Source organism: Pricia mediterranea, assembly GCF_032248455.1.
GTDB lineage: Bacteria > Bacteroidota > Bacteroidia > Flavobacteriales > Flavobacteriaceae > Pricia > Pricia mediterranea.
This window is the reverse complement of sequence record NZ_JAVTTP010000001.1, coordinates 576,716-692,058: the sequence shown is the minus strand read 5'-3', so window position 1 is coordinate 692,058 and position 115,343 is coordinate 576,716. Positions and strand designations below refer to the sequence as shown.

The following is a 115,343-nucleotide window of genomic DNA, read 5'->3' as shown; positions in this document are numbered from 1 at the left end:
TGTTGGCGTGGCGTACGCGAATGTCATGTCTTTGCAGTGCCGCCAAGAACTGCGCGTCGTTAAAACTGTTCCAATCGGTCAGATAGGCGTAGGCATCCGGCGATAAATTCGATGCTGCGGTTCGGTTTTCAGACGTATCGGACCTGCCTGTATCCGTATCCACGCTGTTTTCCGAGGCCAGGGCATCAAGGCCGTATGCATAGGGCAGCGACCAAGCGGTAATGTCATAGGTGAGGGAGTCGCTCAACTTGGCATCCGGTTCGAACAGTACCTTCACCAGGGTGCCCTTTTTCTGGTCCGTGGAAATGACAAGGCTTTCCTCCGTTGTTTTTGAGTTGGTATTTTTACTGGTTCTGTAGTCGTATCCCCTGACGTTTTCGTTTTTGCCCCATCCGTATTCGATCTCGTGTTGCTCTAAAAGCCGGGTCAGGGCCTTGATCTTATCGACATCCCCGTTAAGCACATAGCTTTTGTAGTTGTAATCCTTGTCCCGATAGAACTTTTTGAATTCGGAGTTCAACTGTTCCGCGTTTTGGGAAGAAATTTCGACGGTGGACAGTCCCGTTGTAAAATGGTGCGCAATCCTGTCCTGCAGGGTCAGCGTATCCCCGATACCAGTGAGTATGCCCAGTCCGGCCCGGCCGCTCCCGCCCTGTTCGTAGGTCATCCCGATGCTGCCGTTATAGGTGGGGTAGGTATCACCGTAACTCGGATAGAGCAGATCGAAAATTTCCTTGGTAAAATAGAACCATCCGTTGGCATCGAAATATTTGGCGTGGTTCTTTCCAATGGATACCTGAAAATCCCGCTGAAAATCGGTGATCACCTCGTGAAAGGGTTCCGCTGCCGGGGCGAAGTAATAGGGGGCATCGACGCCCTGTTCGTGGAAATCTACATGCACGTGGGGCAGCCATTGGTTGAACATTTTGATCCGCTGGCGACTTTCGACCTGGGTCAGCCATGCCCAATCGCGGTTGAGGTCGAACATATAGTGGTTGGGCCGCCCGTTCAGCCAAGGTTCGTGATGTTCCTTACTGTTCGGGTCCACGTTATTGGGAGAGTTCTTGAACTGATGGTACCAGTTCACGTAGCGGTCGCGCCCATCGGGATTGATACAGGGATCGATGAGTACCACCGTGTTTTCAAGGTAATCGCTTTTATCGGTCAGTAGGGTATAGGCGGTCAGCATCGAGGCCTCGGTACTGACGCTCTCGTTTCCGTGAACGTTATAGCTCAGCCAGACGATGGCCTGTGAGGCGTTTCCTTTCCCTTCGGTATTCTCTAGATGGGCCTGCCGGATGTTCTCCAGGTCGGCCATGTTTTCTTGGGATGACAGGTAGACCAGCAACAAGGGCCGGCGTTCGTTCGTCCGTCCGTATTCCTGCACTTGCACCCGATCGGATGCCGCTTCCGCCAAGTATTCATAATAGTCCACCACCTCATGGTGCCGGGTAAATTGGGTGCCGAGTTCGTATCCTAGGAATTCGGCGGGGGATTTCAGGTCTTGGGCAAAGCTTACGTAGGATAGGGAAATGATGAATAGTAGTAAAAGACGTTTCATAAAGTGTTCAGTTTTAGTTAGGATGCCTTTTTTCCGTTAAGCCACGGGCAAAGCGGGGAAATGGACCCGTAAATCTAAGGATTATTCGTCGAAAAGGACTTTTATTTCTACCATCGACCGCTTATCGGGTTCAAGGGCATCCGCTACTTTGACGAAAAGACGAAAGGAGGAAGGAATAAAGACTGTGCGCCTTCCGTCCTTGCTCCTTCCGTCCTTGCTCCTTTTGTCTTTGTTCCTTTTGTCTTTCTTCCTTTTGTCCTTGTTCCTTTTGTCCTTGTTCTTTCCACCATTGCTCCTTTCGTCTTTCCTCCTTTTGTCCTTATATTTACCGTCTATGGATATCGACCACCTTGCTTTTGACCGTACCGGGTATTTTACGCCGCTTATCTGCGATTACCTCGCCAAAGACCAAAACATAAAGGGCCTGTACCACCGCTATCCTGAACTTGACAGTTTTGGAGGTCAGATTGCCGAAAAGACGGCGCATTTTCCCGATGCCAACAGGGCGCTCCTGTATGACGTTCTAAGGGAACAATATAAGGGAACGGAGATGACGCCGGAAACCGAAAGCCATCTCAAAAAACTCAAGGAGCCAATCAGCTTTACCGTGGTTACCGGCCATCAACTGAACCTGTTTAGCGGCCCCCTTTACTTTCTCTATAAGATTATTTCGACCATCAAGCTGACCAAGTCCCTGAAAAAAGCCTATCCGAAGTACAATTTCGTGCCTATCTATTGGATGGCGACGGAGGACCATGACTTCGAGGAAATCAATTTTTTTAATTTTAAAGGGAAAAAACTTCAGTGGAACAAGGAGGCTTCGGGGGCGGTAGGCGATCTGGATACAGTGGGACTTTCCGACGTGTCCGACGCATTCGCCAATGCCCTTGGAGGCAGCGACAATGCCGACCGGCTTAAAACGCTGTTCCGGATGGCCTATCTCGAGCACGATACCCTCACGGCGGCCACCCGCTATCTGGCCAATGCCCTTTTTGGGGATTACGGATTGGTCATTTTGGATGGGGACCATCCTGCGTTGAAGAAGTTGATGATTCCCTACGCCCAAAAGGACATTTTCGAACGTATTCCCTTTCAAAAAGTTTCGGAGGCCATCGCCAAGCTCGAAGGGCTGTCCGAAAACTACACGATTCAGGTCAATCCCCGTGAAATCAATTATTTTTATCTAAAGGAAGGGTTTCGGGAACGGATCATAGAGCAAGGCGGCACCTATTTTATCGATAATACCGAAATCCGGTTTTCAAGAGATGACCTACAGCAGGAATTGGATCGGCACCCCGAACGTTTTTCGCCCAATGTCATCACCCGGCCGGTCTATCAAGAAGTCGTACTGCCCAACCTTTGCTATATCGGCGGGGGCGGGGAAATTGCCTATTGGCTCCAGTTGAAATCCACTTTCGAGGCCCTGGAAGTCCCCTTTCCCGTGCTGCTGCTACGTAATTCGGCCCTGGTCATCACCGAAAAGCAAAAGAAGAAACTGCAGCGGATGAACCTTAAGGTGGTCGATCTTTTTCTCAAGCAAAGCAGCCTTATCAATAAAAAAATCCGGGAAATCTCCAACATCGATATCGATTTCTCCCCCCAAAAACGCTATCTGGAAGAGCAGTTCCAAGACCTCTACGATTTGGCGGAGCAGACTGATAAGTCCTTTCTCGGCGCAGTCAAGGCGCAGGAGGTCAAGCAGAAAAAGGGCCTCGATAATCTCGAGGGACGGCTGCTGCGGGCCCAAAAGCGGAAGCTCGAAGACCAGGTGCGGCGGATGACCGAAATCCAGAACGCGCTTTTTCCCAATCAGTCTTTACAGGAGCGCCATCTGAATTTCTCCGAGCTCTATCTGGAACTGGGCGATGACCTGATTCCCCTATTGATGGAGGCCCTGGATCCCTTGCGGTTGGAATTTACGCTGTTGGAGGTATAGACTGAAGAATTATTGGCAGCGATTTAAATTGGAAAAGCTTGTCTTAAAGAACACCCAATCAAACAATTATGGTTAAAATGTCGCGTCAAGTGCAGTCGAGACGTTTTAGTTTGATCCTTCGACTGCGCCCAAGGTGACAAAACACGCTTCAGGCTTCTAGGACAAGCATTAAATTAAAAACCTCAGGTCGAGCCTCTCAAGTCAGGTCGAGCCTCTCGACTTCGCTCGAGACGGGCGCAGACGAGACCTCGCCCCAGACAGGCGCAGTCGAGGCCTAATTCGAACATAAGAAAAGCCCAATCACTATGCTCAGCAAAGACAGGTACTTCGATGGCTTGCCTTGAACAGTCCATTTAAAATCACAAAAAGACTATTATGAATAAAAAAACTACTCCATCGAAAGAAAGTGCCCTGCCTAATCATAAAGGTGCCATGCACGAGATCGATTTTGCCTCTATTGAGATGACCCTTGATGTCATGAAATACGCCATTGACCGGATTACAAATCGAAATCCGCAAATGGGCCGTCCGAAAAAAGAGGAGGAACTCCGCGAATTGGTCGGGGAGACTATCACGGATAAAGGTATCGGGGGCGAGAACGCTTTTCGGTTGTTCCGCGATGTGCTGGTCAAGGCGACCGTTCCCATCGACCATCCGCGGCACTTGGCCTTTGTGCCGGCCGCACCCTCCCGAGCTGCGATCATGTTCGATCTGGTTACCTCGGCCTCGAGCATCCACGGCGCCTATTGGATGGAGGGTGCCGGGGGAATCTACTGCGAGAATGAGGCCATGAAGTGGCTGGTATCGCTAACAGGACTCCCGAAACCGGCCTTTGGCGTGTTTACCAGCGGGGGCACCGCCGCCAATCTCTCGGCCTTGGTCACGGCTCGGGAGCACTGGCGCAGAGACCCCGAAAACGAAAATCAAAAGGGACTTATTTTGACCTCCATCGGGGCACATTCCTCCATCAAGGCCATGGCCCGGGTCATCGACGTTGACATGTTGTTGGTGGAGACTGAAGATGCCATGTCGGGCCGCGCGCTTCAGGAACACATCGAAACCTTGGATCCACAGCAGCGCAAGCGGCTTTTTGCCGTCGTCGCTACCGGTGGCACCACCAATGCCGGTATCATCGACGATCTATCGGGCATCGCCGAGGTCTGCGAATTTGAAAACTTATGGTACCATGTCGATGCGGCCTATGGGGGCGGGGCCCTTGCCGCCGATTCCGTGCGCCATCTGTTCAACGGCATCGAGAGGGCGGACAGTATTACCATCGATCCCCACAAATGGCTGTTTTCGCCCTACGATTGCGGCGCGGTCATCTATAAGCACCCCGAACAGGCCCGTTATGCGCACGCCCAAGAAGGATCGTATCTCGATATATTTAAGGACGAAGGCGCGGAAGGCTTTAATCCCGCGGATTACCAGATTCAGTTGACCCGGCGCGTTCGCGGTATGCCGCTTTGGTTTTCCCTGGCCATGCACGGCACGGATATCTATAAACGGGCCGTGGAAGAGGGCATTCGGTTGGCCAATTTGGCGGGTCGGCTTATCGAAGAAAACCCCGCGGTGGAGCTGGTCCGCGAACCCAGCCTTTCCTGTGTGCTCTTCCGGCGAAAAGGCTGGTCGCCCGAAGCCTATCGGAACTGGACCTACCAAAACCAGCGCGACGGCTTTGCCCTGGTGACCCCGACCAAATGGAAACAAGGCGATACCTACGAAACCGTGGCCCGGTTCTGCTTTATCAATCCCCATACCACGGAAGAAGATGTCGCCGCCATTTTAAGGACGATGGAGTAGGGGACCGCGTTTTAATACAATCCATTTTAATATTGATTCGAACGGAGTATGACTTGTTTAGGGCGGCGGAATGTCTTAACTTCATGGGTAACATTTAAAACAGCATACGATGAACCCACTATTGGAAATACTGCAACAAGGCCAAAGCATATGGCTCGATTTACTAGATCGGAATATGATGGATTCCGGAAAACTACAATCCCTTATCGATGATGATGGCCTGAGGGGCGTTACCTCGAATCCCGCGATCTTTGAAAAGGCGATCAGCAACAGTTCGGACTACGATGACGACCTGGCCAAAATTTCGGAGGGAAAAGAGGACAACGAGGCCATCTTTTTTGAATTGGCCGTAAAGGATATTCAACGGGCGGCCGATTTCTTCGAACCCATCTATAAAGAGACCGAGGGCCAGGATGGTTTCGTAAGCTTGGAGGTCTCCCCGTTCTTGGCCCGGGATACCCAGGGCACCGTGGAACAAGCACGGGAACTGTGGAACAAGGTCGATCGCAAGAACGTGATGATCAAGATTCCCGGTACCAAGGAAGGCCTGCCCGCCATCCGCCAGTGTATCGGCGAAGGCATCAACATCAATGTGACCCTGTTATTCGGACTCCCCAGATACAAAGAGGTGACCGATGCCTATCTCAGCGGTCTTGAAGACCGTCTCAACGACGGGAAGCCCATAGGAGGCGTGGCCTCGGTGGCCAGCTTTTTCCTAAGCCGTATCGATGTGATGGTCGATCCCATGCTAGAGGCAAAGGGCTTGGACGACCTAAAAGGCGAAGTAGCCATCGCTTCCGCCAAGAAGGCCTACCAGATTTATAAGGACGTATTCTCAAGCGACCGGTTCAAGAACTTGGAGGAGCGCAGTGCCAAGCCGCAACGCGTACTCTGGGCCAGTACCAGCACCAAAGACCCCTCGTTCAGCGATGTTAAATATGTGGAGGCGCTTATCGGTCCCGAAACCGTTAATACCTTGCCTATGGACACCTTGGATGCCTTCCGTGACCACGGTAAAGTGGCCAACCGCTTGACCGAGAATATGGAACATGCCGACAAAATCATGCAACGGCTTAAGGAAAACGATATCGATATCGACAAGATCACCCAAAATCTGGTGGACGAGGGTATCGAAAAATTCAACAAGCCCTTTAATAAACTATTGGACGGTATCGAGACCCAAAAATCTAAAATGGCGTAGAACGCTTGGTCATAAGGCAGTTGGTAAAAAACTCACATCGGTGAATCGGCGATGGGTGGGAAACTAAATGTCAGATTCTCATGTCAGGTCGAGCACCTCGTCTCCGCTCGGCACAGGCGCAGTCGAGACCTACATTGAATTGACGAGAGATTCTCGACTGTCGCCAAAAGGGATTGTCAGGCCGATTAGTCCGTCGATTTCCGTAATCACTTTTTAAAACGTAGTGTCAAATGTCAATCAAGAGAAACTTCGCCGACGACCTGGATCAAGGCGGCGACCCCGAAAAGGATGGGACTTCCGACTTAAACCAGTACGGCAACCTACACGATAAATGGAACGACATTCAGGAAGAGTACCTCAAAAAATATCCGGACCTAGAGACCGAGGACCTGTATTTTGAGGGTGGTGGCTTCGAGGGTCTTTTGGAAAGGATAGCCGAAGTTCGGGAAATGACAGTGAAGGAGATACGAGCGGAAATCCGTAACTGGTAGGGGCATCGAGGCGACTTGGGCCGGTACCATGGGGAAACAGCAGCCAAGAGAACCACGAGCAAGGCCGAAAGTCCACCTTCTTGGTTTTCGAATCTTGGTTCTAATACCAAAACAGCTCTGCCTCGGGGTAGTTCGTTTTACACGGTTTCGGAAGACGTACTTTTTCCTACTGCTTTGACCGCTTTTTCGATGGCCTTACATAACTGGTCAAAAGAAGTGGGTTTGACCAAATAATAATCTGCCCCAAGCTTGGTCGTTTCCTCCCTGTCTTTATGGTGTCCGGAGGTGGTATAGATGATAACGGGGATATCGCTAAGGGTATTGTCGGTTTTCAGCGCTCCCAAACAAGTTTTGCCATCCATTCGGGGCATGTTCAGGTCCAAAAAGATATAATCGGGCAACGGCTTGTCAGTTTCGCGCAATAGTTGTAGGGCCTCTTCGCCGTTCAGGGCGATGAGACATTTCGCTTTAGGCCGTATTTTTTCAATAGCTTCACAAAAAAAATCGATATCATCGCTATCGTCGTCAACGATAAGGTATATTTGGTGTTCGTGCATGGGGGGGAAATTGTTTTGTTATTCTGTTAGGTAATAGAAAGATAGACATTTAATCCATACAAAAAGGTATCTCAACGAATAAATAAAGGGAAACGCTACATTTTAGCGCAAAAATACGTACGAAAATAAATGCATCTTATATGGCCAAGGCAAATTATTCAAAAGAATTTCCCCTGGTCGGCGTCGGAGCCTCTGCGGGCGGTGTCGATTCGTTCAAAAAATTTTTGGGCGCGATTCCAGACAATTCCGGGATGGCCTACATTTTGGTACAACACCTCTCCCCCTCGCACGACAGTATCTTGCCGGAGATTCTTCGCCGCACCAGCCGGCTTCCCGTACAGGAAATCAGTGACGATTGTCATTTAGAGGCCGATCATGTCTATGTGATTCCCGAGAACAAGCTGCTCGAGGTCACCGACCATTCCCTGAATTTGGTGCCAAGGGAAGAGGGCCAACACCATATGCCCATAGATAAATTTTTTGGCTCGTTGGCCCGAAGGCACGGTAAGCTGGCAGTCGGGGTAGTACTATCGGGTACGGCCAATGACGGAACGGCAGGCCTAAGGGAAATCAAGGAACACGGAGGCATTACTTTTGCCGAAGACCCCGAGTCGGCCGCCTGGCCAGGGATGCCCCGCAGCGCGGTCGAAGCCGGCGTCGTCGATTTTATTCTCGCGTCCGAGGACATTCCTCCCAAGCTGGTCAAGGTACGGGCGAACTTTGAGGGTGGCACAGACCATGAAGACGGGGAGGAAAGGCATATTGATGGCGAAGGACTTCAAAAAATTCTCTCGGTGGTACGACAAAAAAGCGGGGTCGATTTCAACTATTACAAAAAACCTACCATTTCAAGGCGAATCGGCCGTAGAATGGCCATCAACCAAATGGCCCACCACGTAGATTACCACGAACTGCTCAAAGACGACCCCAAAGAACAGGAACTACTGTTTCAGGACATGTTGATCAAGGTCACCAGTTTTTTTAGGGATCCCGAGATTTTCGCAAAACTAGAGGAGGAAATTTTCCCCAAACTCCTGAAAGAACGGTCCGGGGAAGATACCATCCGTATCTGGGTGGCGGGCTGCGCCACCGGAGAGGAGGTGTTCTCCTTGGCCATGTGTCTTTTCGATGCGCTGGAGGCATCTGGCATAGGGCGTTATAAGGGGCCAAAAATACAGATTTTCGCCTCTGACATTTCGGAGCCCGTTATCAAAAAGGCACGTAGCGGTATCTATAGCCAAAGCGAACTGGAAACGGTTTCCGAAGAACGGCGGAACCGCTACTTTAACCGTACCGACGGTAATTTTAGGGTTATCAAGTCGATTCGCGATAGCGTTGTATTTACCGTCCATAATTTTTTAATGGACCCCCCCTTTCGGAGCGTGGACCTGATCAGCTGCCGCAACGTGTTTATCTACCTCGAACCCTTTCTACAAAAGAAAGCACTCTCTACCTTTCACTATGCCCTCAAGGAAAACGGTTTTCTGCTCATGGGAAAATCGGAGAGTGTCGCCAAGCCGACGGACTATTTCGTCCCGTACTCGAAAAATGAAAAAATATATTCCCGCAAGGCGGGCGAAGGGCGGTTCGAGCCGGCTCAAACCGCCACTAAGCAACCTTTGCTCGACCTTGGGGACAAAAAAGAGAAAATTTCTCCGCCCGCGAAAACAGATTTTAGAAAGAGCGCGGATCGAAAGCTGGTCACCGAGTATACCCCGGCGAGCCTCATCGTCGACGCCCATTACGAAATCGTGCATATCAACGGGCACATCGAGCCGTTCGTGACACCACAATCGGGCCGGCCCACCCACGAACTGCTGAAGACCGCTCGCAAAGAACTTGCCTTTGAACTGCGCAACGCCCTGCGCAAAGTTAAAGAGTCAGAGAAGAAAGTCCGGAAAGAAGGAGTGCCGGTTAAAACAGAATGGGAGGAATTTTCGGTCGATTTCGAGATTGTGCCGCTTATCGATATCGTGGAACCCCATTACCTTATTCTGTTCTGGAAGAGCTCGGAAGACCGGTCGTTCTACGAGGAGGTCAGAAAAATGCTCGAGCCCGTGTTCCCCGTTAAGGGAAAAAGCGAGGTTCGGCAACGCAACGAGGCCCTTGAAAAGGAACTGGAACAGCTGCGGGAAGACATGCGCGGCATCAGCGAAGAACAGGAGGCCCACAACGAAGAGCTGCAGAGTGGACTTGCAACAAAAAAACGGACATTTAGTTAAGCTACATTTTTAAGTTGCATTGATTTCTCAAATTCATTGATTGTCATATTACCAAGAGCGGAGTGTCTCCTGTTCCTGTTGTACCATGTTTCGATCCATTCGAATATCGATAGCGCAGCTTCCTTTTTCTCCCGGTAGCCGTTTCTATAGATGAGTTCGACCTTTATGGTCTTAAAGAAGCTCTCGGCCACGGCATTGTCCCAACAATTTCCTTTTCTGCTCATGCTCCTTTCAACACATTTGTAGCTGTCCAGTAAATTGACAAAATCATGGCAGGCATATTGTATGCCCCTGTCCGAATGAAAGATCAGTTTCTTTGAGGGCGGACGGTTGACAACTGCCATTTTCCATGCTGCCACCGTGGTTTTCTCCGCGCACAGATCGTCGCTTTGCGACCAGCCCAGTACTTTACGGTCAAAAAGGTCCAGGACAACGGTCAGGTAAAGCCACCCCTTGGCCGTTTTTACATAGGTGATGTCCGATACCCATGCCCGGCCGCTTTCCCCGGCGGAGAAGTCCCTGTCCAGTTTGTTTTCCACCACCGGATACCTGTGTTTGGAATCGGTCGTTACCACAAACTTTTTGGCGTGGACCGCCCGTATCCCGTTTTTCCTCATCAACCTGGCCACCCGTGGCCTGGACACATCGAACCCACGGGCCCTGAGCTCATCGGTCATACGGGGGCTCCCGTAACTGGCCTTGCTCCGTTCGTGCACACGCATTATTTCGCAAAGCAACATCCGGTTCTCGTTGTCGCGCTTCGAGGGCATATGGTTCTGCCATGCATAAAATCCGCTTCTGCTTACCTTGAAGACTTTGCACATCTTCCCGACAGGGAATTCCTTTTTGTGGTCCTTTATGAACCGGTAGATTTCCTGTCGCTCGCGGAGAAGATGCCAATGGCCTTTTTTAGGATGTCGCGTTCAAGTTCCGCGTCCCTCAGGCGTTTCTCCAACCGGCCTATCTCTTTTTGTTCATCGGTCATTTTCGCGTTGCCACGGCCCGGAAAACTGTTGGGGCCGAGTTCGCCCATCTCCTTTCTCCATCTGCCCAGTACAGATCTGGGGATGTCAAGTTCACGGCAGATCTCAACGATGCTACCGCGTGCATAGGTCAGTTCCACGGCCTTTTGCTTGAACTCATCAGTGTAATGTCTTGCTTTTCTTCTCATTATAGGGTAAAGTTAAAACGTTAGTGACGTCCCTCAACTTTATGTCCAATCAAATGTAGCAATTCCAGAGTGCCAACGAAGAACTGTTGAGCGGTAACGAGGAGATGCAGAGCCTGAACGAGGAACTGGAAACCTCGAAGGAAGAATTGGAATCTACCAACGAAGAACTGGTGGTCGTCAACCGCGAGCTGACCGAGAAGCAGGAAGAGCTGAACGATGCCCTGGCCTATTCCGAAGATATTATCGCCGCGGTCCGGGAGCCGTTTTTAGTGCTCGACTCCGATTTGCGTATCCAAAAGACCAACAGCTCTTTTATCGAAAAATTCGATATGGATGAAGAAGAGGTTGCAGGCCAGCATTTTCTCGAGATACAGAACGGGCAATGGAACCGGGACGAACTGCGCAACATGCTCGAAAAAATACTTCCCAAGGAGCAAAAAGTTGTCGATGAGGAAATGGTGGTAGAGACCGAAAGAGACGGCGAACGTATTTTTCGGTTCAACGCCAGACGAATCATTCGGGAAAAGGATTCGGAAAAACTGATTCTTTTGGAAATTGCCGATATTACCGAAAGAAAGACGGTGGAGCGAAATTACCAGACCACCATAGAGGAGCTGAACCGCACCAACGAGCAGTTGGACCAGTTCGTGCACGTCGCCAGCCATGATTTACAGGAGCCCCTGCGTAAGATCACCACGTTTGCCGGCCGTATCACCGACAAGGGGGACAACATTCACCAAGAGGATTTGGAAACCTATCTTAAAAAGATAAAATCGGCCTCTGCCCGGATGTCCTCCTTGATCAAGAACTTACTGAACTTCGCCCGTCTGGCCCACCACGAAAAACTCTTCGAGCAGACCGACCTGAACGACGTGCTCGATGACATCTTATCCGATTTTGAACTGCTGATAGAACAAAAGGAAGCGGAACTGCAGGTGGGGCAGCTTTCGACCATCGAGGCCATCCCCCTACAGGTCAACCAACTTTTCTACAACCTGGTCAGCAACGCGCTAAAATTTTCCAAGGAGGGCGTGCCCCCGCTACTTTCCATATCCTCCAGAAAATATTCCAAAACCGAAGTCAAGGAACGGCCTGCGCTAGACCCGGACCTATCGTATTACGAAATTGTTTTTAGGGACAACGGCATCGGATTCAGCGAGAAGTACGGCGAACAGATCTTTACCATTTTTCAACGTCTGAACCCCTCTAGCCAGTACCTCGGTACGGGCATCGGCCTGGCCCTCTGCAAACGCATCGCCGAAAACCACCACGGGGATATCTTTGCCGAATCCAAGGAGGGGCAGGGGGCGGCCTTCCACGTCATCTTGCCTGTGGCGCAACCGAAGAAGCGGGACAATAAGAAGAAATTATAGTCCTCATAATTACCTGAACACCAAAAAGACATAAGACGGTAAGACTTAGGACGTAAGACTGTAATTTTTTTCCCAGAACAGATTATTTTTTCGAGATTTTTTAGTCCTAAGTCCTAAGTCCTAAGTCTTATGTCTAGATCGGGTTGAAGTTTCAAAACCCTTTCAATTCAATCTTAGAAGTAGTCCAAGAACTATGACAGCAGAGCCCGATCGCACCACTTACCGCCCCGAAAAGCCCCTCTTGGTTTGGGACGGGCAATGCGGATTTTGCAAGTATTGGGTCACCCGTTGGAAAAAGATCACTGGCGACGCGGTTCGATATGTTCCCTATCAGGATATCCACGAAGAAATTCCCGATATCCCTAAGGAGGCATTTCAAAAGGCGGTCCGTTTGATTTTATCGGATGGAAGGGTGATCAGCGGTGCCGGTGCGGCCTATCGTACGTTGGAATATTCTAAAACGTGGAATCGGTTGTATGGGTATTATCAAAAATCGCAGTTTTTTAGGACGCTTAGCGATCTCGGCTACAGCTATGTTGCCGATCATCGCCCTTTTATGTACAACCTGACCCAAGCTTTTTTCGGGGAAGACCCGAACAAACCGAAACCTTATTGGGTCTTTTACCTGGTAGGGATTATAGTGTTGATCCTTGTTTTCGTATAAGGTTTTTCTATAATGCCTATCCGCATAATTACCCGACCGGCTCGAAAAAATGGCATAAGATTATATGACTTAAGACGTAAGACTAGCTACTAATCTATCCGACCCACTCATCCAGACTACGTTCCGACCCAATGGCCATATTCGCTATTCGAGTTGTTAGCTGCATTAAGAAGGAGTTTCGACATTCTTATCCCTTTACATCTTGGCCTTTTTTTGTCTTCACGAAAAATTTAAAAATTAAGGTCCCCAAAACCACTGCGAGTACGAAAGCTACCAAAATGGCCAGTTTCGCCTCGCGTACGACAGCTTCTTCGGAAAAAGCCAGGTCGCTGATAAAAATAGACATGGTAAAGCCGATACCCGCGAAGGCAGCGGCACCGTAAACTTGCGGCCACTGTACATTTTTCGGCAATTTGGCGATTTTCAGCGCCACCGCCCCTCTTGCTACCAGTGAGATACCGGCGAACTTGCCGACGACGAGTCCCAATATAATACCAAGGGACAGGGGGTCGCCCAATCGTCCGATATCTTCGGCCTTTAGAGTCAGACCCGTGTTCGCAAAAGCGAATAGCGGTAGCACGATAAAATTGACGAACGGCTGCAGCACCCGCTCAATAGATTGTAGCGGAGGCACCGTTTGCCGGATGGCCTTTCTGATGATCTCTACGAGTTCAACATGTTTCTTCTTGACAAACACGCTGCCAGTCGAAGGAGTGCGTTCAAAGGTATCGAGCAGGTTACGAATGTTATGGGCAAACTGATTTTCCCCCAGCTCTACCTTGGCCGGAATGGCGATGGCGGTTATCACGCCTGCAAGGGTGGCATGAACCCCGGAAAGAAAAAAGCCGGTCCAAATTCCCACAATCCCGATTACCCCGTAAAATATAGGATTTTTGACCCCGATTCTATTGGCACCTACCAAAATAAAGAAACAGACAAAGGCCCAGAGCAAGCTTACAAGGACAATTTGGTCGGTATAAAAGAAGGCGATGACGGCGACGGCAAAAAGATCGTCGACCACTGCAAGTGCCGTAACGAAGACTTTTAGGGCAAGCGGCACTTTTTTGCTGCCTACCAGGGTCAATAAGACCAAGGCAAAGACGATGTCGGTGGCCATAGGGATACCCCAGCCGGTCACCGTCGGATCCCCGTAATTAAGTACGACGTAGATCAGGGCGGGAAACACGATACCGCCGATAGCGCACAAAATCGGTAGCATGGCCTTTTTAAGGTTCGAGAGTTCACCTGCGATGATTTCCCTTTTGATTTCCAGTCCGATCGTAAAAAAGAAAATGGCCATCAGGCCATCGTTCACGAATTGGTGCAAGGTCATACTCAGTTGCGCCTCGTTGAATTCAATTTTCAGTGGATATTCCCAAAATTCGTGAAAGGCATCCGACCAAGGCGAATTAGCCCATACCAGGGCGATGATGACGGAAGCTACCATAAGGATGCCCGAAACCAGATCACCCGAGAAAATGGGGGCGATGGCCCCCTTGAATTTTTCCCAATGGGTCTGTCGTGTAATTTTGTTCATAAATCGAAAGTAGGGACTGCGATGTTATCAGGTATGGATTTTTATTTTAGGATGAGCAAGGGGATATCGGCAGAAAACACGAGTTTCTTTCGGATGCCGGGTTGAAAAATCCGCTCGAAAAACCCATGTTCCCGGTGTACCAAAGTTAGAAGATCGATAGGGTTTTCGTCCAGAAACTTGGTGATACCATCTTGGGGATTATCGCCATGGAATACATGGAAGGAGTGGCGAGTCTTCCCCAATGTATTTTGATACTGGTCTATCAACTCTGTCTTCTTGGCCGTGGTATCCTCATCCTCTGAAATATGAATGATTCTTAGCTTGGCGTCGAAGGCGTTCACTAGTGCCATCAATAGCTCCGGACTTACGGAATTTTCTGGATCTTTAGTGTCCAGGGCCAAACATACCGTATCGATTTTGTAATTTTTCACGTCATCGGGAACGATAAGTACGGGACAGGGAGCTTCCCGGCTCAGTTTTTCACTGTTCGTGCCTACGAAGAAACCCTTTAGCTCGTCGGCACCCTCGGTAGCCGTTACGACCAAGTCCACCTTTTTTTCTCGGACGGTCTCACGGACAACATCGGTAATGGATCCCAACATTACGGATACGGTATGTCTTGTGTTCGAAATTTCCGGAAATCCGTCTAAAAATTCCTCCATCCTCTGACGCGCCAATTCTTCATGAGTGACTACATTTTGGGCGGGCGGAATATTGGTCGAAGACATACTGGCACTGGCATTGGGAGCCTGCACCGGGGTATAACCATGTGCGAAAATAAGCTCGGAATTTAGTTTCTTGGCCAGGGCCGTCGCGTAATGGACAGCTTTTTCGGCCGTATCGGAGAAATCAACGGGTACTACTAGGGTCTGTATCTGCATAGGTTCTGATATTGAGTTAAAACATAATTAAAAAATATCGAAAAATCAACTTCTTTCTAAACCGTATCTTACTGGCTATACGGGGAATTCGGCGCCTATTCGATCTTTCGTTTTTGGGCGTGCTCTATATGTTCGGGCTCTTTATCCAAGAGTGCGGACCATCCACCTCCGTATCGATTCTCTATGTGTTGTCCGACAGTGGATAATATCATGATCAGGACGCCCGTTATTATATCGCTCGAAATGGCGGTTGTGGCTTGATAATCTAGTAGCCATGGTGACAACAGTAACCACAGTGCGAAGGGGTAATTCCATTTACGCACCACATGGGTGGCCTCCCACAATGATACTACCGAAAAGGTGATGATGATCGGTCCTATGATATGGCCGTTGTCCGAGGCCGCCTTCCCGTAAGAAAAGACCGCGGGTGCCGTCATTAACCACAGTCCCAAAATGATGTTTAAAATTTTAGCCCACATTTCGTTAGTCTTTAGTCTTTGGTCGTTAGTTCTTACTCGTTGGTTTTTCATCTACAGTTTATAGTCCACCGTCCACCGTCTATCGTCGGCCACCAAAACTCACTTCACTTTTTCAATTTCGGAGGACACGCCCCAAAAAATTTTCCAGGTCGATGCCCCCGCTTTTTTGGCCCGTTGCATAAACTGCAGGCTGGCCAGCATTTCGTCCATCGCGGGGCCGATCATGGCGATGGAAACGATGGCGGAGGCCAGGCAGAGGGAGCACCAGGCCGAGAAAAGTACAGGTTGGAACACAACCAGCATAACGCTTACAAAGCCCAAGGGCCCCACTGCCAGGCCGAAAACAATGACTATCCAGGGCATTTTGCGCCAGCGGTAGGTGCCGCCGATTACGCCCGTTACGGCATCGACCAAATATCCGAAAGCCCCAAGGGCGGCATCCGGAATCGGTAGAATGTGCGAGATTTTCGAATTCAAGATGGTAACGCTGCCATCGCCAAAAAAGGGCTCCCACACCGTGTCGATATAATCGAGCTGGTACAACGAAAGGTAGGTAGCGATGACGAAGCCTACTAGGGCCAGTATCACTATGGGTATTCGCTGCGACCAGGTCGCGGGATTATAGTCCCAACCCGGTGGTATACGTTCAGTCAGTTCGGCCATAGTCAATCCAAATTATTTTTTTTGTACCATTTCTTGGAATCGGTCTTGAGGTTATCGATCATTCTGGGCAGGGTATCCAGCACCCGGTGTTGGGGTTCCCAGTCCAAATACTTTTTGGCGCGACCGATATCGAGTTCGAAATGTCCCTCTGCGCGGTCGATCATCCAAGGTTTTATAAAGGGATCGCCAAAGAGGTCGCGGGTCCACGCCCCCGCCTTGGCCAGGGGCTTGGGCACTTCGTAGGTTTCCCATTCCTTTCCATATAAGAGATTTCCGATGTTATCCTGCAGTTCGCGATAGGTGGGGGTCGTCGGCTCCCCGATGTTGAGGGCAAGCTCATCGGGCAGTTCCCCGCGTCTTTCCACAGTTTTCTCAACGGCATCGACCACGTCGTTCAAGTGTACGAACACATCGCCGTGGTCCAAATCGCCCGAATAGAAGTGGCTTACAAATTCCTTTTCATAAATCCGTTTGATCTGTTGTGTAATGGGAATGGAGTGTCCATAATCGGTATAGACTCCCGCGACACGCAAAAATACAGCGGGGATATCGTGGTTGTTCTCTTTGATGAGGCCTTCGGTCTGGATCTTACTTTCCGGATAGCCCCACTGGGCTTCCACGGGGCAGTCCTCATCTATTTTTTTCCCGGGTTCGGTGGGTTTATAGATGAGGTTCGAACTGGAGAATACAAACTGGTCCACCTCGAAATCCTGCAATTGTCCCAAAAATTTTTTGGTGCCCTCCACGTTAATTTCCTGGTATTTGGGACTATCTTTTTGTCCGAAATCATAGAAGGCGGCGAGGTGTATGACCGAGGCAATCTTGCTGCCATACCCGTAACGGATACGTTCCATCGCGGCATCAATGGCCTTTTCATCGGTAATATCGAAATTGACGCATTCGGCCTGAAGGGGCGGGTAGGGGGGACCAAGCCTATCAAGCCCGACCACCCTGTACTTTTTTGCCAGCCGCTCGATCAATGTAAAACCGATCAGCCCACTACTGCCGGTAATAACGATTACTTCTTCGTCTCCGGTACGGGCACCTTTTTCGGAATGTTCAATAATTTCGTCCATATATTGAAGTTATCGGGTTATTGAGTTAATTGTTATTGGGTTTTGGTTTATCTGCGCTTGAGCCGATTTTTATCGGTTCCAAACCTATCGCCTTATGGCAATAGTAGTTTAATTCTGTGAGTAAGAATGCTGCATCCTAACACGCGACAGCCCTATTTTTTATATTCCGAAGGGAAAAGTTTCGGGAACTTTTGAACTTTCGACATCCACATCCATCGGATGCAGGGCCTCGGTGGTATCGAAAAACAAGAAATGGTCGTAGCGCTTGGGCACGGCGGTCGGCACATAATGGCCGAGGCTTTCATATTCCGGTCGATAGAGCACGCCTACGGCACGATGGGAAATCGAGCGGCTCAAGGCCTCATAGTCGCTGAGGGCGTCGGAATTAAAATCCGTTTTAACGCTTTTAAAGCATGCCACAGCTACAAGTTTCATGGACTGTTTCTTTAGGAGAAACGAATACGCTGAAACATTTGCTATCGTTTAACCTGGCCTTCATAACATAACGGTATGGAATCGATTCTCAACCCTTCCAAGCCCTATAATTGATCAGGCTTCAGCACGTTATCGATACCGAAGATGGCGTCCTTACTTGCAGCGATATCCGATTTGACGATTTTCGCCGTGTTACCGTTGGGGTCGGTCAGCAGCAGTTCGTCGTTTTCCATTGAAACTTTCAGTACTTCGCCCTCAAGGGTCTCGAGCTCCAAGGCCCCGTTATTTTCGTTTAATTGTGACTTTAAGTCGTCGAGGCTGTGGTTGCCCTTGACAACATGATACTTCAAGATAGAAATAAGGGTGTTTTTACCGGCGGGCTGCATCAGGTCGGCGACCTTACCTTCCGGAAGTTTTGAAAAGGCGTCGTTTGTGGGGGCGAACAGGCTGATCGAATCCTTACCGTCTAGGGTTTCAATAAGTTCGGCGGATTTTAGCCCCTTGGTCAGGGTCGCAAAATCTTCACGATCGATTATCGCGTCCACGGCGGACTGTATGCTGTCTTCCTTACTGTTTTCGTAGGCCTCTACGCTTAGTGCCTCATCCAATTTTTCGGCCGCATCGACATCTTTTTTCTTTTCCCCACAAGATGTGACGAAGATGCCGACCAGCACTAAAATGCCAAATAGTTTACTGTGAATCATAGCGTTGTGATTTTAATTATTGTAAATAACTGGGTAAAATATAGCTTGATTTGCGAAAATAATTTGACGTAAAAAATGAGATGTTTGTCGCAAAAGATGGATTGCATCCACTTTTGTTTTTCCGCATTCAGCATGATGGAAGCAAAGAGTTCGAACGTCGCATTGACGGAGCAACCGGAATTGTCTGCCTCGCCTTGCAATTACCTGAGCTTTAATACTCGGAGGTTAGTCTCTTGGCATATGATAATACGATCGATAATACGATGGAGTGGTTATTCCTTCTTTCGATGGAATCGGGAATCGTCAAACTCGCTTCTGCCATAAAATTCCCTTTCAGCCTGCTCGTCGTAGGCTTGGTCCCTGTCGTTTTCGTTAGAACGCTGCTGCGTCCCTGCTTTAAAATTTTTATCAAAACTATCATCATCGCGATACTCCCCGATGCTATGTCGGTCTTTGATTTTATCCATGCGGCTTTCCCGGACCACTTCGTCAGTGCCTTCGGCGGCGTCGGCTTTCCGGTTTGCAGGGGTATGTACGTACCTGCGCCCGTAGGAATCCAAAACAGCATTTTCGTAATCTCTAACGATGGGAGTGTCCCTCCGAATCCTTTTGGTTTCCGCAAAGGTTTTATGGTCGATCTCTTCGGTAAAGACATATTCTTCCGCCATGTTGATATCGACAAGTCCGATGGGAATAATGATGTGGTTCTCCCCTTTTTCATTGATGAATTCACGAACTTCGCTATTCGCAGGCCCTTTGTACGGGTCATGCTTAGCATCGATAATCGATGGCTCGACCTCGACATCGAGATAGACCACCCGCTCGGAAATTTTGTTGACCAAAAGATTCGTGACCGTGCCGATAGGCCGCATGGTCGCATCCTTGACGACCCAGTCGCGTACATCAGCATACTTGTCATCGACCTTGTAGTCCGAAAGTTCGTTTAAATAGTATAAATATTTTTCTTTTTTCTTCATGCTAAGGGTTTGATTTAGAATTACGGGCCATCCAAACTGCTATTATTCTGACTAGGCCCATCCAATGAAATTGAAGCCTCCATTTTTGGATAGGGAGGACTGCTGTACCGTATCATTTTCCATCCGTTCATCCTGTCCTATTTTCGGAGGTTCGCCTTGCTCTTCGTTGTTCTGGCCAAGAATGTAGAAAGCGATTACGGCCAAGATGACCAGCACCACAAGAATCCAGGGCCAAACGGGACGCTTCTTTCTTATTTTGATTTCTGCCATGGTGTATTATTTAGATAAGTTAAAGATAAAGTTTATGGAAAAAGACATTGACCCGTTCCGCATGAATATTGACGTTAATGGATGTAGCAGGTGAAAAAAAATGAAGTTGGTTTAGGGTTAAAATTTATGGCGTTACCAACAGTTGCCCTGCTACCAATGTCATATCTTAATTTAAAGTAGTCAATTATCCAATGGTCAGTACTAACAGGCCCTAACGTATTTCTTAGAATCCAATTTTATGAAAGTGCACCCTTATTTAAATTTTGACGGTCAGGCGGAAGAAGCCTTTGAATTTTACCGATTTGTATTCGGGAGAGAGTTTCTCACCCTTCAAAGGATGGCCGACGGCCCCGATAACCCCAACCTCACCTCGGAAGACCACGACCGTATCATGTACATTGCCTTACCCATAGCGGAAAATACCGTCTTAATGGCTTCCGATGTGCTGACAAGCGCCGCTTCGAGCCTTGACGTGGGGAACAACGTGCATATCTTACTCGAACCTGAGAAAAAAGCGGAGGCCGACCGTCTTTTCCAAGCCCTTTCCGAAGGCGGGGAAATCGAACTGCACCTGAGGGAGCAGTTCTGGGGCGATTACTTCGGCAGTTGTACCGACAAGTTCGGTATCAAATGGATGGTGAGCTGTAGCGAAGAAGCATAGCAGCCCTGTAGCAGTTTTTATCCTTCCAGTAAAGCGGAATACGGGTCTTCGAGGGCTCGGGCGATCCAGTCCAGAAAGCGGGCGCCCTGGGCCCCATCGATCAGGCGATGGTCGTACGATAGGCTAAGGGGCAATAGGGTGCGCCCCCCGAATTTTCCGTCCAGAAAAACGGGTTTCTTCTTGGCACGCGACACCCCGAGGATGGCTACTTGCGGAGGAAGGATAATGGGCGTAAAGCCGGTGCCGCCGATTCCGCCTAGATTAGAAACGGTGAAGTTGCCGCCCTGCATCGCATCTGGACTAAGTTGACCCTCCCGCGCTTTTTGGGCGAGTTCGGTGATTTCGAGGGAAAGGTCGATAATGGATTTCCGGTCTACATCCCTCAGCACAGGCACCAACAGCCCTCTTTCCGTGTCCACGGCAATCCCGATGTTCACATAGCTTTTAAGGATAAGCTCTTCCCGAGCCATATCAATACTCGCATTGAACTTAGGGAATTGACGCAAGGCCGCCGCGGCAACTTTTACCAGCACCGCGGTAAGGGTGAGCTTGCCGCCGGCCTCTTCTGCCTTTTCGGAGTGTTTTTCGATATACTCCTCAATGCCCGATAGTTCTGCCTCCTCAAACTGGAACACGTGGGGAATGCTACGCCATGATTCCGAAACGGTTTCGGCCGTGGCACGTCGGATACCGGAGAGTGGTCGGGTCTCTATCTCGCCCCATTTTGTGAAGTCCGCCAAGGATAGGGATTCGGACTTCGCCGGTTTTCCACCGCTGTTTTTTATATGGTTCTTTACATCTTTTTGGCTGATATGGCCCGTCTCGCCACTGCCTTTCACCGCGCTGAGGTCCACGCCCAGTTCCCGGGCCAGACGGCGTACCCCCGGGGCGGCGCCAATTTCAGGAGCCTTTGTTTCTTTTTTGGACTCCGCGGCCGTTTCCGGCTCACGACCGGAATCGGAATCGACGTCGGAATCGGAATCGACGTCGTAGTCGTCCCCGTCTTGTTGCGCTCCCTCATCGTTCTTATCTTTATGGGTCTCCGTATTCCCATTATTTCCGCCATCGTCTTTCTTGGCTTCATCTTGGGGCGAGGTCTGGTCGGCCTCATCATTTGAGAAGCTGCCCCCAGTTGCTTCGGCATCTTCCTTTCCGGCCTTTTCCTGGGTCGGGGTCTTGTCAGTCTGCTTTTCCTTTTTGTCCGCTTTCCCCTGGGTTGCGGGGTCACCGGCTTGACCTTCCGCTGAGGCATCCCCTGCTCCTTCGTCATCGTTCTTCCCGGTTTCCTTTTGTGGGGAGTCACTGGCTTGCTTTTCTCCTTTGTCCGCTTTTTCTTGGGATGAAGAGTCCTCGGTTGCTTCGTCATCATCCTTGTCCTCATCCTGTTGAGACGAATCCCCGTCTGATTCGGCGTTCGTTGCATCGTCCGCTTTGTCCCCATCATCGCCGGACGCTTCGGAATCCGCCGTTTCGAGACTGAGAATGACATCGCCCACGTGTAGCTCATCACCCTCGGCCACTTTGATGGACTGTACCGTACCGGCTTCGGGGCAGGGGATTTCGACCGAGGCCTTATCCGATTCCACCACGATCAAACTTTGGTCTTTCTCGATACTATCCCCTTCCACGACCAAAACTTCGGTTACGGTAGCCGTATCGGCGCCTTCCGCGATTTGGGGTACTTTTATTTCTTTAGCCATAACTGATTTTTATTGTTAAGATTTTTTGATGGTCCGTTCGGCGACCTATCCCTCCCCAGCGTGGCCGCCTGCCGTTACCTCCCAAATCCATAATTTATAAAACCCATCAAGGGCCGGGCAAAGGAGATGGTTCTAGTAGCTTCGTCTCTTACAAGTCCCTCGTACGCGGGTTTTTCGCATTCGCATCAATATTCAATTTTTTGGCGGCTTCTTGCAAGGTTTCCGTCGGTAAATCCCCGCGCGCTGCGAGGTCGTACAATGCCGCATAGCAAATATGGTCGGCGTTCACTTCGAAAAATTTTCGCAGTTCGGCGCGGGTATCGCTGCGGCCAAAGCCGTCGGTGCCCAAGGCCGTTAATTTATGGGGGAACCATTTGGCAATCGATTCCGGCAGGGTCTTTACGTAGTCGGAGGCGGCGACGAACACCCCTTTTTCGCCCTGGAGACATTCTTGGATATAGTTGGGCCGGGGGTTCAATTGCGCCTTGGTCCGGTTGTCCCTTTCGGTATCGATGGCATCGTCATAAAGTCGTTTGTAGCTGGTAATGCTCCACACATCCGTACTTACTTCGTATTCTTGTTCCAGCTGCTCGGCGGCGGAGAGCACTTCCGTCATAATCGCTCCGCTCCCGAACAGGTAGGCTTTTCTTTCCTTTTCCTGGGTGGATTTTTTAAAGCGGTACAGACCTTTTAGAATGTCTTCTTCGCAATCTTCCGGCATCTCGGGCATACTATAGGTGGTATTCCCCGCGGTAATATAATAGAAAATATTTTCCTTGTCCGTGTACATTCGCCGGATGCCGTCCTGCACGATGACGGCCATCTCATAGGCAAAGGCGGGGTCATAGGCCATCAGGTTTGGAAAGGCATAGGCGTACAGCTGGCTTTGGCCGTCTTGGTGTTGCAGACCCTCGCCGGGCAGGCTGGTACGGCCGGCGATGCCTCCGATTAAAAAGCCCTTGGCCCCGGCATCGGCAGCGGCCCACATCAGGTCGCCGGTGCGTTGGAAGCCGAACATGGAATAGAAAAAATAAAAGGGAATCATATTGAGTCCGTGGTCCAGATAAGCGGTACCCGCCGCGATAAACTCCGCCATACACCCGGCCTCGGTGATTCCTTCCTCAAGAACCGCTCCGTCCTTGGCCTCTTTGTAGTAAAGCAAGGTCTCTTTATCGACGGGCTCGTAGCTCTGACCTTCGGGTGCGAAAATGCCCGCCTGCCGGAACAGGGGTTCGAGTCCGAAAGTGCGCGATTCATCGGGAATGATAGGCGTTACCAAATGGCCTAGGTTTTCATCCTTGAGCAGTTGGCTCAGGATCTTTACCAGTACCCCGGTCGTGGCCACCTCGCTATCGCCCGAACCTTCGAAAAATTTTTCAAAAATTGCGGGATCCGGTCCTGTCAAGGCATCGCTTCGGTCTTTTCGTTGCGGGATGTAACCGCCGAGTTCTTTTCGTCGCTCTTGCAGGTACTGGTGGACATCGCTTTCCTCTTCGGGTTTTATAAAAGGAATGTCCTCCAGGTCGTCGTCGGAAAGGGGCACATTAAAGTAGTCCCGAAAATACCGGAGTCCCTCTTCGTCCATTTTCTTGGTCTGGTGGGATACGTTGCTGGCTTCACCGGCATCTCCTTGACCGTATCCTTTAATGGTTTGGGCCAGAATGATGCTGGGCCGGCCTTTCTGTTCGACCGCCGCCTTATAGGCATTGTAAATTTTGGAAGGATCGTGGCCGCCCCTCCGGAATCTTTCCAACTCGCTGGGGGAGATGTTTTCAACAACGGCCTTTAGGTCTTCATCGTCGCCGAACAACTGTTCCTTAATATACTCGCCCCCTTCGAAGGCCAGTTTTTGCAACTGCCCGTCCGGCATTTTATTGAGGCGCTGGATCAACTTGTTCTGTTTATCCTTTTCGAAAAGGGCATCCCATTCGCTTCCCCATAAAACCTTAATGACGTTCCATCCCGCCCCGCGGAACAGTCCTTCCAGTTCCTGAATGATTTTATGGTTTCCGCGTACGGGGCCGTCGAGCCGCTGTAGGTTGCAATCCACCACGAAGATGAGGTTCTCCAATTTGTCGCGCGCCGCAATGCTGATGGCCCCACGGGCTTCTGGTTCGTCCATTTCGCCGTCGCCCAGAAAGGCCCATACTTTTTTATCGTTCGTTTCGGTGAGTCCCCTATGATGCAGGTATTGGTTGAATCGCGCCTGGTAGATCGCCATGATTGGGGCCAGGCCCATCGAAACGGTTGGGTGGACCCAAAAATCGGGCATCAGGCGGGGGTGAGGGTAGGAGGTGAGTCCCTTTTCGGAATGGATTTCCCTCCGGAAGTTTTCCAGCTGCACCTTGGCCAACCGACCTTCCAGATAGGCGCGGGAATAGATGCCAGGAGAGGCATGGCCCTGAAAGTAGATGTTATCGGCCGAACCGTCTTCGTACACCTTGAAAAAGTGGTTGAACCCGACTTCCCATAGATTGGATATGGAAGCGTAGGTGGAAATATGCCCCCCGATACCCGAGTGTTCGCGGTTGGCCCTGGCGACCATGGCCATGGCGTTCCATCGGATATAGCCCATGAGTTTTTCCTCGATATCGAGCGGACCGGGGTACGCCGTTTCCGCTTCGGTGGACAGGGTATTTATATAGGGTGTAGTAAAAGGTTGCTGGGGCCGGATGCCCGATTTACCCGCCTCGCTTTGGAGCAGTTGCAGCAGTTCGGATGCCCTTTCTCTCGATTCGTTTTCCATCACCCATCGAAAAGAGGCCAACCATTCTTTATTTTCAAGTTGCATATCCGAGGGGCCGTTCCGGGTTTCCGATGTTTTTTTCGCTTTTGCCATAGACTTGAGGTTATCTTTCAAAGATTTCTCCCAAGCTAAGGGATTTTGGGGGGGGCATATCGGTTCAAAACAATGAAGTTTTAGCTTGAAAGGATCCATCTTAATCAAAAGCAACGGGAAAAATGATTTATCTCTCGACCTGAACTAAAGGATTCGGGCAGCTTGTCAAAAGCCGTTATTAAATCGCCTCTTCTGTCCTTGCTCCATCTTCCTTTTATCTTTATGTCAACATCTAAAACCCATTATGGACGGTCTCTTCCAAGACCTGGCAGCCTTTCCGTTCGGGGTTCAACCTTTTCAGGAACTCGGCATATCCCAGGGAATCCTTCATGTTCAAGGTGGTATCTTCGATTATATCGGACATCATCGCGGTATCCGGTTCCAAAAGTCTGTTCCCGAACCATTCGACCCCGAAGGTGTACCATTCACAGTCGTACACATGTACTTTGGTATATTCGATCTGGTATCCGCAATCGGCCTCATAGGTCAAGGGGCGTTGCTCCAACTCTCCGTTGTTTTCCACGATCAGTACCGCCCATCGTGCTTTGTTCACCGACACCCATCTTTCCATATCGCCCTGGAGAATTTCGGCGACTGTCGGATCGTGTTCATCCGCGTTTAAACTCCATTTGATGTACTTCTCGAAATATCCGGATTTATCGCAAATCAATTGCCCCCTAGCGCGGTTACCGACGCGATGCTTGATCTCTACCAAGCCCTCCCGTAACTTTACGCCCACGTTCTCGCTATCCAATTGCAGGTACAAATCCTCGCGTTGATGGAAGAGGTCCATTCCCTGCGATTCGAACCAACTTCTAATAGCTTTCTTATCCTCCTTAAAAAACCAACGTACTTCTTTCGTCTTGATCATTTGAACCTTATTACTCCGCTTTATGATCGAAACTCAATAGCGTTCAAAGCGGAAATATACATTCATCTTTATTGGTAGATTAAAGATACGTATAAATTGAGGGATGAATGAGTTCGATTGCTCGCTGGTTTAACTCGATTGCGTTTTAAAACGTTTTCGTTTGAATAGTTCTATAATTTGTTTGGTTTGAGACAAATGCCATATCCTATATTCCATATATTTAAATTAGATCGAAATAGGATATGGAATTGAAACTTGACACTATCGAGGCAATAACGGAGAGTATTCGCCAAATCTTACAAAGTGAATGTAAAGAAGCTCTTCGGATTATTGAAACAAAATCGGAAGTTGACCCGCACGAAACCGTCCACGAGATTCGAAAGCACTTTAAGAAAATCAGGGCGGTGCTGCGGTTGGTGCGCGATACGACGGACCGATACCAAGAAGAAAACCAATTTTTCAGGGACGAGGCACGGACTATTTCGGAAGTTCGCGATGCCGAGGCGATGCTTGAGGCCGTCGGCCTGATCGAAAAACAGTTCGAGGACAAACTATATAAAGATGCCTTTTCCGATTCGCGGAAACTGCTTTTGGCCTACCGTGACGATTTGGCGAAGAAGGTATTACAAGACAATCGGATGTTAAAAAAAATCCGTAAAAACACATCCGAAAAGTGCGAGGCCTTATCCGTACTGCCGATGGACATCGATAGTCACGAATCGATAAGCCCGGGTCTCAAGCGCACCTATAAAAGGGGCCGAAAAGCCTTTTGGGAAGCTGCAGAATCCCGGTCCCCCGACGCCTTCCACGAATGGCGCAAGCGGGTCAAATACCTGCGCTATCAAATGCTGACCATAGCCCCGATCTGGCCCGAGGTTCTCAGGACCTGGGAGGATGAATTGCACCGGCTTTCCGATGCCCTTGGCACCGATAGAGACCTGTATATGTTGAACAAATTTTTAGAACAGACGGAAGACCATCCCTATGCCGAGGTCGATGGCAACCCCTACCTGCTCTCGACACTTATCGAAGGCCATCGCCAACAATTGCAGGAATATGCGCTTTTGCTCGGCAAAAAACTTTACCATTATAAACCCAGCACCTTAATTTCATGGATAGAGACGCTTTGGGAGGCACAGTTGGCCGTCCACAAAGAATTTCCCTTACCTCTAGATACCCTTGAAGATTAGGGAAAAGCAAAGTCTTTAGCCACCCATCTGGAAAAGGTTGAACCTTGAACCTTATCAGGATCGGACTTTTTAGAGACAAAACCCGATCGAATAGGAACAATGATAGCCCGACAATAGTTTTAACTTGTATCAAGAATGGAAAACTGTTCAATACCTAAAACTAACAGGTAGGCGAATAGTTCCCAGTGAGTATATACCGCTAGAGTAGTGCTATGGCCTACCAATGATCAAAACAAAATGCTATGACAGGGAACGAAACACTTGATCCTTACGAGTACGACTGCACCGTATTTTTGGTGGATGACGATGAGGATGACCGAAAATTTTTTGCAGAGGCCTTAAAGGAAGCTGATGCCAAGGTACAACTGATTCTTTTTTCGAGTGGAAAAGAGCTGCTCGCCCACCTGCATTCCGATGAGCCGCTACCGGACATCATTTTTCTGGATCTATATATGCCGGAAATGAGCGGAGAAACCTGTCTTTCGCATATCCGCACCGAAGAACAATTCGATTCCATTAGCTTGGTCATTTATTCTACGGTAATGAACCTTTCCAGGGTAGAGGCGCTGTTCAACTCCGGAGTCCAAAGATACCTTAGAAAACCTTCGTCGTTTAGAGTGCTGAAGAACGCGCTCAAAAAGGCCATCGAGTCGGTCCGTAAAAATCCATTAGGGGGTCAGGCCATCATCAATTATTCGGAGTAAAGTAACTCGATCGGTATTTCCTGCAACTCTATCGAACGTATCGATTGGAGTAATTTTATAATTTTTACAACTGATCTTTTTTGGCGAAAAGTTGAAATTTTAAGCTTGAAAATGAAGTTTAACCTAAATGTTTTGTCATGAGTTTAGTTAGAAGAACAGGAGGAATGTATCCCTCTTTTATGGAAGATTTTTTCGATGATGAATGGTCCGGTCAAGGCAATATGTTCGATACGGGAACGAAAATTCCTGCCGTCAATGTAAAGGAGTCCGACGAACAATTTGAAATACAGGTCGCGGCCCCTGGAATGCAAAAAGACAATTTTGACATTAATATAGAGAACAATGTCCTAAGCATTTCTGCCGAAATCAAAAAAGAGAACGAAGAACAGGATGAGGGCGGTAAATACACTAAGCGGGAGTTCAGCTATAGTTCCTTTAGAAGGTCTTTTTCGTTGCCCGACTCCGTAAACGATGAGGAGATCAAGGCCAATTACGAAAATGGAATTTTAAAGCTTTCCATTCCTAAAAAAGAGGAAGCACGTCCAAAACCGCCCCGTCAGATTTCAATCGACGAAAAGTAGGGCCAACTGAGAAAGCAAATGGATTGTGAATGGGCATGGACTATTTATGAATGGGTCCCACTTCCTATATGGAACAATCTTTTGTTTGATAAGGTCATTCCGTGGCAGGCCTTAAGTTTAATTTGTGCCATGTAGATTTCGAAGCATTCGGATTTACAAAAACGAACTAAGAGTGTAACCTATAAATCAGTTCCCATGAGAAATGAAAAATTAATCCACGCCCTCGGCAATTGTATCAATCACTGTAATTATTGTGCGGATGCCTGTTTAGACGAGGACAACGTCAAAATGATGGTCACTTGCATCCGGACCGATAGGGTTTGTGCCGAAGTGTGCAGCACCCTTTCACAGGTACTCGCCACCTCCTATTCCGATGTTCAGGGATTGGTGGATTATTGTAAGAAAATATGTGAAGCTTGTGCGGAAGAATGTTCAAAACATGAGCACCAGCATTGTCAGGATTGTGCCGAAGCCTGTAGGAAATGTGCGGAGGCCTGTGCAGCATACGCGGCTTAAGCCCGGCACGCTTTACGGATTTTCGGTGTCTCGACGACTGTCAAAAAAAGGCAGTTGTCGGGACATACTTTTTTATAAATGGATATCCGCCTTATCAATAAACATCAAATTTGGACCTAAGACGTTGGGACCTAAAACATAAAACCATTGGCCTTTCTAAATAATGGGCCGCTGTTTTGAGATTGGGAGGCGTTTGTCTACGTAAGGTTTAGGTTTCGAAAAGGATAAGCATGTCCTTCTAAAAAGGTAGATTACTACTCAGGCCCTTGTTTTTATTTTTGGTTCTCGTCGGTGTCGGGCACAAAGCCTTCCCCGTTTGTACGTCGTGAAATATCGGGTTGGCCTTCAGTCGGACTTTGTTCAATTCCCGCGGAATCGACCTCATAGAACGGAAGGATATCCGCTCGCGATTGAATCAGTTTGGCCTTATCGCCGTTGATGGCAATGGGGTGTTGCAGTAGCACAGGATTTTTATCCAGAATCTTAAGCCAATCGTTGGTGTCGAAATCGCCATCGGGGACGATTTCCCGGGTATTGGGCCGGTCCGTACTAAGCAGTTCTTCAAAAGTCATGTCCAGCGCATCCAATATCTCCGTCCAAATAGTATCCCCGAGCTTGTCCTGGGAAATATCAGTGGTAACGATTCCCTTATCGATCGATTCCACATACGCCAATACTTTCTTGCCCAGATCTGATTGCGAACTATAGATATAGCTCAATTTTCTTTCATCCTTTTTCAAAACGCCCATTATTTTTTGTTACGTTAATTCTGCATGTGCAATATACGAACGTTTTTTTATACAGTCCCATTTTACCCGCTATTGCATCAAAGAAGTTCGTAATAGCATTATGGTAATTTGACTTGACGTGGGTTGGGCATAATCCGCCTTGCCCCTTACTACTACCTCAATGTTGAGCTGGACGGAAACGGGTCAATAATACCATGGATAGCGACCGTTATTAGGGTGCTAACGTTATATATTTAAAGGAGTAAAATAAATGTATTAATAAAATTAAGACTAAATCACGTAGTATGAAAAAGCTAATTTTTACGGCCCTTATCGGGCTAGGATGTGTGACTGCCTACGGGCAAGTCCCAGATCCCACGGAACAACAGACAGAGCCCACCGAGCAACAGGTAGACCCCACGCAAGGCATAACCGATAATCCCACGCAGGAACTGGACGATCCCACGGAAAACGAAAGACTGACTCCTACGGAACGGGAAACGGAAGCCCATGAACGATATCAGGATGGCGACGTTGAGGAACAGGAAGCTGTCGAACCTATTGACGAACAAGCACAAAATGCAGACCAACAAGAGTCGGGCGCACCTGTGAACGAAGGGGCGCAAGACGTGCAACAGGAGGACGTCCAGCCGATGAAAGAAGATGACACGCCCCCACGGGCACAGGAACAGGAACAGGAGCCCCAGGTGCAAGAGCAGGATGAGGATACCGACCGCGCCAGAAGATATGAAGATGCGGATGCCATCAAACAGGAAACTGACGATGCGGTGGACGAGGAAACCCAGAATGCCCAGCAAGCAGCTCCAAAGGAAATGTACGACAGGTCTTATCCATCGGTACAGGATGGCGACAACGAAGATGCCTCCAAATATGGTGATACGGACGCCGTCGAACAGCGTGCCGCGGATCAGATGGACCAAGAAAAACAGAATGTCCGTCAACAGGCCAACGATGCCATGGACGAGAAAACCCAAAATGTACAAGAGGGTGCCCCGACCATGGACGAAGAAATGACGGCTACAATGAAGGGCGAGACCGATTCTTTGCATCAAAGGGATGCACAAGACAACATGCAAAAAATGTCGGATGAAGGTGTCCGGGATATGAACATGAAAGATAGGTCGGCCGACGATAGTGGGAAGATGAAGAAGAAGAAGAAGATGCACGAGATGTCTTCCGATTCAGACCTAGGATACAGCAAAATTGGCAAAAACCAATTACCCTCCAAGGTAAGGGATGCGATTGACAGCAAATATCCCGATGCCAGCGTTCAAAAGATACACCGAAACGAACAAGGTGAGTATAAAATCGAGGTGAAAACCACCGAAACCTTGCATTTGGATAAGGATGGGAAGCCCGTGAATCAATAGTATATGTAATCCTTCAAACAAACAGTCCCCATTTTTATCCTACAAAAAAAGACCGTGCTCCCACGGTCTTTTTTTTGTCGCGTTATTTTTTGAGAAAAGGTGGAATGCTATCCTATCCCCCAATAATTTCACCCCCGTTGATGTGTAGCACCTGTCCGGTGATGTAACTGCTGTCTTTGCATGCCAAAAATACATAGGCCGGACCGAGTTCCGAAGGTTGCCCGGGGCGTTCCATTGGAACATTCTTCCCAAAATTTTCGAGTTTCTCCTTGCCAAAGGTCGCGGGGATAAGGGGCGTCCATATCGGTCCCGGTGCGATAGCGTTAACCCGGATTCCCTTCTTTGCCAGAAGTTTAGATAGGCTCCGGGTAAAGGAGACGATAGCCCCTTTGGTGCTGGCATAATCGATCAGGTGGTGCGATCCGCGATAAGCGGTGACGGAGGTGGTGTTGATGATTGCGTCCCCGGTCTTTAAATGTTTCAATGCTTCCTTACCCAAATAAAAATAAGAATAGATGTTGGTCTCGAAGGTGCGATGCAGATTGTCGATTTCTATATCTTCTAAACTTTCCTCCGGGAATTGTACCGCTGCATTATTGACCACTACGTTCAGATTCCCAAATTTATCGAGGGTTTTTTCAACGGCCTCTGTGCAGAAAGTTCTATCCTTAACATCGCCTTTGATCAGGAGACATTGCCCACCTTCTTCCTCGACCATCCGTTTTGTGTCATCGGCATCGGCATCCTCTTCTAAATAAATGATGGCGAGGTCGGCCCCTTCCCGGGCGAAGTGAACGGCAGCGCTTTTCCCGATACCGCTGTCGCCGCCAGTAATCAGGGCTATTTTCCCCTTCAGTTTTTCGCTTCCCCTATAATCGTCACGAATGGTCTCGGGGATACTTTGCATTTTATGTTGTGCTCCAGGTTGGTCATTTTGATGCTCTTTTTCGTTTTTTCTATCGGTCGTCATGTGTATTATTTTTAGATTTTACCTTGGGAGTAAAGATATTTTCTCCTGTCGAAATTATATATCCCAAAAAGGAAGGATATTAACCTTATTGCACGGCAAGGGAAGGAAACTGGTTCTTTTGGCATCCGGTGTAAATTGGAAAAGGGATAACTTTTATTCCAATTGGGGCAAGACGCTGCCTTATTAATCTAGAATTTCGTAATAACCAGTTTCTGGTGCGTCGCTTTTGATTCAACATAACATTGGTTTTAAATCCGCTAATCGGCAATAGCATGATCGTAGTACATCGTAAGACTGGATGGAAAATTATTTCCCATTATACGCACGGGCTTTTCGCGGGAAAATTGGCCGAGCAGTTGAAACTTGATTTCAGACCGGAGCAATGGCTAGACACTTTGACCGCCATTATCGAACATGACGATTATCTTTTGGATTTCGGGGAACAGGATTATCTTACCGAAATAGGAATGCCGTTGGACTATAGAATGGCAGGGGAAACGGACGAGGAGGCTTATGAACATGCCGAACGCGTCTATCGCAACGCGACCCAAAAATCGCAGTTCACCGCGATGTTGGTCGGACACCATCTCGATTTTCTCTATTCGGAACTCGCCGAAGCTTATAAGCCCCTGAAAAAGTTCCTCAAAAATGTAAGGGAGGAAAGGGTAAAACAACGAAACCTGTACGGGCTTGATAAGGAAGCCGCAAGCACCGTTTATGACCTGATGCGGTTCTGCGACCGTTGCTCCCTCATCCTCTGCCAAGATCAGGTTCCAACGCTCGGCCGCAAACTCGAGATCAATGCTGCGCTTGGCGATATACCCCATTTTATTTCTAAGGGTGGGGAGGATTCGATATCGGTGTCTCCTTGGCCTTTTGAAAAACAAAAGTTCAGCTTAAACTTTGAATATAGGCTGCTTTTGAAATCGGATTTTAAGGACAATGACGAATTGGAAGCCGAACTGAAGGCTGTCAAGGTGCACTTGCAGGAAATACAATTTGAAAAATAATGCCAAAGGTTCGGCCTTTATTGATGTGAAATTATAAGACGGGTACTATTAATCAGACTAAAAGACCGCATATCGCCATACAGCGTAGGGGGCAACCCGAAGAAGTGGCATCAAGGGCTGCCTTTTTATGTTCGGAACACGCCAGTTTTATAAACGGCAGCAACATACGCATCGATGGAGGTTCGATGGAAACCGCATTCGGTTAGCAGGCAATCTTCGCCGCACCTTGTGGGACCGACTTACCGAGAATCCATCGCAGCATACGTCAATTATTCCGTAAGGCGTGAATGAGATCCCCCTTGTCCATTTTAGAGCGGCCCTCAATGCCCACTTTCTTGGCTTGCTCGTAGAGATCCTCTTTGGTCCATTTCTCGTATTTTTCAGACTTTCCGCCTTTTTTTCCCGAATCGGGGGTATTGGCGATGCGGGCCGCTTTTTCCTCGCTGTAGCCTTTGTCTCGCAAGGCTTGATATTTTTCTTCGTCCTTTATTTGTGGATTTGGCATAACAAAATGTTTAAAAATTATAAAAACCGCCGCCGTTGGGGCGGCGGTACAGTCGCCTGTAATTACCAATTATCGATTTCGTCGCGGATTTCATTGGGGGTTTTACCCCTTCTGCGCGCTATCCGATCTACGGTGCGGTCAAATCGACCCGGTTCAACCTTTACATCCTCGTCCGTAATATCGGAATAACGGGTTCGGTACTCATCCTCGATCTCGTACCATTGATCCTCCAAATCTTCGTAATCCGTATCGGAATCGTCGTAATAATCCGTATCGGAATCGTCATAGTCCCTAGCGGCAGCATCATTGCGGCCAGCTTCGTCCGCAGTCACGTATGCAGTGTCGGCGTCCTTTTTTTCTAAATTCGACTGCCCGGTAAACTCATCGTTTTTCGCATCCTCTTCCCTATACTTTCTATTCTTGTCCATAACAGTAATTTTTAAGGTTAATAAGAATAAAATTAGACGCGGATGTGCAACTGGATTATCCCATTACAACTTAAAATTAACCGAATCGATATGAAACTAACTTGTACTACAACCCTCTAAGAAACAAACCGGTAAAAGATATTTTTAATGTTAAGATTACACCTAATCGGATTAATTTTCAGCTAGTAGTTTCGCTAGTTTAGCAGTGATATTAACCTCAAAAATAAAATAGAAATGAAAAATTTGGAAGAATTATTCGAGCATCAACTGAAGGACTTGTACAGTGCCGAAAAGCAGCTTACCGAGGCCCTGCCCACAATGGCATCAAAAGCCAACGACGATAAACTGAAGGGTGCTTTTGAAAGCCATCTGGAAGAGACCAAAAATCATAAGACGCGCTTGGAGGATATTTGCAAGGAGCTCGATATCGATCCCGAGGGCGAAACCTGCAAGGCGATGCAAGGCTTGGTCAAGGAGGCCGAAAGCTTTATCGAGGAGGCCGAAGACGATGATGTCATGGATGCGGGTCTTATCGCCGAGGCCCAACGTGTCGAACATTACGAGATTTCGGGGTACGGAACGGCCGTACGCTATGCCAAGGAGCTGGGACATTCCGATATTGCCAAAAAACTTCAGGAAACCTTGGACGAGGAGTATGTGGCGGACGAAAAGTTGGACAAACTTGCTGAGGGCCGACTGAACAAGGAAGCTATGTCCTAATTTTTCTTTTGGATATAATTATATAGGTAAGGGACAACAATCTGTTGTCCCTTGTTTGTTGGCGGTCGCGGAATCCGGCATCGATCTTGAGTTTCGGCCTTTAGATTCAGCTGGAGGTCGTATCTATAGGTACGGTCATCTCTAGGTACTGGGGCTCCCCGTCGGCATTTTCGCTTTGCCAAAACCGGAAGGTATAGTCTTTCTCATGGATGACCCGAAAGAGAAAGCTGTTGGTGCCTTCTATGATCTGTTGGGTGCAGGCGCGGTCAACGTCTTCCCAACCAATGGCCGTGACTTCCCGCACCGCAGTGTCTTCGGGATACACGTCAAAACCTTGAAAATAGGTACAGGCATCGGGTCGTTCATAGGTGACGACGATTTCATAGGTACGGCCCAACTGAAAGGAATCCGGCAATTCGGCATCGGTAACCTTTAGGGCCCTAAACTCGAAATTGGTACCGGAACTGTCATCATTGTCGCACGAACTAAGTCCGACTAAAGCCAACATACATAAACTGAGAACTAACATTTTCTTCATGGTATTTACATTTTAAGGATTAACATTATATACGGTATTGAATCTTCGGTCTACATCTTCTTGCCTTGAGAGGATATAACCGAAGGCTCGTGATAAAATTGATAAATGACGGGCAGACTTTTTAGTCGTATAAAAGAGTAGTTTAACGATATCGATCATCTTTGTGAGGGGTTGGCTGGCAATGTTTTATACAGTTAAAGTTGCTATGGATTAAGTCACGGGCTATCCTCCGATTTTTATAAAATTGAACTGTCCGAACAAAGGTCCGGATACCGGTCCATCCGGTTTTATATTAATAGTTCAACTTATACACCATGAAAAATTATCTGACAAAATTTTGTCTGCTGACCTTCGGCGCCATCCTGATCGGTTTTACCGCCACAGCGCAATCCGGTAACGACGGGAAAGTATTTGAGGGAATCGACAATCCCGAATCCTATTCTACTTTAGATCTGCTTCATATGGACAGGCAGGTATCGACTTTTTCGGATTTGGTCGCTTTGGCCAATCTTGAGGTTTCGCTGACTTTGGCCGACAGCCCTCACACGCTTTTTGTGCCTACCAACGAAGCTTTTGCCGATATGACCATCGAGGAGTTTGCTGAGTTGACAGATCCGAAAAACAGAACAAAGTTGATTAACTTTGTAAAGCGACACTATATGCCAAAAAAGGTAATGAAGCGCGATTTTAAGGATGCCGATATCATGGATACCGAAGGCGAAGAGGAAATACGTGTTTCCACTACCGGCAATACCGTGAGCATCGGGGGAGCGCAGATTGTTGAGCCCGATATCAAGACGTCCGACGGTGTAATACAGATCATGGACAATGTACTGCAACCCACTGGCGATATCATGAACTAAAGAACGTGATGCCTTAGTGTAACGTACAGAAGAGAATGCCTTGTTTCTCAAATACTCTGTTTCGGGATGTATTTAACTCCTGAAACAGGGTTTTTTCCTTGGATCAAATAGTTCATGCCGAGCCGGTCGGCGGGAATATCCACATGTGGATTGATTCGAATGTAGTATCCGGCCACTCCGTTCTCTCGGGCCATCGGGGGTATCCGTGACGTGGGAACGGTATTCGATGGAGTCGTTCCAGCTGTCCGCCGTCTGCCGGCAATAGCGGGCCAGATCATCTTCCTTGTTTTCGTCGGCCAGGTCCGCCCCGGCCAACAAGGCTGCTATTTGTACGGCCATGGTAAAGGGTGAAAATCCGCTTTCTTCTTCCCAGCGATCCTGTGGGGTATAGGGCCCTATTTTTTACAAAACAGCCGGTTTTCAGAACATCTGGATTAGGGGAAAGCGACCTTTTGACGACACGGAGTTTTGATGTGCAGAAGCGGCGAATCGCATTAGTTTTTGTTAAATATTAAATTTCTTGCATAATCGCCGCAATTCTCATCTCCCTCGTAGGCTTCCCATAAGGTCTCATCGAGCTGGTCGGCAACCTCTTTAATGTCCAGCGCCTTGGCATAAAGAAGGGCGGTCTCGTAGGCGGAGATTTGAAAATGGCCTATATGTTGTATTTTTGAAATGATTCCCACATCCATTAAAAAACCTCCGGGAAAATCCGCGAACAGATCCCTGGTTTCTTCGAGCAGCCCTAGAATGATTTTTCCATCATTTATTTTGAACCTGATATGGAGATATTCGCCTATTTCCACAAGCCTTTGCTTTTGGTCATAGGTCTGTTCGGTATAGCGCCTTATGATTTCCTTCAATTCTTTGTCCGTCGCATATTTGAGCATCTCCGGTAAGATGTTCAATATGAGAAGTTCAGAATTGTAGAGGTTCTGCAATTGTCTCTCGAAAAGGTCGCGCATTATTTTCTTTTCCACGGTTTTTTTTAATCCGCCATATCGTCTGGTCTAAGTCTCAAGGATATTGTAAAGATATTGTCGGCCTAAGGCTTAGAGTAAAGATATTGTTGGTCCAAGGCTTAGGGAAGCTGTTTGAAATAAGTTTTTAACTTTATCGGACTGCGAGATTTTTTGGTATGCCGCTTGGGTGCCGAGAATGCCTATGTCTCCGCCGACATTCTATCGAGCCTTTCCAAAGCCTTTTCCATGGAGATGCCCTCTTGCAATATGGGAACGAATAGATCACCTTTACGTGCAAGCCTGTCCGGCATATTTTTTAGGGTGAAATCGGAAGGTAGAAGGCCGTCTTCTAGTTCGCTCCAAAGCAAAGGGGCGGAAACCTGGGCGCCCTTGACCGGACGTACGGAATAGGGCGATACGACCGTGTGCCCTTTCCGATTCTGCAGGTAATCGAGATATATCTTTCCGTTGCGATCTTTTATACGACGTTCCATCGTGGTAAGTTCGGGAATTCGTCGCTGTACAAAATAACAGATGAGTTTGGTAAAATTCCGGACTTCTTCATAGGTATATTCGCCGTTCATGGGCAGATAAACATGTAGGCCCTTGGCACCCGAGGTCTTGCAATAGCCCTCGATCTTCCCTTCGTTGAGGACTTGGTGTACCGCCAAGGCGGACTCTATTACCTTTTTAAAATCCGTTCCTTCTGGCGGATCGAGGTCGATAATGCCGTAATCCGGTCTGTCCAAATTATCGGTTTTGGAGTTCCAGGGATGGATTTCGATGCAGCCCAGGTTCGCCATATAAATCAGCGAGGCCGTATTTTGACAGAGCAGATAATTGATGTCCCTTTCGGAAGATTTGGAATAGATGGTAGCCGTCTGCATCCATTCGGGCACGTTTTCGTTGTCCTTTTGATAGAAACCTTCTTCCATAATCCCGTTCGGATGCCGATGGAGGCTCTCGGGCCTGTCCTTTAAATAGGGTACAAGGATGTCGGAAACTTGTAGGTAATAATCGATGAGGTCGTACTTGGTGTATCCCGAATCTGGCCAGTACACCTTGTTGAGGTTGCTGATGGTCACGGGCAGCCCATCGATATCCAGGGTTTCCCTGGCATCGTTCCCTGTGGGTTTCGGGCTTGGGGATGGGGCGTTCCGGGGTACTTCGGGTGCCTTGCGCAGTCTTTTGAATACGGGATTCCGCAACAGACCGTTCTTGGTACGTTCGGAATAGTGGACCTCGCATTCCAAATTGGGCAACATCCAGTTAGGTTTTCGCCCTTTTAACGCCAATTTTTTACCGAACGGGTTTTTTTTGGTGCGGAAGGGTGCAAAACGTTTTAAGAGGACTTTCCGGTCGGCTTCGCCGAATCCCGATCCACAGTTGCCGACGTATTTGAGCCCGTCTTCTTCGCGTTTTCCCAGTATCAGGGAGCCGAAGGCCACGCCCCCGCCCACGGAATCGGTATAGCCGCATATTAGGGCGTCCTCGCTTTCGACGTTTTTGATCTTCAACCATTTTTCGGTGCGGGCCCCGGGGACATAGTTGGAATCGCCGGCCTTGGCCATTACGCCTTCCATACCTTCCTCGACGGCTCTTTCAAAAAGTGCCGCCCCCATACCCTCCACATGGTCGCAATAATGCGCCGTTCGCAATCCCTCGATAACCTCTTGGATCAAGCTTTTTCTGTCCAAAAGTGGCAGGTCGAGCATACTGTGCCCGTTCAGGTATAACATGTCGAACACGTAATATCGCAAAGTGCCTCGAGTGTCGGGCCAGTTTTGCAGTTCCCCGAACTGTGAGACCCCGTTTTCGTCCAATACGGTTAGCTCACCGTCCATTATAGTCTCGTGCCCCACCGATTCCAGTTCCTTGGCCAGTTCGGGGAAATTTTGGTTCATAGTAATGCCGTTCCTGGATTGCAGCAATACCCCATCCCCGGAAATATGCGCCACGATCCGATACCCGTCCCATTTTAGTTCGTAGATCCATTTGGGATTGTTGAATATCTCCTTGGCGGACCCGGCGAGCATGGGCGGCACGATTTTTCCGGGAGCAATTTTCCCCGGGGGTTCTTTGGAAGATTTTTGGGAAGGTTCGATCAAGGTCTCCGCATCGTAGAAAAGGTCGGTGGCAAAGCCGTCGTTCTTTTTGATAAGCAACCAACTTTCCTTTCCGCTGCGTTCTCCCGTCCGGACCAGGGCAAAACGGCCCTTCAGTTTCTGACCGGAAAGTATAAGCTTCATGTTTCCCTTCCGGAACTGTGGCAGCAGCCCCGGATTGTCTTCGGCGCCATCGATATCAAAGCTGCCCGAATCCCAGATGGTCATGGTTCCGGCCCCATAGTTTCCTTTAGGAATGGTACCGTGAAAATGAAGATATTCAAGGGGATGGTCCTCGGTTCGGACCGCCAAGCGCTTGTCGGCGGGATTCATCGATGGTCCTTTTGGCACGGCCCAGCTCTTAAGGGTACCGTTGATTTCCAAACGTAGGTCGTAATGCAGTTTTCTGGCCTTGTGTCGTTGAACGACAAAGCGGTGAACACTGTTCGGCGAATCCCCAGCGTTCCCTGAAGGTTCCGGAGTTTTTGAAAAATCCCGTTTTTTGTTGTATGCTTTTAGACTCACTTTTTAGGATGCCGTTTTTTTCCGCTTTTCCAGGCTGGCCTTCAATTGCGCCATGAGATCTTTGGCGGGGGTCGGTTCGGATTCGAATTTTTCGGGTTTCGGCAGTTGCCCGGATGCCTTCGATTCAATTATTTTCAGTAATTGTTCGTTGTACACATCCTCAAATTTGCCAAAGTCGAAGGCTTCGGTGTACTGGTCGATTAGGGAAATGGCCATTTCGAGTTCTTTTTTCCCGATTTTCTCCTGGGGCAGCTCCAGCTCCCCGGTATCCCTTATTTCTTCCTCGAACCGGATTACGTGTAAAACGAGGGCATCCTCATAAACACCTATTAGGGAAAGGTGTTCTTTTTGGCGCATTACAAAGGTAGCCACTCCCAATTTCTTGGTCTCCTTAAGGGCCTTTCGCAAAAGGGAATACGATTTCTCACCGCCTTTTTGTGGTTTTATAAAGTAGGGCTTTTTAAAAAGAACGTCGGCCACTTCGGCCTCTTCGATAAATTGTTCTATATCGATGGTCTTGCTTTTTTTCATATTGGCGTTCTCGAAATCTTCCTTTTCCAAGATGACATAGCCGTCGTCTTTCTTGTAGCCCTTGACGATATCCTTCCATTCGACTTCCTCGCCCGTTTTTTCGTTCACTCTCTTGTACCGGATTCGCTCATGGTCATGGCTGTCCAGCATATCAAGGTCCAAAGCGCGTTCCTCGGAGCCGGAGAACAGTTTAATGGGGATGGAAACCAGCCCAAAACTGACGGAACCGTTCCATATTGATCTCATACGTTTTTTTTTTGGCGTGCATGGCTACAAGATAATTAAATTGTCTTTTTCCTTACCTCCGCATTTTCAAAATCGCTTTCATTTTATTCCTTCGGGTCAAAATTATTTTCGTTACGGTTCTTTCATCGGTTGATCAGAGGCATATTGCCACAAGTCTGGCCGTTTTCTTCATATCCGTTCACAAAATAGAAGACACCGCCGACGGTATCTTTGGAATCGAGATTTCCGGGGAAATTTCCGAACAAAATCTGAAGACGATGGACGTCCAAATGAGGGATTATAAGAGAAAACACGGCAATTTCAATTTTCTGGCCGTTGTTCACGAGTACGATTACGCCAGTATCACCGCGATGTGGAAAGATTTTAAAGCGGGACTCAAATATTTTGGTTCCATCGATAAAGCGGCATTGGTAAGTGACGTCGATTGGGTAGAGGATGCGGTAAAGGTGTTGGGACCCATTGCCCCGGACCTGAAGACCAAGACCTTCAACACTGATGAAAGGGAGAAGGCGGTCACCTGGCTGACTTCCGAGGAAGCAGTGCCCTTGGCGGAAGCCTCTTCGCCCTCGCAGCCGCATTTCCGATCCAATCTGGCAACGGCCGCCGGTAAAAGGCCCGAGGTGGTCGTGATTACCGGTGCCTCGGGCGGGGTCGGCCGTACCACTGCCTGGCGCTTTGCGGAGAGCGGGGCATATATCTTTCTGATCGCCCGGGGCGAAGAAGCGCTCGAAGCCACCAAAAATGAGGTGGAGGCCCGGGGCGGAAAAGCCTGGGTGTATATTGCAGACGTGGCCGATGCCCAAAAAATGAAGGATGCGGCCGCTTTTGCCGAAGAACACATCGGGGCCATTGACGTATGGATCAACAATGCCATGGTCAGCGTTTTCAGCAAGGTCTCGGAAATGCAATCCGAGGAATACAGGCGCGTGACCGAGGTGACCTACCTGGGGCAGGTGTACGGCACCCTGGCCGCCTTGGAACATATGCGGCCGCGGAACAGGGGCAAGATCATCCTGGTCGGATCGGCCTTGGCCTATAGGGGCATTCCGCTCCAATCCGCCTACTGCGGCAGCAAACATGCGATTCAGGGATTTTTTGAGTCCCTCCGGGCCGAACTCTTCCACGAAGGTTCTAAAATCGGACTCTCTATCGTACACCTGCCCGCCATGAATACCACCCAGTTCGGGTGGGTCAAATCCCGGATGGACAGAAAGCCCAAACCCATGGGGGCCATCTTCGAGCCCGAGGTGGCCTCACAGGCCATTTTCGAGGTAGCCCATGAAGACGTCCGCGAACGTATGGTCGCCTTTTCTACCGTAAAAACGGTATGGGGCAATCGCCTGGTGCCGGAATATCTGGATCATTATATGGCGGAGCATGGATTCGAGGGCCAATTGACCGAGGTGCCGGAAGACCCCAATAGAAAAAACAATCTGTGGGAGCCGGTGCCGGGAAACCACGGGGCACACGGTGATTTCGGTGCCCAGGCTTTAGAGTACAGTGTATTTAACCGCGTAACCAAACACAAAGAAATATGGGGCGCCATCGGCTTGATAGCGGGCGGTTTCCTGCTATGGGGCGCGTTACGGGATAAAAACAATTCGGATGATACCTTGATCAGTAACGGTCACCGGACAAGATTTCCTTCGAAACGACACAATCCAATGGGGTCAACAATGAATGCGAAAGAGGTAATGCCTTACCGGAAGTTTCATTTTCTTTAAATAAACATCAATCCAGCCATGGGCACTGAAGAATACAGTAAAAAAAGGGATTTTAACCAAACGAAGGAGCCAGAGGGGGCTACAGGCAATAAAAAATCGGGAGAACATCCGATCTTTGTCATCCAAAAACACGATGCTACCAACCTGCATTACGACTTTCGGCTGGAAATCGACGGCACCCTCAAATCGTGGTCCGTACCCAAGGGACCCAGCACCGATCCCAGTGTAAAGCGGATGGCCATTCCCACGGAGGACCATCCCATCGAATACGCCGAGTTCGAAGGGGTCATTCCCGAAGATCAGTACGGCGGCGGTACCGTTATGATATGGGACCGGGGCGCATTCGAGAATATTAAAAAAGATGACGACGGTCAATCGATATCCCTGAAAAAGAGTTATCAAATGGGAACCGTGGAGGTGCGGCTCAAGGGGGAAAAGCTCCAGGGCGGATACGCCTTGATAAAAATGAAGGGCGGAAAAATGGAAGGCAACTGGCTCTTGATCAAGATGGACGATGATGCCGCCGACGCCCGCCGGAACCCTATCAGTACCCAAAACGAAAGCGTCGCCAGCGGGCGTACGATGCAAGAAATCGAAAAAGCAGCAACCTGATGGACGCAACCACCATACAGGACCTGGCTGGAGACGGCAGCATCGAGAAGACCGATTTTCCCGAGTTCCGTTCCCCGATGCTCGCTACCCTGACCAAAAATTTTTTTGACGACCCCGATTGGATCTATGAGCGAAAACTCGACGGGATGCGCTGTTTGGTCTATATGGTGAACGGCAGTCCCCACTTGTATTCGCGCAACGGAAAAAAAGCGAATGCGCGTTTTCCGGAACTGACCGAAGCCATGAACAGCCTTTCTACACGTGATTTCGTGATCGACGGTGAAATTGTGGCATTCGAGGGTAAGGTTACCAGTTTTAAGAAACTGCAAAAACGCATGCAGGTCGCCGACTCCGAGAAAGCAAGAAGCATCGGGGTCAAGACCTATCTCTATATTTTTGACCTGCTCTATTTCGATGGCTATGCCCTGCACGATTTGCCGCTGGTACAGCGCAAACAGTTGCTCAAACGTAATTTTGATTGGAACGAAAAGGTTCCCTTACGCTATACCCCGCATCGGCGGGAAAAGGGACAGAAATTTCACAAGGAAGCCTGCAATAAGGGTTGGGAAGGCATTATTGCCAAGGACGGTACCTCGACTTATCGCCATACCCGAAGCCGTAAGTGGCTAAAGTTCAAATGTGTAAACGGTCAGGAACTTGTTATCGGAGGATTTACCGAGCCCCAGGGCGATCGCAAAGGGTTCGGAGCCCTGTTGGTCGGATTTTATGAGGGCGAAAAGCTGCAATACGCGGGTAAGGTCGGCACGGGTTTTTCCGATGAATTCTTAAAGGAATGGCGCACAAATTTCGATGAGATTGAACAATCGGACAGTCCCTTTTCCAATTATGAAGATGATAATGGGGGACAGAATCACTGGGTCGCTCCCGATTATGTGGGTCAATTTGAGTTTACCGAATGGACGGATTCCAATAAACTAAGGCATCCCAGTTTTGTGGGCATCCGGGACGATAAAGATCCCAAAGCGGTTAAAAAGGAAATGTGAACGCGGCCTTTCAGACTGGGCGCCAATTTTTGACCTATAACATTCCAAGAACATGAAAATCTCCGGCATCGAAATAAGCCATCCCGATAAACCGTTATTCCCCGATAAGGGCATTACCAAAGCCGATATGGTAACCTATTACCATAAGATTTCCGATCGCATGCTGCCGTTTCTCAAAAATCGCCCCTTGACCTTACAACGTTTTCCCGATGGCATCGATGGAGAAGGTTTTTTTCAAAAACATGCCCAAGACTATTATCCGGATTTTATCGAGCGGATTACGATCGAAACGGAAAAGGGCACGAGCGAACAGATTATATGCAATTCCCAAAAGAGTTTGATCTACCTGGCCAATCAAGGGGCGATCAGCTTTCACGTTTGGCTTTCACGAAAAAATGACCTGCACCGGCCCGATAAGGTGGTCTTTGATCTGGACCCGTCCGATGCTACCGATTTTAGCAAAGTGAAAAAAGCGGCGCGGATCGTGGGCGACGAGCTCCGGGAAGAAGGGATTGAGGCCCGGCTCATGACCACGGGAAAATCGGGCCTGCATGTATTCTACGGGATTAAAAAAGCCGATAATTTTGACGAAGTCCGGAAAGCGACCCATAAAATGGCCGAAAAGCTTGTGGATAGGCATCCCGAACTGCTGACCTTGGAAATGCGAAAGAGCAAAAGGGGCAAGAAGGTATTTCTCGATTACCTTCGCAACGCCTACGGACAGACCGCTATATGTCCCTTTTCATTGCGCCCGACCCCAAAGGCCGGAGTGGCCACACCCGTGGAGTGGGGCGAACTCAACAAGCTCGAAGGCGGGGACCATTATCATTACGGCAATATTTTTAGACGGCTTGGTGCCAAAGCCTCCTAAAATTTGACATAAGACGAAAGGACTTAAGACGTAAGACTTCTATTTGTATAACCGTGAGACATAGGTGTGTAGTTTTAATGGTGTGCATCATGAACATTGTTTACGAGTCCCTGTAAAAACAAAAAAGAGTCAAATTTAGTTTCAAGCAAGATCATTTTTGTAGATAGGAAGCTGTACTTTAAACCAGTCGATGTGACTTCAACCTAAATCATAGATGAATATTTACCTAAAATACGATCTTCAATGTCTCCGTAGTGCTGTTATTAAAGAGCAACTAGAGAAATTGGATGTGGCATATACCTTAAGCGGTTCGGGCCAACTTAAATTGGAAGAAGACATCTCATCCGAACAACTGTTGCAGCTGAAATCGGCACTCGGAGAATACGGCATAGAGATTTTGGACGGCCATAGAACGATACTGGTCCAGCGCATCAAGGATGCCATTACCGAAATGGTGTACGACGATAGGGCGGTACGCTACAAGCTTTCTACCTATCTGTCAGAAAAACTGAATTATTCCTATGCGCATCTTTCCAACGTTTTTCCTGAAATGACCCATGTCTCCATTGAGAGTTTCGTCATTTTAAAAAAAATTGATTATGCCAAAAACCTTATGGTCGACGAGAACCTGACCCTGACCGAAGTAGCGCACAAACTAAATTATAGCAGTCTCGCCCATTTCTCTTCCCAATTCAAGAAGGTTACGGGAATGACGCCCACCGCTTTCTTGAAAGTTATCGAAAAGAGAAATTTAAAAGGCACGTATTGAACTAGAAATACCTAAGTTTTAGGGAGAATCTTGAAAACACAACCCTAAAAGGCCGAAATCTTAAGAATATACAACAAACTTGAAAGACAATAAATAAAACCTACATGGCGGTATCCCCATTGCACATACTGTTGGTCGATGACGATCCCGATGACCTTTTGTTGTTCAAAGAGGCCATAGCTTCTTTCGAGATACGTTCCGAGCTGTTACTGTTCGCCTGCGGGGAAGCGTTTATAGCGCATTTGAATGCAACCGATACCATTCCCGATCTTATATTCCTTGACATGAAAATGCCAAAAATCGACGGGTTGGAGTGTCTAAGGCAAATAAGGAAAACCCCGGAATGGCAAGACGCTATCGTAGCTATCTATTCCAACTTTACCGCCGAAGACCTCATTGAGAATACCTTTTCGGAAGGTGCCAACATCTATATCGAGAAACCCGAAGACCTGCAAAAATTAAAAAAAGTCTTGAAGAAGGTATTACAGGTCAATTGGCAGTACCATACCTCTAATCTGAACCGGAGTAATTTTTTACTTCGGACGTAGTTTAGGCTTACCTTCTACTTGGTTCTACCATATTTCTGTGAAAACAGTTACTATTTGATTGCCCGCCTCTTCTTCACCAAACCCATTACCCCACTAAAAGGACAATTTTAAAACATATTCGGCACAAACTGTAAGTCATCCACCCATCAAATTGCCATCTTTGACTTACAAGAAATGACACTCTTGGTGAAAATCCACAACCGAGGTTAAGTAACTGTCTTGTAGTCCAAATTAACCGACGGATACCATGAAAATAATAGAAACTTTTTCCCATTGTCTGTCAATGGTTTGATTTTGCCTTATCAGATAATGGGAGTTTTAAAACCGAGAACACTATGAAAACACTTTCCCTCAAGACGACTAAAATCGCCAACATGTTTCAACAGCTCCATCAAAATTTCGGGGGCCAGCTTCACCGGGAATCCACCGAATATGAACTGGATCTGGACAACGGCCTGGGCCAAGGTCTAATCAAGGGGTTCGCTTTTAAGGGGGGAGTATCGTTCGTAGAATTCGATATGACTTTTTCTGAAAATTTTAGGGTGAGCTGGAATACGCAACACTCGTCCCCCTTCTATTTTGCCTATTGTTCGCAAGGCCAAATAGAACACCGTTTCGAAAGTGAGGAAGAGCGGCGTACGCTTCAAAATTTTCAGACGGGCATATTGTTCTGTAAACCCTCGGAGGCCAATATCCTTTATTTTGAAAAAGGACGACGTCTCAAGGCCTCTCTCATTGTGATCAATGCTACGGGCGCACAAACCGATCACGGTACCAACCACCTCTACCACAACCTGCGAAAATCGTTCTTCAGCGACCGGAACTCAGAAAGTTTTGCGTATGTTGGTTCGTACAACCTACAAATTGCGGAAAAAATCCAGCAATTGAGGTTTATATCACACCAGGGTATCGCCAAAAATTTGCTTGTCGAAGGTACGGTACATATGATTCTGGGGCTTGAAATACAGCAGCAGCGCGATGACCTACACAATAACCGGAATACTAACGGGAGCTTGACCGGCGAAGAAATGGAAAGGGTAAAGGAGCTCTCGGAGTTTATTACCCACTACGCCGAAACGGATCTACCCATAAAAAAATTATCCCGTAAATCGGGACTCTCCCCTTCAAAGCTGCAAGAGGGATTCAAACTGATGCACGGGCGCACGGTGACCGACCACATTCGGGAAGTCCGTATTCAAAAATCCGAACAACTGATCAAAAACACCGATATGAACATTTCCGAAATTGTCTATAGTATCGGCTTTACCAGTCGCAGCTATTTCTCTAAAATATTCAAGAACAAATACAACTGCAGTCCCAAAATATACAGAAAAGGGAATCGTATGGCGGCATCATAAGAGACTTTAATAGTCCGAACTACCGTACGGATAAAGCCAACCTTTCCAGACCGATCTGTCAAAAGGGCTTTGAATTTTAGGCACCGGACATTACATTTGAATAAAAGAAAGTGAAAATGAATTCTCGAAGGCACTCTGTTCTATCCGTGACCTTTACCCTGATACTGGCCATACCTATTTATTTGATAACGCAAATGCAAACCGGTGTAAACCAGAATGATTGGGAAGCTTTGCAAAGGGCCTCCGTTGACTTTCTAATCGGGCTTTGGAGCTGCTGGCTGATTACTGCAACTATCGCCGTGTATTACAAATGGACTGAAAAACGTAATTTTTTCTTTTGGTTCAACTATGCCTACCTGACCGTGGCCTTCCTCATTTTTGCCCATTATAACGATCAGCTGTTCCGGCATATCGACCTCTCGGAACGCCCCTATGGCAAAAACATGCTGAATGCCATTCGTACCTTGAGAAATGCGCTACCGATTTTTGTGGCTACGGTTTATCTACAAGTGGCCGTTCGGTGGTTCGAAAACAAATGGCATCGAAAATAGCACTACGTCTTGTGTCCTGTGGGGGGTATGACATTTAATTTGACAAAAGGACGAAGTAATGAAGATTGCCGAGGACTAAAGTGTGTCTTTGGGCATTGGCCTTCCCTTTAGAATGTTAAGAAGAGTATTTGTCTTTCTTCCGTCCTCTTTCCGTTAGCGGGCCGCTTCAACGGTTGGCGAGGTTCTTGATTGTCCGCAAAATTGGAGGCAGAACCCTTTTCTCGTCAACCAAGAGATGCCTTGGAATGCTATCAGGGGGAATAGCGCATTCAACGCGGCTTCTATAGGGATACTCATTCCTTTACTTGAAGTTTTCTTATTTTAGAACAAGTAGCGGAATTTCGGTTTTGAATACCATCTTCTTTCGTGTTCCCGGTTGAAACAATCGCTCGAGAAAACTGTGTTGCCGATACATCAAGGCCATAAGGTCGATGGGATACTTATCGAGAAACTCCTTCAGGCCCTCCTGCGGATTTTCGTTGTAAAAAACATGAAAGGAATGTTCAATCCTTGACAGTGGCTCTTGATAGCGCTGTAGCACCTTTTCTTTGCTGAACGCGGTCTCGTCGTTGGTGGAAATATGAACAATTCTCAGTTTGGCATTGAATGCCGAAAGTAGGTCAATTAAAATTTTCAGTGGCACATCATTGTTGTTGGGATCGTCCAACGCAAGACAGACGGTTTTGATGGTATGCTTTTTAAAATCAACGGGTATTACCAATACAGGACATGGCGATTTACGGCTGACCTTCTCGCTGTTCGTCCCGATAAAAAACCCCTCTACCTCACTGGCGCCGGTGGTGCCCATGACAACCAGGTCGACATTTTCGTTGTCGGCAGTCTGTTCAATAATGTTGACAGCAGGACCCAGGCCCACAATATCGGAATGCGCTACGGCATCGAGGTGTGGAAAGGTTCCAAGAAAATTGGAAAGTTTTTCCCGGCTTAACTCTTCTTCCGAAGGTCCGCTAGTCGAGATCGGTTCTACAGTAGGGGACATCGATGGCCGCTCGTAGGTGGCAAATGCCACCCGGAACCCATGGACAAAAAGAATCTTGGCGTTCCACAATTTGGCCAGATCAAGGGCGAAAGCCACGGTGTTTTTAGAAACTTTACTGAAATCTACGGGTACCAATAGTTTTTTTGATCGCATAGGGCTCAATTTAAGGTCATCATCGGTAGGATATATTAATCACCCGACTATGCTACAAAATAGTGGAAAACAATCTAAGGCTTTAGCTGGTAACATTGGAATTTTAGCCCGAAACCTAAAACCGGTATAAAACGATCGGCGCTGCAAATCGATATGGTTAAACTACTTGTTTTTTGGGTCAAAATAAACGGAGCCCTGTGTCTATGTTTGTATCTCATAAGTAGGTTAGGTGCTTTGTTAGCAAAGCACTTATAGTATGGTAAAGGGTATGTGGGGACATGCCCTTTACTTTTTTCAACGAAAGCACTACCGACGTTTTACCCGCGATCTCCTCTTGACACTATCGGGGATTTAATAAAGCTCCCTAAAAATTAAAAAATCAATTTTTGGAGTAGGGTAAGCGAACACTTGGTTGTTATATAGTTAAATCGCCATGAAAAAGCTTTAATAAGTTCATGTGTTTAGGTTGGTTTTTTGATTTTGATGAAAAGTCCGGGTTTGGTAGCCCGGACTTTTGTTTTTTTAGATGCTCTTCAAATTCCTTTCATTCTTCGACCCGCAAGCCTTAAAGTCTATTCCAGCTCTGCCGACAGGACCATTTTTTTCCGTCCAACCGGTTCCCATTAACCAATTCCCCTCCAGTTTTTGTATCCTTCTTTTATTAGGATTTCTCCATCCCGTTTTCGTCTGCAGGTTTCCGTTGGTCCGTAGTTCTTCCCGTTTCGTTCCCTAGGATCCGTTTTTCGTAGGGCCGGCCTTCTTACCGGTTCTGAATGGAAAATCTAAGGGCATATTACAAAAATCGAAGAGCGAATACTAGCTTTTAACACTTTGTAGGAAACGGCTTTTGTTTTTGTTTACCAGTAGTTTATATTATATTACATAAATAAATAGTTTATATTTACATTTTATTGGAAGTTGTCGATGAAAAACAGGTTCCAAAGCGGATTTATAACGGGAAGTCCGGATTATGCTATCAGATTTTTGGTAGTGTGATCCCTGTTTACCGTAATTTTACCGGGTACTCCCGGGTGCTCTTTTCCGACTTGTTAAAAACCTGATCATAAATATGGGCGAAGATTCTTCCCTAAAATTCGTAATTCCCTATTTTTGCGCATGCAAAATAACGTTCTGATTCTTGATTTCGGTTCGCAGTATACCCAGCTTATCGCCCGGCGCGTTCGCGAGTTAAACATTTTCTGCGAGATAAAACCCTATAACAAGCTGCCCGAAGACCTTTCGAGCTTTAAGGCGGTCATACTTTCCGGTTCCCCTTTTTCGGTGCGGGCCGAAGATGCGCCACATCCAGATCTATCCCGAATCAAGGGGCATAAGCCCCTGCTTGCCGTATGCTACGGGGCACAGTATTTGGTACACTTTAACGGGGGAAGCGTGGCGAAGTCCAACACCAGGGAATACGGACGAGCCAATTTATCCTATATAAATTCCGAAGATCCGTTTTTTGAGTCCATTTCCGAGGGGAGCCAGGTGTGGATGAGCCATAGCGACACCATAAAGGACCTTCCGAAAAACACCAGTGTCCTGGCCAGCACCCAAGACGTAGAATATGCAGCGTACAAATTTGATAATGAGAGTACTTACGGCATACAATTTCATCCAGAGGTTTACCATACGAAGGACGGGAAAAAACTGCTCGAAAACTTTTTGGTGAAAATTGCGGGGTTGGAACAGACCTGGACCCCGGACACCTTTGTCGATGTCACCGTGGCCGAACTAAAACAGCGAATTGGAACCGATAAGGTGATATTGGGACTTTCAGGCGGTGTGGACTCCACCGTTGCGGCCGTTTTGCTGCATAAGGCTATCGGTAAAAACTTGTACTGTATTTTCGTGAACAACGGATTATTGCGAAAAAATGAGTTTGAAGAAGTCCTTGAACAATACCATGATATGGGATTAAACGTCAAGGGAGTAGATGCTTCTGAACGTTTTTTGAGTGCGCTGAACGGCGAGAGCGACCCCGAAAAAAAACGCAAGATTATCGGACGGGTCTTTATCGAGGTCTTCGACGATGAGGCGCATCTGGTCGATGACGTCAAATGGTTGGCACAGGGCACTATTTATCCCGATGTCATCGAATCCGTTTCCGTTACCGGTGGGCCGTCCGCCACCATAAAAAGTCATCACAACGTTGGTGGCTTGCCCGACTTTATGAAATTAAAGGTGGTCGAGCCGTTAAAGATGTTGTTCAAGGATGAGGTCAGAAGGGTAGGAAAGAGTATGGCCATTGGCGACGAACGCCTAGGAAGACATCCGTTTCCGGGACCCGGACTCGCCATCCGCATTCTAGGCGATATCACCCGTGAAAAAGTGGCGATCCTTCAGGAGGTGGACTATATTTTCATCAAAGGCCTCCGCGATTGGGGGTTATACGATGAGGTGTGGCAGGCCGGGGCCATGCTTTTGCCCGTAGATAGTGTTGGGGTCATGGGCGACGAGCGCACGTACGAAAAATGCGTAGCTTTGCGTGCAGTAGAGAGTACCGATGGCATGACCGCGGACTGGGTGAACCTGCCCTACGAATTTTTACAGAAGGTCTCCAACGATATTATCAATAAGGTGCCGGGGGTGAACCGTGTGGTGTACGATATCAGCTCAAAACCGCCGGCGACGATTGAGTGGGAGTGAGTGTTGAGTTTATATGCTTATGAGTTTATAAGTTTGTGATGTAATTTGCGTTTATAAAGTAGTAGAACTTAAGACGAGTTCTCAGTGTAGTGTTAACCCAATAGCCTGTAATGGACCAATTTTTTAAACATATTGTGGCTTTCATCTTATTGATGATCGCCCTGTCGAGCTGTAAGGCCCAGAAATTTACGACGCATGCCGTTCAAAGGGGCGAGACCTTGTCCAGTATTTCGAGACAGTATAATGTTGATACTGCTACCATCCTGCGATATAACAAAGAACTCAAACGTGGTGATCAAGTAAAGGCCAATACGATTTTGGTCATTCCACGAGGGGCGAAATCTACTTCCGAAAGGCGGTCCACCGAAAACAAGCAGTCCGATGACGTCGTCATCAAAAGCGATGAACCTATCGGCTTCACCTCTCACCGGGTAAGAAAACGAGAAACGCTTTACGGTATTGCCCAACGTTTTCGCGTCAGTGAAAATGAGATCAAGAAATATAATCCAGAGCTGTATTCATCACAGTTGGAGAGGAACATGACCTTGAAAATTCCCCAATACAGAAGAACCAAGGTGGAACGGGAAGCAATTGGCGAGGATAATTTTGAAACCTATACCGTAGCCCCTAAGGAGACCCGATGGAGCATTGCCAATAAATACGGTATTACCATCGATAGTATGCTAGGGCTGAACCCTGAACTGTCAAAAACCGACGATTATTTAGCGGTGGGGCAGGAACTTAAATTACCGCGCCCTGCGGGAAGCACGGTGGAAAACCAACAAACACAGCTCTACCTATCGTATACCGTACCGCCCAAGATGAACTTTTACAGGCTGGAGCAGAAGTTCGGGGTGGAACCTTCCGAAGTCGTCCGTTTGAATCCAGAGATAACCGATAAAGGCGGTTTGAAAGAGGGGATGGTCATTCGTATTCCGCAGGTCAAGTTGGATGCCGGGGAGGTCAATACGGAAAATTATAATTTTTACGAGGTCAAGCCCAAGCAAACGGTTTTTTCGCTGACACGAAAACTAGGGCTTACCTATAGGGAGCTGTTGGACCTGAACCCAAGCTTGAGCGAGGGTTTAAAGTCGGGGATGGTTTTAAAGCTGCCAAAGGACCAAAAAGGAGATTTCGATGTACGGAATGCCCTCGTTCTGGATAAAATCAACCTGGTGGACAGTATCGATGTGGCGAACCGACCAAAACTTCTGTTTCTACTGCCTTTTCGTTTGAACAAGCTGGATATGTCGGACCAATCGGAGGTCGCAGATCTTATGGTAGAACGAAAGAGCCTCGAACTGAGTATGGGGCTGTATTCCGGGGCATTGGTCGCGTTGGATTCCATCGCCGATCTCGGGGTTTCGGTCGACGTACGTACCTTTGACAACGAACTGGACTTGGCCAGGACTAGGGAAATACTGCAGGGCGAGAATCTTGAGGATTATACTGCCATCATAGGTCCGGTCGATGTACCGTCCTTCAAGGAAACCGCTGTTAGGGCCGGCCGTGCACAGGTGCCGTTGGTGACACCGATATCCATGAAAACCGATGTCAGTCTGTCCAATGTATTTTATTCTTATACTCCCAAAGAGATTCTACGGGAACGCATGCTCGATTATGCGGAAGCGCAGTACGAAGGCCAGAATGTGGTCATCATCGCCGATTCCATGCACGTGGCGGCAAAGGATTCTATCTTGTCCCGATTTCCCGATGCCAAAGTAGAACGCGTCATCGAGGAGGAAAAGAATATTGGAATCAAAATTGACAGCCTGAAATCACGGCTTTCCGATGAGGTGGAAAATTGGGTGTTCGTAGAGACCGAAAACTTTAAGCTAGTAGCAAGTGTAAGCTCCATTTTGAACTCATTTGAAAATACGCTTTTGGACATCGAGCAGCCGGAGCGGGACAAATTGAAATTGCGGATGTTCACCACTAATAAGAATCCCGCCTTTGAGAACGATGTTATTTCAAGTACGCACCTTTCCAATTTGAATTTCACCTATCCGTCAGTCTATAAAATGCCAGAAAGCAGTGCATTTTCGAAGCGCTACCAAAAGCGCTTCGGCAGCCTGCCCGACCGCTATGCCGTAAGAGGCTTCGATATGACCATGGACCTCTTGCTGAAACTGGCCTACAAGAACAACTTGATGGAAGTTTCGAAATTTATCGGGGAAACGGAATATTCGGGCAACAAGTTCGATTATGAGCGAGATCCCGTGACGGGGTACTTCAACCAAGCTTCGTATATTATGACTTTTGAGGATCTCAGGATCAAGCAGGTACAGTAAGATAGTATTGAGTATTAAGTATTGAGTATTAAGTATTTAGTGTAGGGCAGTTAATGCGGGGTATATGACATGAAATGTGCCTAAGTGGTTTCAGATACAATCGCTGCACCTAGCTCGAGGATTAATGTGACAAGTGATGGCCTTAAACTTTGAACCTGTTGACGGCGGAATTAAGCCTTGAAGGATACGGTAGGACATCTTAAAACTTGAAAACGGAGTTAATATTAAACTGGGATGACCGCAAAAATTATCTACGACGGCGAATTGCGAACCACATGCGAGCATATCCGCTCGGGGGATTCTTTTAAGACCGATGCCCCGGTCGACAATAATGGACTGGGACAGGCGTTTTCGCCGACCGACATCGTAGCTACGGCATTGGGAAGTTGTATGATTACGGTAATGGGGATTAAGGCCAGGGATTTAGGTGTTATCCTCGATGGGGCCACCGTAACCATTACCAAACATATGGCTTCGGGTCCCCGAAGGATATCAAAAATAGAGGCCAAGCTAAACCTTCCGGCCGATGTCTCGCAGAAACACCGCAAAATTCTGGAGAATACCGGCAAAACCTGTCCCGTACTTTATAGTCTGCATCCCGATATCGAGAAGTCAATTACGTTCTCTTGGGAACTTTAGTACACTTTTTGGTGAAATAGAACATACCCCGATCTTCAAATTATGGATGCTAGAGGGAGCGCCTATTATATAACCGTATTGGTTTTCTTGTTTTTTCCGCTATTTGTTTCCGCGCAGAAAGAAGAAGCCATTCCCTGGAGCGCGGACCGCAAACTGCAATGGTCCGATTTTAAGGGAAGCTATTTCAAGACGGAATGGGCCGCGGCGACCACGGCTACAGGAATCAGTTATGCCTTTACGACAACGGAAGAAAACGGCCGGCAATTTTTGGAAATCGAAGTCCGCTGTGAGTTCTACCCCTATCGCTCGTGGTACCGTCCCGAGGTCTGCGATGCGAACACTTTGGGGCATGAGCAATTGCATTTCGATATTGCGGAGCTATATGCGCGCTTGTTCCGAAAGCGCTTGGGGGAAGCAAGCTTTACATCTGATGTGAAAGACGAGGTGAAGGCGATCTACAAGCAAATCCTTAAGGAACTTATCGCCTTTCAGAACAAATACGACCGGGAGACCGACTTCTCAAAAGATGTGCGGCAACAGCGGCTATGGAACCGAACTATTGCCGAAGAGCTGCTAGCTTCTGAACAAACAAAAACCCCTTCAAAAAATGATTCTTGAAAGGGTTCGAAATAATAGGAATTGGAATTCGGTTTAGAACCGGAAAGCGGCTCCTATCGTCAGGAACGATACTCCATATCCGGCTTCTGCGAACACTCCGATACTATCGGTAAAATAGTATCGACCGCCAACGAAAATTGTACCACTGGGCCGGGTGCTTAGGTCGTTGTCAAAATTGCCGTCATAAGAAGCGATGTTCAGCGAAAGCATGGCGCCCCCATATACATCGAGATTTTCGACGTCGAGTCCGATATAGTGAAACGCACCACGTGCCCCGATAATGGTATAGTTGAAATCATATCTGCTACCTCCGAACACAGTTTTCGAAGTATAGGATTTGTAGCCCAAATAGGCTCCAAGGCTGACAATCCCGAAGTCCCCGGTTTCCCAAATACCCCTTTCGTAACTTGCGCTAAGGCCCAGGCCCTGGGACGACGTACCGATACCGCCGTAATTGAAGTTACCACCAAAGCCGATACCGGCATTGATGACATTGGTGCCCTGATCGAATTCTTGGGCTGAAATGGATTGTGCGGTACAAAAAGTGATGACCGCCATGGCTAGGAGTTTAAAAGTTTTTTTCATTTTGATTGTGTTTTTTTGCAAAAAGTTGTTTTTGGAACAAGGTTCTTAGAATAAAATTAAGATTTTTTTTCTGATCTTAAGTCATCATTCCACTATAATACTACTCCACTTGAAAGTCAAAGAGGTCGGAACCGGAGGAATTGCCGGCCTTATCAAGGGTGGTTACTTTCCAATAGTAAACTGTTTTAGGGCTGATCGCCACGTTTTGCTTTTCGGTTGTTGACGTCATACCCAAAGAGACCATAGCATCTTTATTGCTACCAAAGAATACCTCATATTCCTTAATATCATTGTCAACGTCGCTACCCGCCCATGTCAGCGTTATGGCATCGGTCGATGCAACGGTAATCCCTCTTTTCGGACTTACCGCTTCGGCGGGAAATGGGGCATGACTCTCGATTCCCGGCCCTTGGTTATAGAACTTCCAAGCACTGCTCGTAGCGGTTTTCGTACTAGACTTGCTCTTAGATACCACGGACCACTGGTAAGGTACGCCTCTGAGGAGGGTGATGACGGCACTATTGGACTGCGCGTCGGTAGGGGATACCGTTCCCGTATCGAGATTTTTTAGGTTCACGGTATAGCTATCCGTATGTTGCGATGCGTTCCACTGAAAGGTGACGCTACTTTCTGTGTCGCTGATAACTTCCCCTTCGTTACACTCTGTATTGTTTTCCGGAAATACAAGGGTGGCCGCGAGCGGTGCCGGCTCTGGTGGGGGTGGGGTTGAGGGACCGTCGACGGTGTCGTCCGACCCACCGCACGCACTTAGAACTAATAGACCGAAAGCTAATATAGCGGATGCTGATCGTATTTTCATCGTTTTATTATTTTTTGGTTCAACAAAGCCTCGTCGGTTCTCACGCTCAAAATATATACGCCCTTGGGCAATCCGTCCATATCGAGAAGAATACGGCCCTGTTCAATGCTGCGTTCTTCTTCGGAAATCAAGGCACCGTTCAGGTTAAATAGGGAAATATCCGCTTTGCGCGATAGGTTTGCAAAACTTAGGTCCACGTGAAGATTGCCACTCGCAATGGGATTTGGATACACCAACGTTCCGGGACCCAGAACAATTTTTTCCTCATAAATGCCTTGACAACGGGCATCCCCTACGACAGTAATTGTATTGCCGCCTTTACGTAAAGCCAGGGTAATTTCATTATCGGAGGTGGTAATTATTTCATCGTTCAAGGTAATGGTATAGGTTTGGCTTCCTTTAAGATGTAAGTTGAGCGTTCTGGCCATCGCGTTCACCTTTGAACTTGCCGATAGGGCCTCGGGCTGGGTCAACGAAACATCAAAACATCGTTCATAGTCCGGCTGCCCGTCTATTTGAATGCATAGTCCGTAAGCGCCGGCCACCAAATCCTGAAAAACAGTGACATCCGAAAATTCCTGGTTCAACGTACCATTGGGACCGGTCAGCGACGCGCTATATGGTAAAGACGTTTCGGCGGCAATTTCAATACTACCGTTATTACTGGAAATACAGGATTCCCCTACGGTCGTGATGATAAAATTATCCGCTGGAAGTGTAAAAACAGGGCAGCCATTGGCATCGACTACTGCCCCTGCCGACGTGTTGTCGCACTGGTCAAGCGCATCAGGTACACCATCATTGTCCTGGTCGTTTTCACCCTCCTGATCGTTCTCACTGTCTTGATCGTCTTCACTGTCACCGGGTTCCGAATCAATGGAGATTTCCGTACAGGCCGAAACCACGGTCTGGTCTCCCTTAGTAATTTGAACGGCATAGGTTCCACTTTCCGAGGCCTCGAAACTTTGGTCGGTTTCTCCTTGGATCGGTGAATTTTCATCGTTGCAATCGAGCCATTGGTAGGTGGCATCAGCCAAGTTTGCCGTAATGGTAGTTTCGTCCAGGGTGACGGTGCTATCCAAAGCGTCTGCCGTTACTCCAAAATTCCGCTGGTCGTAGAGGCTCCAATTTCCGCTTTGAGATTGCACCCTGATGTAAAGCACATGCTGGCCCTCGGCCAGTCCCTCGATAGGTATCGTCATGTTCTCTACCAATCGCCCCGAATTGGTATCCACGGCCAAAGCCGTTCCCTCGCCTATACCGGGATCTTCATCGAAGAAATATTCTGCATTGGCGATAGGTTCGCTGGCGTCGGTAAATGACATCACATAAAAGATACTGCGGTCATATAGACTCCAATTGCCGTTGTTGCCATTGACCCTAATATATAAACTGTGAAAGCCCTCGGACAGGCCAGTGGTCGGAATGGAAAATTCCTGTGCCAGTTGTCCCGCATTGTCATTGACCGACAGCGCGATGCCGTTGCCGATCCCTGGATCGCCATCAAAAAAGTATTCGGCAGACACTATGGACTGACCCCTCGAAAATGGGATGCACAACAACAACCCAGCGAATAAAATGATAATTCGTTTCATGGATCAGTGATTTTGTGCGTTGATGGTTACGTTGATGTTGTTTCCTGGGGCAACGGTTGTGGTCATGGCCGTGATTTTTACGGTGGGTATGCCTCCGGTATAGCCAAAGTTGTTAAAGGTAAAGCCGCTACCGTCGTAGAGACCGATGTCTTCTCCGGATACGCCGGCATCAATGGCCAGGGAGCCTTGCTTCAAATGAAAATCATCGGTGAGTTCATTGTAGTAACCGGGTCTTTCCGTATCATCGACGAACTGCGGGTCGATGTTGTCGATATTGTTGGTTCCGGCTAGCGGAACGTGATTACTGCCATTTACGGCATGGGTCATGCAGTTTTCAAAAACTACCCCATCATAGTTCCAATTCCTTGAACCTCCCGAGGTGTAAAGGATACTATTTTGTATCGTTATGGTCCCCGTTCTATAGCCAAGATTCCGTACTGATCCATTAAGAAAGAGATTGTTCCTAATGTTTACGGATTGATAATTTTTCACATAAAGATTTCCTGTAATGATGTTGTTGGTAATCAGGGCGTTGGTATAGTTACTAGTAGTTCCGAGATGGTAAAATATACTTCCCCGGATAGTTACATTGTCCACATTGGCTGTTGGAAAGTCCATCGTACCGTCAATACGACAGTTCTCAATGGTAATGTTTGATAGAGTTGCACTTGATCTAGATTCCCCGACGTAAAAATTCCCTTTAACGTGCAATCCGCTAAATCTACTGTTGGAGCTGTTCTCGTCAAGATTGATCCTCGCTATGGATGTCTCCTTATCGGGGTCGCTATGGGCAAAACCGATCAGGGTCAAACCTTTATTTACGATAATGTTTCCGTAGTCGATCTCAGAAGGATGGATATATAGGATGTCTCCATCTTCGGCACTGAAGATGGCGGTCTGCAAGTCGTCGAATTGCGCCGCACTACCCTCGGAGTTGTCAACGGTAATGATTTTTTGGGCCGATAGCGATAGTGTACCAACTACCATAATCAAGGCTATAGTAAAATTTCGCGTCATTTTTTTGATTTTTATTGGTTTGTATTCAGTTTGAGTGTGATGTGGGTTAATTAAAGTTGAGCTATTGACGGTTATGGTTGACGCAATGCCCGGCATTGTATCCCTTCTATAACTTCATGATTTTTCCTTCTCGTCCACGTTCAAAAGTTCCGTAATGATTCGAAACTTTATCGGTATCGGACTGTATTTTGGGAAAACTCACAATTTTTCCGATTCTCTTATTTTTTCACAAACGACATCATTCCATGCATCAAGGTCGTCGTTTTTGGGCATCATCAAAGGCTCAGGTCCACTTGTTAATAACCGCAGGCGTGTCTAAAAGTCAAAAAGATGGGATGATTTCCGTTTGGCCGAATTAAGTAATGGGGCAGATTATTACATTCGGCAGAATGTTAAAATGATACACCAATATACTCTTGTTGAATCTAAAAGTCATTGTACGTTTATTAAACGTAGCCTTTTTCTCTCTACAAGTATGTTTTTGTTTATTAGGCGTGTAGTAAGGCTTTCCTTCCAAGTAAAAAATAGGGATTACGGCTCCATCTATCCTATATATTTTGAAATCGTTGCTACGGGTTCGGTCAAAAAAGTTACATTTGATATATTATAATCGACCTATTGATGCCTAGCCGCCAACAGATTAAATGGATTATTGTATTCTGTTTCAGTTGTGGGGTATTATATCTAAGAGGACAGGAAGAGAAAGTGGATTCCCTCAAAGTACTTCTCACAAAAGCGGACCTCCATGATACGGTTCGCTTGGCCACCTTGACCGAACTTTCCTATACCTATTATTCCTTACATCCCGAAGAAGGGGTGCGAATTGCCGATCAGGCCCTAATGTTGGCAAAACGGTTAAAAGATGATAAGGGTATTGCGACGGCCCTTTCCTATAAGGGGCATAACTACAGTGCCCAAGGGATGGATTCCATGGCATTGTCAACTTACGACAAAGCGATCGAGTTGCACGGAAAAAACAAGAATAAAAATGGTATTGCCCGCCTGACCTATAACAAGGGCCTGGTGTATTTCAACCAATCGGACTATCGCCGGGCAAATGACCATAACCTACGTGCCTACACGGTTTTTGAAAAGGAAAAGGATACGTTATTGATGGCAAAAATGCTCAACAGTATCGGAATAAACCAAATGTACCTCACCCAGTATCCGGAAGCTTTGGCCAGCTATCTAGAGGCCGAAAAGTTCTATAGAGACCTCAACCTGACCGACGACCAGCCCTATGCGAATCTCCTTGCCAACATAGGACTTTTGTACGCCCGGTTAGAAGAATTGGACCAAGCCCATGAGTATCAGAAAAGGGCATTACAACTTTTCAGGAAACTCGCTTTTCAGGAAGGGGAGGCGAACGCATTGCTCAACTTGGGAAGGGTCTATGAGGGTATGGGCCATCCCGAAAAAGGGATAGGGCTCTATGGGGAGTCGTATACCATCATGGAAAAAAACCATAACGAACGCGGCATGGCCAGCGCACTGACCAATATGGGCATTGCTTATACCGATATGGGAGAATATGAAAAGGCCATCCCCTATTTCGAAGAGACCAAGACCATTTACGAAGGTTTTAAAAACACGAACAATCTTGCCATAGTGCATCAAAATCTCGGGGATTGCCACAAAAACCTATCTTGGGACAATAGGTTGGCAAGAGCCGAAGACCATTACCGCATATCCCTGAACTATGCCAAGGCGGCGGGAAGCCTGAACCTTCAGTATAAAGCCCTTGAAAACCTGGCGAAGCTGCAGGCGGAACGGGGCGAATATAAAGATGCCTATGCCAACAAGTCGGCGGCAGTTGTGCTTCGCGACAGCTTTGCCTCTATAGACAAAAAGGAAGAAATCGCCCGCTTGGAGACTAAGCATGCATACGACAGGGAGAAATCGATCTTAAATGCCGAACATGATAGGGAGCAAGCTATTTCTAAAGCCGCTATCGCCGAGCAGACTATGAACAAAAATAGGGCCGTGGCCGCAATCGGCTTTCTGTGTCTGGCGGGACTGATCGCCTACCTCATCTATAAAAAGCGGAGGGATATTGCCGAAACGAAAAAAATAGCGGATTTCAAGGTGAAGGTGGCGGAGACCGAACTTAAGGCATTAAGGGCGCAAATGAATCCGCATTTTATTTTCAACGCCCTGAATTCCATCAGTGATTATATGGCCAAGAATGACATACATACGGCCCAAAATTTTTTAATCAAGTTCTCAAAGCTAATCCGATCCATTTTGGAAAATTCGGAAAAAACATGGATTCCCTTGGCCGAAGATCTGGAACTGACCGAACTTTATATGAAAATCGAGGCCTTGCGCCTAAAGGATAAATTTACATACTCCTTTGAGGTCGCCGACGATATCGACATCGGGAATACGATGGTACCCCCGCTGATACTACAGCCTTTCATAGAGAACAGCATCTGGCACGGCATTTCAAAAAAGTCGGCCAAAGGTCATATCGGCATCTCCATTAGAAGGGATCAGAATTTTTTGGTCTGTAGCGTCGATGATGACGGGGTAGGCCGCCAAAAAACCATAGGCACGAAAGAAGCCAAATCATCGATGGGGCTCAAGATTACCAAGAACAGGCTTGATATCATCAATCGCTTGAAGCAGGAAAACGGTAGTATCGGGATATTCGATAAAAAAGAAGGATTGCACATCGAACTGAAACTACCTCTCGAACTTCAATTTTAACGCTATGCTAAGAGCTATTCTTGTAGAGGATGAAAGACATTGCCAAGACCGGTTGCGGCACCTGCTTCGGCGACATGAAGATTTCCTCGTCTTGGAGTGCACCGCTTCTACGGTCGAGGATGCCAAGGTTGCCATCCTCTTACATCGGCCCGAGGTGGTTTTTTTGGATGTACAGCTTCGGGGACGCACTGGGTTTGAACTCTTAAAGGAGATACCCAATATTTCTTTCGAGGTCATCTTTACCACCGCTTTCGATCGCTATGCCGTAGAGGCCTTTCGGTTTTCGGCATTGGACTATTTGTTGAAACCTATCGCCGAGGAGGATTTGATTGCTGCTCTGGAAAAGTTAAAAAAGAAAATTTCGCAACAGGAAATCTGCAAAAAGTTAGAGGTGCTGTTCCAAAATTTGGAAGAGAACAGAACGGGGGACTTCCAAAAAATAGCCGTGCCCACCGTTGATGGACTTTCGATGATTTCTATTGATGATATACTCCGATTTCAGTCGGATAGCAATTATACTCATCTGTTTTTGATCGGTGGCAAAAGGTTGACCGTTGCAAAGACCTTAAAATACTTTGTAACCTTGTTGGAAAAACATCATTTCTATCGAACCCACCATTCCCATCTTATCAATCTGATCTATGTCGATAAATACCAAAAGGGGAAGGGAGGGCTTGTTCTTATGACCGATGGTTCGCATGTAGAGATCGCCGTTCGCCGGAAGGAAGAGTTTTTAAAAAGGCTAATGGGAAAATCCTAAAGTTCCGGTTGCCATTTCGATATGGTACCTGCATCCTTCCTGAAAAAACGGGACCACCAGGTCGACTTTACGCTTTGGCGTTAAAATATTAGAAATCGTTTTTCGGGAAGTATTTGAAAATTTTTTAATGCTCGTTCCATAACTAAACATCACAGATGGTAACGCCTTGCTTTAGGGCCGAAATCTTGTCGCTCCATGACGGAATGAACTCTTGGGCCACGTGGCCTTCATACCCGGTTTCAAGAATGGCCTTCATGATGGCGGGGTAGTAAAGCTCTTGGGTCTCATCAATCTCGTGTCGACCGGGGTTGCCGCCGGTGTGGTAGTGTCCGAAATACTGATGGTAGTCCCGGATGTTGCGGATGACGTCTCCTTCCATAATCTGCATATGATAGATGTCGTAGAGCAGTTTGAAATTTTCGGAGCCCAATTGTTTGCAGAGTTCGACGCCCCATTGGGAACGGTCGCACATATAATCTTTGTGGTCGACTTTGGAGTTGAGCAGTTCCATTTGCAGAACCACGCCGTTTTTCTCGGCCAGGGGCATCACCTGTTTTAGTCCTTCTACACAGTTTTTCAGTCCCCTTTCATCATCCATCCCATTTCGGTTGCCGCTGAAACAGATCAGATTGGTGTAGCCGGCCTCTGCGACCAGGGGAATCACCCGTTTGTAATCTGCGATCAGTTCTTCGTGCAGCTTTGGGTCATTCCATCCTTTTTCGATGCCCAGCCCTGCGCCCCAGCACATCGAGGCGTGGATGTCGTGTTTTTTCAATAGCGGCCAATCTTCCGGCCCGACCAGATCAATGGCCTTGATTCCGAGTTTGTTCAGATTTCCGAGGAATTCATCGAGGGGCATGGGGCTATAGCACCAAAAGCAGGCACTGTGATTGATGTTGTTCTTTAGTTCCAACGGAAGGTTTTCAGATGCCATTACGGCATTTGCGTTCCCCGTTTTGGCGGTCAATAGTCCGACCGATGCGGCGGCGGTCGTTCCTATAAAGTTCCTTCGTTTCATGTTCTTAGGGTTTTATTTTTATAATAACTTTTCTATCAGATCGATCAGTTCCTTAACGGGAGTAATACAAGGTCTTACCTGCTCCTCATCAAAATCAAAAAAATCGTCGTAATCGCCGTTATATCTCCAAGTGAAAAGCTGGGAGTACAGTTTGCCGTGTTCCTTGGCAATGACCCCTTGTTCTGGTTGCCTGTCATCTCAATTTTATGCCTACTTGTTCAATAGCGTTATAAAGTGGAGAGAAAAGATAATGGTCGATCCAATCTTTCTTTGCATAGCTGAGAGGAGAAAATACTTCCCCTGTCTCTAATTCAAGGTCGTAGTAATCGTCCATGATTTGGATTTCTTTTTCAAAAGTGATGTCGTTGTCGTCTAAAAGTATGAGCAGATCCCAATCCGACTGCACCTTCTCGTCACCTTGTGCCCTTGAGCCATACTGGAAGATTTCTGAATCCGGATGATTTCTGTCGGCAATGTCAACGATGCTATCTATGATATTATCCTTTTTTTCCAACAACGATTAAAAAGTTTTGAACCATTTCCCCGTTAAATATAATGATATTAATTTTACCGCTTCTATGGATATATCCCCCGAAAGAGAAAAACTCATTGAACTGGCCCATTACCGGATGCCCTTCGGGAAATTTAAAGACCGTTATTTGGTAGAGCTTCCGGAAGCCTATCTGGTCTGGTTCAAGCAAAAGGGTTTTCCCGATGGCAAACTGGGAAGCCTGATGGCGTCCATGCTTGAAATAAAGGTAAACGGACTCGAGCCGCTCATCCGCAGGCTACAAAAAGATTTTCCAAGGCATTCCCCATAATTTCCCCCTTCCTTTTGTACCTTCGCATCCCGTAACAAACAAGCTATCATGCCAGATACCAAATACATTTTCGTTACGGGGGGGGTAACTTCATCCTTGGGAAAGGGAATTATTGCCGCCTCATTGGCCAAATTGCTGCAGGCCAGGGGATATAAGACTACAATACAGAAGCTAGATCCCTATATCAACGTCGATCCGGGCACGCTGAATCCTTACGAGCACGGGGAATGCTATGTGACCGACGACGGGGCCGAGACCGACCTCGACCTGGGCCATTACGAGCGGTTTTTGAACGTACGCACCTCCCAGGCGAACAACGTGACTACGGGCCGTGTCTATCAAAGCGTCATCGAAAAGGAACGCCGGGGCGAATTTTTGGGAAAGACCGTACAGGTCGTGCCCCACATCACGAACGAAATCAAGCAGCGAATAAAATCGTTGGGCAATAGCGGCGAATACGATATGGTCATCACCGAAATCGGCGGAACGGTCGGCGATATCGAATCTTTGCCCTATATCGAGGCTGTACGTCAACTGCTGTGGGAGCTGGGGGAGAACAATGCTATTGTCATTCACCTGACCCTAGTGCCCTTTCTATCCGCCGCAGGGGAACTGAAAACCAAGCCTACCCAACATTCCGTAAAGACCCTGATGGAGAGCGGTATCAAGGCCGATGTACTGGTCTGCCGTACGGAACATGAAATTCCCGATGACCTCAGGGACAAGCTGGCACTTTTTTGCAACGTAAAACGCGAGGCGGTCATTCAGTCCATCGACGCATCGACCATATACGACGTACCGGTCTTAATGCAAACGGAAGGCTTGGATACCGTGGTGCTCAAAAAATTGGGACTCCCGAACACTACCGAGCCCGACCTGACCCAGTGGAACGCTTTCTTGAACCGTCATAAAAATCCCAAGCACGAGGTCAATATCGGACTGATCGGGAAATACGTGGAACTGCAGGATTCCTACAAGTCCATTTTGGAATCCCTGATTCACGCCGGGGCCGCCAACGAAGTGCGGGTAAATATCCGGTCGATCCACTCCGAACATTTGTCGGAAAAGAACCTCGTTGCCAAACTGGGCCTGCTCGACGGGGTACTTGTCGCCCCAGGCTTTGGAGAGCGGGGCATCATCGGGAAAATCAGGGCGGTACAGTACGCCCGTGAACACGGTATCCCCTTTTTGGGCATTTGCCTGGGAATGCAGATGGCGGTCATTGAATTTGCCCGAAACGTACTCGGGTTGGAGGATGCCAATTCCACCGAAATGGAAGACTCAACGGCCGACCCCGTCATAAGCCTGATGGAAGAACAGAAAAACGTGATCAACAAGGGCGGTACCATGCGTCTGGGGGCGTGGGATTGTGAACTGCGGGAAGGTAGTCAAGTGCGCAAGGTCTATGGCGATGCACCCACCATCTCGGAACGGCACCGTCACCGATATGAGTTCAACAATGCCTATAAGGATGCATTGGAGGAAGCCGGATTGATGGCAACGGGAATCAATAAGGAAACTGGTCTGGTAGAGATCATCGAACTGAAAGACCATCCGTGGTTTATCGGGGTGCAGTACCATCCAGAGTACAAGAGCACGGTCGCCAATCCGCATCCCCTGTTCGTGGCCTTCGTAAAGGCCGCCCTGGCACAAAAGTTGAAACGAACCCAGACGGTGCCAAGCTAAAACGCATGCCAGTTTGGCATAATCTCGACAATTGGATATATATTTGTGGATTGCAGTCCGATGGGGTTCGGCCCTGCACGCGCTTGACCGCAGTATTAAATTTTATGGAGGTTACATCAATTGTCCCCGTACTACGCAAGCCTAATTATTAAATATTACATGGAAGAAAAGAAAGTAGATAGCAAGTCGATCATCGGTTTCGTACTGATATTCGGTATCCTGATCTGGATGTTCTATCAAAACCGGCCCACGCCAGAAGAGCTTGAAGCGGAAAAGGCAAAACAGGAGCAGGTGGTCGAAGAAGCCGAGCAGCAGGTGCCCGGCGACACGACCGCTCCCAAGCCCGCCCAGGTCAATCTTCAAGATTCCTCCGCGGTAGCCGATTACAAGAGCAAGATCGGGGCCTTTGGATTTACCCAGCCCACCGACGGTACTACGAAGCTGCAAAACGATCTCGTCTATTTGGAAATCAGCAATAAAGGTGGACAGATTGTCGAGGCGCGGATGAAGCAGTTCCATACCTACGATTCTATACCCGTTTACATGGTGTATGATGGCAATGCTTCGTTCGGGTTGCAGTTCCAGACCTCCGATAATCGGGTGATGAATACGCAGGATCTTTATTTCGAGCCTTCGTTGAGCGAAAGCAATGGCAATCAGGTGCTGAGCATGAAGGCCAAGGCAGGTCCCAATAAATATTTGGAGTACCGCTACGAAATGAAACCGGACGATTACCTGGTGGATTTCACCGTGCGCTCGCAGGGTATGAACGGGACAATCGATAGCAGCCGGCCCATAAATATGGAGTGGAAGCTGAAGGGTATCCGCCATTCCAAAAGTATCGAATACGAGAACCGCTATACCCGTCTTACCTATAATTACGAAGATGGCGACGTCAGCAAGCTTTCCGAAAGTAGCGATGATGAAGAAATCGAGGAATCGGTAAGGTGGCTGTCTTATCGACAGCATTTTTTCAGTTCGATTCTTGTAAATATGGACGAGTTTCAAACGGCCGAGCTCAGTTCAAAGAACTTGGTCGACGGGGAAAGCCATACCCAGGGCTTTACCAAAGAATTCAAGGCCACGATGCCCTTGGCCATGGAGGGCGGGGAACTTTCACAAAATATGCACTGGTATTACGGGCCCACCGATGTTGACGTTCTAAGCAAATATGAAGATATGGCCTTGGCTGATTCCATCCCATTCGGATGGGGTATCTTCGGGTGGATAAACCGCTACGTCTTTACCCCGTTCTACGGATTTCTCAGCTCATTTTTGCCCTACGGTATCGCGATTATCGTGATGACCATCTTGGTACGCCTGGCCATGTCGCCGGCTACCTATAAGTCTTATCTGTCACAGGCCAAGATGAAAGTTCTGAAACCGGAGATTGCCGAACTTGGGGAAAAGTACGGCGACAATGCCATGAAAAAGCAGCAAGCCACTATGAAGCTGTACAGCAAAGCGGGCGTAAGCCCCATGAGTGGATGTGTGCCGGCCCTAATGCAAATGCCGATTTTCTACGCGCTGTTCATGTTCTTCCCGACCTCGTTCGCCCTACGGCAGAAACCTTTTCTATGGGCCGATGACCTTTCTTCTTACGATGTGGTCGCCAACCTGCCTTTTGAGATTCCATTTTATGGGGATCATGTGAGCCTGTTCCCGATCTTGGCGTCGGTGGCCATTTTCTTTTATATGATGATGACCACCGGACAAAACATGCCGACCCAGCCTGGGATGCCGAACATGAAGTTTATCATGTACCTTATGCCGGTGATGATGTTGTTCTTCTTTAACAACTACGCCAGTGGCCTGAGTCTGTACTACTTCGTATCGAACCTGATTACGATCGGTATCATGTTGGTCATCAAAAATGTTATTCTGGATAATGATAAGATCCACGCCCAAATCCAGGAGAACAAGAAGAAACCGAAAAAGGAAAACAAGTTCCAGCGTAAAATGCGCGAGATGATGGAGCAGGCCGAGGAGCAGAAGAAAGTTGGGAAACGATAACAAAAAGCCCTGATGTTTCCACCAGGGCTCCATACATCAAACTAGATTGGTTTGGTAAGATTTGGGATAGTAAAGATGCGGATTACATCCCGTTGGGAAAAAAGGAAGTTGTCAAGTCCCGTTTCCTGTATGCCAAGCCCCTCAATTTTGATGTTTGAAGAAACATAGGTGTCCTATCCTATTAAAAAACCTTCCCTGAAATTTGGGGAAGGTTTTTTCAGATTTGGATGTATGAGCTTATTAATGCGAAGGAGGATTTAAAATATCCAACACCTCTTGTGGCAATAAGACCTTGTCTATCACGTGGACAATTCCATTGCTTGCCATCACATCGGCCAAGGCCACGTTAGCATCGGTATCCGTTTTATCCCCAATGGAGACACCATCCCCTAAAATAGCGGTCAGGGATTCGCCCTGCACCGTTTCTATCGTTTGATGATCGGTCAAGTCTCCCGATGCTACCGCTGCACCCGCGACTACATGATAGGTGAGGATTTTTGCCAAGAGCGCCTTTTCCTTGGGCGTATCGAAACTATCGATCGAACCACAATTTGGAATCTGGGCCAACAGGTTTTCAAACGCCTCGTTGGTAGGGGCAAAGACCGTGAACGGGCCATCCGCGGACAAGGTTTCTACCAGACCGGCATCCGCTTGGATAAGGGCTTCGACCAATGAGCTGAGGTCATCGACACTTTGTGCAGTTTCCACGATGTTGAGTTCTTCCGAAGGCTCAAGCGCGTTCACTACTTCTTGTGGCAACAAGACCTTGTCGATAACATGGACAATACCGTTGCTGGCTTCCACATCTGCAATTACCACGCTAGCGTCGCTATCGGTCGCATCCTCTATTTGAACGGTTCCGTCGCCAAGGCTGATTGCCACACTTTCACCCTGAAGGGTTTCGATCATTTGTCCGTCCGAAAGATCGGTCGAAAAGGCGGCCTTGCCGGCAACAACATGGTAGGTCAATATTTTGACCAAGAGGGCTTTTTCGCTTTCGGTATCAAAATCCGAGAGGCTGTTGCACTCGTCGCCCAAGGCGTTCAATAGGTCTTCAAAGGCGGCATTGGTCGGGGCAAAAACCGTAAAGGGACCTTCGCTGCCCAAGGTCTCGACCAATCCGGCATCGGCTTGTTGTAGGGCCTCGACCAAGAGGCTCAAATCGTCGTTTGCAACGGCCAGCTCCACAATGTTATCAAGCTGCAAAGAGGCTACAAAATCAAGGGCAGATTGGGGTAACAGCACTTTGTCAATGGTGTGTGCCACCCCGTTGGAGGCCTGAATGTCGGTATCGACAATGTTGGCTTTCGTATCGGAGGCATCGCCGAGCACAAAGGTGTCGCCCGAGGCGATCACTTGTATAGAATTATCGGCAAGGGCGGTACCTACTGAAAATTCCGAAAGGTCACCCTCTTCTACTTTCGCATCGGGAATCACATGGTAAAGCAGAATATCGCGTAGGAGATCGATTTCAGCTTCTTCGTCAAAATCGTCGAGACTCATGTAGTTGTCGCCTAGAATATCCAATAATGCTAAAAAGGCATCGTCGGTAGGCGCGAATACAGTAAACGGTCCCTCGCTGGACAGGGTTTCGGCCAATCCGGCCTTAATTACCGCCGCTTCCAATACGGAAAGGACTTCGGCTTCCACAACGATTTCGGTGAGCGTCTGAAGGTCTTCCGAAGGCATTTCAGCGTTAAGGGCATCAAGAACCGCCTGCGGAACCAGGACTTTGTCGATGACGTGCACTACACCGTTACTGGCCATAACATCCGCTTGGGCGACCTGGGCGTTTTCGTCAGTAGCATCTTCCAAGAACACACTGCCGTCGAGGTCAATACCCACATCTTCCCCTTGAACGGTCGTAAGCCGTTGCCCGTCGGAAAGATCCGTGGAGAGGGCTTTGGCACCTACTACGTGGTACGTAAGGATATTGGCCAACAAAGCTTTTTCTTGGTCGGATTCGAAATCCTCAAGGGAATCAAAACCTTCGAGCCCACCTAACAAAGCGGCAAAGGCATCATTGGTGGGGGCAAAGACCGTAAAGAGACCCTCTCCGCTCAGCGTTCCGATCAGGTCGGTACCTTCCCTTTCGTCCGCCTTGGCTAGTGCAGCGACCAAGCTGCTAAGGGCATCGGTCGCTTGGGCGGTTTCAACAATATTTTTCTGTAGGGCTTCGACTTCGGGCGCGTCATCATTAGTGTCGCTGCAAGACCATAGTCCGACGAACAGGATTGTGGAAAGCACTATGCTTTTCCAGGAGTACAATTTTTTCATAATAAATAATTTTAAATAAAGTGTTCAACTAATAAACTCGATATGAGTTCTTTTTTATTGTCGCAAACAAAAAGCTCATTTAAAAAAATCCATTACCTCTACTAAGTGGTTTTTTGGTAGTATTTAGACCCCGGAAGGCCCTTCATGTATTCAGCAGTATTCGTAACGGCTGATTTGCAAAACAAGTATTTTGTTTAAGCTATGGACAAGATAAGTAAACAGAAAAAACATTTACATTCTTTAACATAATTTTAATAATTTATGAAGTGGGTAGTGTTAATCCGGGTAGGAAACTTGTTACGGTATCGGTTTCCTTGTACCATGAAGAGGTCGTTATCCTTAAAAATTAAAATCCCGTCCAAATGAAATCTGGACGGGATTTGTTCCAACTAAAGGCAGATACGGAACTGCATTAATCTTCCTCCGTAGTATTAGGAATCAAGACCGTATCGACAGCGTGCACTACCCCGTTGATGGCCTGCACGTTCGCTACAGCGATATTTGTCCCGGCGTTCCCTGCACCATCGGTGATGGTAAAGGTCTCCCCCGAAGCATTAAATGTCAGCTCATCCCCCTCAAGGGTAGCAGCTGTAAGTCCGTCCGTAAGGTCTCCGGACACAACGTTCGCTCCCGCAATGACATGGTGTTGTAATACCGCGGTTAGGGCAGCACCTTCTGGTACGGCATCCAATGCCTCAAAAGCTCCGTTTACCGGTGCAAAGACTGTAAATGGCGCAGGATCGGTTCCCCAGGGGGTGCTTAAAATGGAAACGAAATCGGGTTGTCCTTCAGCGGTCAAGGCACCTACCAGGGCAGAAAAATTACCGCTATCGGCAACCGCAAAATCCACCACTGTGGGAAGGTCGATAACCGTATCCACTGCGTGTACAATACCATTGGTAGCAACAATATCGGCTATGGCGACCGTGCTCTCCCCATTTAGGGTAACCCCGTCATCCGTATTGAAGTAGATGCTCAAGTTGTCACCATCGTCGTTCGCAGCTAAGGTATTCCCGTACGAATTGGAAAGATCTGCTGCAGCTAGGGCTGCTCCAGAAATTACGTGGTTAGACAGCACGTTGTTGATTTCATGACCGTCGGAATTCTCGAAGGCCATAAAACCGTCGTTGACCGGTGCAAAGACCGTAAACATTTGATCGGAAGCGCTTAGTAAATCGGTGAACGTCGTGTTGCCGTCGGCGGTGAGGGCCCCTACAAGTTCCGTCAGCCCGGGATTGTACGTCGCGTGATCGACAATATTGGGTAGGCCGATAACCTGATCGACAATATGTACGACCCCGTTCGATGCCTCGACATCGGCGGTGGCGACGGTAGCGGTATTTACCATGACCCCATCGGCGGTGTTCACGTAAAGGCTAAGTGCCCTGCCATCGACTCCGGCCGTTGATGACGAAGCGATATAACCGGTCGCTAGCGAAGATGATTTGTTTTCCCCGCCCACAACGTGATTGAGCAGCACCTGTTTGAGTGCTTCGGCAGGAATGTCATCCAAACTTGAGAAATCATCATTTGCATCCAAGAAGGCTTGAAAGGCATCGTTGGTGGGAGCGAATACGGTAAAGGCACCATCGCCCTGAAGTGTTTCTACCAATCCTGCTTTGGTCACCGCTGCGACAAGGGTACTTAAATCATCGGTATCCGAGGCCACATCAACAATGGTGTTGCTTTCCACGGGTGGCGTTGGGTCGACAGGTTTGACCTGGGGTGCACCATTGTCATCATTACTACAGGAAACGAACAAGAATAGCGTCAGGAACAATGCCGACAACGTTTTTAAATTTACACTTTTCATTTAATAGAATTTAAGGTTAATAGTAACTTTTTTAGCAGTTGAGAAAACAAGTGTTAACTCTTTAACAATCGGAAGATACATTATAGCAGGCTATTCTCCATGAAAATTACTTTGTTTAACTTTTTATTATAAATGATAAACATAAAATATAGTCATACTTCGCCAAGTCTGTCCATGCGATTGGTTTAGCATTTCTTTATCAAAGCATAAAGATTTGAGATGAAGTGAATAAAAATCCTTGACAATAGGTGAGATTCTTTAGTTCATACTTGGTAAGGATACCGATGCATGCACTAGGTCAGTCGATACAATAGATTTCGTAATTTTGCACTTTAATTGGAGGGAAATGAAAAAAGTGGTAATTGGACTTTCGGGAGGGGTAGATTCCAGCGTGGCCGCGTATCTTTTAAAAGAACAGGGGTACGAGGTCATAGGGCTCTTTATGAAGAATTGGCACGATGACTCGGTGACGATTTCCGAGGAATGCCCTTGGTTGGAGGATAGTAACGATGCGCTGATCGTCGCGGAAAAATTGGGTATTCCATTTCAGACCGTCGATTTAAGCAGGGAATACAAAGAGCGGATCGTCGATTATATGTTCGCCGAGTACGAAAGGGGGCGCACACCTAATCCCGATGTGCTATGCAATCGAGAAATAAAATTCGACGTTTTTCTGAAAATCGCGCTGCAGTTGGGAGCCGATTTTGTAGCTACGGGACATTACTGTCGGAAAGGAATCCTGAAAAATTCTGACGGAACCGAGACTTTCCAACTTTTTGCAGGGAAGGATACCAATAAGGACCAATCCTATTTTTTGTGCCAGCTTTCCCAACAGCAACTAGCCAAAACGCTGTTTCCCATCGGGGAGCTGACCAAACCCGAAGTACGGCAGATTGCGGCTGACAACGACCTGATCACGGCGGATAAGAAAGACTCACAGGGACTCTGTTTTATCGGGAAGGTGCGGCTTCCGGACTTCCTACAGCAAAAACTGAAGCCCAAAAAAGGGGTTATCGTCGAGGTGCCTTCAGATATCGCTCGGTATCATGCTAGCGCTCCGGAATTCAAGGGAACGTCGGACGAACTGGCCTACCATGCCCAAAAGCCTTTATACCACAAAGAGGATGGTAGGGTAGTGGGCGAGCACCAAGGTGCCCACTTTTATACCAAGGGCCAACGTAAGGGTCTGAATGTCGGGGGCACCAAAGAACCGCTTTTCGTGATCGATACCGACGTGGACGAAAATATCATCTATACGGGGCAGGGCAAAGCGCATCCCGGCCTCTACCGAAGAACGCTGTTCGTTACCGATGACGAGTTGCACTGGGTCCGGTCGGATTTGGCACTTAGAGTCGATGAGACTATGGAGGTAATGGCGCGGATCCGCTATCGGCAGCCCTTGCAAAAAGCTACCCTGTACAAAATTGACGGCGGCTTGTATGTGGATTTTCAGGAAAAGCAGTCGGCCATCACCGAAGGACAGTTTGTCGCCTGGTACTTGGAAGACGAACTGGTGGGGTCAGGGGTTATCTCTTGAAAACCGGATTGAAGATCGTTGATAGACAACTGAAACTGTCGGGTTGAAGGATCCATTACCACGAATGGATATAGGACTGTAGGATGTAAGACATAGGACAAAATTATGATGGCCTATTTGCGATTTTTCCCGTTTTACGTCTTAAGTATTATTGTGCTACGTCATTGCCTTAGGTCATCACCTTAGAGTAGTTGGTCCAGTACTACCTTCCTTAATCATTGTACAACTATGAACAATCGTATCACGGAACTTTTCGACATCGACTATCCGCTTATTCAGGCCGGGATGGTCTGGGCCAGTGGGTGGCGTTTGGCCTCGGCGGTTTCGAATGCCGGGGGCCTGGGCATTATCGGGTCCGGCTCCATGTACCCCGAAGTATTGCGCGAGCATATCGAAAAATGCCAACGGGCAACGGACCGGCCTTTTGGGGTAAACGTTCCTTTAATGTACCCGGATGTGGACAAGCTCATGGAAATCATCGTCGAACTCGGGGTGAAAATTGTGTTTACTTCCGCCGGCAATCCCAAAACCTTTACATCGTATTTAAAGGAGAACGGAGCACGCGTGGCGCACGTAGTCAGTAGTGTCAGATTTGCCCTGAAAGCCCAGGACGCGGGGGTCGATGCCGTAGTGGCCGAAGGTTTTGAAGCGGGGGGACATAACGGACGGGAAGAAACTACTACGTTGGTCCTGGTTCCCGCCGTACGTGAGGCCATTGCTATTCCGCTTATTGCTGCCGGGGGTATCGCTACGGGCCGCGCCATGCTGGCAGCCATGGTTATAGGGGCCGATGGAGTACAGGTCGGCAGTCGTTTTGTGGCCAGTCCCGAAGCTTCCTCCCACGCCCTGTTTAAACAAAAGGTAGTGGAAGCAGGGGAAGGTGATACCCATTTGACCTTAAAAGAGTTGGCGCCCGTGCGGCTGCTGAAGAATAAATTTTATCGCGATGTTCAGGATGCATACGCTCGTGGCGCTACTGCCAAAGAGCTGCGGACGCTGTTGGGCCGCGCTAGGGCTAAACGCGGCATGTTCGATGGCGATATGGAAGAGGGCGAACTGGAAATCGGACAGGTATCCGCCCTTATCCATGAAATCAAACCTGCCGCTGAAATCGTATCGGAGGTGATGGAAGAATTCGAGAGCGTCAAAAAGTCGATTGCCAACCTGTAAGCTAGCCTCAGGGGTGGTATATCGAATAAAGGCATTTTCAATAGTTGCGCGAATGCATCCGAAGAAAAATGTCTTGGGCCACAACCGCGAGGTACGGGAAAAGGAGAAAATGAAGAAAGAAGTGGCGGCGGCCAGTGCCGCTGTTTAGAGAAGGTCTATAATACAGGTGGATGATGCCAAATGTTTTATCTTTAACGATATGAATACAAGAAGAAATTTTTTGGAAAAGTCGGTCCTGGCTACAGCTGCCGCTACCATTCTTCCGGCCATGTCTTGGGCCAAGGGATTTCGTAAACCGGAAAACAATGATCTAAAGCTGTCCCTGGCCCAATGGTCCCTGCACCGGGCCTTGGAAAAAGGGGAGGTGCAGGCCGTCGATTTTGCTCGGATTGCCAAGGAAGACTACAACGTCTCAGCGGTCGAATACGTAAACCAGTTTTACATGGATAAGGCGTTGAACGACCAATTCTGGTCTCAATTGAAAGGTCGGGCCGATGATGTTGGTGTTAAAAGCCTGCTCATTATGGTGGACAATGAAGGGGACTTGGGAAATCCGGTGGCTACCGATCGGAAAACCGCGGTAACCAACCATTTTAAATGGGTAGATGCCGCTAAAGTTTTAGGATGCCATTCCATCCGTGTCAATGCATTTGGGAAGGGTACCAAGCCGCAATTACAGGCCGCCTTGGTCGATGGCCTGGGAAGTTTGGCCGGGTACGGGGAAAAACAGGACATCAACGTGCTAGTGGAAAATCATGGATTGCATACGTCCGACGGAGCATTTATGGCAAACATCCTGCAGCAAGTGGACAGTCCCTTTCTGGGTACATTACCGGATTTTGGCAATTGGTGTTTGAGCAAGCAATGGGGCAGCATCCAGAACGACGACTGTGAAAAAGTGTACGACCCTTATCAGGGCGTTGCGGACTTTTTGCCCTATGCCAAAGGGGTCAGCGCAAAATCCTATGCTTTCGATGAGAAGGGAAACGAAACCATCATCGACTACCGAAAAATGCTTCAGTTGGTGAAGGATTCGGGTTTTGACGGCTATATCGGTATCGAGTTCGAAGGAGAGACAATGGCCGAACCGGAAGGAATCCGGGCGACAAAGAAACTTATCGAAAAGGTATGGTCGGAGTTGGACTGAAGTGACCGCGTTCGTCCCCTGATATTTATCATGTGTTTATTTTGAGGAATACTTAACATGGCCCAATAGGAATAAGGATTAATTTAGCCGGTTCTAAGAGTTCACAAATGACAAAACCTAGAATCGCTTTGGTTGTGGGAATCCTCGGAATCTCCATCTTTCCCGTCCTTGTAAAATTGGGATATACTTCGGGACTGATTTCCGCATTTTATCGGATGGCAATCGCTTTTGTCTTACTGGTGCCCATCGTGCTCCTAAAAAAGCAGTGGCGGTGGCCCGGTGTGCCATTGACTTTACTGGCTGTCCTGAGCGGGGTGTTGTTCGGTTCGGACGTTGCGGTCTGGAACATAGCCATAGAAGAATCTACCGCTACCCAAGCCTCCCTCCTGACCAATCTTTCGCCCATTTGGGTGGGGATGGGAATGTTCTTGTTTTTAAAGGACCGTCCGACCGTTAATTTTTGGATCGGCACCTTGGTGGCCCTATTGGGGATGGTCGTGATCGTCGGCTTTCACTTTTTTGCGCAACTGGAATTCGATCGGGCCTTTGTCTTCGGGATACTTTCGGGTGTTTTTTATGCCGCTTACCTCTTGGTCTCCAAAAAGGTGTTGGCGCAAATGAACATTCCTTCCTTTATGCTCATCAATCTTTTTGCTTCCTCTATTTTTTTGGGGGTGATCAATCTTTTGGCGGGGGAAGCGTTTTACGGATTCGAACCTGCCGCTTGGACGGTGTTGGGCATCCAGGCCGTTGTTTGTCAGCTGATGGCCTGGTTTGCGCTCAACTATGCCATCCGGCACATTCGCACAACCCGGGTGTCGCTGAGTCTGTTGGCGCAGGCCTTTATCACTGCCGTATTGGCGTGGGCGCTTCTCGGTGAGGCCATCACCCTGCAAATGGTTTTCGGGGGAATTATATTGCTTTTCGGGATTGCAATAACATTTATAAACAAGCCTCTTTTTGACTTCCAATATCTGAGGATGGGAGGCACCGGTCCAAAACCTCGCTTTAAAACCGATATTTGAAAATCGTTCTGGCATAGACATGCCGTTCTGTAGGGACCACCTTTCCGTATAGGAAATGATGTTCGATACCCAAGGAAATGCGTTTGAAAGTAGCATAGAGGCTCAGGGTCGTGACCGCATTGAATAGTTTCAAGTCATCGACGGCGTATTCGAAATCGCGACGGAAAAGGCTTCCCTGGGCCGTGCCATCAAATAGGTTTACGCTGCCACCGATAGTAGCTTGGACCAAAAGTTCCCAATCCGCCGGGTTCAAAAGGATTGCATTATCCGTGGCCAAGGAATGTGCCAGTTTGTTAAACTTCCCGAATCGTACCCCAAGGGTAGGGGAGGCGTCGATGTACAGGTTTCCGAGGCGGGCGTTTATGGCGCTGTACACATCGAACCATTTGCGGTTCGGTAAAAAATCATAACCATAGGTGAGATCGGCATTAAAAATGGATTGATTCGGCACTTGGTATTTCCATTCGTCGAAGATGGGGTCATGGGTTATCTCGTCGTGAAACCAATCCTGAAATTTTCCTGCCAACGAAGCGGGACCCATGATGCCGAGAAGCAGCGTCCCTTTAAGAAATGACCGATTAAAGGTATAGACGGTCTCGAAGCGGCCATAGAGCAGTCCGGCGTAGGGACGGTCGAACGCAATGCGGTCCGCTTCGATTTCGGAGGGGGAAACCCTTTTGTCGGTCGGGTTATTTGTAGTGACTCGACCAGCTTACCGTATTGCTCGATTGCCATCCCATTTTAATACTCAATACCCCATATCCGGCATCTAACAATCCCGCATCGCTCAATGCAGAACCCGTGTAGAGGTAGCTGCCGAATTTGGGTCTGATCTCTGTAACCGGAATTTATCGGGTTTGCCATCCCCCGAAGAACGCTGGGCAAAGGCCGTAAAACAAATACTTAGCAAGCAGATGACGCATAACCTATTCATTTTCAAAAACTTGATGTCAAAATTTGTCGATTCGAGTTGAGCGATTGATTACAGGAAGGGAGACAGCAAACGCACGACCTTTTCCCAAAGACGCACGTAGGTGGGCCGGTTCAACCAGGTGGTAACGTCGATTTGCGAACACTCTTCTAAATCCTTTAGAAAAGCAGATTCCAATTGTCCCGCAATCTCCTTTCCGTAAATCAGGGCATTGACTTCAAAATTAAGGTCGAAGCTGCGGTAGTCCATATTGGCGGAACCTACGATGGCCAAGTTGTCGTCAACGACCATGGTTTTGGCGTGTACAAAGCCCTTGTTGTACAAAAATACCTCTACCCCGTATTTTAAAAGTTCGGTATAATACGAACGGGCCGCCGCATTGACCATTTTAGAATCAGAAATCCCGGGGACAATTATCTGTACTTTCAGTCCGCCTTGTGCCGCGATGACCAAGGTGTCCATCAGGCTTTCACCGGGTATGAAATAGGGACTGGTAATTAAAATCTTATTTTTCGCGGCACCGATGACTTCCAAGAGGGAATATAGAATAACGGGGAGGTCCGAATCGGGTCCCGAAGGCACCAGTTGTACAATTTCCTTCCCAATTTCCTTTTTGAGCGTGGGCGGAGGAAAATAGATCTCGTCATAGATGAGGGAATTTTGGCTTGCAAAATTCCAATCGCAAAGAAAGAGGTATTGCAGAAAGGCCGTGGCCGGGCCGTTGAGCATCAAATGGGTATCGCGCCAAAACAGCTCGCTTTTGCCAACTCCGTCATTTCGATACTTATCGCTAATGTTGATTCCGCCTATAAAACTTGTCGTTCCGTCAATGACAATGATTTTCCGGTGGTTTCTGTAATTCAGGCGGTTGGCGAAGGCCAGCAGTTTAATTTCGTAGAAGGGCGCGGTCTGTACGCCCGCTGTTTCGAGTTTTTGTATAAAATTTCTTTGCAGACTGTTACTGCCAAAGGCATCGTACATAAATCGGACTTCGATTCCTTCCCTCGCTTTTTTAATGAGGACGTCGGCTATCGAATTTCCCGTCGTATCGTCTTCATAAATGTAATATTCGATATGGATGTGGTGTTGGGCGGCTTCCAATGCTTTAAGCACTTCCGGAAATTTCTCTTCCCCGTTCAACAACAATTTTACGGCATTGTTCGAGGTCAGTGGGCTACTTGCGGACCGTCTTACGAATTCGGCCAGATTGTGGTGCGTCTCGCCGATCCCCCCAGAGTTGAACACTTTATCGGAATAACTGAACATACGGGACCGAATTTCTTGGCGCAGTTGCTCATCATGTACTATTTTTTTGCTATATAACTTTCTCTTGCGATAATTAACCCCAAAAGAAAAGTAGAAAATGATTCCGATAAAGGGAACAAAAACAATAAATAGGATATAGGCCAATGCCTTTACGCTACTTCGGGTGTCGTACACGACCCGTAAACTGACCAAGAGCACGATAATGATGTAAACTATTTCGAAAAGTAGTAACCAGTTCATGTAAGATGGTCTTAGGTTGGTACTCTATTTTCATTACCCATTTATCGGGTCTTTGGAAGCAGGCGCTCAAGGATGGACGATCAAGTTACAAAGAATTGGCATTTTTACGTTCGATAAACGCGTTCATGATTTCAAAGGTCTTGTCTAAAAAGGCCGTTGTCGTTTCCGGATGAATGGGGCACATTCTCAAAGCGGTGTGGCCTTTCAGTTGGGTAGTATTGATCATCGCGTAGCCGTTATCGAGTACGTGTTGGGATAACTTGGCGTTCAGTGCATCGTTTTTGTCCTCGCTTTCGAAAAGCTTCGCCCTGAACGAAATGATGCCCAAGTAAGGTTTAGTAATGATTTCCCAATAGTCCTTTTGTTGTAACAGCGTTTCGATATAAGCGGCATTTTCGAACCCTCGGGATACATCTTCCCCGATCTTATTCAGGCCTACGCAACGGAAAAACGTATATAGTTTTAAAGCTCGGAACGAACGGGATAGCTGAACCCCGTGTTCGTAATAATTGATCTCGCGTGAATCCCCGACAGTGTCGGCCAGATATTCGGCCTGCACGCTGAACGCTTTCTTCAGGGTTTGCCGGTCCTGTACGAGAAGACATCCCATTTCATAAGGCTGAAACCACCATTTATGGGGGTCTAATGTAATCGAGTCGGCCTTTCCGATGCCTTTGAGCTTGTGTTGGTGTTCTTTGGATAACATCGCGGCCCCGCCGTAAGCGGCGTCAATGTGAAACCAAAGCTGGTGTTCTTTGGCCAGTTGTGATAAGGCGTTCAGGTCATCCACTGCCCCGGTATTGGTGGTGCCCGCATTACCTATGATGCAAAAGGGTCTAAATCCTTTTTTTACATCCTTTTCAATGGTCGTAAGCAGTGCCGTGGTATCGATCCGAAACTGTTCGTCGGAATCGATTTTGCGCATGTTTTCAGGTTTAAAGCCCAATATTCTGAGGGCCTTTGACAAGGAGGAGTGGGTCTGTTCCGAATAGTAGATGGTGCCTTTGGAATGGTCTTCCGGCAGTTTGTTCTCCCGTGCCGCCACGAGGGCGGTAAGATTGGCCATAGAACCGCCACTGGTAAAGATGCCACCGCTTCCTTCTGGATATTCCATGATGTTCGCGAGCCAGTCCAAGGTACGGGTCTCCACCATTGAGGCGTAGGCCCCGCCCATCCAATGGCCGGCGAAGACGTTGTGGCCGGTGGATAGGGTGTCGGCCAGTACGCTGTAATAGTTGCTGGGCCCGGGAATAAAGGAAAAGAATCGTGGATGGTCTATATGGGTGACATGCTCCGAAACCATTTGGTTCAGTTCCTTGAATACCGCAGTCGGATCGTCAGCCTCCAAAGGCATTGTCGGATTTATCATACTATCGAGAAACTCGAAGTCCGGCTTATTGAACACGCGCTTTGACGAAAGGTTGTGACGATGATCTACAATGACGTCGATGACCTGATAGCCTAATTTTTTCATTTTCTTTTCCGTCATGGCTGCTAATTTACAATTTTATAAAAAGTTTAGAACGGACGCGTTTGCAGTTCTAAAAATAGATACGGGCAATTTTCCAAAAGAAGACAACTGCCCGTATCGAATAATCGATATGGTATCATAGCTTTTAACCAAAACGTATCGATTGCCTAAGGCCAATGGTACGGGCGCGTACTATTTGACAGCCTGGGCATCCCAACGTTCTCCGGCACTTTTGTAATCGATAATTAATTTATTCTCGTTCTGTACTATTTTAAGCACACCTTTGATGGTCTTATCTCTATTGATCAAGATATTGCCCTCTGCTTTCATGGCTATGTCCTCTAAATCGGGTATATCATTTGAAAAATCGAAGTCATAGATATTGCCCTCGCGGGTGACCTCAACGGTTCCCTGTAGGTTTTCAATCCGCTCTCCGTTCTTGCTATACCCAACATACCCCTTATAAACGCCGACGGCCACTTCGGTACCTTCCAAGCCGTTGTCGTTGCCATTGTCATCGTTGCTGCATGCCGCTAAAAACAAGGTGGCCAAAAACAACACACTAAAACTTTTAATAACTCTTTTCATGATGTTTAATTTTAATTTAGGTGAATAAGATTAATAATTCCACCACAAAAGTATAAATGGTTCGTAATATTACGAACTTTTTAGAACAAAAGTTTTCCTAATGTTCTGCGCATCTTTTCCACATTATGTACAGCACATGTACGACATTTGTTTTTGGGGATAACGGAGCAACCTGCCGCAAGTTTTCTGTTGTATTGAGGGTTTAGAATTCCTCTTCCCTAGGGGTCTCCGCTTCTTGTGAGGCGTTGGTCAGGTCCCGGTCCATTTCGTACAGACTTGTATTTCCGTCCACTTCGGTGGAGGCGAGGTTGTATTTATCGATAATCCCGTTAACCAAGCTCTCTTCCTCGATTTGCTTCTGTACGAACCATTGTCCGAAACTAAATGTCGCCCAATCCTTTTCCTCGTGGGCAAGGTTGACGATCTGGTCTATTTTCTTGGAATTGTCGATTTCGTGTTTTAATATTTTTTGGAGGCAGTCCCCAATATCCTTGGGATTTTCCGGTGCTTTGTCGATGGCCTCGATCTTGGCTTTCCCCCCCCCGCGGTCGTTGATGTACTTCAAAATTTTGAACATATGCTCCCGTTCGTGCATATGACCGTATAAAAAGTTGGCGATACCTGCAAAGCTGTTCACTTCGGCCCATGAGGCGTAGGAAAGGTACACCTGCGCCTGAAAAGCTTCGACCATCACTTGCTTGTTCAGCAACTTTATTGGAAATTCTTTTAGTCTTCTATTTCCAATGATTTTTAGTTGTTGTACGATTAAAATTCAAGGTACGCTGATTTGGGTCACCTTCGGTGTCGGTTTACATTTCTTATTGTTTCATTCGGCCTCCGCGACCTTGACCATCTGTTTCCCGATGTTTTCTCCGGAAAATAGGCCGATAAACGCGGAGGGAATCTGGTCGAAACCTCCGACCAGATTTTCGCGATAGGTCAGCTGATCCTTGTTGTACCACGTTGCGAGCTGCTTTTTGGCGGTATCGAATTCCGACTTAAAATCGAAGACCACGAAGCCTTCCATCCGGGCGCTTTTAGCGATTAAGGTATGCATGGGACGGGGGCCTCGGGGCGGGTCGGATTCGTTGTAGTCCGCTATCTGTCCGCAAATGGCAATCCGGGCGTGCCGGTTTAAGTTCGCGAAGACGGCATCGAAGAGCTCCCCACCGACATTGTCGAAAAACACATCGACGCCATCGGGACAGGCTTTCTTTATCGCCGCTTTCATATCATCGGTTTTCTTGTAGTTTATGCCTTTGGCCAATCCCAGATCGTTCTCCAGGTATTCGATTTTTTAGGGGATCCGGCAATGCCCACCACTTTGCAGCCTTTGATCCTGGCAATTTGGGAAGCGATACTGCCCACGGAACCCGCCGCTCCGGAGACGACCACGGTTTCCCCTTCATTAGGTTGACCGATTTTGAGCATCCCAAAATAGGCGGCCAATCCTGGTACGCCCAGCATACTGACCGCGGTGGAAATTGGTGCAAGGTCGGGGTTGACTTTTTCAAGGCCGTCCGCTTCGGCACTTTGATACTTTTGCCAGGCCAATCGCCCGTGTATGATGCATCCCCTTTCGAAATCCTTATTTCTACTTTTGACGACCTGTGCCACGGTACGACTGATAATGGGTTTGTCGATTTCAAATTTGTTACCGGCCGCATCGTCATTCCCCTTATCCATGAAACCCCTCATTCCCGGATCGATGGAAACGTATAGGCTTTTAAGCAATACCCCGCCCTCTTGAATTTCGGGTATTTTAATGTCGTTGAACCCGAAGGTATTTTCATCGGGTACCCCGGAAGGATGTTCTGAAAGTACGATTTCTCTCTTTTGAGGTTCTGAATCCATTATTTTTTGTTAGATTAGGAACAAATTTTGAAATACCCGTAAGGCCAGCTAGGATGCCTTCCATGATTCTATAGCCTTTGGTGCTGGTCAAGGTCGCGAACTCCATATTTACTTTTTTTTCGCTTTTGAGATAGGGATATTCAGGAGTAAGCCCTTTTTTCGGTAAAATTTAAAGTCGGTGCCGTTCGACCGTAGAGGTCGGGCGGCATTTTCGATTTCCGGTGTCGCCTTTGAGGTCTTTTCGGTTCGGGAGGACGGATTTCGGGCCCTTCCGGTCCCGTCGGGACATAGGTCTCCCTCGGGCCTCCTGGCTGCTGGAGGCTCAGGCTGCTTTTGCCAGGCGGGCCGAGGCCATGCGCCTGCCGATCTCAAGGGCGTTGGCGGTGTGGATGCCGAAAAATATCCAGAGGATCTCCGTAGCCTTGGTGCGGGCCCTTATTCTTTTGAGGCCGTAGTGTTCCTTGTCGTTGCCGAAGCTGCCCTCCAGGCGGGCGGCCCTTTCCTTGGTGATGGCCGCCGCCAGTTTCTTACGGTGCCCCTCGTGTTTGCCGGCCCTTCCCTTGCGCTTGAAGTCGGTACGGATACCGTTCCCGGTGGCGAACTTCCGATTTTTGTTGGTCGCGTAGATGGCATCGGCCCCTACGATCTTGACCTTGGTACGGGTCAGGCCCTGCGCGTCCAGGACGGTCTTGCGGAAGCGTATCCCCTCGTGGAAGGCGTCGAAGGATAGGTGCTCGATAAAGCCGATGCCGCCCACCTGGAACTTGTGCACCTTGGCACCGAACTCCACCGGCTTTTTCTCCTTGCCCCTGACGATCGGCCTGACATAGGGCCTGTCAAGGCTGACGATGCGGCCCTCGGGCCGCACGCCGTGGTGGAACAGGGCGTACTGTTGTTCCCGTACCTTCCTGGCCGCGGCCCTGCGCACGTACTGGTCCACGGTGAACGCCAGGCCGTGCTCCCCTTCCATACGGTCCAGTTCCGCCGAGAACTTTTCGGTCAGCAGGAGCAGGGCCCTGGTCAGCGCATCCCGCTTCTTCTTGGTCTTCCTCTTCATCTTGCTGTAGGACACGTACCGCTTTTTCCATTTCAGGTACTTGCTGCGCGGCATGGCGACCTTTTTTTCCCCGCATACCTTTTTGAGCAGCCGGTGCAGCCAGTCGGTACATTCCCAGAGCAGTTTTACATTTGTAGGGTACCGCATGTTGCTCTCGTAGCAGGTGGCGTCCATCGTGACGGAGCCCTTGTCCCCCATGTGCGGGGACCAGTGTCCGTAGAGGGCCTTCTGCAGGGCGTCGATGTCGAGCTTTCCCCCCAGTTCCGACCGTATCTCGCTCACGATCTTGAAGTTTTCCAGACGATCGGCACCGATATAGATGCCGCAGAAGAACTGCCAGTCCAGGTTGCCGTTGAGCCCTTCGACAAGTTTTCTGTCGGAGCAATCCGCATAGTGCTTGAGGAACATCAGGGCGACCTTGCCCCGGGGGGAGAAGATCGCCTTCGGGCCTTTTTTCGCCTCCTTCACACCGAGGGCCGCCACCATGTCGTCCCAGGGCACCGCCCGGTAGATCTTGCCCAGATCGGATTCCAAAAAACGGTCAAAGAAAACTCCCAACTGTTCCTGTTGGGAGGAAAATGAAAAAGTGTGCTGGAAATCGCGGATTCTTCGTATCTTGGACATAACATCTTAGATAAAAACCCCGTTTTTCGAGCTAACGACTCATTCTCGGGGTTTTGTTTACTCTAAGATACGGATTATTACGCTGATAATCAATAGGTTATTTAACTTCTGAATGTCCCTGAGATAATCGAAAATTTCTTGCGCCACCTGTTTCCCTGACATGGCGGTCTGTTCCATAGTCGGGATTTTCCACCGCCCGTGAACACTGACTACTTCCCCGGCCAAGTACATGCCGTCCATTCCGGTTTTTGCCTCGATTTCCTTCCGCATTACGGACGTAGATTTGTGAAAAATTGATTTATCGATGTCCGTTCTCTTGCAAGATGCCTAGTTCCGTCGTTTCTAAATCCGTATGTTGTTGCCTTGTGTCGGTGTATTTGAGATAGACGGGGTAGTCCGGAGATGCCTCCGCCGAAGACCGCTATTTTTTTGTCGTTTCCATTTTTGTTTTTCTAAAAAACCCACCTCCTTTGGGGGTAGAAGAAGGCCGTAATCCATAGGCGTAAAACGGCCAGTTACCATCAAAAAATTCTGTTATTGATCTAGGGTCTGTACCCCGCCACCATTTACGAAGATGACCTGTCCGCTGGTCCAGCTCGATATCGGGGCCGCGAAATACAATACCGCGCCGGCAATGTCTTGGGCTTCGCCCAGTCGATGGATGGGGGTGTGCTTCAGCATCGCTTTTTCAATATCGGGAGTCAACACCGTCTCCAGGGCATGGGTTCGGACCGCTCCGGGTCCAATCGCGTTGATCCGGATGTTATCGGGACCGTAATCGAAGGCCAGGTTGCGGGTCATGTGGTTGACGGCCGCTTTCGAGGAGGCGTAGGCACTGATTGCGGGACTCTTGTTGATCGAGGCCATCGATGACATGTTGATGATGCTGCCGTAACCTTCCTTTTTCATGTGCGGGGCGACCAACTGGCACAGGCGCCACATGCTGAACACGTTCATCTCGAAGACTTTTTTGAACTGCTCGACCTCGATGTCATAGGGACTTTCCTTACCGGCACCGCCACCCCCCACGTTGTTGACCAGAATGTGGATTCCCCCGTATTCCTCAACGGTCTTGTCCACCAGATTGACCAGCGCCTCGTCTTTGGTGACGTCGCAATCCACGGCTATGGTCTTGCCGCCGTTATCGTTAATTTCCTTGGATGTTTTTTTGGCGTCCTCCAAGTTGTAATCGGAAACCACGACGTTCGCGCCGAAAGCGGCCAACATCTCGCAGCTCGCTTTGCCGATACCGTTCGCGCCGCCGGTGACGATGGCGGTCTTTCCTGTTAGATCGAATAATTCATTAGTGTTCATAATACTACTCTTTTAAAAGGTTAATAAATAATAAATGTTTGTCCGGAATATCTCCTAATCAATCAATTTAAATCCAAAATGTCACGTCGAGCGCAGTCGAGACGCTTTGCTTCGACCTTTCGACTGCGCTCAAGGGGACAAAAACTTGCTTTAGAATTTAAAGCGGACAGGACTAACACTAATTTTATTTTGCTGCCCTTAGCGCAGCTCTTATTCTTTTTCGAAAACTGTTTTCCCCTCCTTGATTGTCTCCACCACCTGAATATTCTTGATGGCCATGGGTTCGACCGATAGCGGATTTTTATCTAAAATCACGAAATCAGCCAATTTGCCTTCGGTCAAGGTGCCTTTGGTATCCTCTTCAAAAAACTCGTAGGCGGCATTTTTCGTAATCGCTTCGAGGGCGAGGTAGGGGGACGCCCTTTCCGCTTCGCCGATGACCGCTCCGGAGCGGGACACCCGGTTGACCGCCGACCAAATGCCAAAGAGCGGATTCACCGGGGTAACGGTGTCGTCGGAATGATTGGTAGGCTTTAGGCCTAGGCTGTCAGCAGTGACAATGGGACTCAAAAAGTCGGCGCGATCCCTGCCCAGATTTTTTACGTGTTCATCACCCCAGAAAAAAGCGTGGTTCGTAAAAAAGGAAGGTTGCATCTTGTATTTGACAAAGATCTCCAATTGATCGGGCCGTGCGAACTGGGAGTGGATGACGATAGTACGCCGGTCTTTGTCCAATGCTTGTCCCAATGCTTCACAGGCGTGTTCATGGGCGGCGATGACCATGTCTATGGTGGCGTCGCCGTTGCTGTGAATGAACAGTTGGTTGTCGTTTTGGTATTCGGTTACAAAGAGCTTGTTCAGTTCCTCTTGCGACAGACTGGGCAGTCCCCTGCAGTCGCTTTCGCATCCAGATACAGGGGTCAGGAAGGGTTCGGTAAAGTAGGCCGTTTTCCCTTGGGGCGACCCATCGGCGACTATCTTCGTGCCTTGTACCTTGAACCCGTTGTTATAGGTTCTAAACTGTAGGGTGGAATCCTTAATATTTGCCTCTATATCGTGGTTTCCGCCCAGGGCGATAAGGTCGATCTTTAACTTGCCGGCAGCGGCCTGCTCTTTAAAAAAGGCAAGTCCGTTGCGATCGGTCATTCCGTTGTTCGCGGTAGTGATACCGTTGGAGGCGTAGTAATTTTGAGTGCCTTCGAAGAAGGCCCCTTGCTTGACGGACAGTATCTGCAACATGTTTCCCATAAAGGGATACATGGCGGTTTCCTGCACCAGGCCGTTCGGTTCCTGGGAATCGGGCATGCGGCCGATATTTCCGCCATCGGGATTGGGGGTTGCCGCGGTCACGCCCAGTTTTGCAAGGGCGATGGAATTGGCGACCCCCATGTGTCCGCTGGTGTGTGCCAAGTAAACGGGATTGTTCGGAAGAACGGCATCGATTTCCTTTTTGGTGGGATGCCTTTCTTCCTCTAATTGCCCGTCGTCATAGCCCCATCCGAAAATCCATTCGTCGTCGGGAATGTTGTTATCCGCCTTATAGTTTTTAAGTTTTTCGGCGATATCGGGAATATTGGTAACATCGCCCACCGGTTCGGGATTCAAATCGACCTGCCCCATGGTATTCGATACCATATCGAAGTGACTGTGGGGGTCGATAAAGCCCGGTAATAAGGTCCGTCCGCCCAAATCTACTTTTTCGGCTGTCGGGAAATCTTTTTCCGCGTCGGCAAGGTTCCCGACAAAGGCGATTTTGCCATCTTGTTCGACTATGGCTTCTACTATCTCCGGTCGGTCGCCTTCCATCGTGATTATGGTGCCGTTATGGAACACTTGGCAATTCGCGGTAGCTGTCCTGTCTTGTTTTCCATCGGATTTACAGGCGAATAACAAGGGGATACATACTAGGGATAGAATAATTTTCTTCATCAAATTGTTTTTATCGGTTTATGAAATGTCTTTCCAGTCCGGTGCCGGCGATCTTGGCCAACCATAACTTCGGACTGATGACGTACATGCCCTTTTGGGAAAAGCTCCCGTAGCTGTGGCGTACCTCGGTTTGCAAATTTCGAAATCGCGGAAATTCCGGGCTCTATAAAAGCCTCGCCCCAAACCGATTGCCTTTTCCCGCGGGATTGTCCGCGATGGGGTTGCCTTGGGTAAAGGCGGTACCTTGGCCGAATAGCGCGTTCTCGTCATTATAGAGTCCCACTCCGCCGTTGACCAAAAACTTGAATTGCGATTGGGGGGTCTCATAGAGCAGTGGAAAATCACTGATATTTTTAGAGGCCAGCATCCCTTTTTCTTTGAGACCTGCTTCGCCCTCCACCAGCATTTCAATATAAATGATTATGGTCAGGGGTCGGTTTACCGTGCCGCTTCCCGTTTCGGCATCGTATAGTTCGTAATAGGCATTCTTAACATTGTCTTGTTGGGTGATGCGACTGATGGCCAGATCGGTGATCAAGGGATTAAAGGTCGTTCCCGGTTTAATAAAGCAGGCATTGTAGAAATTATCCAGCTCTTTTTGTGTAGCAGGGGTCTGTAACGAATCCTGTACCAGAACGATACGGACATCGTTGATAAAGCTACCCCTGGCAAGTTGTGGGTTGACCCGCTGGGTCTGTTGCCCCAAAACCGGAAAGGAGCAGAAAAAGAGTATCAGGCAGGCGAAAAGCCCGCCCGATACCCTCAGTGTTCCTATTTTAAAAGTGGACCCCATAATTACGAGGTGGGCATTTTACTTTTATAGACCCCGCCACCGTTCACGGTCAATTCGGCACCTGTGATCCAAGAAGCCGCATCGCTCATCAAAAAGGCCATGGCATAGGCAATATCTTCGGGAAGTCCGCGTCGTTTCATAACGATCCCTTTGACCACGTTATCGATCATCTCTTGGGTGTAGCCCGCTTCTTTTGAAGATTCCCCGTTATCTACCGTCCCGATGATGATGGAATTAAAGCGTACTTCGGGACCGGAGGCCACTGCCATACTGCGCACCATGTTCAACAGTCCGGCCTTGGCGGTACTGTACTCGATAAACTCCGGGGAAGGTGTATTACCGACCATGGAACCCGAAAATACTACGGAAGCGTTGTCCTCTTTCTTCAGATACGGCATGCACAAACGGGTCAGGTTATAGGCGCCCAAGGTGTTCAGTTTATATGCATCCACCATTTTTTCTGTATTGGACCCCCAGAGGTCGGTATAGGCACCCCAACCGACGTTGTTGAGCACCCCGGAAACTTTTCCGAATTTGTCCACCGTAGCCTGTACCAGTTTTTCGATCTGTTTCTCATCGGTCACATCGATTTTGATGCCCAAGGCATTGTTTCCGGATTCTTTGGTAATATCCTCCGCTATTTTTTTGGACCCTTCCTCATTGAGATCGGCCACGACGACGTTGGCGCCCAAGGAGGCGAAAAACCGTGCAGCCTCGCTACCGATGGCGCCCGCACCCCCGGAAATGATGGTGACCTTTCCTTGAAAATCGAATAATTCGTTAATCGTTTTCATTATACGTACTTTTAAGTGTTACTATTGAATTCCAATATGCTATAAAGTGTCGTGGGAGCTAGACACCGTCCGGCTTGTACAGTATTTTCTCTATTATCCTTGCTCCCTTCGAATATCCTCGGCCAAAGCCTCATAGCGCTGTCTTAGCTCTGGGGAGAGCTCTTTGGATGCCTTGTGCAGTTTCCTGAGCTGGAGGGCGAATAAGATGCTGAACAATCCCGCGAAAAGAAAACTTAGAGCAACGAGCACCACAGCACCCATTCCCGCAAAAAGAGGATTCCACAATAGGATAAAGGAAAAAATGGCCCCAAGAATACCAAAGGCGAGGAGCCAGCCCCAGTTATCGCTCCCATACCTTTTGAGGTCTAGCGAAAAGCTGATGGCCGCGACGGAACGGAAGAGTACGACAAAGCCAACGTAAAAGGCCAAGGTGATAACCGACAGCCCGGGGTTCATAAATAGTAATAGCCCGGCAATTAACGTAATGATACCGAAGGCGAGGGACCACCCCCAGTTGTCCAGTTGATGTCGGTTGGTTACGGAAAAAACGATTTCCGCGATGCCCCCTAACAAAAAGGAAATGGCGAAGAGGATAGACAAGGTGAGCAAAGAGGTCATTGGCGACGAGAATACTACGATGCTCACGATGACGAAAAAAATGCCGACCAGCAAAGGAACGTACCAATGTTTTATCGCGTCTTTAATTGATTTTAATAATTGTGTTTCCATAGTAGTATAATTTAGATGTTTATTGTTCTTTTTATAGGGACACCGTCTCATGTTAAGACATGTCAATGGCTGTTCGAGGTAGTCTTCTAAAGGTACCCCGATAGAATCGTTGAATTCGGATTGGAATGGAAAATATAAACGCCTTCTGCAAGTGGTAACAACGACGCTAACAAAGAATTTATACTCTTTCTGTAAGTAAGTTCTTTGTTGGAAAAGCCATTAATGCGTACAGATAAATTCTTATTCCTTTTTCGCTAATAGATTTTTCCGATATCATCAGCGGAAATATACTACTAAAGGAATCGCTATTTATTTTATTGGTCAATGTAAGGTACAGGTCCGAAAGAAGTTTTCATATGATATCTATCAGTTCGGTCCGCAGTATTGTTAATATACTAAAAATAAACCGCCTCGAAAACGGCCAAGGGCGCGCGTCTGCCTACATTAAGGGATAGCGTATCACCGTTTATGGTATAGTTATCCGCTAGTTCAAAGACTTTGAGGAACTTGGACTCGTTGAATTCCACATCGGGACACGCTCTCATGGTAGTCGCCATTTTTGAAAATCTGATTCGGTTGCCTTCTTCCAGTTGGTATTCCCCGGATAGCGTGTTGCACCCGGCAAAACCTTGGACCCGGTTTTCATCGGTCTTCAGGGTAAAATAAACCTCACGTTCTTGATTTTCGGCCATTTGTATATCCTGCCCCTCCAAGGTTTTGAGTTTCCAGTATTTTTCAACGATCTGGTCTCGGACCGGCATCTTTCTAAATACGGCCAGCGGGGCGCGTTTTCCAACGTTGAGCATAAGCTGATCTCCGTTTAGCGTATAGTTATCCGCCAAATTGAAGACCTCCAATACGCCTTGTTCGTTTATTTCGGCATCTGGACATGCCATTCGGGTACTGGCGATTTGCGAGAATTCGATTCGGTTTCCGCTTTGTAAGGAGTACGTACCGCTGAAAAAGTTACATCCGGAATAACCGGTGACGGTCTGACCCGAAGCGTTCAGGATAAAACGGACTTTCTCTCCGTCATGATTGGATTGATCGATGGTGTCCCCCTCCAGCCGGACAAGTTGCCAGGTACTGTTGGTAATATCGTTTGAAGCCATTGTTTTGTCGTCAGTGCTTTGCTGATTCATCTTTTTGGTAGTGGTACAGCTCACCATCGTTAGGGCGATGGCGGCTAGGGTAGCGAATTTTGTTTTCATAATGTTATCCATTGAATAGTTCTGCAAATATAAGTTTTGTTCGTAACAAACCGAACTAATTTTAGCTAAAGTATTGTTAACGTTCATGATAAGGGATAATTTCAATTACCCTAACAAGCTACTTCTGGATTAGGTCGTCTCGCAACGCGACTACGATGCACCTTCATTAGCGCCTTTCCTGACTTTTATCGTTCACCCTTTCCCAAATTCGGCCAACTTTTCGATGGTCTTCTTCGTCAATTTTTGCTGTTCCTTATAGTACTGCTGTACGATGCTGCCGATGGATTTCTGTTTTTTGAATTTTTCGGGATAGTGGAGTTTGTTGAAGCTGTTGAGCTTGTCCAACATGGCTATATCCCTTTCCAAAGCTTGATGGGAGCGTTCCAAGGCCTGTTTGTGGTAATTCTTGGCCACCCTGAAGTAGCGTTTTCTATCACCCGATTTCGTATAGTATTCGACATGGCTCAACTGGGTAAGTACATTGAGGTTGACCGAAGTCGAACTCTTACTGGCCTGAATACTGTCCTTGATTTCATCAAAAGTGAGTCCGTCATAAGAAGATAATGCCAATAACGCATAGATGCGGGCGGCCAACGGGGATAGTCCCAGCCGTTCTTCGTTGATCTGGCCGATTTCTTCAATGAGCTGTTTTTTTTCGTCGGAGGTGGACATGGTTGTTTTGTTTATCATAAAGATAGTATTAGTTTACAACGTGACGAACCATTTAATCCCAATTCTTTGTTACAATTACTTAGCTATCCAAAGTGGAATATCCGAAATCTGGTTGAAAAGATCTTCGGTGACACTGCCGATCAAGAGATTGGAGAAGGGGTTGTTGCCCTTGTCGGTCACTACCAACAGATCCGCACCGGCCCTTTGGGCATGCGTTATGAGGCTATTGGCGATTCCGGGCTCCCGTCCGGGGATAATCCTCTGCCGAATGCCCTCCGGATGTTCCAGATTTTGTATGAATCGGGTACATTTATCGGTAACATGCCTTTCTATTTTTGAGGCCATGCTGTCTGTTGTAAGGTAGGGTGAAAAATGGATAGGCACATTAAAAACATGCGCTGCCGTAAGCTTGGCGGAAACGATGTGCTGAAGGGTCTGGGCTGTTCGCAAGGCCTTTTTCGACCGTTGAGAAAAATCGGTTCCGACCCATATCTCTTTCATTGCCGTTTCAGCATTTTTAGGTACCGCCAACAGGTCGCATTTGAGCAGGCGCAACAGCTTTCCGCTTACGGTACCCGTACTTTTCAGGCTGCTTTTGTTACCTAGGAGTACCACATCGATGTCAAATTTATTTACGATATAGTTAATCAGGGATTCCGTATAGGGATCTTCGGATATCAGCACCTCCCAATTCATTTCGGCCTCGAACAGTGCTTCTACTTTTTCGTTGAGCTCATCGCCCACCACTTTATCAAGATCAATGTCTTTCAATTGTTCGGAAAACAGCTCCGATAGCTCGTATTTTTTGATATTATGAACGAAAAAAACTTTTTCGAGGGGAAAGGTTTTCGCCATAAACGAGGCATAGCGGATGAGGCTTTCATCCATTTTACTGAGGTCCAGCGCTACCAAAATATGCTTCATAGTATTCCTGTTTCAATAGTTCAGTCCGAAAGGGCACCCTTATATTTTTATGAGGCCCAATCCCTTCTTTATTCCCCCTTGGCCGATGCCGATTTCTTCTCCGAGGTCTCGCCGATGCGATTTCTTTTTGTAATGATTTCGGAAAGAATTTCTTCGTAATTCTCCCGTTCTTTCTCGGATTCCTTTTCCTTCAACTTTAAGAAATCTTCCTTCAGACCTTTGTACAGCGAGAAACACATCAACAATAGAATCAAGGCGAAGGGCAGTCCCGATATAATCGAGGCGCTCCGTAATGCCTGTAGGCCCCCGCCCAATAGTAGCACCGCCGCCACCGCCCCCTCGATGACGGCCCAGAAGATACGCTGGCCCACAGGGGCCTCGATTTTACCGCCTGAGGTCAGGCTGTCGATGACCAGGGAACCGGAATCCGAGGAAGTAATAAAAAATCCGGCGATCAAGACGACGGCGACTATATTGATGGCCGCCGCCAATGGGTAATCTTCAAAGAATACGAAAAGGGCCGTCGATACGTCGCTGTTTACGGCTTCCACAATGCCGCTCCCGGCCATGGCCTGTTGTATGGATACACTGCCAAAGGCGGACATCCAGAAGAAGGTCACCAAAGAAGGCACCAAAAGAACGCCCAGAATGAACTCCCGCACGGTACGCCCCTTCGAGATACGGGCGATGAACATGCCCACAAAGGGCGACCAGCCGATCCACCAGCCCCAGTAAAAAACCGTCCAGTCATTCTGCCAGTTGCTTTGCGAATAGGTCTCGCTCCAGGTCGCCGTCTTTATAAAGTTGAACAGATAGCTGCCCGTATTCTCCACAAAGGACCTAAAGATAAAAATAGTGGGCCCCAAGACAACGGCAAGAACCAGCAGGAGCACCGCAATGCGCATGTTCCACTCGCTCAATACCTTTACCCCTTTGTCGACCCCTAAGACGACCGAAATGGTGGCGATAGCGGTAATCACCGCGATAAGCGTAATTTGGGCGATTATACCGTCCGACATCCCAAAAACGAAATTCATCCCCGAGGCGATCTGTTGTACTCCGAAGCCTAGCGATGTGGCCAGGCCGAACAAGGTGGCCAAGACGGCGAAAATGTCGATGACATCCCCTATCCACCCGTATATTTTATTCCCTAAGAAAGGATAAAAAACGGAGCGGATCGTCAATGGAAGGCCCCGTGAATAGGTGAAATAGGCCAGGGCCAGCCCCACCAGCGCATAGGCTGCCCAGGCATGGAAGCCCCAGTGCAGAAAAGTGAAATCCATGGCTTCGCTTGCAGCCGCGACCGAGCCGGGTTCCGTAGTGGCCGGATTCGAAAAATGCAGTACCGGTTCGGCCACCCCGAAGAACAGGAGCCCGATTCCCATGCCCGCGCTAAAAAGCATGGCAAACCAGGACAGGGTCTTAAACTCAGGTTTCGCCCGGGGTCCGCCTATCCGAATCGCCCCATATTTTCCCAAGGCAAGAAAAATCAAAAAAATCAAAAAAATGTTTATGGATAGAATAAAGAACCAGTCCGCATTCTCTGCGACCGCTTGCTGCAGGTAGGCAAAGGTACTTTCCGCTCCGTCGTGGAATATAAGGGTGAGGGCAACACTCAAAACGATGATGAAGGTAGAAATAAAGAAAACGGGACCGTTGACCTTTAGTCCGAATATGGATTCTTTTTCATCGCTACGCTGTATTCTTTTTGCCATAAGGTCTTTTTTTCACGGGGCTTTACAAGATTACAAAACCCTCAATCCCCAAACAAGAAATACGCCTTTATCCTCTTTCCAACTGCTCTAATGGACGTTGTGCCGTAGAAAAAATCATGCCGCCTTCCCTACGTCCGTAATGTCAGTAGCCCGACCGGGATTTTCAACGACCGGATTGATCTATCTTTTTGTTAGGCTCCCCTAAAAAAATTGACAATAATTTAAAAATAGTTTGCCGACGTACTTCGATCCCCTTAATTTTGTGCCATGAAAATGTTGGGCCTGATCTTGTCTATATATTTCTTGGCGCTCAATGTGCTGCCCTGTCAAGACGAACCGGTAACCGAAGATTCGACCCAGACCGAGCTGGTGCAAGATCAGGGTGTCGGTCATGATCATAGCCCCTGTACTTCCGATCTCTGCTCTCCTTTCTGCGGATGCCATTGTTGCCACACCCATAGTACCAAATTCGAGCTGGTCGGTTATGACCCTTACCAACCTGCTTTTCCACAAGCGGACTTCGCCCATTTCGATAGTGCGGGCAACGATTTTCCCCATTCACTTTTTCAACCTCCCCGGGCTTAATTCAGTTTTAATAGGATAGCTACATCCTATCTTGACCTATGCTTTCTTTGCCTAGGTCTAAAGTGCGTGGACCGTTCCTCGGGCGGCTCACGCTATGTCAACTGAATTAAAATTCTACCCATGATCAATCGAATCATTGATTTTTCCATTCACAATAAATTTAGTATCGGGCTCCTTACCTTAGTGCTCATTGTAGGGGGAATTTGGAGCATGACCCAGGTCCCCATCGATGCCGTGCCCGACATCACGAACAATCAGGTACAGGTCATCACCCAAGCCCCTAATCTGGGCACCGAAGATATCGAGCAATTTGTCACCTACCCCGTAGAAGTGGCCATGAGCAATTTGCCCGACGTCAAGGAAATCCGTTCCGTCTCGCGGTTCGGGCTCTCTGTAGTTACCATTGTATTCGATGATGCGGTCGGCACCTTTCTTCCGAGACAATTGGTTTCCGAAAAGCTTATCGAGGTCAGGGAAGAGATTCCCGAGGGCTTCGGAACGCCTTCCATGGGTCCTATTGCAACGGGCTTGAGTGAAATATTCCAATATACGCTTGAAGTGGATGAGGGCTATGGGTATAATGCTACCGAGTTGCGTACGATGCAAGATTGGATCGTACGCAGGCAGATGGCGATGGTGCCCGGGGTCGTGGAGGTCAATGCATTCGGCGGGAACAAAAAGCAATACGAGGTGAGCGTTGACCCACAAGAGCTCCGTGCTATCGGGATTACGATTTCCGACGTATTCTCCGCTTTGAAAAATAACAACCGAAATACGGGCGGGGCGTATATCGAGCGTAACCATCAGGCCAATTTTATCCGCGGCGAGGGCCTGGCGAGAAGCATATCGGATATCGAGAGTATTGTGGTCAAGTCCGAGGCGGGAGTTCCGTTCAAGATAAAGGATGTCGGTGAGGTTACCATCGGCAGCGCCGTACGCTACGGGGCGCTGACAAAGAATGGACAAGGCGAGGCCGTTGGGGGAATGATCCTCATGTTGAAGGGCGCCAATTCGAACGAGGTCATTGAGAACGTGAAGGAAAGAATGGAACAGATCCAACAATCCCTACCCGAAGGGGTGCGGATCGAACCTTTTCTGGACCGGAGCGAACTGATTGCGGAAACTACCGGCACGGTGACCGGAAATCTAATGGAAGGGGGCCTGGTCGTAATTTTCGTTCTGGTGTTGCTATTGGGCAATTGGCGGGGCGGCCTGATCGTAGCCTCCACCATCCCCTTGTCTCTTTTGTTCGCTTTTATCATGATGAACGTGTTCGATGTGTGGGCCAACCTGATGAGCCTGGGCGCCATCGATTTTGGTATTATCGTTGACGGTTCGGTCATCATCGTTGAGGCCATGGTATTTATGATGATGGGTTACGTTAAAAAACGCCGGACCGAGGGGGAGGGCCCTTTAAATATCCAATCCACAAAGGATAAAATCGCCGCAAAAGCTTCTAAAAAAATGATGAACACCGCTTTTTTCGGCCAGTTGATCATTTTGATCGTGTTTTTACCCATTTTGGCCCTTGAAGGGGTCGAGGGCAAGATGTTCCGCCCGATGGCCCTGACCTTTATCTTTGCGATGATCGGGGCCATGCTGTTATGCCTGACCTACGTGCCCATGGTATCCGCCCTGTTTTTGAGGTTGCCATCGAGTAAAGCGATCCCTGGGAAAAATGAAACACGAGGGACTCTCACTCAAGACGAAGCCAAACCGAAGCGAAACTATAGCGATCGTTTTGTGAATTGGGTTGGCCGCAAGTACGAGCCATTATTGGTCAGGTCGCTGCGCTATCGGAAAAGGGTAGTCGGGGTTGCCCTGGCCCTTTTTGCCTTGGCGATTCTTGTTCTTAGCCAGTTGGGGGGTGAATTCATTCCCCAGTTGGATGAAGGGGATATCGCTTTCCACGCCCTGTTGAAACCCGGTAGTTCCCTCTCCGAGACGATTGAGGTCACCACAAAGGTGGAACAGATCGTCAAAGCGGAATTTCCAGAGGCGAAATCGGTAATCAGTCGAATCGGGGTAGCCGATGTACCTACGGACCCCATGCCGATGGACATCGCCGATATCTTTGTCATTCTAAAGCCTCGCGATGAGTGGACCTCCGCCGAAAGCAAGGAAGAATTGGTCGATAAGATCAAAACTGCGGTCAGCATTCTTCCCGGCGTAAATTATGAGTTTACCCAGCCCATCGAAATGCGGTTTAACGAACTGCTGACCGGGGTACGCGAAGATGTTGCCGTTAAACTGTTCGGGGAAGACCTCGACGTGCTGGCCGCAAAGGCGGAGGAAATGGGCAGGATCATCGCGACGGTGCCCGGGGTGGCCGATCTTAAGGTGGAAGCTACCGCCGGCCTACCTCAGATCAACGTTGAATACAACAGGAACAAATTGGCGCAGTATGGCCTTGATATCGATCAAATCAATACTTTGGTGAAAGCCGCATTCGCCGGTGCGAAGGCGGGGGTGATTTTTGAAGGAGAGAAACGGTTTGATCTGGTCGTCCGGTTGAACCAAGAAAACCGTGAGAGCATAGAGGACTTGGAAAATCTTTTCATCAACCTGCCCAACGGCGCTCACATCCCATTACGGGAAATCGCCGATATCCATTATGCCCCCGGTCCGATGCAGATCAGTCGGGACAATACCAACCGGCGTACGTACGTAGGGATCAACATCCGGGACCGCGATGTGGAATCCGTCGTGGAGGATATCCAAACCAAATTGGAAGCCCGGTTCGATCTTCCCGCCGGCTATTACATTCGATACGGGGGTGCGTTCGAAAACCTGGAACGGGCTAGTAATCGGTTGCAAACGGTCGTACCCATTGCCCTGTTCCTCATATTCATACTCATCTACTTCGCCCTAAAGTCGCTATCGCAGACCCTTATGATCTATTTGGCCATTCCGATGGCCACCATTGGCGGGGTGTTTGCGCTATGGCTGCGCGATATGCCGTTCAGTATTTCGGCGGGAGTGGGATTTATCGTGCTCTTCGGGGTGGCGGTGCTCAACGGATTGGTACTGATCAGCGGCTTGAACGAGCTCAAGGAAGAGGGCGTAGCCGATCTAAAAGACCGTATCGTACAGGGCACCAAACGAAGGATTCGCCCGATTATGTTGACGGCACTGACCGATATTCTTGGCTTTATGCCCATGGCGATCTCGATGTCTGCAGGAGCAGAGGTACAGCGGCCCCTGGCGACTGTTGTGATCGGCGGCCTGATTACGTCCACCCTGCTGACCCTTTTCGTGCTTCCTATTTTTTATCAGTATGTCGAGAAGCGTTCGGAGCGGAAGGCGAATAGCAATCCTAAATTTGTAACCGCCGTGGTCGTGGCCGGGCTTTTCCTTTGTCCCTCCCTACTGCCCGCACAAGAGATCGGAAAACAGGAGGCCCTGCCCGAAATTTCCCTGCATAAGGCCGTTGAAATGGCCAAAGCGAACTATCCGTTGCTTAAAACAAAGCGCTTGGAAGTACATCGGCAAAACGCCTTTGACGCAACCGCCTACGACCTTGGCACTACCCGGGTATTTACAGGTGGCGAGGAACTCTCCGATGAAAGGGGCACGTACACGCTCGTCGGGGTAGGACAAAATAATATCGATCTTTTCGGTATCGGGGCTAAGAAACGCTTGCAAAAACAACGGGTCGCTTTGGCAGAGACGGCCCTTGATCTTACCATGCTACAGGTTGAACGGGAAGTAAAAAGGGCATGGTCGCAAGCCCATCGTAAACGCCGGACATGGGAATTGTACAAGGAACTGGATTCGATATACACCCGGTTTGAAAAGGCGGTCGAACTCAATTACGAGGTGGAGGCCATCTCACGATTGGAACGTTCATCCGCCGTAAATCAGGCCTTACAGATCAAGAACAAGCTGCTACTGGCTAAAAAAGAGTTCGCCGTTGCCCTGCAGCAACTCAACCTTTGGCTGGTCTTGCCTGGCGACGGGAAAAATACCCAAACCTATTATTCCGTGCCCGATACGTTTGACGATGATGGAATGGGATTGCTGGAGACGGAAATGGGTTTGGAGGACCATCCCGAGCTCGAAATATCCCGTAACCGGAAGGCCGAGGCCGAAGCCAGTTATCGGGCCGCCCGTGCCGATCTGTTACCTGATTTCAACCTGGAGGCGGGATTTCAAAAAATCAACGATCAAGGAGGATTTTACAAGTATCAGGCAGGCATCTCAATTCCCCTCCTCTCCGGTACGGAACGAAGCCGGGCGAAGGCCGCGAAGATCGATATCGACATCGCCACGGTCAATTCGGATTTCGCCCGTCGCCAACTTCACTCGGACTATCAAGCGGCCGTCCAGTCCTATACTACGTGGAAATCCGCTTGGCATTTCTTCGAGCAAGAAGCCTTGCCGCTGGCGGAGCAACAACGCGAAGGGGCCTTGCTGGCCTATACCGAAGGCGCGGTCGATTATCCCGCATTCACGCAAATTATCCGGGATGCCATAAAGACAGAGATCGACGCCTTGGAGGCCCTTGACAATTATTTATTATCCGTATTCGAACTACACTATTTTAGAGCTGTACCAGATACTCCGGAAACAAGGGACTAACAGTAATTACAAACTAAAAATTATAACAATGAATATTCTATCCAAATACATGATTATAGGAGTAGCGCTGACGCTTTTCAATCTTATGGCCTGCGGCGATTCCGTATCAGAAACGGATCAAAACCGCGAAGATGACCCCGTTGGAGAAATCAACGACCACCCTACAGGGGAAAATGGTTCCAATGGGGAAACGAAGGGCATGCTGTTGACCTCTCAACAATTTGAGGCTTTACAAATGGAGGTCGGTCCCTTGCAAATGCGCAAAATGGGCGGCTACGTCGAAGCCAACGGCCAACTTGAGGTCCCGCCCCAGAGCGAAGCGACCATTACATCTGTCATAGGGGCGAACATCGTCGCCATCGAGGTTATCGAGGGCGATAAGGTCGATAAAGGGCAGACGGTCGCCTATCTGTCGCATCCGAATATCATTCAAAAGCAGACGGATTATTTGAATGCGTACAGCAACAGCCGCTATCTAAAAAAGGAATTCGACCGGCAAGAACGGCTCTACGGGGCCGGAGTAGGTAGCGGCGCCAATTTCCAAAAGTCCGAAGCGGAATATGAGACATCCCGAAGCAGGGCCCGGGGACTGGCGGCCCAATTGCATCAATTGAGTATAAGTCCATCTGGGGTACGTGAAGGCACCATCTATCAGCGGATCGCCTTGCGCAGCCCGATAGCCGGCCACGTGCAAAAAGTCAACATAAAAACCGGGCAGTACGTCGAACCTCAGACCAATCTTATGCAGGTGGTGGACACCCACCATGTACATGCCGACTTGATGGTGTTCGAAAAGGACGTTTACAAGATCGAAGAGGGTCAAAAGGTCACTTTTAGCGTACAATCGGTTCCCGGAAAGGAGCTGACCGCCGAGATATATTCGGTGGGAAAAACCTTCGAACAAGATGCTAAGGCCTTGCACGTGCACGCCGAAATCGAGAACAAGCAGGGCAATCTAATCCCCGGCATGTACATTCAGGGCCGTATTCAAACGAACGATGCCATGACAGAGGCAATTCCAGAAAGCGCTATTGCCTCCGATGGGGAGCGGAGTTTTGTTTTCATGGCCGTACAGGAAGTTGATGCTTGGCGCTTTGTGCCGACCGAGGTGGTGCTGGGGATGCAGGATGGGAATTGGGCCGAGGTTACATTTTTGGAGACCCAGGCTTCCGATGCCCGGTACGCTCAAAATAATGCGTACTATCTTATGGCGGAAATGAAAAAAGGAGAAGCGGAGCATCCCCACTAGGAGACGGTACGACGGGAAACTTATCCCCGAAACAAAAAATACCTTTCCTTCAACTCCTCGATTGCGGTTTCTTTGTTCGTGGTAATATAGCGCAAGGCCTCGTCCGTAAACTCCCTTCCCTTGTCCGTCAGGGAAACGATGTCGTCGTAGATTTGGATCAAATTGTTCTTTTTGGCGAGGTCCAGCACCGTTTGCGCCTGTACTTTCTGCCAGTTGATGTGCTCGCGTAGGTGGTTTACATGGCGTTCTTTAAGGTCCTGATGGTTTTGCAGATGTAATAGGAACACGAGTAGGGAGACTTCTTTGCGCTGCTGCCGCTCTTTTAGGAAAACCGAAAAGACACCCTCTTTTGGTGCAAATAGATATACCAGAAGGAAAACGATTCCCAGCACCGTAGTCATGGAGCCGGCGATGGATGCGTCAAGGGCGTGGGCGAGCCAATATCCGCCGATGGCGCCAAAGACACCGAAGAAGCAGCTCAGGAACAACCTGCGCTTTAAATCGTCGGTAAGCAGGTACGCGGTAGCGGCCGGGGCGATGATCAGGGCCACGACCAAGATGGCACCTACCGCATCGAACGCCCCGACTATCGTAATAGAGGATACCGTCATAAGACCGTAATGGATGACGATCGGAGAGAAGCCCAATGTGGCCGCCAACCCCTTGTCAAAGGTGCTTAGCTTGAGCTCTTTAAAGAACAGGAGCAATAATGCAACGGTTATAAGCAAGATCGAACCGATGACCCAAAGGGATTTAGGTCCGATATCCGAACCTCCCAAGACAATCCTGTCAAAGGGGGCGAAAGCAAGTTCGCCCAAAAGTACGGCATCGATATCAAGATGCACATCGTTGGCATTTTTTGCGATCAAGATGACCCCTATACTGAAGAGGGCCGGAAAGACCAGCCCGATGGCAGTATCTTCTTTCACAAGTCCGGTTTTTTGTATAAACTCCACCAAAACGACCGTTATGACACCCGTGAGGGCGGCCAGTAAAATGAGTAGGGGAGAATTCAGATCTTGCGTAATAAAAAAACCCAATACGATACCGACCAGGATCGAATGGCTGATGGCATCGCTGATCATGGCCATTTTTCTTAGCACTAAAAAAGTGCCGGGAATGGCGCAGGCGACGGCGACCAAGGCTGCGATAAGCTGTATTTCGAGTTGTGCACTAGTCATGTTCAGTGTCTGATGGGTTATACATCGATTCTGCTTCGTCAAAGCCTTTTTGGGTCATCGACCATTGATTGCCCTCGATACGGACGAAATCTTTCTCTTCCAGTTTGTTCAAAGTTTTGCGGGTGAAGCCCTGAAAGTTGTTCAAGATACGAATGGCGTGTGGCCGGGTAATATCCTCATGTTCCTTGACGATACGGTACATAGAGGTCAAGGTCTTTCTCTGATGGAGTTCACGCCGGTTGCGACGAAACCGGATTTCCCGGAACAAAAGTCCCCGGCCCGGGGAGAAGATAAAGGACACCAATACGAACCCCGCCGCCACCAACACGATGACGGGACCAGTAGAAAGATTGTCCTGACTGGCGCTGATTGCCGTTCCGAAGACCCCGGAAAAGGCGCCGAATCCGGAAGCCAGTATGATCATATAACCCAGATTGTTCGTCCACTGCCTGGCTGCGGCGGCCGGTGCGAGCAGCATGGCGCTCATCAGCACCACCCCCACGGTCTGTAAGCCCAATACGATGGCCAGTACGATAAAACTGGTAATCAAAATATCCAGAAACTTAGTGTTAAAGCCCAAGGTCTTGGTGTAATCGGGATCGAAGAGCAGTAGTTTCAGTTCCTTCCAAAATAAAAGGAGTACGATAAGACTGATTCCTGTAATGGTCGCCATGACCCAAACATCCTTTTCTACCAAGGTGGCGGCCTGCCCAAAAAGATATTTGTCCAGCCCGGCCTGATTGGCATTGGGCATTTTTTGAATGAACGTCAGCAATAGCATCCCAAAACCGAAGAACAGGGAGAGTATCAGCCCTAAGGCCGTATCGTTCTTGAGGCGGGTCCGTTTTACGATGCCCTTGATCCAGAAGGTGCCTACCAGTCCACTTATCAAAGCGCCTATCAATAAAAAATTCGAATCTTTTGTGCCCGTAAAGATAAAGGCCAGGGCAATGCCGGGGAGGGCCGCGTGGGATATGGCATCTCCCAACAGGCTTTGTTTCCGCAGTACCGCAAAACTTCCCAGCATACCACAGATAGCCCCCAGCACCGCGGTTCCGAGCGTGATGGTACGCAGGGTGTAATCGGTAAAGAAATCGCTCAATTCCATAAGCTACTGGTTCACGGCTACCTTATAGTTAATGCCGTAGGTTTTTGTCAGGTTGTCGTCATTAAAGATATCCTTTACCGGACCGGAGGCAATCCCTTTGACGTTCAGAAAGGTCACCCAGTCGAAATATTCGGGAACCGTCTGCAAATCGTGGTGCACCACGATCAGTGTTTTTCCTTGTTTGCGGAGTTCCTTTAAAATACGGATGATCGCTTTTTCGGTAGTGGCGTCAACTCCCTGAAAGGGCTCGTCCATTAAATAAATAGAGGCATTTTGGACCAGGGCGCGCGCCAAAAAGATACGTTGTTGTTGCCCCCCGCTCAATTGACTGATCTGTCGGTCACGGAATTCCAGCATGCCCACTTTCTCCAAAGCTTCCAAGGCCATCTTTTTCTCCTTCATCCCGGGACGCTTGATCCAGCCCAAGCTACCATAGGTGCCCATCATGACGACATCGAGGGCCACGGTCGGAAAATCCCAGTCCACGCTCCCTTTCTGCGGGACGTAGGTAACCTTGTCTATTTGTTTTTTATAAGGCTGTCCGAAGACCTGAACACTGCCCGCTATAGGTTTGATGATGCCTAAAATCGCTTTGATCAGGGTCGATTTACCGGCACCGTTAGGGCCGACTATGGCCATGAGTACGCCTTCGGGTACGGTGAGGTCAATATCCCATAATACGGGCTTGTAGTCATAGGCCACGGTGAGGTCGTCGATCTGGATTGCTGGAGTTGGATTTGTCATCTCTTATGGTTAATTCGGCTTGCCGCCAATTGGGTTTAAGGTTCCATTACTACTGCGACTGCCTACTTACTTCAGCGCACCGATAATCGTCTTTACATTATACCGGAACATCCCGATATAGGTTCCTTCCACCGTACCTGCGTTGCCCAAGGCATCGGAATAGAGGGTACCCCCGATGGCCACATCATGACCTTTGGCCTTAACGGCCTGTTGCAGGGCCTCGATGGTACGTTTGGGCACGCTACTTTCCACAAAAATCGACTTGATCCGCTTGTCAATAATGAGTTGTGCCAAGTTTTGGACGTCCTGTACCCCGGCCTCCGTAGCGGTGGACAGCCCTTGCAGTCCCACGACCTCGAAGCCGTATTCCTTTCCGAAATAGTTAAAGGCATCATGGGCGGTGACCAAAATCCTTTTTTCTTCGGGTAGGGTGGAGATGATCTGGCGGACTTCATCCTCAAGTGCATCGAGTTTTTTTAGGTACTCGGCTGCATTTTTTTCATAAAAGGATGCATGGTCAGGGTCCATTTTACCCAACTCCTCGGTGAGGTAGTTGGTGATTTGTTTCCAGTATTCGATGTTGAACCAGATATGCGGGTCATAGCTGGAAGCAAAATATTCGGAGCCGATCAATCCCTTCTTGTCCAGCACCTCGGCCAAGGCAATGGTATTGCTGTTGCGTCCCATCTTTTCGAAGACGTCGACCAGTTTCCCTTCCAAATGCAATCCACTGTAAAAGACGACGTCGGCACCGGTGAGTTTGGAAACGTCGCCCTCGCTGGCCTTATACAGGTGCGGATCTACGCCACTGCCCATCAAACCTTGTACATTGACGGAATCACGGCCTATGTTTTTGACCAGATCGGTAATCATGGTCGTAGTGGTGACGATGTTGAGCTTCCCGTTTTGGGTTCTCGGTGCGTCTTTACAAGCGCTAAATGCTAATAAGACGGTGATTAAATATACGGTATGCTTCATAAACTGGTTTGCATTTTCATCCCTTAAAGCTTTAAGGCGCTCTTTTCTACTTCCCGATTATCGGCAGGTTCGTCATTAGAATTGTCCCGAACTGCTTGGATGCCTCGATTGGAACCATGGATTTTTAGGTTTGCTCTACATAAATATTATCGGTAGCGGTCTTTGACAGTTGAACCTCCCCGTCTTGCAACTTTACGGTCATGCTCTCGTCGAATTTCTCGATGTTCACAACCTTTACTTGCGTGCCCAGGCCGATGTCCTGTTTGGCCAGATATTTTAAAAATGAGGAAGACTCGTCGTTGAATCCCTTGCAGATCCCAAGGTCGCCTTCTTCTAATTGAGACAAGCGTTTACTGGGCGATTCAGGCAGGTTCCCCTTGGCATCGGGAATCGGGTCGCCGTGGGGGTCGTATGCGGGCCGTCCTAGAAAGGCATCGAGTTCCTCGACCAGTTTGGGGGATTGAATGTGTTCCAGCTGTTCCGCGACGTCGTGTACCTCGTCCCAATTGAAATTCAAGCGTTCGACCAGAAAGTATTCCCATAGTCGGTGCTTTCGAACGATGAGCAGCGCGTGTTGCATGCCCTTTTCGGTCAGTTGCGCCCCATAATATTTTTGATAATCCACCAACTTTTTATCCGCCAACCTTTTGACCATTTCGGTCACCGAGGCCGCTTTGGTTTTCAACAGGTTGGAAAGACTACTCGTGGAGATGCCGCCATCCGTTTCCTGTTGCAAATGGAAGATGGCCTTTAAATAATTTTCTTCGGATTGGGTAAACATAAGTTTCAATTCTTTTGCAAAGATACATTTTATCTTTTTATAAATAATTATTAGCTTTACCTAAAAATTTAATTAATAATACCTATTTTTAAAAAATCGATTTATGAAACAACTACTTTGGACGTTTTTATTTCTGGCTACTGTGGCCAAAGCCCAGGACACCGAGGTCCGAATTTCGGGAACGGTATCTTCGAAAGACGGGCCCGTGCCCTACGCAAGTGTGTACGTCAGAGGTACCACTATAGGTGCAAGTGCGGATTCGGACGGCAGGTATCGATTGACCGTTCCCAGCGGAAAGATGAGATTGGTGGCGCAGTCGCAAGGTTATACATCCAAAACCGAACCCCTCAATCTCGATGAGGGTACCGAGCACGTCGTAAATTTCGTACTCGCCGATGGCAATGAAACCTTGGAGGAGGTGGTGATCACAGGTACGAGAACCGAAAAACGACAAACCGATTCCCCCGTAATCGTCAATTTGGTCAATAGCGAAACTTTAGAGCAGGTAACTGCTACCGACCTTTCCGAAGGGCTGCGCTTTCAGCCCGGATTACGGGTAGAGGTCGATTGCCAAACCTGTAACTATACGCAAATACGGATGAACGGACTGCAGGGCGGCTACTCGCAAGTGCTGATCAACGGGCGGCCCATATTCAGTCCCCTTACTGGCCTTTATGGATTGGAGCAAATCCCCGTAAACATGATCGAGCGTATCGAGGTAGTACGGGGCGGGGTCTCTGCCCTGTACGGGTCGAGTGCCATCGGGGGAACGGTAAACGTACTTACCAAGCTCCCAAAAAAGAACGGGTACAGTCTAGGTTATACCTATCAGGACATCAATGGGGGCGCCATACAAAACTTGATCAACGGCAATGCGACCATAGTCAACGAGGAGGCCAATGCCGGCGCTAATTTCTTTGTGAGCCATCGTGCCCGGACAACTTATGACGCCAACGGCGATAATTTTTCGGAGCTGCCGGAATTGAAGGACAATTCTTTTGGGGTCAACGCTTTCTTTCTGCCGGACGAAAATTCAAAATTGGAAGCCAGTTTAAGCAGTATGTACGAATATCGGTATGGGGGGGAGATGGTCGATAAACCGGCCTATTTGGCCAAACAGTCCGAAGAAAGGGACCATCATGTACTGATGGGGAGTCTGGACTACCAATTGAATTTTGACCGAAGTTCGTTGATTCTCTATTATGGGGGGCAACGTACCGATAGAGACCATTATACGGGCATCGTACCGGATGGCGAAATCGAAAAGCAGGAATTTTTCGCCGCTCCGCCATACGGTATATCCGCAGTCGTTACCCATCAGGGCGGAGCACAATATAACCAAAGGTTCGATGAATTTTTAGACGGCACAACGGTGCTGACCGGGGGTGCCGAATACGTATATGATGATGTATTTGACGAGATCGAATCGTATAACTACCTGATCGATCAAACCACCAAAAATTTAGGGGTGTTCCTACAGAATGACTGGGAAATGACCCCTGATCTTAATTTTCTGGCCGGCTTTCGCATCGACAAGCACAACCTGGTCGATAATGCCATTTTCAGTCCCCGGCTGTCGTTGCTCTATAAATTGAGGGAGACCACCCAGTTCCGCTTAGGATGGGGTACCGGATTCCGGGCCCCGCAGGCTTTCGATACGGACCTGCACATCGCCTTTGCGGGAGGTGGTGTTTCCCGTATTTCACTGGCAGAAGACCTCGAAGAGGAGCGTTCAAACAGTTATACGGCCTCCATCAATTTCGACAAGGCTTCGGAGCATTTTATCGGAGGTTTTACCCTCGAAGGCTTCTACACCGATTTAAACGATGCCTTTTACCAATTTCCATTGGGACAGGACGAGTTCGGGGAACGCTTCGAAAAACGTAACGGGACGGGGGCAACCGTCAAGGGTATTACCTTGGAGGCACGGGCGAACTACGACTATCTTTTAGAACTGGAAGCAGGGTTTACGCTGCAATCCAGCCGGTTCAATGATGCCGTGGAGAATATCGAGGGCCTTCCCGCAAAGAAAGAGTTTTTACGTACCCCCAACGATTATGGCTACGCGACCCTGACCTATTCCCCGCTCGAAAAGCTCACTGCAAGTGCCAATTTAATCTACACCGGAAAGATGGATATAATTCATTTCGCGGGAGAGGGAACCGGGCAAGATGTTGATGAATACGACGTGACCCCGACCTTTACGGAATTGAGCCTACGCGCAGGCTACACCATCGATGTGCCCCAACTCAAAACTGGACTTGAACTTTTTGGAGGCGTAAAAAATGTAACCAACAGCTATCAAAACGATTTTGATCTCGGTAAGAACCGGGACAGTAATTACGTCTATGGACCCGCGGCACCGCGTACGGTGTTTGCGGGCATTAAGATCTCATCCTTATAAACTATGAATATTTTTCTAACACGTATATTTTTAATTTTGAGTCTATTGTTGGGCGGTATCGTCTATTCCCAAAAAGAGGAAACGGTGCGCTGGCTCGACTTCGAACAATTGGAGGATTCCCTAAGAGTGCATCCTAAAAAGGTATTTATCGATTTCTATGCCGATTGGTGCGGTCCTTGTATTCGGATGCAAAAGGAAGTGTTTACCGATCCAAAAATCATACACCGGTTGAACAAAGAATATTACGCGGTTAAAATGGACGTGGAGAGCCGGGATACGATTGTCTTTGGAAATCAGAAATTCGTCAACGAAAGAATGAACAGGAGAAATCCTGTCCATCAAATCCCCATGTTGATGGGCCGCCAGAAAAATAAACCCTTTTCAGTACCGGCGTTAGTCTTTATGGATAAGAACTTCGATCCCACTGGGCGGTATTTTCAATACCTGAACGTCGAGCAGCTCTCGGATATATTGCTACAGTGAGCCGAATAAAATGTTCAAGTTGCATCGGGGAATCGACCCCCATGATATTCCAGTTGAAGATTTTTTATGCTTTCTAGTATCGGTCCCGATGCGGGCCCTTTTATGATGATGTCCGGAACGATTTCTTCTGCAGGCACGAACCGTATCGGCATCGACACGTTGCCCAGCCATTCGCCCAACTGCTTTGCGGAACTTAAATATACAATAGTGCCCAGGCCGGCCCATCCGTGGGCGGCGGCACACATGGGGCAATGCTCGCCACTGGTGTACATGGTGGTGCGTTTGCGTTCAGCGGTACTTAGGTTTTCCGCGGCCCACTGCGCCAGCTCTAGTTCTGGATGGGCCAGCGCCGTAAGTTCGTTGATTCGGTTGCGGGCGGTGGCGATAACCTCATTATCCGCATCCACGAGGATGGAGCCGAACGGGGCATCGCCGGCCTTGAAGGCCTCTTCAGCAAGGGATAGGCAATGTTCAAGATGCCTAATGTCGTTCTGGGATAGTTCATCTTTAATTTTCATCTGGTATCGTTTCTATGATCGTATCAAGATAGAGATAAGCCTTTTTTGTTCGGTCGGAGGTGCGATTTTTTATGAAAGATTTGAGTTTCACGATAGGGTGTATCCGTTTCTATTCTTCAAAATATATTGTGGCCGGCGCATTGGAAAAAGTCTGCCTACCGCCCTTAAAACCGGCTAGGGGCTGCGCTACGGTCCGAATTGCATCAACGGCGTTCTTTGCTTCCAATACCACGAAATTTGCGGGGGCACCTATTTTTATCCCGGTCCGCTTGGAAAGTAATCTCGCTGCATTTATAGTAATCATATCGAATACACGCGCGATTGCCTCGTCTTTTGAAAGCTGGGCAATATTTGCGTACATATTCGCCATACGTAGCAATGAAGCATCTCCAAAAGGAGTAAATGCATTGAGAATGTTATTGCTCGCCAGGGTGGCGGTAATGCCCATCCCGGTAAGTTCGTCGGCGTTCACCATGCCACGGGGTATTAAAGATTCATAGTCCCTACCGTTCAGGAAGATATCCGTAGCGGGAAGAACGGTAAGGGCAACCTCGGCGTTTTTTAAAAGCGTTGACATCGCGTGGCGTTGGTCGGGCGACATGGCCGATAGTTTGGTAACATGACCGATGGATACTTTTCCCTGATAGTGACGCTTGACAGTTTCCTCGCTGATTTTTGGGATACTCGAATTTTCGGGATCTAGATCAAAGTCCAAATGAAAATCCGCGGGCACTCCGAATTTCTGTGCCAGATCGAATATCATTTCGATATGGCGTTCGGGATTTTCATCCTTATAAGGACAACCACCGGTCAAGTTGGCACCATTTTGTAACGCCTGTTCGAGCAGTTCATGGGTTTCTTTTTGATCTGTCAATCCTTCTTGGGCGAAAGCACAAATTTCGATATCTATGGCAAACGCGTATTTTTCCCTGACCTTTTTGAGGGCCTCGAACGAACGCAATTCGGATTTCGGGTCCGTCTCGACGAAGGTACGGAGTCCCACAGTGCCTTTTTTTATGGCCATTTCCACAACGCGGGATGCACGGTCGAATACGTCATTTACGGTAAAATCAGACTTCGCCTTTCCGGTTTCCTCGACCGCTTCGTCCAGGGTGCCTTCCTCTAGATTACAGCGGTCGAGAATACAGGCTTTATCCAAATGAATATGGCTTTCATAGAATCCGGAACACACCCATTGTCCCGCGGCGTCATAGATATTACGGTATGCCTCTGTCTGTTCCGGTTCCGCCGGGGTTTTCGATGCTGTTCTGATGCTTACGATTTTACCCTTGTCAACAACTATGTCAGAGGGATCCTTATCATCGTGTATTCGTGCATTTTTAAGAAAGAGGTCGTGCATAATATAGATAGTAGATTCAAAAAAAAATAAATGGGCGGTCTGCTCCAATTGTTCATACAGCCCTGTCGATGCACCCCTTGATCACGAACGCTCCTTGCATATCAGGTGCACACAGATGATGGCTGCGGAAAGCGTAAAGCCTAATATTGAAACGCCCGTCCACTTGAAGTGTTCCCAAGCGTAGGCCCCGAGGCTTGTTCCAAGCGCTCCTCCGGCAAAAAATCCTACCATATAAATGGTGTTCACCCGGTTCCGGGCCTCGGGATTTTTTGAGAATATTATATTTTGATTGGTGATATGCAGGGCCTGCAACCCTAGATCCACCAAAATGACCCCTATGATCAACCCTACCATGGAATTTTCCGAAAAGAACAAAGCTACCCAAGAGCCGATCAGTAGCAGGGTCGAATACAGAATTATTTTGCCCTTATCCATTTTATCGCTCAGTTTCCCAACATAGGCCGCGGCCAGAGCTCCGGCCACCCCTAAAAGTCCGAAAGCCCCGGTAATATCACTACCATAGCCGAAGGAATCTTCCATCAGAAACACCAAGGTGGTCCAGAATGCACTGACGCCGGCAAATGCCAGTCCCCCGCGGAGCGCCGCCAGTCGCACCGAGGGTTCCGTTTTAAAATAGTACCTGATAGATTTGAGCAGGCTGCCGTAGCTGCCTTTGTATTCCGGTACGATCTTGGGCAATTTTAGCTGTAGTAGGATTAACAGGGGCACCATTAAAACTGCCGCCACATAGTACATCATTTGCCAGCCGTACCGTTCGCCGACCAGGCCGCTGATGACCCGGCTTCCCAAAATACCGATCAGCAGGCCGCTCATTACGATACCAATGGCACGGCCCCGATCCTTTTCATCGGCAAGCTTAGCGGCCATGGGTACGAAAAGCTGCGGGATGGCAGAGGAAAACCCGATAAGTAAATTGCTCAAAATCAACAGCCAAAGGGAGCGGGATAAAGCGGCGGCAAGCAGCGAGGCCACCATGAGCAAAAAATCGAACTGGAGGATTTTTTTGTTGGAGACCTTATCGCCCAATGGAATGACGAACAGCAGTCCCAATGCATACCCCAGCTGCGTAGCAAGTGCCACATTGCTTACGGCGGATTCGCTCACCTCAAAAGTGACCGATATCTGATGTAATAGCGGTTGGTTGTAATAGAGATTAGCGACCACCAGTCCCGCTGAAATGCTCATAAGGTAGAGTACGGAATCGGAAAGTTTTGGCATCGTAACGGAAATTCAAGTGTTCCCCGAGGGGCAGTTGGAGGTATAGGCGGTATCAGGACCTTTGTTGCAAACGTTTCAAATTAAGGGGGTCACCGAGCCATTCAAGGTATCGGACGGCAGCGGTACCGGATCAGTCCGCGGGCTTGCTTTCTTTTTGTCGCTGTTTTTGCATCTGCTGGCGGGTTTCTTCCATTTTAACATGCTCTTCGTGCTCGTGCTCCGCCTTGTAGCTTTTCTTACGGTTGTACACACTATTGATTCCCTCGGCCTTGCCGTAGATGGTTACCACGTCATCGGGGAGTATTTTGAACTCTCCGGAAGGCGATCCGAAATAGTCGTGGCCAATGCGGTCTACGCCCAACACGGTAATACCTTCCTCTCGAAGGTTGAGCTCTATAAGCGTCCGGTCGGCCATCCAATCATCGGGAGCTATTTTCTTTTCACTGATCTTAAAATCGTCCTTTAAATGTAGAACAGCGGCAAAATCCTTGACTTCGAGATCGGTATAGCGCCTTAACATCCTATTTATAATTTTAGATAATCCGCGGTCGATCCACTTGCTTCTGATCGCCCACCAGAGAATGCTCATACCCACAATTACGATCAACAGACCATATAACCGATTGAGCAGCGTGTCGGGCAGGACAAAGGTCAGGATAAGCGATGACATGACGGTTACGATACCCGCGTTGCCCACGAGCATCAATGTGAAAATAATTTTACGGCGCACCGGATGGCTCATGATATTTTCGGTCTCGTTCGAGGTGAAACCCGCCCCGGTGTAGGCCGAGCGCGCCTGAAAGCGGGCGATATCGGTAGAGAGCCCGGTATGTATAAGGGCGATTGCCGCTATTTTCGTGATAAGGGCCGATAGGGAAACGACCAGAAATAAGGTTATTGCTGCTACCATAGGCTATACGTTTAAGTTTCTGGATCGGTATTGCAAATTTACAAACGAGATGAATATAATACTGGGAAAAATAAACATCTTGATGTATGTGCTTTCACGATTTGGTCAGATCCGGATTACTTGATACGTTTGCCCTCGGTCAGGAAGGATAGCCCCTGTGAGCTAAAGGTATTGATCATTACAGCCTCGAAAAGGGGCTCGTTACTGGCTGGTTTTTTCTTCCAATCGAAAATAAAGTTGGCTCCGGTGCCTCCCTCCTTGTCGGTACCGTCGATGACGATCTGTACCGTTTCCAAGGGCCTTATAAAAATAGTATGGTCGAAATAGGTACGGATCGGCTCTCCTTGGGTGTTGTAGTATACCGCCCTATCGATAAAGATGTCTTCGTTCCGGTTCGGGTTGTGCAGGCTAACGGTAGCGGTCAGGTCGGACTGCTCTTGGTCGTTGCGCATATAGATAGAGGAATAGATCGATAGAAAAGTGTGTCCGATTTCCAATGAGTCCGAAACGGGTTCCGCAAGCTTTCGCTTTTCCCAGTTTACGGCATCGGTCGAGCTGAGTTTGCCAGGTTCTTCATTGCATGAGAGAACGGCAAGACAAAGAACAAGTAAGGTAATGGTATATTTCATGCGGGTACGATGAATGATAGGCGCTAATTCGATGTTAATATAAGCAAAACCGGTTCAAAGCGGTTCTTATTTTTGAGAATATTCTTAACTTGGGAATTCACGGGTAAAAGCTTGGCTTCCGACGTGCGATGGCAGAATAACTTGGGGGTTGGGGGAATAAGGTCAGTCGCAAGATGGACTGACCAAGGTTTTTGGGTAGGATTATGCAATGCGCTCAATTTTGCAACTTAATAATAATTCGGATATGAGTAGGGGTTTTGTTAAAGAGGATGACCAAGAGGAAGTACCCATTGTACCACCTCGGGCGGATTTACCGGCGGGAGCGACCAATTATGTCACCCCAAGGGGAATGGAAGCACTTTTATCGGAGAAAAATAGTATGATTTCGGAACGGGAAGCCATCGACCTTGACAACGAGAGCGAAAGGCGTATAGCGGTAAATCACCTCAATGCGAAATTACAGCTGTTGAACGACAGAATCAGGAGCGCAAAAGTGGTAGAGCCGAAGGGTCAACCGCATGATGAGGTACGCTTCGGGGCCACGGTAAGTTTGAAAATCGATGGCTCAAAAAAAACCCATAGTTATCAGATTACGGGCGTCGATGAGGCGGATATCGCCCACGGCAAGATTGCTTTCGTTTCGCCGATCGCCAAACTTTTAACGAACAAAAGAGTGGGGGACAAGGTGGTTTTAAAATTGATTAGGGGTGATCGGGTTTTCGAGATTTTGGATATCGCCTATGATTCGAAATGAGAAGTAATGGACCGGAGGGTGCAGTTTTGCGTTTAGTTCGAAGTGTATGGGACCCAATTTTTCAGGGCACGGTCGATGGGATGAGGCAAGTCATAGGGTCGGAGTGACCCCGTTAACGTATTTGTCTTATGTTTTAGCGTCTTAAATTTTTGTCATGGGATTGGAGAAAAAAAGAAAGGACCGAAACAATGTTCCGGTCCCTTCCAACCAACCAACTATCAAATGAAAATTACTATTTAGTCCTTCCATTCGTTCAAGACCTTCCCATCGGCGTCGAAGACCACGTTGATTTCGTCGTCCCATCCTTTTTCGAGCTCCACTTCGTAGGTGGTTTTGCCGTTTTCTTCGGTCATTTCTATGGA

General features: G+C 48.3%; 106 protein-coding genes and 1 pseudogene (2 of these 107 running past the window's edge). 44 read left to right on the top strand and 63 right to left on the bottom strand.

From position 1 onward, the window contains the following. A protein-coding gene (locus RQM65_RS02920; RefSeq protein ID WP_314012619.1) for a M14 family metallopeptidase crosses the window boundary here: on the bottom strand, positions 1–1,561 show its 5' portion. The gene continues 905 nt to the left of window position 1, outside the view; 1,561 of the gene's 2,466 nt are visible here — the first part of the coding sequence; its start codon is at positions 1,559–1,561; the stop codon falls past the left edge of the window. Between the two features lie 334 nt (positions 1,562–1,895). Here RQM65_RS02920 and bshC point away from each other — a divergent pair, with 334 nt between their 5' ends. The 4 genes from bshC to RQM65_RS02900 all read left to right on the top strand — a co-directional run bounded on the left by bshC (position 1,896) and on the right by RQM65_RS02900 (position 6,992). After that, on the top strand, positions 1,896–3,497 hold the full coding sequence (gene bshC, locus RQM65_RS02915; protein WP_314012617.1) for a bacillithiol biosynthesis cysteine-adding enzyme BshC: 1,602 nt from the start codon (positions 1,896–1,898) through the stop codon (positions 3,495–3,497). Between the two features lie 432 nt (positions 3,498–3,929). After that, entirely contained in the window at positions 3,930–5,300 is a 1,371-nt protein-coding gene (locus tag RQM65_RS02910; protein WP_314016773.1) for a pyridoxal phosphate-dependent decarboxylase family protein, read from the top strand. A gap of 109 nt (positions 5,301–5,409) precedes the next feature. After that, the gene (gene tal, locus RQM65_RS02905; protein ID WP_314012615.1) at positions 5,410–6,501 is read left to right on the top strand and encodes a transaldolase; all 1,092 of its coding nucleotides are present in this window, start codon (positions 5,410–5,412) and stop codon (positions 6,499–6,501) included. A 230-nt stretch (positions 6,502–6,731) separates the two neighbouring features. Beyond that, positions 6,732–6,992, top strand: coding sequence for a hypothetical protein (locus RQM65_RS02900; RefSeq protein WP_314012613.1), 261 nt, complete (start codon positions 6,732–6,734; stop codon positions 6,990–6,992). Between the two features lie 137 nt (positions 6,993–7,129). Here the strand turns inward: RQM65_RS02900 and RQM65_RS02895 are convergent, their stop codons facing one another. Continuing rightward, the gene (locus RQM65_RS02895; RefSeq protein WP_314012611.1) at positions 7,130–7,549 is read right to left on the bottom strand and encodes a response regulator; all 420 of its coding nucleotides are present in this window, start codon (positions 7,547–7,549) and stop codon (positions 7,130–7,132) included. A gap of 140 nt (positions 7,550–7,689) precedes the next feature. Here RQM65_RS02895 and RQM65_RS02890 point away from each other — a divergent pair, with 140 nt between their 5' ends. Next, on the top strand, positions 7,690–9,771 hold the full coding sequence (locus RQM65_RS02890) for a chemotaxis protein CheB (RefSeq protein WP_314012609.1): 2,082 nt from the start codon (positions 7,690–7,692) through the stop codon (positions 9,769–9,771). On the opposite strand, the gene RQM65_RS02885 is transcribed toward RQM65_RS02890, so the two are convergent. Continuing rightward, a protein-coding gene (locus tag RQM65_RS02885) for an IS3 family transposase (RefSeq protein WP_314012607.1) occupies positions 9,768–10,942 on the bottom strand; the annotation gives its coding sequence in 2 pieces (ribosomal slippage) (positions 9,768–10,684 and positions 10,684–10,942; 1,176 coding nt in all). The genes RQM65_RS02890 and RQM65_RS02885 overlap by 4 nt on opposite strands. A gap of 86 nt (positions 10,943–11,028) precedes the next feature. On the opposite strand from RQM65_RS02885, the gene RQM65_RS02880 reads away from it, so the two are divergent. Both RQM65_RS02880 and RQM65_RS02875 read left to right on the top strand, forming a co-directional pair. Further along, entirely contained in the window at positions 11,029–12,315 is a 1,287-nt protein-coding gene (locus RQM65_RS02880) for a sensor histidine kinase (protein WP_314012605.1), read from the top strand. A 193-nt stretch (positions 12,316–12,508) separates the two neighbouring features. After that, entirely contained in the window at positions 12,509–12,979 is a 471-nt protein-coding gene (locus RQM65_RS02875) for a thiol-disulfide oxidoreductase DCC family protein (protein WP_314012604.1), read from the top strand. Between the two features lie 187 nt (positions 12,980–13,166). Here RQM65_RS02875 and nhaA read toward each other — a convergent pair whose 3' ends face one another. The 9 genes from nhaA to RQM65_RS02830 all read right to left on the bottom strand — a co-directional run bounded on the left by nhaA (position 13,167) and on the right by RQM65_RS02830 (position 20,001). Further along, positions 13,167–14,516: a Na+/H+ antiporter NhaA gene (nhaA, locus tag RQM65_RS02870; RefSeq protein ID WP_314012602.1), complete on the bottom strand. Its 1,350-nt coding sequence runs from the start codon at positions 14,514–14,516 to the stop codon at positions 13,167–13,169. 41 nt (positions 14,517–14,557) lie between these two features. Beyond that, complete coding sequence (locus RQM65_RS02865; RefSeq protein ID WP_314012601.1) at positions 14,558–15,397, bottom strand: universal stress protein; 840 nt, start codon at positions 15,395–15,397, stop codon at positions 14,558–14,560. A 95-nt stretch (positions 15,398–15,492) separates the two neighbouring features. After that, positions 15,493–15,876 carry an SPW repeat domain-containing protein gene (locus RQM65_RS02860; protein WP_314012600.1) on the bottom strand — a complete coding sequence of 128 codons (384 nt, stop codon included), beginning with the start codon at positions 15,874–15,876 and terminating at the stop codon, positions 15,493–15,495. Between the two features lie 99 nt (positions 15,877–15,975). Continuing rightward, a complete protein-coding gene (locus RQM65_RS02855) occupies positions 15,976–16,539 on the bottom strand; it encodes a vitamin K epoxide reductase family protein (protein ID WP_314012598.1) in 564 nt (187 codons plus the stop codon). A 2-nt stretch (positions 16,540–16,541) separates the two neighbouring features. Next, positions 16,542–17,615 carry an NAD-dependent epimerase/dehydratase family protein gene (locus tag RQM65_RS02850; RefSeq protein ID WP_314012596.1) on the bottom strand — a complete coding sequence of 358 codons (1,074 nt, stop codon included), beginning with the start codon at positions 17,613–17,615 and terminating at the stop codon, positions 16,542–16,544. A 159-nt stretch (positions 17,616–17,774) separates the two neighbouring features. Continuing rightward, positions 17,775–18,050: an erythromycin esterase family protein gene (locus RQM65_RS02845; RefSeq protein ID WP_314012594.1), complete on the bottom strand. Its 276-nt coding sequence runs from the start codon at positions 18,048–18,050 to the stop codon at positions 17,775–17,777. A gap of 104 nt (positions 18,051–18,154) precedes the next feature. Beyond that, the gene (locus RQM65_RS02840) at positions 18,155–18,754 is read right to left on the bottom strand and encodes a fasciclin domain-containing protein (RefSeq protein ID WP_314012592.1); all 600 of its coding nucleotides are present in this window, start codon (positions 18,752–18,754) and stop codon (positions 18,155–18,157) included. A 272-nt stretch (positions 18,755–19,026) separates the two neighbouring features. Beyond that, the gene (locus RQM65_RS02835) at positions 19,027–19,731 is read right to left on the bottom strand and encodes a photosystem reaction center subunit H (RefSeq protein ID WP_314012591.1); all 705 of its coding nucleotides are present in this window, start codon (positions 19,729–19,731) and stop codon (positions 19,027–19,029) included. A 51-nt stretch (positions 19,732–19,782) separates the two neighbouring features. Continuing rightward, positions 19,783–20,001 carry a hypothetical protein gene (locus tag RQM65_RS02830; protein ID WP_314012589.1) on the bottom strand — a complete coding sequence of 73 codons (219 nt, stop codon included), beginning with the start codon at positions 19,999–20,001 and terminating at the stop codon, positions 19,783–19,785. Between the two features lie 238 nt (positions 20,002–20,239). Here RQM65_RS02830 and RQM65_RS02825 point away from each other — a divergent pair, with 238 nt between their 5' ends. Continuing rightward, positions 20,240–20,662 (top strand): VOC family protein, encoded by a 423-nt coding sequence (locus RQM65_RS02825; protein WP_314012588.1) that lies wholly within the window; start codon positions 20,240–20,242, stop codon positions 20,660–20,662. A gap of 17 nt (positions 20,663–20,679) precedes the next feature. Here the strand turns inward: RQM65_RS02825 and RQM65_RS02820 are convergent, their stop codons facing one another. From RQM65_RS02820 to RQM65_RS02810, 3 genes are all read right to left on the bottom strand, one after another. Further along, the gene (locus tag RQM65_RS02820; protein ID WP_314012587.1) at positions 20,680–22,362 is read right to left on the bottom strand and encodes a 2-oxo acid dehydrogenase subunit E2; all 1,683 of its coding nucleotides are present in this window, start codon (positions 22,360–22,362) and stop codon (positions 20,680–20,682) included. A gap of 148 nt (positions 22,363–22,510) precedes the next feature. Then, on the bottom strand, positions 22,511–25,201 hold the full coding sequence (aceE, locus tag RQM65_RS02815; protein WP_314012586.1) for a pyruvate dehydrogenase (acetyl-transferring), homodimeric type: 2,691 nt from the start codon (positions 25,199–25,201) through the stop codon (positions 22,511–22,513). 232 nt (positions 25,202–25,433) lie between these two features. Next, the gene (locus RQM65_RS02810; RefSeq protein ID WP_314012585.1) at positions 25,434–26,072 is read right to left on the bottom strand and encodes a hypothetical protein; all 639 of its coding nucleotides are present in this window, start codon (positions 26,070–26,072) and stop codon (positions 25,434–25,436) included. Between the two features lie 242 nt (positions 26,073–26,314). Here RQM65_RS02810 and RQM65_RS02805 point away from each other — a divergent pair, with 242 nt between their 5' ends. From RQM65_RS02805 to RQM65_RS02790, 4 genes are all read left to right on the top strand, one after another. Further along, a complete protein-coding gene (locus RQM65_RS02805) occupies positions 26,315–27,262 on the top strand; it encodes a CHAD domain-containing protein (RefSeq protein ID WP_314012583.1) in 948 nt (315 codons plus the stop codon). A 242-nt stretch (positions 27,263–27,504) separates the two neighbouring features. Beyond that, positions 27,505–27,966 (top strand): response regulator, encoded by a 462-nt coding sequence (locus tag RQM65_RS02800; protein WP_314012581.1) that lies wholly within the window; start codon positions 27,505–27,507, stop codon positions 27,964–27,966. Positions 27,967–28,103: 137 nt separating this feature from the next. After that, positions 28,104–28,547: an Hsp20/alpha crystallin family protein gene (locus RQM65_RS02795; protein WP_314012579.1), complete on the top strand. Its 444-nt coding sequence runs from the start codon at positions 28,104–28,106 to the stop codon at positions 28,545–28,547. Between the two features lie 195 nt (positions 28,548–28,742). Then, a complete protein-coding gene (locus tag RQM65_RS02790; RefSeq protein WP_314012577.1) occupies positions 28,743–29,063 on the top strand; it encodes a four-helix bundle copper-binding protein in 321 nt (106 codons plus the stop codon). A gap of 272 nt (positions 29,064–29,335) precedes the next feature. Here RQM65_RS02790 and RQM65_RS02785 read toward each other — a convergent pair whose 3' ends face one another. Further along, complete coding sequence (locus tag RQM65_RS02785; RefSeq protein ID WP_314012575.1) at positions 29,336–29,803, bottom strand: arsenate reductase family protein; 468 nt, start codon at positions 29,801–29,803, stop codon at positions 29,336–29,338. A 293-nt stretch (positions 29,804–30,096) separates the two neighbouring features. Here RQM65_RS02785 and RQM65_RS02780 point away from each other — a divergent pair, with 293 nt between their 5' ends. Further along, complete coding sequence (locus RQM65_RS02780; RefSeq protein WP_314012574.1) at positions 30,097–31,182, top strand: PepSY-like domain-containing protein; 1,086 nt, start codon at positions 30,097–30,099, stop codon at positions 31,180–31,182. Between the two features lie 112 nt (positions 31,183–31,294). Here RQM65_RS02780 and RQM65_RS02775 read toward each other — a convergent pair whose 3' ends face one another. After that, positions 31,295–32,152 (bottom strand): SDR family oxidoreductase, encoded by an 858-nt coding sequence (locus RQM65_RS02775; RefSeq protein ID WP_314012572.1) that lies wholly within the window; start codon positions 32,150–32,152, stop codon positions 31,295–31,297. 272 nt (positions 32,153–32,424) lie between these two features. Between RQM65_RS02775 and RQM65_RS02770 the strand changes: the two genes are divergently transcribed. Both RQM65_RS02770 and RQM65_RS02765 read left to right on the top strand, forming a co-directional pair. Then, positions 32,425–33,162, top strand: a complete 738-nt coding sequence (locus tag RQM65_RS02770; RefSeq protein WP_314012571.1) for a DUF3891 family protein — start codon at positions 32,425–32,427, stop codon at positions 33,160–33,162. Positions 33,163–33,209: 47 nt separating this feature from the next. After that, entirely contained in the window at positions 33,210–33,368 is a 159-nt protein-coding gene (locus tag RQM65_RS02765; protein ID WP_314016772.1) for an SDR family oxidoreductase, read from the top strand. Between the two features lie 59 nt (positions 33,369–33,427). Here RQM65_RS02765 and RQM65_RS02760 read toward each other — a convergent pair whose 3' ends face one another. Continuing rightward, positions 33,428–33,667: a DUF7218 family protein gene (locus tag RQM65_RS02760; RefSeq protein ID WP_314012570.1), complete on the bottom strand. Its 240-nt coding sequence runs from the start codon at positions 33,665–33,667 to the stop codon at positions 33,428–33,430. A gap of 62 nt (positions 33,668–33,729) precedes the next feature. Continuing rightward, positions 33,730–34,095, bottom strand: a complete 366-nt coding sequence (locus tag RQM65_RS02755) for a hypothetical protein (protein WP_314012568.1) — start codon at positions 34,093–34,095, stop codon at positions 33,730–33,732. Positions 34,096–34,329: 234 nt separating this feature from the next. On the opposite strand from RQM65_RS02755, the gene RQM65_RS02750 reads away from it, so the two are divergent. After that, positions 34,330–34,815 carry a YciE/YciF ferroxidase family protein gene (locus RQM65_RS02750; RefSeq protein ID WP_314012566.1) on the top strand — a complete coding sequence of 162 codons (486 nt, stop codon included), beginning with the start codon at positions 34,330–34,332 and terminating at the stop codon, positions 34,813–34,815. 106 nt (positions 34,816–34,921) lie between these two features. Here RQM65_RS02750 and RQM65_RS02745 read toward each other — a convergent pair whose 3' ends face one another. After that, complete coding sequence (locus RQM65_RS02745) at positions 34,922–35,353, bottom strand: hypothetical protein (RefSeq protein WP_314012564.1); 432 nt, start codon at positions 35,351–35,353, stop codon at positions 34,922–34,924. A gap of 314 nt (positions 35,354–35,667) precedes the next feature. Between RQM65_RS02745 and RQM65_RS02740 the strand changes: the two genes are divergently transcribed. After that, on the top strand, positions 35,668–36,216 hold the full coding sequence (locus RQM65_RS02740; protein WP_314012562.1) for a fasciclin domain-containing protein: 549 nt from the start codon (positions 35,668–35,670) through the stop codon (positions 36,214–36,216). Positions 36,217–36,288: 72 nt separating this feature from the next. Here the strand turns inward: RQM65_RS02740 and RQM65_RS02735 are convergent, their stop codons facing one another. From RQM65_RS02735 to ku, 4 genes are all read right to left on the bottom strand, one after another. Then, the gene (locus RQM65_RS02735; protein WP_314012560.1) at positions 36,289–36,555 is read right to left on the bottom strand and encodes a hypothetical protein; all 267 of its coding nucleotides are present in this window, start codon (positions 36,553–36,555) and stop codon (positions 36,289–36,291) included. 155 nt (positions 36,556–36,710) lie between these two features. Further along, positions 36,711–37,196 (bottom strand): YciE/YciF ferroxidase family protein, encoded by a 486-nt coding sequence (locus RQM65_RS02730; RefSeq protein WP_314012558.1) that lies wholly within the window; start codon positions 37,194–37,196, stop codon positions 36,711–36,713. Positions 37,197–37,378: 182 nt separating this feature from the next. Then, a complete protein-coding gene (gene ligD, locus RQM65_RS02725; protein WP_314012556.1) occupies positions 37,379–39,808 on the bottom strand; it encodes a DNA ligase D in 2,430 nt (809 codons plus the stop codon). Between the two features lie 3 nt (positions 39,809–39,811). Beyond that, on the bottom strand, positions 39,812–40,585 hold the full coding sequence (gene ku / locus RQM65_RS02720; RefSeq protein WP_314012555.1) for a non-homologous end joining protein Ku: 774 nt from the start codon (positions 40,583–40,585) through the stop codon (positions 39,812–39,814). 62 nt (positions 40,586–40,647) lie between these two features. On the opposite strand from ku, the gene RQM65_RS02715 reads away from it, so the two are divergent. The 8 genes from RQM65_RS02715 (at position 40,648) to RQM65_RS02680 (ending at position 48,022) form a co-directional block, all read left to right on the top strand. Next, the gene (locus tag RQM65_RS02715; protein ID WP_314016771.1) at positions 40,648–42,309 is read left to right on the top strand and encodes an SDR family oxidoreductase; all 1,662 of its coding nucleotides are present in this window, start codon (positions 40,648–40,650) and stop codon (positions 42,307–42,309) included. A gap of 18 nt (positions 42,310–42,327) precedes the next feature. Further along, on the top strand, positions 42,328–42,921 hold the full coding sequence (locus RQM65_RS02710) for a DNA polymerase ligase N-terminal domain-containing protein (RefSeq protein ID WP_314012553.1): 594 nt from the start codon (positions 42,328–42,330) through the stop codon (positions 42,919–42,921). Continuing rightward, positions 42,921–43,925, top strand: coding sequence for a non-homologous end-joining DNA ligase (ligD, locus tag RQM65_RS02705; RefSeq protein WP_314012552.1), 1,005 nt, complete (start codon positions 42,921–42,923; stop codon positions 43,923–43,925). The genes RQM65_RS02710 and ligD (RQM65_RS02705) overlap by 1 nt, the downstream gene beginning before the upstream one ends. A 52-nt stretch (positions 43,926–43,977) precedes the next feature. After that, a complete protein-coding gene (gene ligD, locus RQM65_RS02700; RefSeq protein WP_314012550.1) occupies positions 43,978–44,796 on the top strand; it encodes a non-homologous end-joining DNA ligase in 819 nt (272 codons plus the stop codon). Positions 44,797–45,010: 214 nt separating this feature from the next. Beyond that, the gene (locus RQM65_RS02695; RefSeq protein WP_314012548.1) at positions 45,011–45,565 is read left to right on the top strand and encodes a helix-turn-helix domain-containing protein; all 555 of its coding nucleotides are present in this window, start codon (positions 45,011–45,013) and stop codon (positions 45,563–45,565) included. A gap of 104 nt (positions 45,566–45,669) precedes the next feature. Further along, positions 45,670–46,113 (top strand): response regulator, encoded by a 444-nt coding sequence (locus RQM65_RS02690; RefSeq protein WP_314012546.1) that lies wholly within the window; start codon positions 45,670–45,672, stop codon positions 46,111–46,113. A 335-nt stretch (positions 46,114–46,448) separates the two neighbouring features. Continuing rightward, complete coding sequence (locus RQM65_RS02685; protein WP_314012545.1) at positions 46,449–47,471, top strand: helix-turn-helix domain-containing protein; 1,023 nt, start codon at positions 46,449–46,451, stop codon at positions 47,469–47,471. A 116-nt stretch (positions 47,472–47,587) separates the two neighbouring features. After that, positions 47,588–48,022 (top strand): hypothetical protein, encoded by a 435-nt coding sequence (locus RQM65_RS02680; protein ID WP_314012543.1) that lies wholly within the window; start codon positions 47,588–47,590, stop codon positions 48,020–48,022. Positions 48,023–48,338: 316 nt separating this feature from the next. On the opposite strand, the gene RQM65_RS02675 is transcribed toward RQM65_RS02680, so the two are convergent. Then, positions 48,339–49,175, bottom strand: coding sequence for a universal stress protein (locus RQM65_RS02675; protein ID WP_314012541.1), 837 nt, complete (start codon positions 49,173–49,175; stop codon positions 48,339–48,341). A 1,116-nt stretch (positions 49,176–50,291) separates the two neighbouring features. Between RQM65_RS02675 and guaA the strand changes: the two genes are divergently transcribed. From guaA to RQM65_RS02655, 4 genes are all read left to right on the top strand, one after another. Continuing rightward, positions 50,292–51,824, top strand: a complete 1,533-nt coding sequence (gene guaA, locus RQM65_RS02670; RefSeq protein ID WP_314012540.1) for a glutamine-hydrolyzing GMP synthase — start codon at positions 50,292–50,294, stop codon at positions 51,822–51,824. Positions 51,825–51,934: 110 nt separating this feature from the next. Next, entirely contained in the window at positions 51,935–54,115 is a 2,181-nt protein-coding gene (locus RQM65_RS02665; protein ID WP_314012538.1) for an amino acid ABC transporter substrate-binding protein, read from the top strand. A 234-nt stretch (positions 54,116–54,349) separates the two neighbouring features. Continuing rightward, complete coding sequence (locus RQM65_RS02660) at positions 54,350–54,754, top strand: OsmC family protein (protein WP_314012536.1); 405 nt, start codon at positions 54,350–54,352, stop codon at positions 54,752–54,754. 42 nt (positions 54,755–54,796) lie between these two features. Continuing rightward, positions 54,797–55,372 (top strand): DUF922 domain-containing protein, encoded by a 576-nt coding sequence (locus tag RQM65_RS02655; RefSeq protein ID WP_314012535.1) that lies wholly within the window; start codon positions 54,797–54,799, stop codon positions 55,370–55,372. 33 nt (positions 55,373–55,405) lie between these two features. Here the strand turns inward: RQM65_RS02655 and RQM65_RS02650 are convergent, their stop codons facing one another. The 4 genes from RQM65_RS02650 to RQM65_RS02635 all read right to left on the bottom strand — a co-directional run bounded on the left by RQM65_RS02650 (position 55,406) and on the right by RQM65_RS02635 (position 59,389). Beyond that, entirely contained in the window at positions 55,406–55,957 is a 552-nt protein-coding gene (locus RQM65_RS02650) for a hypothetical protein (RefSeq protein WP_314012534.1), read from the bottom strand. A 100-nt stretch (positions 55,958–56,057) separates the two neighbouring features. Further along, entirely contained in the window at positions 56,058–56,777 is a 720-nt protein-coding gene (locus RQM65_RS02645) for a hypothetical protein (RefSeq protein ID WP_314012533.1), read from the bottom strand. Beyond that, positions 56,774–58,372, bottom strand: a complete 1,599-nt coding sequence (locus RQM65_RS02640; protein ID WP_314012532.1) for a T9SS type A sorting domain-containing protein — start codon at positions 58,370–58,372, stop codon at positions 56,774–56,776. Before RQM65_RS02640 ends, RQM65_RS02645 begins: the two co-directional genes overlap by 4 nt. A gap of 3 nt (positions 58,373–58,375) precedes the next feature. Further along, positions 58,376–59,389, bottom strand: a complete 1,014-nt coding sequence (locus RQM65_RS02635) for a right-handed parallel beta-helix repeat-containing protein (protein WP_314012530.1) — start codon at positions 59,387–59,389, stop codon at positions 58,376–58,378. Between the two features lie 621 nt (positions 59,390–60,010). Here RQM65_RS02635 and RQM65_RS02630 point away from each other — a divergent pair. Beyond that, positions 60,011–62,098, top strand: a complete 2,088-nt coding sequence (locus tag RQM65_RS02630; protein WP_314012528.1) for a tetratricopeptide repeat-containing sensor histidine kinase — start codon at positions 60,011–60,013, stop codon at positions 62,096–62,098. A gap of 4 nt (positions 62,099–62,102) precedes the next feature. Continuing rightward, positions 62,103–62,858, top strand: coding sequence for a LytR/AlgR family response regulator transcription factor (locus RQM65_RS02625; protein ID WP_314012526.1), 756 nt, complete (start codon positions 62,103–62,105; stop codon positions 62,856–62,858). 142 nt (positions 62,859–63,000) lie between these two features. Here RQM65_RS02625 and RQM65_RS02620 read toward each other — a convergent pair whose 3' ends face one another. Together RQM65_RS02620 and RQM65_RS02615 are read right to left on the bottom strand one after the other, a co-directional pair. After that, positions 63,001–63,876: a hydroxypyruvate isomerase family protein gene (locus tag RQM65_RS02620; RefSeq protein WP_314012525.1), complete on the bottom strand. Its 876-nt coding sequence runs from the start codon at positions 63,874–63,876 to the stop codon at positions 63,001–63,003. Between the two features lie 193 nt (positions 63,877–64,069). Then, entirely contained in the window at positions 64,070–64,390 is a 321-nt protein-coding gene (locus tag RQM65_RS02615; RefSeq protein ID WP_314012524.1) for a nucleotidyltransferase domain-containing protein, read from the bottom strand. 64 nt (positions 64,391–64,454) lie between these two features. Between RQM65_RS02615 and RQM65_RS02610 the strand changes: the two genes are divergently transcribed. From RQM65_RS02610 to yidC, 3 genes are all read left to right on the top strand, one after another. Then, complete coding sequence (locus RQM65_RS02610) at positions 64,455–64,697, top strand: DUF3820 family protein (RefSeq protein ID WP_314012523.1); 243 nt, start codon at positions 64,455–64,457, stop codon at positions 64,695–64,697. A 48-nt stretch (positions 64,698–64,745) separates the two neighbouring features. Further along, a complete protein-coding gene (gene pyrG, locus RQM65_RS02605; RefSeq protein ID WP_314012522.1) occupies positions 64,746–66,383 on the top strand; it encodes a CTP synthase in 1,638 nt (545 codons plus the stop codon). Positions 66,384–66,542: 159 nt separating this feature from the next. Further along, positions 66,543–68,396: a membrane protein insertase YidC gene (gene yidC, locus RQM65_RS02600; protein ID WP_314012521.1), complete on the top strand. Its 1,854-nt coding sequence runs from the start codon at positions 66,543–66,545 to the stop codon at positions 68,394–68,396. Positions 68,397–68,636: 240 nt separating this feature from the next. Here yidC and RQM65_RS02595 read toward each other — a convergent pair whose 3' ends face one another. Further along, positions 68,637–70,673: a fasciclin domain-containing protein gene (locus RQM65_RS02595; protein WP_314012520.1), complete on the bottom strand. Its 2,037-nt coding sequence runs from the start codon at positions 70,671–70,673 to the stop codon at positions 68,637–68,639. 412 nt (positions 70,674–71,085) lie between these two features. Further along, a complete protein-coding gene (locus RQM65_RS02590) occupies positions 71,086–72,486 on the bottom strand; it encodes a fasciclin domain-containing protein (RefSeq protein WP_314012519.1) in 1,401 nt (466 codons plus the stop codon). 346 nt (positions 72,487–72,832) lie between these two features. Here RQM65_RS02590 and mnmA point away from each other — a divergent pair, with 346 nt between their 5' ends. The 4 genes from mnmA to RQM65_RS02570 all read left to right on the top strand — a co-directional run bounded on the left by mnmA (position 72,833) and on the right by RQM65_RS02570 (position 77,365). Continuing rightward, positions 72,833–74,023 carry a tRNA 2-thiouridine(34) synthase MnmA gene (gene mnmA / locus RQM65_RS02585; protein WP_432279834.1) on the top strand — a complete coding sequence of 397 codons (1,191 nt, stop codon included), beginning with the start codon at positions 72,833–72,835 and terminating at the stop codon, positions 74,021–74,023. 228 nt (positions 74,024–74,251) lie between these two features. Then, positions 74,252–75,193: an NAD(P)H-dependent flavin oxidoreductase gene (locus RQM65_RS02580; protein WP_432279833.1), complete on the top strand. Its 942-nt coding sequence runs from the start codon at positions 74,252–74,254 to the stop codon at positions 75,191–75,193. Positions 75,194–75,392: 199 nt separating this feature from the next. After that, positions 75,393–76,340 carry a sugar phosphate isomerase/epimerase family protein gene (locus tag RQM65_RS02575; protein ID WP_314012515.1) on the top strand — a complete coding sequence of 316 codons (948 nt, stop codon included), beginning with the start codon at positions 75,393–75,395 and terminating at the stop codon, positions 76,338–76,340. Positions 76,341–76,447: 107 nt separating this feature from the next. Beyond that, entirely contained in the window at positions 76,448–77,365 is a 918-nt protein-coding gene (locus tag RQM65_RS02570) for a DMT family transporter (RefSeq protein ID WP_314012513.1), read from the top strand. Here RQM65_RS02570 and RQM65_RS02565 read toward each other — a convergent pair. From RQM65_RS02565 to RQM65_RS02475, 19 genes and pseudogenes are all read right to left on the bottom strand, one after another. Further along, positions 77,349–78,023, bottom strand: a complete 675-nt coding sequence (locus tag RQM65_RS02565; protein WP_314016770.1) for a lipid A-modifier LpxR family protein — start codon at positions 78,021–78,023, stop codon at positions 77,349–77,351. The genes RQM65_RS02570 and RQM65_RS02565 overlap by 17 nt on opposite strands. 324 nt (positions 78,024–78,347) lie before the next feature. Then, the gene (gene cls / locus RQM65_RS02560; RefSeq protein WP_314012512.1) at positions 78,348–79,802 is read right to left on the bottom strand and encodes a cardiolipin synthase; all 1,455 of its coding nucleotides are present in this window, start codon (positions 79,800–79,802) and stop codon (positions 78,348–78,350) included. Positions 79,803–79,887: 85 nt separating this feature from the next. Then, entirely contained in the window at positions 79,888–81,291 is a 1,404-nt protein-coding gene (locus tag RQM65_RS02555) for a pyridoxal phosphate-dependent decarboxylase family protein (RefSeq protein ID WP_314012511.1), read from the bottom strand. A 174-nt stretch (positions 81,292–81,465) separates the two neighbouring features. After that, positions 81,466–81,861: a hypothetical protein gene (locus RQM65_RS02550; RefSeq protein ID WP_314012509.1), complete on the bottom strand. Its 396-nt coding sequence runs from the start codon at positions 81,859–81,861 to the stop codon at positions 81,466–81,468. Between the two features lie 202 nt (positions 81,862–82,063). Then, positions 82,064–82,570 carry a ferritin gene (locus RQM65_RS02545; RefSeq protein ID WP_314012507.1) on the bottom strand — a complete coding sequence of 169 codons (507 nt, stop codon included), beginning with the start codon at positions 82,568–82,570 and terminating at the stop codon, positions 82,064–82,066. Positions 82,571–82,687: 117 nt separating this feature from the next. Beyond that, positions 82,688–83,128 carry a zinc-binding dehydrogenase gene (locus RQM65_RS02540; protein ID WP_314012505.1) on the bottom strand — a complete coding sequence of 147 codons (441 nt, stop codon included), beginning with the start codon at positions 83,126–83,128 and terminating at the stop codon, positions 82,688–82,690. Beyond that, entirely contained in the window at positions 83,113–83,715 is a 603-nt protein-coding gene (locus RQM65_RS02535; protein ID WP_314012503.1) for an NADP-dependent oxidoreductase, read from the bottom strand. Before RQM65_RS02535 ends, RQM65_RS02540 begins: the two co-directional genes overlap by 16 nt. A gap of 322 nt (positions 83,716–84,037) precedes the next feature. Next, entirely contained in the window at positions 84,038–84,946 is a 909-nt protein-coding gene (locus RQM65_RS02530; RefSeq protein WP_314012501.1) for a transposase, read from the bottom strand. Positions 84,947–85,096: 150 nt separating this feature from the next. Continuing rightward, positions 85,097–85,258: pseudogene (locus tag RQM65_RS18990) on the bottom strand (hypothetical protein); the annotation flags it as partial. A gap of 195 nt (positions 85,259–85,453) precedes the next feature. Then, entirely contained in the window at positions 85,454–85,666 is a 213-nt protein-coding gene (locus RQM65_RS02520; protein ID WP_314012497.1) for a hypothetical protein, read from the bottom strand. A gap of 264 nt (positions 85,667–85,930) precedes the next feature. Further along, positions 85,931–86,710 (bottom strand): glucose 1-dehydrogenase, encoded by a 780-nt coding sequence (locus RQM65_RS02515; protein WP_314012496.1) that lies wholly within the window; start codon positions 86,708–86,710, stop codon positions 85,931–85,933. 210 nt (positions 86,711–86,920) lie between these two features. After that, on the bottom strand, positions 86,921–88,639 hold the full coding sequence (locus tag RQM65_RS02510) for an amidohydrolase (protein WP_314012495.1): 1,719 nt from the start codon (positions 88,637–88,639) through the stop codon (positions 86,921–86,923). A 163-nt stretch (positions 88,640–88,802) separates the two neighbouring features. Next, complete coding sequence (locus tag RQM65_RS02505) at positions 88,803–89,432, bottom strand: hypothetical protein (RefSeq protein WP_314012493.1); 630 nt, start codon at positions 89,430–89,432, stop codon at positions 88,803–88,805. Between the two features lie 2 nt (positions 89,433–89,434). Continuing rightward, positions 89,435–90,226: an SDR family NAD(P)-dependent oxidoreductase gene (locus RQM65_RS02500; RefSeq protein ID WP_314012491.1), complete on the bottom strand. Its 792-nt coding sequence runs from the start codon at positions 90,224–90,226 to the stop codon at positions 89,435–89,437. A gap of 93 nt (positions 90,227–90,319) precedes the next feature. Beyond that, positions 90,320–90,955 (bottom strand): HdeD family acid-resistance protein, encoded by a 636-nt coding sequence (locus RQM65_RS02495; protein WP_314012489.1) that lies wholly within the window; start codon positions 90,953–90,955, stop codon positions 90,320–90,322. 395 nt (positions 90,956–91,350) lie between these two features. Continuing rightward, positions 91,351–92,166, bottom strand: a complete 816-nt coding sequence (locus tag RQM65_RS02490; RefSeq protein WP_314012488.1) for an META domain-containing protein — start codon at positions 92,164–92,166, stop codon at positions 91,351–91,353. 192 nt (positions 92,167–92,358) lie between these two features. Continuing rightward, on the bottom strand, positions 92,359–92,856 hold the full coding sequence (locus RQM65_RS02485) for a GbsR/MarR family transcriptional regulator (protein WP_314012486.1): 498 nt from the start codon (positions 92,854–92,856) through the stop codon (positions 92,359–92,361). A 57-nt stretch (positions 92,857–92,913) separates the two neighbouring features. Further along, entirely contained in the window at positions 92,914–93,762 is an 849-nt protein-coding gene (locus RQM65_RS02480) for a universal stress protein (RefSeq protein ID WP_314012485.1), read from the bottom strand. Positions 93,763–93,830: 68 nt separating this feature from the next. Next, on the bottom strand, positions 93,831–95,477 hold the full coding sequence (locus tag RQM65_RS02475; RefSeq protein WP_314012483.1) for a BCCT family transporter: 1,647 nt from the start codon (positions 95,475–95,477) through the stop codon (positions 93,831–93,833). 267 nt (positions 95,478–95,744) lie between these two features. Between RQM65_RS02475 and RQM65_RS02470 the strand changes: the two genes are divergently transcribed. The 3 genes from RQM65_RS02470 (at position 95,745) to RQM65_RS02460 (ending at position 101,892) form a co-directional block, all read left to right on the top strand. Continuing rightward, entirely contained in the window at positions 95,745–96,062 is a 318-nt protein-coding gene (locus RQM65_RS02470) for a DUF6660 family protein (RefSeq protein WP_314012481.1), read from the top strand. Positions 96,063–96,182: 120 nt separating this feature from the next. Continuing rightward, entirely contained in the window at positions 96,183–100,643 is a 4,461-nt protein-coding gene (locus tag RQM65_RS02465; RefSeq protein ID WP_314012479.1) for a CusA/CzcA family heavy metal efflux RND transporter, read from the top strand. Positions 100,644–100,671: 28 nt separating this feature from the next. Next, positions 100,672–101,892, top strand: coding sequence for an efflux RND transporter periplasmic adaptor subunit (locus tag RQM65_RS02460; RefSeq protein WP_314012477.1), 1,221 nt, complete (start codon positions 100,672–100,674; stop codon positions 101,890–101,892). A 20-nt stretch (positions 101,893–101,912) separates the two neighbouring features. Here the strand turns inward: RQM65_RS02460 and RQM65_RS02455 are convergent, their stop codons facing one another. The 5 genes from RQM65_RS02455 to RQM65_RS02435 form a co-directional block, all read right to left on the bottom strand. Beyond that, a complete protein-coding gene (locus tag RQM65_RS02455; RefSeq protein WP_314012476.1) occupies positions 101,913–103,073 on the bottom strand; it encodes a metal ABC transporter permease in 1,161 nt (386 codons plus the stop codon). After that, complete coding sequence (locus RQM65_RS02450; RefSeq protein ID WP_314012474.1) at positions 103,066–104,181, bottom strand: metal ABC transporter permease; 1,116 nt, start codon at positions 104,179–104,181, stop codon at positions 103,066–103,068. The genes RQM65_RS02455 and RQM65_RS02450 overlap by 8 nt, the downstream gene beginning before the upstream one ends. Positions 104,182–104,184: 3 nt before the next feature. After that, a complete protein-coding gene (locus RQM65_RS02445) occupies positions 104,185–104,925 on the bottom strand; it encodes a metal ABC transporter ATP-binding protein (protein ID WP_314012472.1) in 741 nt (246 codons plus the stop codon). A 66-nt stretch (positions 104,926–104,991) separates the two neighbouring features. After that, on the bottom strand, positions 104,992–105,903 hold the full coding sequence (locus RQM65_RS02440) for a metal ABC transporter solute-binding protein, Zn/Mn family (protein ID WP_314012471.1): 912 nt from the start codon (positions 105,901–105,903) through the stop codon (positions 104,992–104,994). Between the two features lie 124 nt (positions 105,904–106,027). Then, complete coding sequence (locus RQM65_RS02435) at positions 106,028–106,684, bottom strand: metal-dependent transcriptional regulator (protein WP_314012470.1); 657 nt, start codon at positions 106,682–106,684, stop codon at positions 106,028–106,030. 103 nt (positions 106,685–106,787) lie between these two features. Between RQM65_RS02435 and RQM65_RS02430 the strand changes: the two genes are divergently transcribed. Further along, positions 106,788–109,088, top strand: coding sequence for a TonB-dependent receptor (locus tag RQM65_RS02430; RefSeq protein WP_314012469.1), 2,301 nt, complete (start codon positions 106,788–106,790; stop codon positions 109,086–109,088). 3 nt (positions 109,089–109,091) lie between these two features. Next, a complete protein-coding gene (locus RQM65_RS02425) occupies positions 109,092–109,571 on the top strand; it encodes a thioredoxin family protein (RefSeq protein ID WP_314012468.1) in 480 nt (159 codons plus the stop codon). 14 nt (positions 109,572–109,585) lie between these two features. Here RQM65_RS02425 and RQM65_RS02420 read toward each other — a convergent pair whose 3' ends face one another. From RQM65_RS02420 to RQM65_RS02400, 5 genes are all read right to left on the bottom strand, one after another. Continuing rightward, positions 109,586–110,089 carry a nucleoside deaminase gene (locus RQM65_RS02420; RefSeq protein ID WP_314012466.1) on the bottom strand — a complete coding sequence of 168 codons (504 nt, stop codon included), beginning with the start codon at positions 110,087–110,089 and terminating at the stop codon, positions 109,586–109,588. A gap of 109 nt (positions 110,090–110,198) precedes the next feature. After that, positions 110,199–111,449 (bottom strand): amidohydrolase family protein, encoded by a 1,251-nt coding sequence (locus RQM65_RS02415; protein WP_314012465.1) that lies wholly within the window; start codon positions 111,447–111,449, stop codon positions 110,199–110,201. A gap of 81 nt (positions 111,450–111,530) precedes the next feature. Beyond that, the gene (locus tag RQM65_RS02410) at positions 111,531–112,688 is read right to left on the bottom strand and encodes an MFS transporter (protein WP_314012464.1); all 1,158 of its coding nucleotides are present in this window, start codon (positions 112,686–112,688) and stop codon (positions 111,531–111,533) included. A 130-nt stretch (positions 112,689–112,818) separates the two neighbouring features. Continuing rightward, the gene (locus RQM65_RS02405; protein ID WP_314012463.1) at positions 112,819–113,598 is read right to left on the bottom strand and encodes a TrkA C-terminal domain-containing protein; all 780 of its coding nucleotides are present in this window, start codon (positions 113,596–113,598) and stop codon (positions 112,819–112,821) included. Positions 113,599–113,714: 116 nt separating this feature from the next. Continuing rightward, the gene (locus RQM65_RS02400) at positions 113,715–114,227 is read right to left on the bottom strand and encodes a DUF3124 domain-containing protein (RefSeq protein ID WP_314012462.1); all 513 of its coding nucleotides are present in this window, start codon (positions 114,225–114,227) and stop codon (positions 113,715–113,717) included. A gap of 244 nt (positions 114,228–114,471) precedes the next feature. Here RQM65_RS02400 and RQM65_RS02395 point away from each other — a divergent pair, with 244 nt between their 5' ends. Further along, positions 114,472–114,981, top strand: coding sequence for a GreA/GreB family elongation factor (locus tag RQM65_RS02395; RefSeq protein WP_314012460.1), 510 nt, complete (start codon positions 114,472–114,474; stop codon positions 114,979–114,981). 236 nt (positions 114,982–115,217) lie between these two features. Here RQM65_RS02395 and RQM65_RS02390 read toward each other — a convergent pair whose 3' ends face one another. Then, positions 115,218–115,343 carry the 3' end of a PepSY-like domain-containing protein gene (locus tag RQM65_RS02390; RefSeq protein WP_314012459.1) on the bottom strand. 315 nt of this gene lie beyond the right edge of the window, so only the last 126 of its 441 coding nucleotides appear in the window; its start codon lies off the right edge, out of view; its stop codon occupies positions 115,218–115,220.

Coding starts and splice junctions, on each gene's coding strand:
- RQM65_RS02435 (WP_314012470.1), bottom strand. CDS start 106,684: ATGTTTACCCAATCCGAAGAAAATTATTTAAAGGCCATCTTCCATTTG.
- yidC (WP_314012521.1), top strand. CDS start 66,543: ATGGAAGAAAAGAAAGTAGATAGCAAGTCGATCATCGGTTTCGTACTG.
- RQM65_RS02775 (WP_314012572.1), bottom strand. CDS start 32,152: ATGACGACCGATAGAAAAAACGAAAAAGAGCATCAAAATGACCAACCT.
- RQM65_RS02480 (WP_314012485.1), bottom strand. CDS start 93,762: ATGAAGCATATTTTGGTAGCGCTGGACCTCAGTAAAATGGATGAAAGC.
- RQM65_RS02810 (WP_314012585.1), bottom strand. CDS start 26,072: ATGATCAAGACGAAAGAAGTACGTTGGTTTTTTAAGGAGGATAAGAAA.
- RQM65_RS02500 (WP_314012491.1), bottom strand. CDS start 90,226: ATGAAAACGATTAACGAATTATTCGATTTTCAAGGAAAGGTCACCATC.
- RQM65_RS02790 (WP_314012577.1), top strand. CDS start 28,743: ATGAGAAATGAAAAATTAATCCACGCCCTCGGCAATTGTATCAATCAC.
- ligD (WP_314012550.1), top strand. CDS start 43,978: ATGAAAATCTCCGGCATCGAAATAAGCCATCCCGATAAACCGTTATTC.
- RQM65_RS02760 (WP_314012570.1), bottom strand. CDS start 33,667: ATGCCAAATCCACAAATAAAGGACGAAGAAAAATATCAAGCCTTGCGA.
- RQM65_RS02910 (WP_314016773.1), top strand. CDS start 3,930: ATGCACGAGATCGATTTTGCCTCTATTGAGATGACCCTTGATGTCATG.
- RQM65_RS02420 (WP_314012466.1), bottom strand. CDS start 110,089: ATGAAAATTAAAGATGAACTATCCCAGAACGACATTAGGCATCTTGAA.
- RQM65_RS02690 (WP_314012546.1), top strand. CDS start 45,670: ATGGCGGTATCCCCATTGCACATACTGTTGGTCGATGACGATCCCGAT.
- RQM65_RS02865 (WP_314012601.1), bottom strand. CDS start 15,397: ATGCAGATACAGACCCTAGTAGTACCCGTTGATTTCTCCGATACGGCC.
- RQM65_RS02550 (WP_314012509.1), bottom strand. CDS start 81,861: ATGAAAAGAGTTATTAAAAGTTTTAGTGTGTTGTTTTTGGCCACCTTG.
- tal (WP_314012615.1), top strand. CDS start 5,410: ATGAACCCACTATTGGAAATACTGCAACAAGGCCAAAGCATATGGCTC.
- RQM65_RS02405 (WP_314012463.1), bottom strand. CDS start 113,598: ATGGTAGCAGCAATAACCTTATTTCTGGTCGTTTCCCTATCGGCCCTT.
- RQM65_RS02635 (WP_314012530.1), bottom strand. CDS start 59,389: ATGACGCGAAATTTTACTATAGCCTTGATTATGGTAGTTGGTACACTA.
- RQM65_RS02520 (WP_314012497.1), bottom strand. CDS start 85,666: ATGCGGAAGGAAATCGAGGCAAAAACCGGAATGGACGGCATGTACTTG.
- RQM65_RS02595 (WP_314012520.1), bottom strand. CDS start 70,673: ATGAAAAAATTGTACTCCTGGAAAAGCATAGTGCTTTCCACAATCCTG.
- RQM65_RS02800 (WP_314012581.1), top strand. CDS start 27,505: ATGACAGGGAACGAAACACTTGATCCTTACGAGTACGACTGCACCGTA.
- ku (WP_314012555.1), bottom strand. CDS start 40,585: ATGAGATCAATATGGAACGGTTCCGTCAGTTTTGGGCTGGTTTCCATC.
- RQM65_RS02780 (WP_314012574.1), top strand. CDS start 30,097: ATGAAAAAGCTAATTTTTACGGCCCTTATCGGGCTAGGATGTGTGACT.
- RQM65_RS02835 (WP_314012591.1), bottom strand. CDS start 19,731: ATGAAGAAAAAAGAAAAATATTTATACTATTTAAACGAACTTTCGGAC.
- RQM65_RS02900 (WP_314012613.1), top strand. CDS start 6,732: ATGTCAATCAAGAGAAACTTCGCCGACGACCTGGATCAAGGCGGCGAC.
- RQM65_RS02630 (WP_314012528.1), top strand. CDS start 60,011: ATGCCTAGCCGCCAACAGATTAAATGGATTATTGTATTCTGTTTCAGT.
- RQM65_RS02470 (WP_314012481.1), top strand. CDS start 95,745: ATGAAAATGTTGGGCCTGATCTTGTCTATATATTTCTTGGCGCTCAAT.
- RQM65_RS02490 (WP_314012488.1), bottom strand. CDS start 92,166: ATGAAAACAAAATTCGCTACCCTAGCCGCCATCGCCCTAACGATGGTG.
- RQM65_RS02410 (WP_314012464.1), bottom strand. CDS start 112,688: ATGCCAAAACTTTCCGATTCCGTACTCTACCTTATGAGCATTTCAGCG.
- RQM65_RS02620 (WP_314012525.1), bottom strand. CDS start 63,876: ATGAAACGAAGGAACTTTATAGGAACGACCGCCGCCGCATCGGTCGGA.
- RQM65_RS02745 (WP_314012564.1), bottom strand. CDS start 35,353: ATGAAGAAAATGTTAGTTCTCAGTTTATGTATGTTGGCTTTAGTCGGA.
- RQM65_RS02430 (WP_314012469.1), top strand. CDS start 106,788: ATGAAACAACTACTTTGGACGTTTTTATTTCTGGCTACTGTGGCCAAA.
- RQM65_RS02465 (WP_314012479.1), top strand. CDS start 96,183: ATGATCAATCGAATCATTGATTTTTCCATTCACAATAAATTTAGTATC.
- RQM65_RS02710 (WP_314012553.1), top strand. CDS start 42,328: ATGGGCACTGAAGAATACAGTAAAAAAAGGGATTTTAACCAAACGAAG.
- RQM65_RS02685 (WP_314012545.1), top strand. CDS start 46,449: ATGAAAACACTTTCCCTCAAGACGACTAAAATCGCCAACATGTTTCAA.
- cls (WP_314012512.1), bottom strand. CDS start 79,802: ATGAACTGGTTACTACTTTTCGAAATAGTTTACATCATTATCGTGCTC.
- RQM65_RS02660 (WP_314012536.1), top strand. CDS start 54,350: ATGACCGCAAAAATTATCTACGACGGCGAATTGCGAACCACATGCGAG.
- RQM65_RS02475 (WP_314012483.1), bottom strand. CDS start 95,477: ATGGCAAAAAGAATACAGCGTAGCGATGAAAAAGAATCCATATTCGGA.
- RQM65_RS02445 (WP_314012472.1), bottom strand. CDS start 104,925: ATGACAAATCCAACTCCAGCAATCCAGATCGACGACCTCACCGTGGCC.
- RQM65_RS02895 (WP_314012611.1), bottom strand. CDS start 7,549: ATGCACGAACACCAAATATACCTTATCGTTGACGACGATAGCGATGAT.
- RQM65_RS02625 (WP_314012526.1), top strand. CDS start 62,103: ATGCTAAGAGCTATTCTTGTAGAGGATGAAAGACATTGCCAAGACCGG.
- RQM65_RS02530 (WP_314012501.1), bottom strand. CDS start 84,946: ATGGACGCCACCTGCTACGAGAGCAACATGCGGTACCCTACAAATGTA.
- RQM65_RS02580 (WP_432279833.1), top strand. CDS start 74,252: ATGAACAATCGTATCACGGAACTTTTCGACATCGACTATCCGCTTATT.
- RQM65_RS02655 (WP_314012535.1), top strand. CDS start 54,797: ATGGATGCTAGAGGGAGCGCCTATTATATAACCGTATTGGTTTTCTTG.
- RQM65_RS02610 (WP_314012523.1), top strand. CDS start 64,455: ATGGATATATCCCCCGAAAGAGAAAAACTCATTGAACTGGCCCATTAC.
- RQM65_RS02675 (WP_314012541.1), bottom strand. CDS start 49,175: ATGCGATCAAAAAAACTATTGGTACCCGTAGATTTCAGTAAAGTTTCT.
- RQM65_RS02665 (WP_314012538.1), top strand. CDS start 51,935: ATGGACCAATTTTTTAAACATATTGTGGCTTTCATCTTATTGATGATC.
- RQM65_RS02695 (WP_314012548.1), top strand. CDS start 45,011: ATGAATATTTACCTAAAATACGATCTTCAATGTCTCCGTAGTGCTGTT.
- RQM65_RS02845 (WP_314012594.1), bottom strand. CDS start 18,050: ATGAAACTTGTAGCTGTGGCATGCTTTAAAAGCGTTAAAACGGATTTT.
- RQM65_RS02770 (WP_314012571.1), top strand. CDS start 32,425: ATGATCGTAGTACATCGTAAGACTGGATGGAAAATTATTTCCCATTAT.
- RQM65_RS02395 (WP_314012460.1), top strand. CDS start 114,472: ATGAGTAGGGGTTTTGTTAAAGAGGATGACCAAGAGGAAGTACCCATT.
- RQM65_RS02840 (WP_314012592.1), bottom strand. CDS start 18,754: ATGATTCACAGTAAACTATTTGGCATTTTAGTGCTGGTCGGCATCTTC.
- RQM65_RS02650 (WP_314012534.1), bottom strand. CDS start 55,957: ATGAAAAAAACTTTTAAACTCCTAGCCATGGCGGTCATCACTTTTTGT.
- RQM65_RS02850 (WP_314012596.1), bottom strand. CDS start 17,615: ATGGACGAAATTATTGAACATTCCGAAAAAGGTGCCCGTACCGGAGAC.
- RQM65_RS02415 (WP_314012465.1), bottom strand. CDS start 111,449: ATGCACGACCTCTTTCTTAAAAATGCACGAATACACGATGATAAGGAT.
- RQM65_RS02575 (WP_314012515.1), top strand. CDS start 75,393: ATGAATACAAGAAGAAATTTTTTGGAAAAGTCGGTCCTGGCTACAGCT.
- RQM65_RS02450 (WP_314012474.1), bottom strand. CDS start 104,181: ATGGAATTGAGCGATTTCTTTACCGATTACACCCTGCGTACCATCACG.
- RQM65_RS02825 (WP_314012588.1), top strand. CDS start 20,240: ATGAAAGTGCACCCTTATTTAAATTTTGACGGTCAGGCGGAAGAAGCC.
- RQM65_RS02855 (WP_314012598.1), bottom strand. CDS start 16,539: ATGGCCGAACTGACTGAACGTATACCACCGGGTTGGGACTATAATCCC.
- RQM65_RS02590 (WP_314012519.1), bottom strand. CDS start 72,486: ATGAAAAGTGTAAATTTAAAAACGTTGTCGGCATTGTTCCTGACGCTA.
- RQM65_RS02640 (WP_314012532.1), bottom strand. CDS start 58,372: ATGAAACGAATTATCATTTTATTCGCTGGGTTGTTGTTGTGCATCCCA.
- RQM65_RS02535 (WP_314012503.1), bottom strand. CDS start 83,715: ATGGATTCAGAACCTCAAAAGAGAGAAATCGTACTTTCAGAACATCCT.
- RQM65_RS02740 (WP_314012562.1), top strand. CDS start 35,668: ATGAAAAATTATCTGACAAAATTTTGTCTGCTGACCTTCGGCGCCATC.
- RQM65_RS02795 (WP_314012579.1), top strand. CDS start 28,104: ATGAGTTTAGTTAGAAGAACAGGAGGAATGTATCCCTCTTTTATGGAA.
- RQM65_RS02755 (WP_314012568.1), bottom strand. CDS start 34,095: ATGGACAAGAATAGAAAGTATAGGGAAGAGGATGCGAAAAACGATGAG.
- RQM65_RS02460 (WP_314012477.1), top strand. CDS start 100,672: ATGAATATTCTATCCAAATACATGATTATAGGAGTAGCGCTGACGCTT.
- RQM65_RS02645 (WP_314012533.1), bottom strand. CDS start 56,777: ATGAAAATACGATCAGCATCCGCTATATTAGCTTTCGGTCTATTAGTT.
- RQM65_RS02820 (WP_314012587.1), bottom strand. CDS start 22,362: ATGGCTAAAGAAATAAAAGTACCCCAAATCGCGGAAGGCGCCGATACG.
- RQM65_RS02805 (WP_314012583.1), top strand. CDS start 26,315: ATGGAATTGAAACTTGACACTATCGAGGCAATAACGGAGAGTATTCGC.
- nhaA (WP_314012602.1), bottom strand. CDS start 14,516: ATGAACAAAATTACACGACAGACCCATTGGGAAAAATTCAAGGGGGCC.
- RQM65_RS02425 (WP_314012468.1), top strand. CDS start 109,092: ATGAATATTTTTCTAACACGTATATTTTTAATTTTGAGTCTATTGTTG.
- RQM65_RS02750 (WP_314012566.1), top strand. CDS start 34,330: ATGAAAAATTTGGAAGAATTATTCGAGCATCAACTGAAGGACTTGTAC.
- RQM65_RS02495 (WP_314012489.1), bottom strand. CDS start 90,955: ATGGAAACACAATTATTAAAATCAATTAAAGACGCGATAAAACATTGG.
- RQM65_RS02455 (WP_314012476.1), bottom strand. CDS start 103,073: ATGACTAGTGCACAACTCGAAATACAGCTTATCGCAGCCTTGGTCGCC.
- guaA (WP_314012540.1), top strand. CDS start 50,292: ATGCAAAATAACGTTCTGATTCTTGATTTCGGTTCGCAGTATACCCAG.
- RQM65_RS02890 (WP_314012609.1), top strand. CDS start 7,690: ATGGCCAAGGCAAATTATTCAAAAGAATTTCCCCTGGTCGGCGTCGGA.
- pyrG (WP_314012522.1), top strand. CDS start 64,746: ATGCCAGATACCAAATACATTTTCGTTACGGGGGGGGTAACTTCATCC.
- RQM65_RS02485 (WP_314012486.1), bottom strand. CDS start 92,856: ATGATAAACAAAACAACCATGTCCACCTCCGACGAAAAAAAACAGCTC.
- RQM65_RS02875 (WP_314012604.1), top strand. CDS start 12,509: ATGACAGCAGAGCCCGATCGCACCACTTACCGCCCCGAAAAGCCCCTC.
- RQM65_RS02515 (WP_314012496.1), bottom strand. CDS start 86,710: ATGAACACTAATGAATTATTCGATCTAACAGGAAAGACCGCCATCGTC.
- RQM65_RS02680 (WP_314012543.1), top strand. CDS start 47,588: ATGAATTCTCGAAGGCACTCTGTTCTATCCGTGACCTTTACCCTGATA.
- RQM65_RS02505 (WP_314012493.1), bottom strand. CDS start 89,432: ATGGGGTCCACTTTTAAAATAGGAACACTGAGGGTATCGGGCGGGCTT.
- RQM65_RS02570 (WP_314012513.1), top strand. CDS start 76,448: ATGACAAAACCTAGAATCGCTTTGGTTGTGGGAATCCTCGGAATCTCC.
- RQM65_RS02555 (WP_314012511.1), bottom strand. CDS start 81,291: ATGACGGAAAAGAAAATGAAAAAATTAGGCTATCAGGTCATCGACGTC.
- RQM65_RS02440 (WP_314012471.1), bottom strand. CDS start 105,903: ATGAAGCATACCGTATATTTAATCACCGTCTTATTAGCATTTAGCGCT.
- aceE (WP_314012586.1), bottom strand. CDS start 25,201: ATGGCAAAAGCGAAAAAAACATCGGAAACCCGGAACGGCCCCTCGGAT.
- bshC (WP_314012617.1), top strand. CDS start 1,896: ATGGATATCGACCACCTTGCTTTTGACCGTACCGGGTATTTTACGCCG.
- RQM65_RS02830 (WP_314012589.1), bottom strand. CDS start 20,001: ATGGCAGAAATCAAAATAAGAAAGAAGCGTCCCGTTTGGCCCTGGATT.
- ligD (WP_314012552.1), top strand. CDS start 42,921: ATGGACGCAACCACCATACAGGACCTGGCTGGAGACGGCAGCATCGAG.
- mnmA (WP_432279834.1), top strand. CDS start 72,833: ATGAAAAAAGTGGTAATTGGACTTTCGGGAGGGGTAGATTCCAGCGTG.
- RQM65_RS02735 (WP_314012560.1), bottom strand. CDS start 36,555: ATGGCCGTACAAATAGCAGCCTTGTTGGCCGGGGCGGACCTGGCCGAC.
- RQM65_RS02400 (WP_314012462.1), bottom strand. CDS start 114,227: ATGAAATATACCATTACCTTACTTGTTCTTTGTCTTGCCGTTCTCTCA.
- RQM65_RS02510 (WP_314012495.1), bottom strand. CDS start 88,639: ATGAAGAAAATTATTCTATCCCTAGTATGTATCCCCTTGTTATTCGCC.
- RQM65_RS02860 (WP_314012600.1), bottom strand. CDS start 15,876: ATGTGGGCTAAAATTTTAAACATCATTTTGGGACTGTGGTTAATGACG.